Source organism: Domibacillus enclensis (genome assembly GCF_900156125.1).
Lineage (GTDB): Bacteria > Bacillota > Bacilli > Bacillales > Domibacillaceae > Domibacillus > Domibacillus enclensis.
Genome location: NZ_FTLX01000010.1, coordinates 1 through 106,617, shown reverse-complemented (window position 1 = coordinate 106,617; position 106,617 = coordinate 1). Strand labels below are relative to the sequence as shown.

105 protein-coding genes, 10 tRNA genes, 1 rRNA gene and 1 riboswitch are annotated in these 106,617 nt (G+C 46.4%); of the genes, 36 read left to right on the top strand and 80 right to left on the bottom strand.

Features of this window, described 5'->3' with window-relative positions:
* Window positions 1-175 precede the first annotated feature (175 nt).
* From BW952_RS17095 to BW952_RS16950, 30 genes are all read right to left on the bottom strand, one after another.
* Window positions 176-249: transfer RNA gene (locus tag BW952_RS17095), tRNA-Gly, on the bottom strand.
* A 33-nt stretch (window positions 250-282) separates the two neighbouring features.
* Window positions 283-359 (bottom strand) — tRNA-Pro (locus BW952_RS17090).
* A 20-nt stretch (window positions 360-379) separates the two neighbouring features.
* A tRNA-Arg gene (locus BW952_RS17085) sits at window positions 380-456 on the bottom strand.
* Window positions 457-464: 8 nt separating this feature from the next.
* Window positions 465-550, bottom strand: a tRNA-Leu gene (locus BW952_RS17080).
* A 102-nt stretch (window positions 551-652) separates the two neighbouring features.
* A tRNA-Lys gene (locus BW952_RS17075) sits at window positions 653-728 on the bottom strand.
* A gap of 6 nt (window positions 729-734) precedes the next feature.
* A tRNA-Gln gene (locus BW952_RS17070) sits at window positions 735-809 on the bottom strand.
* A 16-nt stretch (window positions 810-825) separates the two neighbouring features.
* Window positions 826-902 (bottom strand) — tRNA-Asp (locus tag BW952_RS17065).
* A gap of 54 nt (window positions 903-956) precedes the next feature.
* Window positions 957-1,028: transfer RNA gene (locus tag BW952_RS17060), tRNA-Glu, on the bottom strand.
* A gap of 18 nt (window positions 1,029-1,046) precedes the next feature.
* A tRNA-Ser gene (locus tag BW952_RS17055) sits at window positions 1,047-1,137 on the bottom strand.
* A gap of 8 nt (window positions 1,138-1,145) precedes the next feature.
* Window positions 1,146-1,220: transfer RNA gene (locus BW952_RS17050), tRNA-Asn, on the bottom strand.
* A gap of 150 nt (window positions 1,221-1,370) precedes the next feature.
* Window positions 1,371-1,832 (bottom strand): SprT family protein, encoded by a 462-nt coding sequence (locus BW952_RS17045; RefSeq protein WP_045852194.1) that lies wholly within the window; start codon window positions 1,830-1,832, stop codon window positions 1,371-1,373.
* Between the two features lie 2 nt (window positions 1,833-1,834).
* A complete protein-coding gene (locus BW952_RS17040) occupies window positions 1,835-3,985 on the bottom strand; it encodes a Tex family protein (protein WP_045852190.1) in 2,151 nt (716 codons plus the stop codon).
* A 65-nt stretch (window positions 3,986-4,050) separates the two neighbouring features.
* Window positions 4,051-4,647, bottom strand: a complete 597-nt coding sequence (locus tag BW952_RS17035; protein WP_045852189.1) for a PP2C family serine/threonine-protein phosphatase — start codon at window positions 4,645-4,647, stop codon at window positions 4,051-4,053.
* Window positions 4,647-5,441, bottom strand: coding sequence for an RNA polymerase sigma factor SigB (gene sigB, locus BW952_RS17030; RefSeq protein ID WP_045852188.1), 795 nt, complete (start codon window positions 5,439-5,441; stop codon window positions 4,647-4,649). Before sigB ends, BW952_RS17035 begins: the two co-directional genes overlap by 1 nt.
* Window positions 5,419-5,883: an anti-sigma B factor RsbW gene (gene rsbW, locus BW952_RS17025; protein WP_045852187.1), complete on the bottom strand. Its 465-nt coding sequence runs from the start codon at window positions 5,881-5,883 to the stop codon at window positions 5,419-5,421. The genes sigB and rsbW overlap by 23 nt, the downstream gene beginning before the upstream one ends.
* 2 nt (window positions 5,884-5,885) lie before the next feature.
* The gene (locus BW952_RS17020) at window positions 5,886-6,215 is read right to left on the bottom strand and encodes an anti-sigma factor antagonist (protein ID WP_045852186.1); all 330 of its coding nucleotides are present in this window, start codon (window positions 6,213-6,215) and stop codon (window positions 5,886-5,888) included.
* Between the two features lie 85 nt (window positions 6,216-6,300).
* A complete protein-coding gene (locus BW952_RS17015; protein WP_045852185.1) occupies window positions 6,301-7,311 on the bottom strand; it encodes a SpoIIE family protein phosphatase in 1,011 nt (336 codons plus the stop codon).
* Window positions 7,312-7,321: 10 nt separating this feature from the next.
* Window positions 7,322-7,717 carry an anti-sigma regulatory factor gene (locus BW952_RS17010; protein WP_045852184.1) on the bottom strand — a complete coding sequence of 132 codons (396 nt, stop codon included), beginning with the start codon at window positions 7,715-7,717 and terminating at the stop codon, window positions 7,322-7,324.
* 4 nt (window positions 7,718-7,721) lie between these two features.
* Entirely contained in the window at window positions 7,722-8,084 is a 363-nt protein-coding gene (locus BW952_RS17005) for an STAS domain-containing protein (protein ID WP_045852183.1), read from the bottom strand.
* A complete protein-coding gene (locus tag BW952_RS17000) occupies window positions 8,081-8,908 on the bottom strand; it encodes an STAS domain-containing protein (RefSeq protein ID WP_045852182.1) in 828 nt (275 codons plus the stop codon). The genes BW952_RS17005 and BW952_RS17000 overlap by 4 nt, the downstream gene beginning before the upstream one ends.
* 173 nt (window positions 8,909-9,081) lie before the next feature.
* Window positions 9,082-9,432 carry a type II toxin-antitoxin system PemK/MazF family toxin gene (locus BW952_RS16995; protein ID WP_045852181.1) on the bottom strand — a complete coding sequence of 117 codons (351 nt, stop codon included), beginning with the start codon at window positions 9,430-9,432 and terminating at the stop codon, window positions 9,082-9,084.
* Window positions 9,433-9,437: 5 nt separating this feature from the next.
* On the bottom strand, window positions 9,438-9,719 hold the full coding sequence (locus BW952_RS16990) for a CopG family ribbon-helix-helix protein (protein WP_045852180.1): 282 nt from the start codon (window positions 9,717-9,719) through the stop codon (window positions 9,438-9,440).
* Between the two features lie 136 nt (window positions 9,720-9,855).
* Window positions 9,856-10,995, bottom strand: a complete 1,140-nt coding sequence (gene alr, locus BW952_RS16985; RefSeq protein ID WP_045852179.1) for an alanine racemase — start codon at window positions 10,993-10,995, stop codon at window positions 9,856-9,858.
* A gap of 80 nt (window positions 10,996-11,075) precedes the next feature.
* A complete protein-coding gene (locus BW952_RS16980) occupies window positions 11,076-12,041 on the bottom strand; it encodes a LolA family protein (RefSeq protein ID WP_045852178.1) in 966 nt (321 codons plus the stop codon).
* A gap of 46 nt (window positions 12,042-12,087) precedes the next feature.
* The gene (gene acpS / locus BW952_RS16975) at window positions 12,088-12,438 is read right to left on the bottom strand and encodes a holo-ACP synthase (protein WP_045852177.1); all 351 of its coding nucleotides are present in this window, start codon (window positions 12,436-12,438) and stop codon (window positions 12,088-12,090) included.
* A gap of 57 nt (window positions 12,439-12,495) precedes the next feature.
* Complete coding sequence (gene cshA, locus BW952_RS16970; protein WP_045852176.1) at window positions 12,496-13,983, bottom strand: degradosome RNA helicase CshA; 1,488 nt, start codon at window positions 13,981-13,983, stop codon at window positions 12,496-12,498.
* A gap of 136 nt (window positions 13,984-14,119) precedes the next feature.
* The gene (locus tag BW952_RS16965) at window positions 14,120-14,809 is read right to left on the bottom strand and encodes an alpha/beta hydrolase (protein WP_331428873.1); all 690 of its coding nucleotides are present in this window, start codon (window positions 14,807-14,809) and stop codon (window positions 14,120-14,122) included.
* Between the two features lie 14 nt (window positions 14,810-14,823).
* A complete protein-coding gene (locus BW952_RS16960; RefSeq protein WP_045852175.1) occupies window positions 14,824-16,200 on the bottom strand; it encodes a UDP-N-acetylmuramoyl-tripeptide--D-alanyl-D-alanine ligase in 1,377 nt (458 codons plus the stop codon).
* A gap of 11 nt (window positions 16,201-16,211) precedes the next feature.
* On the bottom strand, window positions 16,212-17,267 hold the full coding sequence (locus BW952_RS16955; RefSeq protein WP_045852174.1) for a D-alanine--D-alanine ligase: 1,056 nt from the start codon (window positions 17,265-17,267) through the stop codon (window positions 16,212-16,214).
* A gap of 157 nt (window positions 17,268-17,424) precedes the next feature.
* On the bottom strand, window positions 17,425-18,195 hold the full coding sequence (locus BW952_RS16950; protein ID WP_052698532.1) for a hypothetical protein: 771 nt from the start codon (window positions 18,193-18,195) through the stop codon (window positions 17,425-17,427).
* 191 nt (window positions 18,196-18,386) lie between these two features.
* On the opposite strand from BW952_RS16950, the gene mgtE reads away from it, so the two are divergent.
* The 6 genes from mgtE (at window position 18,387) to BW952_RS16920 (ending at window position 24,130) form a co-directional block, all read left to right on the top strand.
* Window positions 18,387-19,745, top strand: a complete 1,359-nt coding sequence (gene mgtE / locus BW952_RS16945) for a magnesium transporter (RefSeq protein WP_094032001.1) — start codon at window positions 18,387-18,389, stop codon at window positions 19,743-19,745.
* A gap of 197 nt (window positions 19,746-19,942) precedes the next feature.
* Complete coding sequence (locus BW952_RS16940; RefSeq protein ID WP_052698531.1) at window positions 19,943-20,848, top strand: hemolysin family protein; 906 nt, start codon at window positions 19,943-19,945, stop codon at window positions 20,846-20,848.
* 114 nt (window positions 20,849-20,962) lie between these two features.
* Window positions 20,963-21,664, top strand: a complete 702-nt coding sequence (locus tag BW952_RS16935; protein WP_045852171.1) for a polysaccharide deacetylase family protein — start codon at window positions 20,963-20,965, stop codon at window positions 21,662-21,664.
* 38 nt (window positions 21,665-21,702) lie between these two features.
* Window positions 21,703-22,287: a DedA family protein gene (locus BW952_RS16930; RefSeq protein WP_052698530.1), complete on the top strand. Its 585-nt coding sequence runs from the start codon at window positions 21,703-21,705 to the stop codon at window positions 22,285-22,287.
* Window positions 22,288-22,302: 15 nt separating this feature from the next.
* Window positions 22,303-23,421: an MGDG synthase family glycosyltransferase gene (locus BW952_RS16925; protein ID WP_045852170.1), complete on the top strand. Its 1,119-nt coding sequence runs from the start codon at window positions 22,303-22,305 to the stop codon at window positions 23,419-23,421.
* Between the two features lie 94 nt (window positions 23,422-23,515).
* Window positions 23,516-24,130 carry a DedA family protein gene (locus BW952_RS16920; RefSeq protein WP_045852169.1) on the top strand — a complete coding sequence of 205 codons (615 nt, stop codon included), beginning with the start codon at window positions 23,516-23,518 and terminating at the stop codon, window positions 24,128-24,130.
* A 382-nt stretch (window positions 24,131-24,512) separates the two neighbouring features.
* Here the strand turns inward: BW952_RS16920 and BW952_RS16915 are convergent, their stop codons facing one another.
* The 3 genes from BW952_RS16915 to BW952_RS19540 form a co-directional block, all read right to left on the bottom strand.
* Window positions 24,513-25,994, bottom strand: a complete 1,482-nt coding sequence (locus BW952_RS16915; RefSeq protein WP_045852561.1) for an IS1182 family transposase — start codon at window positions 25,992-25,994, stop codon at window positions 24,513-24,515.
* A 556-nt stretch (window positions 25,995-26,550) separates the two neighbouring features.
* Window positions 26,551-27,435, bottom strand: coding sequence for a diacylglycerol/lipid kinase family protein (locus tag BW952_RS16910; RefSeq protein ID WP_045852380.1), 885 nt, complete (start codon window positions 27,433-27,435; stop codon window positions 26,551-26,553).
* Between the two features lie 16 nt (window positions 27,436-27,451).
* Window positions 27,452-27,613 (bottom strand): Lmo0850 family protein, encoded by a 162-nt coding sequence (locus BW952_RS19540; protein ID WP_156149435.1) that lies wholly within the window; start codon window positions 27,611-27,613, stop codon window positions 27,452-27,454.
* A gap of 182 nt (window positions 27,614-27,795) precedes the next feature.
* Between BW952_RS19540 and cls the strand changes: the two genes are divergently transcribed.
* Together cls and BW952_RS16900 are read left to right on the top strand one after the other, a co-directional pair.
* Window positions 27,796-29,256: a cardiolipin synthase gene (cls, locus tag BW952_RS16905; protein WP_045852379.1), complete on the top strand. Its 1,461-nt coding sequence runs from the start codon at window positions 27,796-27,798 to the stop codon at window positions 29,254-29,256.
* A gap of 299 nt (window positions 29,257-29,555) precedes the next feature.
* A complete protein-coding gene (locus BW952_RS16900; RefSeq protein WP_045852378.1) occupies window positions 29,556-29,738 on the top strand; it encodes an SE1832 family protein in 183 nt (60 codons plus the stop codon).
* A gap of 68 nt (window positions 29,739-29,806) precedes the next feature.
* Here the strand turns inward: BW952_RS16900 and BW952_RS16895 are convergent, their stop codons facing one another.
* The 6 genes from BW952_RS16895 to BW952_RS16870 all read right to left on the bottom strand — a co-directional run bounded on the left by BW952_RS16895 (window position 29,807) and on the right by BW952_RS16870 (window position 34,884).
* On the bottom strand, window positions 29,807-31,348 hold the full coding sequence (locus BW952_RS16895; protein WP_045852377.1) for a polyamine aminopropyltransferase: 1,542 nt from the start codon (window positions 31,346-31,348) through the stop codon (window positions 29,807-29,809).
* Window positions 31,349-31,360: 12 nt separating this feature from the next.
* The gene (locus tag BW952_RS16890; protein WP_045852376.1) at window positions 31,361-31,756 is read right to left on the bottom strand and encodes a DUF350 domain-containing protein; all 396 of its coding nucleotides are present in this window, start codon (window positions 31,754-31,756) and stop codon (window positions 31,361-31,363) included.
* 25 nt (window positions 31,757-31,781) lie between these two features.
* Window positions 31,782-32,345, bottom strand: a complete 564-nt coding sequence (locus BW952_RS16885; protein WP_052698551.1) for a DUF4247 domain-containing protein — start codon at window positions 32,343-32,345, stop codon at window positions 31,782-31,784.
* Between the two features lie 55 nt (window positions 32,346-32,400).
* Window positions 32,401-33,072 (bottom strand): PspA/IM30 family protein, encoded by a 672-nt coding sequence (locus BW952_RS16880; protein ID WP_045852375.1) that lies wholly within the window; start codon window positions 33,070-33,072, stop codon window positions 32,401-32,403.
* A 20-nt stretch (window positions 33,073-33,092) separates the two neighbouring features.
* A complete protein-coding gene (locus BW952_RS16875) occupies window positions 33,093-33,602 on the bottom strand; it encodes a DUF4178 domain-containing protein (protein WP_045852374.1) in 510 nt (169 codons plus the stop codon).
* A 154-nt stretch (window positions 33,603-33,756) separates the two neighbouring features.
* The gene (locus BW952_RS16870) at window positions 33,757-34,884 is read right to left on the bottom strand and encodes a YegS/Rv2252/BmrU family lipid kinase (protein ID WP_231581517.1); all 1,128 of its coding nucleotides are present in this window, start codon (window positions 34,882-34,884) and stop codon (window positions 33,757-33,759) included.
* Window positions 34,885-35,022: 138 nt separating this feature from the next.
* On the opposite strand from BW952_RS16870, the gene BW952_RS16865 reads away from it, so the two are divergent.
* From BW952_RS16865 to BW952_RS16845, 5 genes are all read left to right on the top strand, one after another.
* Window positions 35,023-35,436, top strand: coding sequence for a MerR family transcriptional regulator (locus BW952_RS16865; RefSeq protein WP_045852373.1), 414 nt, complete (start codon window positions 35,023-35,025; stop codon window positions 35,434-35,436).
* Window positions 35,437-35,465: 29 nt separating this feature from the next.
* A complete protein-coding gene (locus BW952_RS16860) occupies window positions 35,466-36,251 on the top strand; it encodes an HAD family hydrolase (RefSeq protein WP_045852372.1) in 786 nt (261 codons plus the stop codon).
* Window positions 36,252-36,331: 80 nt separating this feature from the next.
* The gene (locus BW952_RS16855) at window positions 36,332-36,757 is read left to right on the top strand and encodes a hypothetical protein (RefSeq protein ID WP_045852371.1); all 426 of its coding nucleotides are present in this window, start codon (window positions 36,332-36,334) and stop codon (window positions 36,755-36,757) included.
* A gap of 259 nt (window positions 36,758-37,016) precedes the next feature.
* Complete coding sequence (locus BW952_RS16850) at window positions 37,017-38,450, top strand: glycoside hydrolase family 1 protein (protein ID WP_045852370.1); 1,434 nt, start codon at window positions 37,017-37,019, stop codon at window positions 38,448-38,450.
* A 136-nt stretch (window positions 38,451-38,586) separates the two neighbouring features.
* On the top strand, window positions 38,587-40,494 hold the full coding sequence (locus BW952_RS16845; protein WP_045852369.1) for a beta-glucoside-specific PTS transporter subunit IIABC: 1,908 nt from the start codon (window positions 38,587-38,589) through the stop codon (window positions 40,492-40,494).
* Between the two features lie 416 nt (window positions 40,495-40,910).
* Here BW952_RS16845 and BW952_RS16835 read toward each other — a convergent pair whose 3' ends face one another.
* From BW952_RS16835 to BW952_RS16805, 7 genes are all read right to left on the bottom strand, one after another.
* Entirely contained in the window at window positions 40,911-41,198 is a 288-nt protein-coding gene (locus BW952_RS16835; RefSeq protein ID WP_045850400.1) for a rhodanese-like domain-containing protein, read from the bottom strand.
* A 206-nt stretch (window positions 41,199-41,404) separates the two neighbouring features.
* Window positions 41,405-42,019, bottom strand: a complete 615-nt coding sequence (locus BW952_RS16830) for a PH domain-containing protein (RefSeq protein WP_045850391.1) — start codon at window positions 42,017-42,019, stop codon at window positions 41,405-41,407.
* A 49-nt stretch (window positions 42,020-42,068) separates the two neighbouring features.
* Window positions 42,069-44,102, bottom strand: coding sequence for a sensor domain-containing protein (locus BW952_RS16825; protein WP_139325456.1), 2,034 nt, complete (start codon window positions 44,100-44,102; stop codon window positions 42,069-42,071).
* 106 nt (window positions 44,103-44,208) lie between these two features.
* Window positions 44,209-45,279: an ABC transporter substrate-binding protein gene (locus BW952_RS16820; RefSeq protein WP_045850393.1), complete on the bottom strand. Its 1,071-nt coding sequence runs from the start codon at window positions 45,277-45,279 to the stop codon at window positions 44,209-44,211.
* Window positions 45,276-46,070: an ABC transporter permease gene (locus BW952_RS16815; RefSeq protein ID WP_045850394.1), complete on the bottom strand. Its 795-nt coding sequence runs from the start codon at window positions 46,068-46,070 to the stop codon at window positions 45,276-45,278. The genes BW952_RS16820 and BW952_RS16815 overlap by 4 nt, the downstream gene beginning before the upstream one ends.
* A 1-nt stretch (window position 46,071) precedes the next feature.
* Entirely contained in the window at window positions 46,072-46,875 is an 804-nt protein-coding gene (locus BW952_RS16810; protein WP_045850395.1) for an ABC transporter permease, read from the bottom strand.
* On the bottom strand, window positions 46,862-47,971 hold the full coding sequence (locus tag BW952_RS16805; protein ID WP_045850401.1) for an ABC transporter ATP-binding protein: 1,110 nt from the start codon (window positions 47,969-47,971) through the stop codon (window positions 46,862-46,864). The genes BW952_RS16810 and BW952_RS16805 overlap by 14 nt, the downstream gene beginning before the upstream one ends.
* 190 nt (window positions 47,972-48,161) lie before the next feature.
* On the opposite strand from BW952_RS16805, the gene BW952_RS16800 reads away from it, so the two are divergent.
* On the top strand, window positions 48,162-49,904 hold the full coding sequence (locus BW952_RS16800) for a mechanosensitive ion channel (protein ID WP_076496352.1): 1,743 nt from the start codon (window positions 48,162-48,164) through the stop codon (window positions 49,902-49,904).
* 55 nt (window positions 49,905-49,959) lie between these two features.
* Here BW952_RS16800 and BW952_RS16795 read toward each other — a convergent pair whose 3' ends face one another.
* From BW952_RS16795 to BW952_RS16780, 4 genes are all read right to left on the bottom strand, one after another.
* The gene (locus BW952_RS16795; protein ID WP_045850396.1) at window positions 49,960-50,490 is read right to left on the bottom strand and encodes a YceI family protein; all 531 of its coding nucleotides are present in this window, start codon (window positions 50,488-50,490) and stop codon (window positions 49,960-49,962) included.
* A gap of 126 nt (window positions 50,491-50,616) precedes the next feature.
* A complete protein-coding gene (locus BW952_RS16790; protein WP_045850403.1) occupies window positions 50,617-51,456 on the bottom strand; it encodes a YitT family protein in 840 nt (279 codons plus the stop codon).
* 107 nt (window positions 51,457-51,563) lie between these two features.
* A complete protein-coding gene (locus BW952_RS16785; RefSeq protein WP_052698401.1) occupies window positions 51,564-52,322 on the bottom strand; it encodes a sensor histidine kinase in 759 nt (252 codons plus the stop codon).
* A gap of 15 nt (window positions 52,323-52,337) precedes the next feature.
* A complete protein-coding gene (locus BW952_RS16780; RefSeq protein WP_045850397.1) occupies window positions 52,338-53,036 on the bottom strand; it encodes a LytR/AlgR family response regulator transcription factor in 699 nt (232 codons plus the stop codon).
* Between the two features lie 163 nt (window positions 53,037-53,199).
* Here BW952_RS16780 and BW952_RS16775 point away from each other — a divergent pair, with 163 nt between their 5' ends.
* Window positions 53,200-53,952, top strand: a complete 753-nt coding sequence (locus BW952_RS16775; RefSeq protein ID WP_045850398.1) for an ATP-binding cassette domain-containing protein — start codon at window positions 53,200-53,202, stop codon at window positions 53,950-53,952.
* Complete coding sequence (locus BW952_RS16770) at window positions 53,942-55,099, top strand: ABC transporter permease (protein WP_045850399.1); 1,158 nt, start codon at window positions 53,942-53,944, stop codon at window positions 55,097-55,099. Before BW952_RS16775 ends, BW952_RS16770 begins: the two co-directional genes overlap by 11 nt.
* Before the next feature lie 643 nt (window positions 55,100-55,742).
* Here the strand turns inward: BW952_RS16770 and BW952_RS16765 are convergent.
* Complete coding sequence (locus BW952_RS16765) at window positions 55,743-56,675, bottom strand: manganese-dependent inorganic pyrophosphatase (protein WP_045852314.1); 933 nt, start codon at window positions 56,673-56,675, stop codon at window positions 55,743-55,745.
* A 196-nt stretch (window positions 56,676-56,871) separates the two neighbouring features.
* On the opposite strand from BW952_RS16765, the gene BW952_RS16760 reads away from it, so the two are divergent.
* Window positions 56,872-58,143, top strand: a complete 1,272-nt coding sequence (locus tag BW952_RS16760; protein WP_045852315.1) for an MFS transporter — start codon at window positions 56,872-56,874, stop codon at window positions 58,141-58,143.
* On the opposite strand, the gene BW952_RS16755 is transcribed toward BW952_RS16760, so the two are convergent.
* From BW952_RS16755 to BW952_RS16735, 5 genes are all read right to left on the bottom strand, one after another.
* A complete protein-coding gene (locus BW952_RS16755) occupies window positions 58,114-58,758 on the bottom strand; it encodes a uracil-DNA glycosylase (protein ID WP_045852316.1) in 645 nt (214 codons plus the stop codon). The two genes, BW952_RS16760 and BW952_RS16755, sit on opposite strands and share 30 nt — an antisense overlap.
* Window positions 58,759-58,843: 85 nt before the next feature.
* Window positions 58,844-59,713, bottom strand: a complete 870-nt coding sequence (locus BW952_RS16750; RefSeq protein WP_045852317.1) for a DUF6612 family protein — start codon at window positions 59,711-59,713, stop codon at window positions 58,844-58,846.
* A 174-nt stretch (window positions 59,714-59,887) separates the two neighbouring features.
* Window positions 59,888-60,667 carry an SDR family oxidoreductase gene (locus BW952_RS16745; RefSeq protein WP_045852318.1) on the bottom strand — a complete coding sequence of 260 codons (780 nt, stop codon included), beginning with the start codon at window positions 60,665-60,667 and terminating at the stop codon, window positions 59,888-59,890.
* On the bottom strand, window positions 60,668-61,675 hold the full coding sequence (locus BW952_RS16740) for a lactonase family protein (RefSeq protein ID WP_169714116.1): 1,008 nt from the start codon (window positions 61,673-61,675) through the stop codon (window positions 60,668-60,670).
* A gap of 58 nt (window positions 61,676-61,733) precedes the next feature.
* A complete protein-coding gene (locus BW952_RS16735; protein WP_045852320.1) occupies window positions 61,734-62,630 on the bottom strand; it encodes a LysR family transcriptional regulator in 897 nt (298 codons plus the stop codon).
* Between the two features lie 112 nt (window positions 62,631-62,742).
* On the opposite strand from BW952_RS16735, the gene BW952_RS16730 reads away from it, so the two are divergent.
* Window positions 62,743-63,966 carry an MFS transporter gene (locus BW952_RS16730; protein WP_045852321.1) on the top strand — a complete coding sequence of 408 codons (1,224 nt, stop codon included), beginning with the start codon at window positions 62,743-62,745 and terminating at the stop codon, window positions 63,964-63,966.
* Window positions 63,967-63,983: 17 nt separating this feature from the next.
* On the opposite strand, the gene BW952_RS19170 is transcribed toward BW952_RS16730, so the two are convergent.
* Both BW952_RS19170 and BW952_RS16720 read right to left on the bottom strand, forming a co-directional pair.
* The gene (locus BW952_RS19170; protein WP_082084680.1) at window positions 63,984-64,130 is read right to left on the bottom strand and encodes a Fur-regulated basic protein FbpA; all 147 of its coding nucleotides are present in this window, start codon (window positions 64,128-64,130) and stop codon (window positions 63,984-63,986) included.
* 122 nt (window positions 64,131-64,252) lie between these two features.
* A complete protein-coding gene (locus BW952_RS16720) occupies window positions 64,253-66,043 on the bottom strand; it encodes a sensor domain-containing phosphodiesterase (RefSeq protein WP_045852322.1) in 1,791 nt (596 codons plus the stop codon).
* Window positions 66,044-66,180: 137 nt separating this feature from the next.
* Window positions 66,181-66,291, top strand: a riboswitch (TPP riboswitch).
* Window positions 66,292-66,373: 82 nt separating this feature from the next.
* On the opposite strand from BW952_RS16720, the gene BW952_RS16715 reads away from it, so the two are divergent.
* From BW952_RS16715 to BW952_RS16695, 5 genes are read left to right on the top strand one after another with little or no spacing between them, the layout of a single operon-like run.
* Window positions 66,374-66,916, top strand: a complete 543-nt coding sequence (locus BW952_RS16715; RefSeq protein WP_052698549.1) for a thiamine phosphate synthase — start codon at window positions 66,374-66,376, stop codon at window positions 66,914-66,916.
* Window positions 66,917-66,929: 13 nt separating this feature from the next.
* Complete coding sequence (gene thiO, locus BW952_RS16710) at window positions 66,930-68,069, top strand: glycine oxidase ThiO (protein ID WP_045852323.1); 1,140 nt, start codon at window positions 66,930-66,932, stop codon at window positions 68,067-68,069.
* Window positions 68,066-68,269, top strand: coding sequence for a sulfur carrier protein ThiS (thiS, locus tag BW952_RS16705; protein ID WP_045852324.1), 204 nt, complete (start codon window positions 68,066-68,068; stop codon window positions 68,267-68,269). Before thiO ends, thiS begins: the two co-directional genes overlap by 4 nt.
* A gap of 1 nt (window position 68,270) precedes the next feature.
* Window positions 68,271-69,038: a thiazole synthase gene (locus tag BW952_RS16700; RefSeq protein WP_045852325.1), complete on the top strand. Its 768-nt coding sequence runs from the start codon at window positions 68,271-68,273 to the stop codon at window positions 69,036-69,038.
* Window positions 69,035-70,060, top strand: coding sequence for a ThiF family adenylyltransferase (locus tag BW952_RS16695; protein WP_045852326.1), 1,026 nt, complete (start codon window positions 69,035-69,037; stop codon window positions 70,058-70,060). Before BW952_RS16700 ends, BW952_RS16695 begins: the two co-directional genes overlap by 4 nt.
* Before the next feature lie 181 nt (window positions 70,061-70,241).
* Here the strand turns inward: BW952_RS16695 and BW952_RS16690 are convergent, their stop codons facing one another.
* The gene (locus BW952_RS16690; RefSeq protein WP_045852327.1) at window positions 70,242-70,607 is read right to left on the bottom strand and encodes an MFS transporter; all 366 of its coding nucleotides are present in this window, start codon (window positions 70,605-70,607) and stop codon (window positions 70,242-70,244) included.
* 122 nt (window positions 70,608-70,729) lie between these two features.
* Here BW952_RS16690 and BW952_RS16685 point away from each other — a divergent pair, with 122 nt between their 5' ends.
* Window positions 70,730-70,954, top strand: a complete 225-nt coding sequence (locus BW952_RS16685) for a hypothetical protein (RefSeq protein WP_045852328.1) — start codon at window positions 70,730-70,732, stop codon at window positions 70,952-70,954.
* Between the two features lie 645 nt (window positions 70,955-71,599).
* On the opposite strand, the gene BW952_RS16680 is transcribed toward BW952_RS16685, so the two are convergent.
* The 7 genes from BW952_RS16680 to BW952_RS16650 form a co-directional block, all read right to left on the bottom strand.
* Window positions 71,600-72,901, bottom strand: coding sequence for a 2-hydroxycarboxylate transporter family protein (locus tag BW952_RS16680; RefSeq protein ID WP_414735839.1), 1,302 nt, complete (start codon window positions 72,899-72,901; stop codon window positions 71,600-71,602).
* A 150-nt stretch (window positions 72,902-73,051) separates the two neighbouring features.
* On the bottom strand, window positions 73,052-73,756 hold the full coding sequence (locus BW952_RS16675) for a response regulator (protein WP_045852330.1): 705 nt from the start codon (window positions 73,754-73,756) through the stop codon (window positions 73,052-73,054).
* Entirely contained in the window at window positions 73,756-75,327 is a 1,572-nt protein-coding gene (dcuS, locus tag BW952_RS16670; RefSeq protein WP_045852331.1) for a DcuS/MalK family sensor histidine kinase, read from the bottom strand. Before dcuS ends, BW952_RS16675 begins: the two co-directional genes overlap by 1 nt.
* 145 nt (window positions 75,328-75,472) lie before the next feature.
* A complete protein-coding gene (locus BW952_RS16665) occupies window positions 75,473-76,198 on the bottom strand; it encodes a ThuA domain-containing protein (RefSeq protein ID WP_045852332.1) in 726 nt (241 codons plus the stop codon).
* A gap of 11 nt (window positions 76,199-76,209) precedes the next feature.
* Window positions 76,210-77,370: a Gfo/Idh/MocA family protein gene (locus BW952_RS16660; RefSeq protein ID WP_045852333.1), complete on the bottom strand. Its 1,161-nt coding sequence runs from the start codon at window positions 77,368-77,370 to the stop codon at window positions 76,210-76,212.
* Between the two features lie 15 nt (window positions 77,371-77,385).
* Window positions 77,386-78,504 carry a Gfo/Idh/MocA family protein gene (locus BW952_RS16655; protein ID WP_045852334.1) on the bottom strand — a complete coding sequence of 373 codons (1,119 nt, stop codon included), beginning with the start codon at window positions 78,502-78,504 and terminating at the stop codon, window positions 77,386-77,388.
* Window positions 78,505-79,329: 825 nt separating this feature from the next.
* Entirely contained in the window at window positions 79,330-80,280 is a 951-nt protein-coding gene (locus tag BW952_RS16650) for a bile acid:sodium symporter family protein (RefSeq protein ID WP_045849435.1), read from the bottom strand.
* Between the two features lie 143 nt (window positions 80,281-80,423).
* Between BW952_RS16650 and BW952_RS16645 the strand changes: the two genes are divergently transcribed.
* Entirely contained in the window at window positions 80,424-81,983 is a 1,560-nt protein-coding gene (locus BW952_RS16645; protein WP_045849410.1) for a BCCT family transporter, read from the top strand.
* Between the two features lie 37 nt (window positions 81,984-82,020).
* Here BW952_RS16645 and BW952_RS16640 read toward each other — a convergent pair whose 3' ends face one another.
* Window positions 82,021-82,554, bottom strand: a complete 534-nt coding sequence (locus tag BW952_RS16640; RefSeq protein WP_045849411.1) for a GNAT family N-acetyltransferase — start codon at window positions 82,552-82,554, stop codon at window positions 82,021-82,023.
* 151 nt (window positions 82,555-82,705) lie between these two features.
* Here BW952_RS16640 and BW952_RS16635 point away from each other — a divergent pair, with 151 nt between their 5' ends.
* Entirely contained in the window at window positions 82,706-84,439 is a 1,734-nt protein-coding gene (locus BW952_RS16635; RefSeq protein ID WP_045849412.1) for an ABC transporter ATP-binding protein, read from the top strand.
* Between the two features lie 51 nt (window positions 84,440-84,490).
* Window positions 84,491-85,507 carry a potassium channel family protein gene (locus tag BW952_RS16630; RefSeq protein WP_045849413.1) on the top strand — a complete coding sequence of 339 codons (1,017 nt, stop codon included), beginning with the start codon at window positions 84,491-84,493 and terminating at the stop codon, window positions 85,505-85,507.
* On the opposite strand, the gene BW952_RS16625 is transcribed toward BW952_RS16630, so the two are convergent.
* Window positions 85,504-86,301, bottom strand: a complete 798-nt coding sequence (locus tag BW952_RS16625; RefSeq protein WP_045849414.1) for an ABC transporter permease subunit — start codon at window positions 86,299-86,301, stop codon at window positions 85,504-85,506. The two genes, BW952_RS16630 and BW952_RS16625, sit on opposite strands and share 4 nt — an antisense overlap.
* Window positions 86,298-87,188, bottom strand: a complete 891-nt coding sequence (locus BW952_RS16620) for an ABC transporter ATP-binding protein (RefSeq protein WP_045849415.1) — start codon at window positions 87,186-87,188, stop codon at window positions 86,298-86,300. The genes BW952_RS16625 and BW952_RS16620 overlap by 4 nt, the downstream gene beginning before the upstream one ends.
* Before the next feature lie 126 nt (window positions 87,189-87,314).
* Between BW952_RS16620 and BW952_RS16615 the strand changes: the two genes are divergently transcribed.
* On the top strand, window positions 87,315-88,907 hold the full coding sequence (locus tag BW952_RS16615; protein WP_045849416.1) for an ATP-binding protein: 1,593 nt from the start codon (window positions 87,315-87,317) through the stop codon (window positions 88,905-88,907).
* 48 nt (window positions 88,908-88,955) lie between these two features.
* Here the strand turns inward: BW952_RS16615 and BW952_RS16610 are convergent, their stop codons facing one another.
* From BW952_RS16610 to BW952_RS16600, 3 genes are read right to left on the bottom strand one after another with little or no spacing between them, the layout of a single operon-like run.
* Window positions 88,956-90,404, bottom strand: coding sequence for a nicotinate phosphoribosyltransferase (locus BW952_RS16610; protein WP_045849417.1), 1,449 nt, complete (start codon window positions 90,402-90,404; stop codon window positions 88,956-88,958).
* Complete coding sequence (locus BW952_RS16605; protein WP_045849418.1) at window positions 90,401-90,958, bottom strand: cysteine hydrolase family protein; 558 nt, start codon at window positions 90,956-90,958, stop codon at window positions 90,401-90,403. Before BW952_RS16605 ends, BW952_RS16610 begins: the two co-directional genes overlap by 4 nt.
* A 16-nt stretch (window positions 90,959-90,974) precedes the next feature.
* Complete coding sequence (locus BW952_RS16600) at window positions 90,975-91,739, bottom strand: NUDIX domain-containing protein (RefSeq protein WP_045849419.1); 765 nt, start codon at window positions 91,737-91,739, stop codon at window positions 90,975-90,977.
* A 324-nt stretch (window positions 91,740-92,063) separates the two neighbouring features.
* Here BW952_RS16600 and BW952_RS16595 point away from each other — a divergent pair, with 324 nt between their 5' ends.
* Window positions 92,064-93,011: a LacI family DNA-binding transcriptional regulator gene (locus BW952_RS16595; RefSeq protein WP_045849420.1), complete on the top strand. Its 948-nt coding sequence runs from the start codon at window positions 92,064-92,066 to the stop codon at window positions 93,009-93,011.
* A gap of 133 nt (window positions 93,012-93,144) precedes the next feature.
* Here the strand turns inward: BW952_RS16595 and BW952_RS16590 are convergent, their stop codons facing one another.
* From BW952_RS16590 to crcB, 3 genes are all read right to left on the bottom strand, one after another.
* Window positions 93,145-93,969, bottom strand: coding sequence for an aldo/keto reductase (locus BW952_RS16590; RefSeq protein ID WP_045849421.1), 825 nt, complete (start codon window positions 93,967-93,969; stop codon window positions 93,145-93,147).
* A 71-nt stretch (window positions 93,970-94,040) separates the two neighbouring features.
* Window positions 94,041-94,361 carry a fluoride efflux transporter FluC gene (locus BW952_RS16585; RefSeq protein WP_045849422.1) on the bottom strand — a complete coding sequence of 107 codons (321 nt, stop codon included), beginning with the start codon at window positions 94,359-94,361 and terminating at the stop codon, window positions 94,041-94,043.
* Entirely contained in the window at window positions 94,358-94,750 is a 393-nt protein-coding gene (gene crcB, locus BW952_RS16580; protein ID WP_045849423.1) for a fluoride efflux transporter CrcB, read from the bottom strand. Before crcB ends, BW952_RS16585 begins: the two co-directional genes overlap by 4 nt.
* Before the next feature lie 73 nt (window positions 94,751-94,823).
* On the opposite strand from crcB, the gene BW952_RS16575 reads away from it, so the two are divergent.
* Window positions 94,824-95,207 (top strand): VOC family protein, encoded by a 384-nt coding sequence (locus tag BW952_RS16575; RefSeq protein WP_045849424.1) that lies wholly within the window; start codon window positions 94,824-94,826, stop codon window positions 95,205-95,207.
* The gene (locus tag BW952_RS16570; RefSeq protein WP_045849425.1) at window positions 95,207-96,082 is read left to right on the top strand and encodes a DMT family transporter; all 876 of its coding nucleotides are present in this window, start codon (window positions 95,207-95,209) and stop codon (window positions 96,080-96,082) included. The genes BW952_RS16575 and BW952_RS16570 overlap by 1 nt, the downstream gene beginning before the upstream one ends.
* 659 nt (window positions 96,083-96,741) lie before the next feature.
* Here BW952_RS16570 and BW952_RS16565 read toward each other — a convergent pair.
* Window positions 96,742-97,482: a YwaF family protein gene (locus BW952_RS16565; protein WP_045849426.1), complete on the bottom strand. Its 741-nt coding sequence runs from the start codon at window positions 97,480-97,482 to the stop codon at window positions 96,742-96,744.
* A 337-nt stretch (window positions 97,483-97,819) separates the two neighbouring features.
* Here BW952_RS16565 and BW952_RS16560 point away from each other — a divergent pair, with 337 nt between their 5' ends.
* The 4 genes from BW952_RS16560 to BW952_RS16545 all read left to right on the top strand — a co-directional run bounded on the left by BW952_RS16560 (window position 97,820) and on the right by BW952_RS16545 (window position 102,819).
* Window positions 97,820-99,091 (top strand): ammonium transporter, encoded by a 1,272-nt coding sequence (locus BW952_RS16560; protein WP_045849427.1) that lies wholly within the window; start codon window positions 97,820-97,822, stop codon window positions 99,089-99,091.
* Window positions 99,092-99,159: 68 nt separating this feature from the next.
* Entirely contained in the window at window positions 99,160-100,140 is a 981-nt protein-coding gene (locus BW952_RS16555) for a DUF294 nucleotidyltransferase-like domain-containing protein (RefSeq protein WP_045849428.1), read from the top strand.
* A gap of 6 nt (window positions 100,141-100,146) precedes the next feature.
* A complete protein-coding gene (locus tag BW952_RS16550) occupies window positions 100,147-100,848 on the top strand; it encodes an exonuclease domain-containing protein (RefSeq protein ID WP_045849429.1) in 702 nt (233 codons plus the stop codon).
* An 84-nt stretch (window positions 100,849-100,932) separates the two neighbouring features.
* Window positions 100,933-102,819: a DUF2207 domain-containing protein gene (locus BW952_RS16545; RefSeq protein ID WP_045849430.1), complete on the top strand. Its 1,887-nt coding sequence runs from the start codon at window positions 100,933-100,935 to the stop codon at window positions 102,817-102,819.
* Window positions 102,820-102,859: 40 nt separating this feature from the next.
* Here BW952_RS16545 and BW952_RS16540 read toward each other — a convergent pair whose 3' ends face one another.
* The 3 genes from BW952_RS16540 to BW952_RS16530 all read right to left on the bottom strand — a co-directional run bounded on the left by BW952_RS16540 (window position 102,860) and on the right by BW952_RS16530 (window position 105,269).
* Window positions 102,860-103,387 (bottom strand): isoprenylcysteine carboxyl methyltransferase family protein, encoded by a 528-nt coding sequence (locus BW952_RS16540; protein WP_045849431.1) that lies wholly within the window; start codon window positions 103,385-103,387, stop codon window positions 102,860-102,862.
* Entirely contained in the window at window positions 103,384-104,472 is a 1,089-nt protein-coding gene (locus BW952_RS16535) for a type III polyketide synthase (RefSeq protein WP_045849432.1), read from the bottom strand. The genes BW952_RS16540 and BW952_RS16535 overlap by 4 nt, the downstream gene beginning before the upstream one ends.
* An 80-nt stretch (window positions 104,473-104,552) precedes the next feature.
* Complete coding sequence (locus BW952_RS16530; protein WP_045849433.1) at window positions 104,553-105,269, bottom strand: hypothetical protein; 717 nt, start codon at window positions 105,267-105,269, stop codon at window positions 104,553-104,555.
* A 434-nt stretch (window positions 105,270-105,703) separates the two neighbouring features.
* Between BW952_RS16530 and BW952_RS16525 the strand changes: the two genes are divergently transcribed.
* Window positions 105,704-106,444: an alpha/beta hydrolase gene (locus BW952_RS16525; RefSeq protein WP_045849434.1), complete on the top strand. Its 741-nt coding sequence runs from the start codon at window positions 105,704-105,706 to the stop codon at window positions 106,442-106,444.
* A 78-nt stretch (window positions 106,445-106,522) separates the two neighbouring features.
* Here the strand turns inward: BW952_RS16525 and rrf are convergent.
* Window positions 106,523-106,617: ribosomal RNA gene (gene rrf / locus BW952_RS16520) — 5S ribosomal RNA — on the bottom strand; the annotation flags it as partial.

Here is a 106,617-nt window from a genome sequence, read left to right as displayed (position 1 = left end):
AGGCACGCCGCCAGCGTTCGTCCTGAGCCAGGATCAAACTCTCCAAAAAGAAAGCTGACTTGCTCATTTGTTTCTTATTGAAAATGCGGGGTGCACTTCAATAAGAAGATAAAACTTAAAACGTTGACGTTTTTATTGATTTTGTTCAGTTTTCAATGTTCAATCATTCAGTAAATGGAGCGGGTGATGGGAATCGAACCCACGACATCAGCTTGGAAGGCTGAGGTTTTACCATTAAACTACACCCGCATATAATGACTCGTTTTATCGATTAAGATAAAATGGTCGGGAAGACAGGATTCGAACCTGCGACCCCTTGGTCCCAAACCAAGTGCTCTACCAAGCTGAGCTACTTCCCGGATCGTTTAATATATTATAGTGGCGCGCCCGAGAGGACTCGAACCTCTAACCGCTTGATTCGTAGTCAAGTACTCTATCCAATTGAGCTACGGGCGCTTTATAATTGGTGCGGCCGAGAGGACTTGAACCTCCACGGGGTTGCCCCCACTAGGCCCTCAACCTAGCGCGTCTGCCATTCCGCCACGACCGCATGTAAGCGTTCCGTGCACCAATTTCATTTACCAACAAGATTAGATTATACATGATCCAATTTAGTTGGTCAACACTTTTTAGCGTTCTGTTTAAAATAAAATGGTGAGCCATGAAGGACTCGAACCTTCGACCCTCTGATTAAAAGTCAGATGCTCTACCAACTGAGCTAATGGCTCGAAAAATGGCTGGGCTAGAAGGATTCGAACCTTCGCGTGACGGAGTCAAAGTCCGTTGCCTTACCGCTTGGCTATAGCCCATTAACACATTAAAGAATGGCGGTCCGGACGGGACTCGAACCCGCGACCTCCTGCGTGACAGGCAGGCATTCTAACCAACTGAACTACCGGACCAAAAAGTGAGCATAAAGAAAGGAAACCGGTAAAGCCGGCTTCCCGACAATGCAATGACCCCTACGGGATTCGAACCCGTGTTACCGCCGTGAAAGGGCGGTGTCTTAACCGCTTGACCAAGGGGCCGACATAAAAATATAAATCTGGCGGAGAAGGAGGGATTTGAACCCTCGCGCCGGTTACCCGACCTACACCCTTAGCAGGGGCGCCTCTTCAGCCTCTTGAGTACTTCCCCAGATATTATGGCTCCGCAGGCAAGACTCGAACTTGCGACCGATCGGTTAACAGCCGATTGCTCTACCACTGAGCTACTGCGGAATAATGATTTTACCTGATCGACAATTAGTATTATAATCGATCTACTAAATTGAAGTCAACATTTTTTTGAAGTATTTTCTCTTAGACGATCCTTTTCAAAAAAAAGCTGCTCAATTAAAATATCAATTGAAGCAGCATCTGTCAATATTATTATTTCATCATTTCACTTATGGTTCCTCTGCAAATGCCGCAAGCATACTTTTTCACGTTCACGCGGCGCCGTCTTTCATACATTTTGCCGCATACGGTACAACGGTAAAGAAGAACACGGCGCTTCACTTGCCCGCCCGGTGCAGCAGGAAGCGGCCGGCAATATCGAGGTGAACCCGTTTGTTTTAAAAGCTTCTTGAAATCATCGTCTCCGTGCTTATAGCCCTTGCCCAGCAAATGCAGATGATAATGGCACAATTCGTGCTTCAAGATGCCAACAATCTCTTTTTCCCCGTACACTTCGAAGTATTTCCCGTTCACTTCTATATGATGTGAATGGAGCAGATAGCGGCCCCCTGTCGTGCGAAGCCGCTTGTTTATATATGTCCGGTGAAGAAATGGACGGTCAAAAAACTGAAGAGAGAGCTCTTCCGTCAGTTTTTGAAGCCTTTCATCGCTTATCATTATGTTAGCTCGTTTTTAACCATCGTTAATGAGATTCTTCCTTTAGCTGCCTCTACGCCGTCTACCCAGACTGTCACGATGTCGCCAACCGATACAACATCAAACGGATTTTTCACGAAGCCTTTTTTCAGCTTGGAAATGTGGACAAGCCCATCCTGCTTGACTCCTATGTCGACGAAAGCACCAAAATCGGTTACATTTCGAACCGTTCCTTCTAGCTCCATTCCCTTTTGAAGGTCTTCCATCTTTAAAATGTCTGTTTTCAAAAGCGGAGCGGCCATTTCATCCCGAGGATCACGGCCAGGCTTTTGAAGAGAATCCATTATGTCTTTTAATGTTACTTCACCAATATCAAGCGATTCCGACATTTGCTTTAAGTCGATCTTCTGCAGTGCTTCTGTTAAGGCAGGCGATCCAATATCCGCTGTTTTAAAGCCGATTGACGCCAGCAGGGCAGAGACTGCTTTATAATTTTCCGGGTGAATCGGTGTCCGGTCAAGCGGTTCGTCTCCGTCTGTGATGCGCAGGAATCCAATGCACTGCTCGAATGTTTTGCCGCCAAGACGCGGAACTTTTTTTATAACGGACCGTTTGGTGAATTTTCCATTCTCTTCGCGGAACTGCACGATGTTTTTAGCGACGGTTTTGTTTAACCCTGCCACGTGCTCCAGCAGAGATGGAGAAGCTGTATTAACATCTACACCGACTCTGTTTACTGCTGTTTCCACTACAAACGCAAGGGAACCGGACAATTTTTTTTGTGAAACATCATGCTGGTATTGTCCGACGCCAATCGATTGCGGGTCAATTTTCACGAGCTCAGCCAGCGGGTCCTGAATACGCCGTCCGATTGAAACCGCACTCCGCTCCTCTACTTGAAGATGAGGAAATTCCTCGCGAGCGATGTCCGATGCAGAATATACACTGGCACCCGCTTCATTTACAATAATATACGCCGCTTTTTTTGAAAGCTCCGGCAGCATTTCTACGACGAACTGTTCTGTTTCACGCGATGCTGTGCCATTTCCGATTGCGATAATATCCGCCGCGAATTCATCGGCCAGCTGCTTGAACAAGCCTTTTGCTTCCTTGCGCTTGCCTTCCCCTGTGTGCGGATAAATGACTTTAATCGCCAGCACCTTTCCGATTTCATCAATGACCGCTAATTTGCAGCCCGTGCGATAGGCCGGATCAACCGCAAGCACGACCTTGCCTTTTAGCGGCGGCTGGAGAAGAAGATTTTTTAAGTTCTCAGAAAAAATATGAATGGCCCGTTCTTCCGCTTTTTCCGTCAGCTCGTTCCGAACCTCACGCTCAACGGACGGCCGAATCAGCCGCTTAAACGCATCACGTGCGGCGTTTAAAATAATCGGCGCCGCATTACTTTGTTCATTTCGAATAAATTTGCCCGTTAAGTACCGAATCACGCGTTCTTCATCAAAGGCAACAGCCACCTTTAACACTCCTTCACTTTCGCCGCGGTTAATCGCCAGCGTGCGGTGAGGCGCTATTTTGTTTACAGGCTCTTCATAGTCATAATACATTTTAAACACTTCTTTTTCGTCTTCGCCTTTTACCTCTGTTTTTACTTTCCCGTATTTCGTCATATCAAGACGAATACGCTGGCGGACTGAGGCATCATCTGCGATTGTTTCGGCAATGATATCGGATGCGCCTGCAAGAGCCTCTTCCGCATTTGCTACTGTATCGCTTACATATTGTTTCGCTTCCTGATCAATCTCTGCCGGGACCTGACAAGAAAGAAGCCATTTCGCCAGCGGCTCAAGCCCTTTTTCTTTCGCTACTGACGCCTTTGTCCGTTTTTTTTGTTTAAATGGACGATATAAATCCTCGACTGCCTGCAATGTTTTCGCAGCTTGAATGGCTGCATTCAGCTCCGGTGTCATCTTTTCCTGCTCTGTAATGGAACGGCTCACTTCTTCTTTACGCTGCTCCACATTTTTCCGATATGTATGCCGCTCTAAAATCGACCGTATTTCAACTTCGTCTAGAGAGCCCGTCATTTCTTTTCGATAACGCGCGATAAACGGGATTGTGTTGCCTTCTTCCGTTAATTGAATAACAGCCTGTACTTGCTTTTCACTGCTCCCCGTGTCAGCTGCCGTTGCTTTGATCAATTGCTCATTCATCTTCGTGCCTCCGCTTCTTTCATTCGACTGCCTCTATTGTAGCAAAAAACAAAAAAACCCGCTGATTACAGCAGGTTTCCTACAAGAAAAGTCGCATCATCATTTGATTTTGCAGCGACTGTGTCCAGTTCTGCTGCGATTTGTTCTGTGCTTCGGTAGCGCATAAGCTCTTTTGTGTTCAACAGAACGACGCCATCCGAATGAACTAAAAACTTGCTGCCCGGCTGATACACGAAATGCTCCATTCTGTACCGCTGTGGCCGCCCGGAAAGATACCCTGTCACGGGCAACGGATATGTCAGCTTTCCATCTGGTCCATACAGATAAAACCGAATATTGCCTACGCACGTGTACTCAAAGGTCTTTGTTTCAAAATCAACCTTAAACAAAGCGACTGCCGCTCCCCGCTTTTGAAACATCGCTTTATTAATGAGGTCCATCATGCCTTCAATGGACTCTCTCTTCCATTCACGCTCCACAATTTCCAAAGCGGCATAAGACGATTCATAAGCGAATCGGCCGCTGCCAAGACCATCAGCAAGCAGGCAAACAAATGACGTATCATCCTGGACAAAGAAATACGTGTCTCCACAGTGAGAATTTCCGCCTTTTGAATGGGTGCCTGCGACCAATTCCAGCCATTTGCTTTTCTCTCTCTCCATCAAGAAAGGTGCTCCGTGGAATACGCCTCAGCATGAATCGCTTCTTTCAGCTTTTTAATCGCTCTCCGTTGCAGCCTTGACACGTGCATTTGAGAAATGCCCAGCTTGTCTCCCGCATCTTTTTGGCTTAAATTTTCCAAATACGTGAATTGGATAATCTGCTTTTCGCGGTCTGATAAAACGTGCAGTACTTTTTCAAGTACAAGGCGCTGGTCCACTCGTTCATATCCTTCTTCACGGTTGCCGACAATGTCAAGCAGTGTCACTGTGCTGCCGTCTGAATCCGCTTCGATCGAATGATCAACGGATAAAGCCTGGTAGCTTTTCCCCATTTCCATCGCTTCGAGCACTTCTTCTTCAGGAATATCCAGGTATTGGGCAATCTCGCTTACCTTTGGCGAACGCTGCAAGGAAGTCGTTAGTTCTTCGTTCGCGGACTTAATCTTTGGCCCGAGTTCCTTGATCCGGCGGGGTACATGGACACTCCAGGTTTTGTCGCGCAAGAAGCGCTTGATTTCTCCAACAATGGTTGGGATAGCGAACGCCTCAAAGCTTTTCCCGAACGAATCGTCATACCGCCGAATGGCTCCAAGCAGCCCCATCATGCCGACCTGTACGATATCCTCATGATGCGAACGTCCTTTTGAATACTTTCTGGCGATGGATTCGACAAGTCCCTGATAATGCTTGACGAGCTTATCCTGTGCCTCTCGATCTCCATTTTCCTGGAACGCTTTAATCCATTCAATGGCCTGAAGCTTTGCAGCTTGATTAGGTCGAGACGGTTTCTGCATCCCTCTCCACCTGCTCTCCTTCGAGATACTTTGTCATAAACAATGTAATCCCTTCATTCTGGTGTACTTTCACTTCATCCATTAATGTTTCGATTAAATAAAGCCCCAGCCCTCCTTCACGAAGAAATTCGATGGAATTTTCTTTGTATGGACCAAGCGCTTCTTTCGTTTCATGAAAATTAAAGCTGTTTCCATTATCTGATACAACGACCTCGAGATGGTCTTCATGAAGACTGAAGCCGATCAGCACTTCACCATCTTCTCCCTTATAAGCATGCTGAACCGCATTTGTAATCGCTTCGCTTGTGGCAATTTTCAAATCTTCAATCGTATCATAAGTGAAACCCATTCGGCTGGCAATGCCGGATAGCGTCAGTCTCGTGATTCCGACAAATTCTGGTCTGGCCGGGATTTTCATTTCGATGTAATCAGCATATTTCATTCTTACACGCCACCTTCTGATCCAGAGTTGATGTTCATGATGTCTGCAAGGCCTGTAATATCAAAAAGTCTCTTTAACCGATCAGATAATCCTGTTAATTTTAGTGTGCCATTGTTCGCATTTAAGCTTTTAAAAAGCCCGACGAATACGCCGAGACCTGTACTGTCCATATACGTAACACCAGACAGATCAATGACGATATCTGCTCCTTGTTTTTCAGTGTAAGGAAAAGCTGTTTCACGTAACTTCGGAGCTGTATATGCATCAATTTCACCAGCAAGGTTGATCGTTGTCTGCTGTGCTTGTTCTTGTACGTCAATCGTAATGTTCATTCAAGTAAACCACCTTTAGCATTAATTATCGCTTCGTTCTTTCCAATATCCTTCTACTACCCGACGCCTGGTGCTGTTAAACCAGCTATATGGTTCTTTTCAAAATAATAAGGGTAAAATCATCTCTCAGCTGAAAGTCCTGCAAGTACTCCAGTTCCTTGTAGACTTTATTGGCGATTTCCTGCGAGCCTAGATGGATATATTTCTCAATGTATCCAATCAGTGTATCCACTTCTAAAAAACCGTCCTCTGTCCGGCATTCTGTGACACCATCAGACATAAGCAAAATGACATCGCCTACTTCAACTTTCCGGTCATACTCATTGTATTTCGCTTTTTTATCGACACCCAGCAGTAAACCCTTCGCTTGAAGCTCTTCAAATTCCCCTGTTTCGGCATGATAAAAAAAGCCGGGCTCGTGTCCAGCTGACGAATAGGAAAACATATGAGTCTCCGGGTTATATAATCCGCTGAACATCGTAATGAACATGGTCGGATCGACATTTTGCTCCACTACCCGATTGAGCCGCTCCAATACATCTCCTGGCGCCTGGCTGTCTTCAGGCATACTGTCCATGGAGTATTTGATCATGGACATGCAAAGAGCAGCTGGTATCCCTTTGCCGATAATATCAGCAATCGCTACGCTGATTGCGCCATTTTCATGCGAGACAAAATGATAGTAATCCCCGCTCATCTGCTTGGCCGGCACACTGATTGCGCCAATATCCATTGAAGGAATATTGGGAATCTGCGTGCCAAGCAATGTCTGCTGCATGCTGGCAGCAACTTCAATTTCATTAATGAGCTCCCGCTGGATAGTGCGAAGACTTTGGTGCTCACGGTAAGCCAGCCCATAGCTCATCATCACTTCCAGCAAAATATCAAGAGAGAGCAGAAGAGATTCCGGAAGCTCCGGTTCAAGCTCCATAATAGACGTTTTATGAAGGCTGATCATCTCTTCCGGCGAGATTTTAAACTCGATCGACTTTCTGCTGAACTTTTGGCTCATGTACAGAGCCTGCTCAGTCTGGTCATTGATGTATGTTTTTAAGATTTCTTTATATTCATCGAGCATCGTATCTCTAAAATTCATTCTTGCCCTCCTAACGAAGCCACTTCACCGACTGAATAAGCGTTCCTTCCCCGGGCGTCGATTCGATAGAAAATTCATCCATAAGCCGTTTTACGCCAGGTAGTCCTGCTCCCAGTCCTCCAGAAGTTGAGAAGCCATCCTCCATGACTTTGCGAAGATCGGGGATGCCCGGTCCTTCGTCACGAGAAATGATGGTCATGCCTCTTTTCGCTCCATTCTCTACTTTCTCTATCGTAATTTCTCCCTGTCCCGCGTATAAATAAATATTACGGGCCAGTTCACTGATCGCAGTCGTGATTCGCGCCTGGTCCACAGTGCCAAACCCGAGCTCTTTAGCCACATTTCGGCCGAGCTGCCTCGCCGCTACGATATCCCATTCGTTTATAATTTTCACACTAGAGTCCATCGTTTCAGTCCCCCAGTTCCCGTTGAAGTTTCTCCAAACCTTTTTCGAGATCCAGTGCGGTCATCACTTCCTCCAAACGGATACCTAATTCGATTAATGTAATGGCAACAGCAGGCTGAATGCCGGTAATAACGACTTTAGCACCCATCAGCTTGGACATGCTGATGACGTCGCCAAGCACCTTGGCAATAAAGGAGTCAATAAAATCGATCGATGTAAAATCGATTACGACGCCTCTGGCACTCGTTTCGTGAATCTTGTGTAAGAGGTCTTCTTGAAATTGCAGCGCTGTTTGATCATCAAGTTCCCATTGAATTGATATAAGAAGCGTGTCATGCAGTTTTAAAATCGGAATTCGCATATTCATTCGTGTACCTCCACAATTTGTCTTGATGTCATCGCTAGCGCCTGTTCCACACCTTTTTTCAAGGTGCTTGTTGTTGTTACCTCCTCGAGGTTAATCCCCAGGTTCACAATCGTTTGGGCGATTTCCGGACGTATGCCGACGATTGTGCATTTTGCGCCCACAAGCCGGACCGCTTCTGCTGCTTGAATAATATGATGAGCCACCATCGTATCGACAACTGGAACACCTGTAATGTCGATCAACACAACTTCTGCCCGGTGACTGACCACACCCTCAAGCAAGTTCTCCATAATTTGCTTTGCACGTTCGGTATCGATCGTGCCGACAAGCGGCATAACGGAAATTTTATCAAACACAGGAATTAGTGGTGCTGAAAGTTCCTGAAGTGCAATTCTTTGAAGGGAAACGGTTCGCTCCCATGAGGTCGTATAAGCTTCCGTGATGGTTTTATACATCGGGAACATCCAGTTATTGATCTCTGCTGTAAAATCGATATAACTGACCTGATCGATGACGTTGGATTTTTGCATGCCCTGTTCGACAATTTGACTAAAAACCCGCAGTCCTTCTGTGATCATCGTTAACGGCCAGCCGAGACGCACGATATTCTCAGAAAAATCGACAGCACGCTCTTGGAATTTTTCTTCTGAATCAGAAAAATTGGATTTAACCAATTCAATAAAATCCGAGCTTGTTTTTGTAAACATATGGTCAGACATCGCCTGGAAAGCTCGTTCATCAGCTTCCGCGCGCATTAATTCAATCCATTCATTTAAAATCTCATCACTGTGAGATTGCACATATTGAAAAATCTTTTTCCGCATTCGGTTCTCTCCATTCCTATGTCCGCTTCACCATCCCGCGGTTTTCGTCAAAAACGTTCATTATTTTCATTATAAAGGTTCTGTCAACAATACAAAAGCAGTATCACCTGCCAGACAAGAAAAATTATGGTTCAAAAGAAAAAAGCACCTGCCGATTACACGGAGGTGCTTCGTTAAAATTGTATAAGGCCTAAACTGATTTGCAAAGCGTCGTCCACTTTCTCCATCATTCCTTCGTCGAGCTGCGTTATCTTGTCTGTCAGCCGCTGCTTGTCGATTGTCCGAATCTGTTCGAGCAAAATGACGGAGTCTCTTTCAAACCCGTACCGTTCCGCATTGATTTCCACATGCGTCGGCAGCTTGGCTTTTTGGATCTGAGCTGTAATGGCTGCGACGATAATAGTGGGACTGAACCGATTCCCGATGTCGTTTTGAACGACAAGAACAGGCCGGACGCCGCCTTGTTCGGAGCCGACAACAGGGGACAGGTCTGCAAAATATACGTCACCACGTTTTACGATCACACGGTTTATCCTCCACTTACTAAACGTTCGACTGTGTTTCCTGCCTCAAATTCCGCCTGCATCGCTTCGGAAGCAATTGCAAGGTTGATCTTGGCCATTTCCATATAGCCGCGACGCATTGATTCCTGGATATGGCGTTTTTTACGCTCACGCAAATACATTTTCGTTGCGCGGTAAATGAATTCACTGCGGCTGATTTCTTCCTGCTCCGCAAAACAGTCAAGTTCATTTACAAACTGTTTTGGCAAGTTTACTAACACATCTGTCGTCGTACTGGATTCAGACAAGAACTACACCTCCACCAATCACTGCACACATCTCTTTGTTTGTTACTGTCCTGTTTATCATACCATTCAGTCTATTGGTTTGGAAGGATATTTTTCAAAAATGTTGTATAACAGGCCGATTGGTACCCCCACCAGTTTATAACAGCGGATTTTGAACGGAAACGATTTCACCACGCCGCTTGTATACACGGGGAACACGTGACGTGATCACACACGGAATTTCATAGTTAATCGTTTCTCTTTTTGCTGCGACTTCTTCCATTGAAATGTTTTCCTGTCCCTGTACGCCAATCAGTGTTGCCATTGTGCCTGGTTTATATGCCTTCGGAAGCTTAATCATGCACTGGTCCATGCATATTCTGCCGATGATCGGCACACGCTTGCCGTCAACAAGCACCTCTTGTCCGGAAAGCTTCCGTATCCATCCGTCCGCATACCCAATCGGCAAGGTGCCGACCCATTCTGAATCCTCTGCTTCGTACGTTGCACCGTAGCTCACTTTCTCTCCGGGCTCCAGCTGCTTTACATGAACAAGCCTCGTATGCAGGGAAAAAGCCGGCTTCAGCTTAAACGGAAGCAAATGGGACATTTCCGTTGAAGGTGTGAGGCCGTACATGGAAATACCGAGCCGGACTGTGTTGCACCCTGCCCCTCGAAACCTCAGTGTGGCTGCACTGTTTGCGCAATGAATAAAAGGCGGCTTAACGGGGAGAGAATCGACGAGCTCACGGAATTTCTTTATTTGTTCTTCCAAATAACTTGTTTCCGTTTCATCCGCTGTCGCAAAATGAGTAAAGATTCCTTCAAAGAAAAAGGACTCCTTCTGTTGCATTTGATCCATTAGCTGCTGCAGTTCTTCTTTTGTTTTTAATCCGATCCGCCCCATGCCTGTATCGCACTTAATATGGATGGAAAGGCGCTGTCCTGCCGCAAGCTTTGCCCCGTTCAGCCACTCCACGTCGTACACCGTGACAGAAATATTCTCTGCCGCTGCCAGATGCGCATCCTCCGGGCGGCTTGCTCCCAGCACAAGCATGGGTGCATCAATGCCTGCTGCGCGGATCTTCAGTGCTTCATCTAAAAAGGCAACTGCAAGACCCTGTGCCCCTGCCTCCAGTGCCGCACGAGCCACCTGCACATCTCCATGCCCGTATGCGTTCGCTTTCACAACAGCATATAAAAAAGCCGGTGCATCCAGCTGCTTTATCGTATTTTCTACATTCCATTTAATTGCATCAAGATCGATTTCTGCCCATGTATCGCGGTAAAACTCCATCGATGTCACGTCTCCATTTCTTCATCTGCTTCTTCATCCATTGTAACGAAAAAAAAAGCAGCGGTAAATGCGCTGCTCCATCACTTTACGCTGTCCGGATTCATTGTCGCGGCAATTTGCTCCATTTCTGCTTCTGTTAATTGGTCTGAAGCCAGCATAAATTTCACTCCATCGTAAATCCACTCCAGAGAACCATCCGCGGACTCCCCTGCTGTAAAGCCCATATCCACCAGCGAGCCGGATGCTGCCACAATTCCTTCTTCACCCGCAGAAGAAACAGGCTGCTCAATTAATGTAAACGGCTTTTCTCCTTCGTACGTGAGCACAATCCGGCTGTCGATCTTCACTTCTTCTGATAACTCCGCTCCGTTTGTATGGGCCGGATAATGAACCATAAATTCAGACGGGGCTTCCCCAGCCGTTTCCTTGATCTCAGCTTTTTTCTCACTGAAGTCGTTTTTCGCAAACGACGGGTTTAAGTCCATTTTTTTAAATGTAACCGCAATGACTACCTTTTTGTTTTTGTCCATTACTTTTACAAAAGCTGGCGTCAAGTCTTTTTTATGAAAGGATATTTGCTGGCGGGGAAGCATCTGGCTGTTCGTATACCTTGTTTTCGTGTCAAAAACGTAATATTGATCCGTTTCTTTAAACACCGCTTCACCGTCTGCTTGTATGTCAGCAGCGAGCGATTCAAATAAATACGATTGGCTGCTGTTTTCCGGCCAGTTGTTTTCATATTTGAAGCTTTTTCCGAGTGACGGTGTCATAACATAAATGCCTGTTTTATTTTTCACGATGGTCTGGCTGTGCTTGTTTGTCACAGAGGCAAGGTGAACCCGGTAATTCGTATGGCGGTCATTCCAGATATCCACATTGTAGCTTTGCTTTTCCTTGCCTGCTTGAACTTCCAGAATCGCTTTCGCTTTATAGCCGGCAGCGCTTTTCGCTTTTTCAGAAATATCGCTGATTACCTCATCCTTTGACGGTGCCCCACACGCTGCAAGCAACAAGATCATCAGTAGTAATCCGAACCATTTTTTCATGCACGCACCCCTTCCTCATAAGCACTATATGAGGAGGCCTGTACGATTATGATTCGATCACAACAACCGCGGCCGCATACTCCCGGCTATGGGTAATGGTTACATGAACCCCATTTGAATAAGGACGGATTAATACCGGCTTGCCTCTTTCGTCCGAACCAACTTCAATATCCTGAAATGACAGCTCCGAACCGATTCCTGTACCGGCTGCCTTTGAAAAAGCTTCCTTCACCGCAAAGCGGCCGGCCGCATACTCCCATTTCCGGCTGCCTTTTTTTGCATGAAAGCAACCCTGTTCTTCAGGCGTTAAGATCCGCTCCAAAAACTTAGGCTGCCGCTCAATTACCGATTGAATTCGATTAATTTCTACAATATCCATGCCAATCCCTTTGATCATATTGGTCATCCCTTCAAAAAAAGCCGCTCCGGAGACCCGGAACGGCTTTTGCTTTTATTAGTTAGATGAATATTTACGACGTCCGCCGCCGCCAGAGCCACCTGATCCGCCTTTGCGGTCACGGTTTCCGTAAGAGCGTCCGCCGCCCTGACGTCCGCCGCCTCCGCTTGACTTGCGGTAGCCGCCTCCGCCTGAGTTTTTGCTACGGAATTTATCGCGTCTTTGTGGCAATGCTGCTTCGTTTGTAATGTGAACCGGCGTGCGGTCCGGCTCTTTTGTAATCAGCTTAAGAGCTGCTGCTACAACGTCTTCCGGGCTGTACTGGTCCAGGATGTCTTTTGCGAATACGCGGTACTCTGCCCATTCGTTTTTCGAAATAGCTTCTTCAAGCTCTGTAACAGCACCTTGCTGCAAGCCGACCAAAGCATCATCCCAAGATGGAGCTTCCATTGGTTCCATGCGTTTTTTCGTTGTGCGCTCTACTTCACGCAGATAGCTCATTTCGCGTGGATCAACGAGTGTAACCGCCATTCCTTCTTTACCCGCGCGTCCTGTACGGCCAATACGGTGTACATAGCTTTCCGGGTCTTGTGGAATGTCATAGTTGTATACATGTGTTACACCTGAAATATCAAGACCGCGAGCTGCGACGTCTGTTGCAACCAACACATCGATCTTGCCGGATTTAAAACGGTTCAGTACCGTTAAACGTTTGGCTTGCGTCAAGTCACCATGAATGCCTTCCGCTTGATATCCGCGCAGGCTTAAAGCGTTAGCCAGCTCATCTACACGGCGTTTTGTACGGCCGAAAATAATCGCAAGCTCCGGTGAATGTGAATCCATCAAGCGGGCAAGAACGTCAAACTTCTCACGCTGCGGCACTTTTACGAAGTACTGATCAATGTTTGAAACAGTCATTTCCTTCGCTTTTACCTTGATCATTTCCGGATCCTTCATGAAGCGTTCTGCAATCGCACGGATTGGACCCGGCATTGTTGCAGAGAACAAAAGCGTCTGGCGCTCTGCAGGAACGTTTGAAAGAATGGATTCAATGTCCTGGATAAAGCCCATGTTCAGCATTTCATCTGCTTCGTCAAGAACAAGCGTTTGAATGTTTTCAAGCTTTAATGTGCGGCGGTTGATATGGTCAAGAATACGTCCCGGTGTTCCAACGATGATATGCGGGCGTTGTTTTAACGCACGAATCTGGCGCTGAATGTCCTGTCCGCCATAAACAGCCAATACACGAGCACGTTTGCCGCCGCCAATGCGGTAAAGCTCTTCAGATACCTGAATCGCAAGCTCGCGTGTCGGAGCGATGATCAATCCTTGGATCGAATCATTTTTCGTGTCAATTTTTTCGACCATTGGAATACCAAATGCAGTCGTTTTACCTGTTCCCGTTTGTGCCTGGCCAATAATGTCTTTGCCTGATAAGCCTAACGGAATCGTTTCTGCTTGAATCGGCGTCGCCTCTTCAAACCCCATTTTGTCGATTGCCTTGAGTGTTTCTTCACTTAAATTTAAATCTTTAAATTTTGTCAATAGTTTCTTCTCCTTCTATGTTAAACTGCTATCCGCACAAAAAAATACCCTTCTACATTCATGCGAAGAGCAACATGTCTTTTCCATTTTATCATTTCACGTCCGAATTTTCAATGCGCATTTGTATAACTTTACGTTATCCGGACAGAAATGTAAAGACTTTCTTGAAAAGCTCTTCTGTGTTTCCCGTATGGCAAATCAAATGCTTGGCATCCTGAGAATAATACAAGTGGCGCTCTGCTGACGAAAGGCGGCGATAAATATAAGGTGCACTTTTAACTGGCACGATGCCATCTGCTGTTCCCTGTGCAATAAAAACCGGGATATTAATTTTCTTTAAAGAAGGCCGTGCCAGGCCAACCACTTTTTGAAATTGGCGCGCAGCACTGGGCGGCGTTACGAGCAGTTTCTCCCGGTAACGCAGGAATAATTCGTTCTCGTGCAATTTTTTCTCACGAAGGTCCTTCATCATGTCTTTTACGTCTTCTTTCACCTGAGCCGGGTTTAAATATTTCGCCGCAGCACTCAGCATAACAAGCTTTTTCACCGGATACCGGGCGGTTAAATAAGCAGCAATGAGCCCGCCCATGGAAAAGCCGACCACATATACATGGTCACATTCTTCCAAAAGCTCAATAAGCGCGGCTTCCGCACAGTCCAGCCATTCTGTACAAGCTATTTTTTTAAGCGAAAGCGTTTCGCCGTGCCCGGGCAAAACCGGAACGGCGATTTTCCAATCGGTCTGCTCCTGCAAATAATCCGCAAGCGGCTGCACTTCATACGGCGAGCCTGTGAATCCATGAATGAAAAGGCAACCGATCATCATTCGTCACCGCCCTTTTAAAGTATGAGGCTTTCGACTACTTCTTCCAGTTTCATTCCTCTTGATGCCTTGAACAGGATAAGCTCGTTGCCCTGCAGGATCTGATGCAGCGACTCGGTCAGCTCCTCTTTGTCCTGGAATGAAAAGACGCGGTCCGCGCCAAATGATCCTTTGGCACCAGAGGCGATAAATTGCCCGAGCGCTCCGTACGTAAAGACGTAGTCAATCTTGTCAGGGTTGATGGCTTGCCCTGTCTGATAATGAAAAAGCTCTTCATCCAGTCCAAGCTCAAGCATATCACCGAGCACAACAATTTTTTTCGCTTCCGACGGCAAGTCAGACACAAGTGCAATCGCCGCTTTAACAGACGTAGGGCTGGCATTATACGCGTCATTAATCATTTTCACGCCATTTTTCCCTTCTACCCATTCCATCCGCATTTTGGTCAGCTCGACTTTTCTCAAACCGGCTGCAGCCAGTTCAAGCGGAACGTGGAAAAGGTGGGCAGCCGCAATAGCCGCAAGTGCGTTGGTCACATTGTGCTGGCCAAGAACCGGCAGCTCAAATTGAACCCCTGGCGCCTGGTTCACCTTAAAGATGCTTCCGCTTTCCAGCTGCTGAACAGATATAGGGTACAAGTCATTCGTGCTTCCTACGCCGAATGTTTTCAATTGAAAAGTAGTTACTTCATTGATCTTTTCTGCAAGAAGCGGCTCATCCCCTAAATAAAACAGTGTTCCGTCTTCTTTTAACCCTGCGGTAATTTCCAGCTTGGCATCCGCAATCGCTTCACGCGATCCTAAATCCTGAAGATGGGATTCACCAATATTCGTAATGACCGCTGCATCCGGAGACGCAAGCTTTGACAGCAGTTCAATTTCACCACGGCTGCTCATGCCCATTTCTAAAATAGCGACTTCTGTCTCTTCAGTTAACGACAGCATCGTCAGCGGGAGTCCGATGTGATTGTTGTAATTGCCTTCCGTTTTCTGCACACGGTATTTTTGGGCAAAAACAGCGGCTGTCATATCCTTCACCGTTGTTTTCCCGTTGCTTCCCGTAATGCCGATCACCTTGATGTCAAGAGAATCCCGGTATGATTTCGCCAGCTGCTGCAAGGCAAGCAAGGTGTCTTCGACGACGAGTACCGGCAGATCGTCCGGTGCGCCCGGAACGTCCTTTTGCCAGAGTGCCGCCCCTGCTCCGCTTTCAATGGCCTGCCTGACGTATTTGTGGCCGTCTGTGTTTTCACCTGCAAATGGAACAAATAACCGGCCGCCTGCTGCCTGGCGTGAATCAATCGATACACCTGTAATCGATTGCTCGCCCCACTTTGCCACATCGTTTTCAATATTGATCATGTGAGCGATTTGCTCAATTGTTTTATGAATCATAGGGTCCACCTTTAAACCGTATATTTAATCGACTGCTTTTCTTGATGCCGTTCAATGCCAAGTTCAATCATTTTTTCAATTAACTGCGGGTAGTCAACGCCCGCTTCTTTCCATAAAAGCGGAAACATGCTGAAAGGTGTAAAGCCCGGCATCGTATTTACTTCGTTAATGAGAAACCGGCCGTCTTCCGTTAAGAAAAAGTCTGCCCGCACAAGACCTGAGCAGTCCAGTGACTGGTAGGCGCGAATAGCTAACTCCTTCATATTTACTTTCTGTTCTTCTGTCAGATCAGCCGGAATGATCAAAGCGGTGTCGCCATCCTCATATTTCGCCTTGTAATCGTAAAAATCCTTTTTCGGGACAATTTCACCGATGACGGAGCATTCAGGCAGATCGTTGCCGAGGATGCCTACTTCAATTTCACGTGCTGTCACGCCTTCTTCAATAATGACTTTCCGGTCAAATTGAAACGCCTCGTCCATCGCCGCCGCTAATTCTTCACGGTTCTGGCACTTGCTGATTCCAACACTTGATCCAAGGTTTGCCGGCTTCACGAAACACGGCCAGCCAATTTCTTCTTCAATCCGGCTGCACGCGCGCTCCTTATCCTGCTCCCATCGCGGCCGGATCAGATGAGTGTAGCCTACCTGCTCCAGTCCTGCCTGGGCAAAAACGTTTTTCATCATGATCTTATCCATTCCCGCAGAAGAAGCGAGCACGCCATTTCCTACGTATGGCACATTCAGCACTTCAAGAAGACCTTGCACCGTTCCATCTTCGCCGTTTGGCCCGTGCAAAAGCGGAAAAACAACATCGTATTTATTTTGCGCAAGCATAGACAATACATGCTCTGTGCCGCCATTTCCGCTCAGCTGTAATGCTTCAACAGATGCGGCCGGCGCTTCAAGCTTTGCGCCTTCTGTCCATGTGCCGTCAATTGAAATATAAATAGGATAAACATCAAATGTATTTAAATTAATGGCCGCTGTGACGGCTTTCGCTGTTTGCAATGATACGTTATGTTCTGCGGATTTTCCTCCGTAAAGCAATCCAAGTTTTGTTTTCATCATTCATCCTCCAAAAAAGTCGGTCGCTTTTTATTCTAACACGGTTTCATTCAAGAAACAGAATCTTTCCATCCGACTTCATACTCAATTTATGTATATGTTGGTTTCGTTCAAACATAACCGCACAGCGATTCCGAGTGCTTTTTGAGTCAGACAGTTACGAAAAAATGCTCCATTCGTGTGTTTTTTTGTCAAACACAAACCGGGCGTCCGGCGGTGTCCGGAAGCTTTCCATATAATCATCAAACACATCATCCATGCTAATGTGATCGCCCACAACCCACATGGGCACTTCGACCTTAAACCGGCTTTGCTCTGCCTTTGACAGAGAAATGACGATTCCTTCCTTCATGCTTCCGCTCAGCCTTGCTATCATTTCTTGCGGGATCGGCGGAAATGCAGAGCCTTTTTTCAAAGCAAAAAAGGAGCGCTCACTCCGAAACAGCCCGAGCTTAATGGCAACGAGCCGGCCCAGCACACTAAAAAAATCCGGGATATGGCGGTAATATGTTTTATTAAACCATTCATCATCATGGGATAAGTAGGCATATCGGTTGTTTAATTTACTATAAAAGGGACGGCGCAGATGCTCTTTGCTGTGCGCTAAATAAAGAAGCTCCGCCACTTCCCATCCTTCCATTTCGTTCAGTCCATCTGTATCCTCAAAATCCATCCAGCAGAAGTCGCCATACTCCCCGACATCCTCCTTCAGTAATTGAGGGAATTCTTCAGATTCAATGTAATCAAAACGGGTATGCATATTAAAGTCGCTGCCTTCAAACTTATGCTTAAGCAAAAGCAGATGGGGCGGCGTTTCCGGAAGAGACCTCATAAATTCCTGAAATTCGATTCCATACGAGATGACATATTGATTAATGGGGTGTAAATGTATATAAATGAGTTCTTTCATATTTCCGGGATTTTTCAATTGCATAACCTCCACATCCTGACAAAGTACATAGCTGAAACCTGCTTTTTTTGCTATACTTTTATCTTATCAAAATTCACTTCACTGCGTATGTAAAATTATGATGAATTTCACATAATCTGTGACACTTTTTACACGATTTCACTTTATACTGAACAAGACCGGAAATTAATTTGGAGGAGGGGATGCCCGTGATCTCGAACTTAACAGAGGATCAGCTGACCCTGCTTGTGATCAAGCATTTGAAAGAAGGAAAAAAAACCGATCTTCAGCAGCTGGTGGATGAGCTTCATCCTTACGATATGGCGGCCGTTTATCGAAACCTGCCGGAAAAACACCAGACACGTTTTCTGCTTCACTTGAACATACCGATTTTAACCGACATGATTCAGGAGCTTGAAAGCGATGAGCAAATGACGGTCCTCAAAAAACTGGGCCGTGAGCGATCGCGCAAAGTGCTCGATGACATGGATAATGATGACCTTGCTTCCCTGCTTGACGACATGTCGCCGGATAACATTAAGCAGTTTTTATCCGGAATGAAAAAAGAAGAATCGACCATTATTGAAAACATGATGAGCTACCCGCCGGAAACGGCCGGACGTCTCATGACGAACCGGTTTGTTTGGATCAAGCATTCTTATACGGTTCGTGAAGCCGTTGAAAAACTGAAAACATTTGCTGAATTTGCGGAAACCATCAATTACCTTTATGTCATCGATGACGCCAAAAAGCTCGTCGGCGTTGTGTCCTACCGCGACATGCTGCTGGCTGATACACACGAAAAAATAGCGGATATTATGTACGCGCGTGTGATTTCCGTTGATGTATACACGGATCAGGAAGAAATCGCCCGCTTGATTGAACGATATGACTTTTTAGCGATCCCTGTTGTCGATGAACTCGGTGTCCTCATCGGGATTGTCACGTTTGATGACATTTTGGATGTCGTCATTCAGGAAGCAAATGAAGACATTGAAAAGCTTTCCGCTTCCGGAAAATCGATTGATTTTGATACGAAAGCTGGCGTCGCCGCATTCCGCCGTCTGCCGTGGCTTGTCCTTCTTCTGTTTATCGGGCTTGTCTCAGGGAGCATTATTTCCGGCTTTGAAAGTACGCTGCAGCAGGTCGTAGCCCTGACCTATTTTATGCCGATGATTTCCGGCATGACCGGGAACACAGGCACACAATCACTGGCCGTCGTTGTCCGCGGACTCGCTTCACGTGACATCGATATGAAAACAGTGCTCGCGCTTGTGATGCGTGAATTCGGCGTTGGCCTCATTATCGGCGCTGTCTGCGGCATTCTGATTTTTTTCATTGCGTTTTTCTGGCAGGGCAATGCCATTCTCGGGTTTGTCGTCGGCGCCTCTCTTTTGCTGACACTCATTATCGGAACACTGGCTGGTACGGTGATTCCGCTTGTGCTGTATAAATTAAACATCGACCCAGCTGTAGCATCCGGTCCACTGATCACGACGATTAACGATATTTTTTCCTTAATCACGTATTTCACGATTGCGTCCTGGTTTTTAACGCAGCTTTTATGAAAAGTTCTTCGGTTTGACCGAATTATCTGCCTCTAATATAATAAAATAAAATAACAGAGAAACGATGGAGAAAGCGGGTGATCAAATGGGACATTGACGGTAAATCGTTTTGTGCACACTGCCGGTTTTTCATTTTTGATCATCATATTTAATAGGAGGTGACTTCTTCTTTCGCACGAGCGGAAGGAGAAATCTGATTGGACATATGGATTGGGCTTATTGCTGTTATCCTTTTGGCGTTGTCATTTACAGCCATTCGCTATGTAAAACGGAAAGAATCAACTGAACCAGGAGAACCCCCCTCGAGAGGGCGTTCATCAGCCCTGCTTGCTGAATTAAGCGGCGCGGAGCATGAGAATCATCTATCGCTTCTTGAAAACCGGACCGCCACCGAAGTGATGGTGCCCCGGACGGAGATGGTTTACTTTGAACAAGAAGATACCGTCCGTGACTGTATTTCTTTATTCCGCGAAACCAAGTTTACCCGGTACCCTGTGGCAGATGGAGACAAGGACCGGATTATTGGATTTGTCAATTTCAAGGAAGTCATCGCTGAGTACGTAACGGACCCTGTCGTCGGCTCAAAAAGCATCAAGCATTTTGTCCGGCCGATGACCCGCATGATCGACTCTACCCCTGTACATGAACTGCTGTCAAAAATGCAGGCAGACCGCACGCAGATGGTTATGCTCATTAATGAATACGGCGGTACAGCGGGCATTGTCACATCGGAGGATATTGTTGAAGTAATCGTAGGAGACTTGTATGACGAATTTGATGTCGCAGAACCGCCGCTTATCCAGCAGATCGGTGAAGTTCATTATATCGCCAGCAGTAAAATGCCGGTTGCTGAAACCGCTCAGCTTCTTCGGATCGAGATGAATGATGAGGACGTTGATACGCTTGGCGGATGGGTGTTAACGGAAAATTACGATATCCAGCCAGGTGAATCGATCGAACATAATGGATTCCTGTTTACCGTCTTGCAAATGGAGGACCACCAAATCCGGCACGTCGAGATTCAGCGCATACCGGAGCCAGAAGCCGATCACTCTTCAGAAAGCTCTGCCGCCATCGTGCTGGCAGAGCCCCATAACGCCTAAAGAAAACCCGCCGAGTGCGGGCTTTTTCTTTTGATGACACGCAATGTCCTTTTGTTTTTTCGTTCCGTCAGAATTATAATAGACGGACACACCTTCTGGAAATGGAGTTTCACTATGAAAAAGTTGATCACTGCCGGTGTTTTTCTTGCAGCCTCCTGGACGGTGCTGCCTACTGTTTATGCACGAACATTCGCTAAAGGGGTGAAAAAACGCGGACCCGGCCGCGAAGAAATCGCTTTAACGTTTGATGATGGCCCTCACCCGGCATACACACCTCTTCTATTAGACCTGTTAAAGCAATATAATGTTAAAGCCACCTTTTTTGTCCTTGGAGAAAAAGCGAAACTTTATCCTGACTTAATACGTAGAATGGAAGTTGAAGGGCACGAAATCGGCATTCACCACCATGAGCATCGGTCGAATTGGACGTTAACACCGGCTGCTCTTCAAAAGCAGCTTGAGCGTTCTGCTCAAAGCGTACAGTCCATTACAGGAAATTCAGTCGTTTACTACCGGCCGCCGTGGGGTCATTTTAATCCATTTACTCTCCGGGCTGCCCGCGGTTTCGACACCGTTATGTGGACCTCGATTCCAGGAGACTGGAAGGAAAAGATGACGGCGGAAAAGCTCGCATGCAAGCTGCGGCTGGCTCGATCCAACGGTGCGGTCATCACATTGCATGACAGCGGCGAAACAGCCGGTGCTTTTGAAGAAGCACCGCTCGTCATGATAGAGGCGCTTCGCCTGTTTTTATCAGATCAGGCCTCTTCCCATTTTTTATTTGTGACGGTGAGCACCTTGTTCAAAACGACCTAACCTGACCACAGCCGGTTTATTTTTGGAGTGAAACAATTATGGAATCATTAGTTATTGCTTATTTAGCTAAATATGGATATGCTATTTTGTTTGCGGCCGGCATTTTTGGCATTGTCGGCATTCCCGTTCCTGAAGAAAGCCTGTATGTATACGTAGGCATGCTCGCTAAAAACGGATCGATTTCTTTTTCCGGCGCTCTTTTGGCACTGATGGGCGGCACAGTAACAGGCATGGTCATCAGCTATACACTTGGCCGGATTATTGGCCAGCCGCTGCTTGATCGGTATGGAAAATATTTAGGCGTAACAAAAAAAAGGCTACGAAAGTCAATCATGCATTGGGACTTATCACGGTCGCTTCTAGCGGGGTTTTTTGTTCCCGGGGTGCGTCAGTTTAACCCTTATTTTGCTGGCATTGCCAAATTCTCCATCCCCGGTTTCCTTGCCCTCTCTGTTTTAGGGGCTTTTATATGGGTATTCATGTATATGTCTGCCGGTTTTTTAATTAGCTCTTATATTCGGATTGAACCAGAATATTTAGCCGCTGCCGGTGCACTGTTTTTTCTTTTATTCGTTGGCCATCTCTTATTCAAATGGAAAAAATCGTCACATTCCCGCCGTTAAAGGAGTCAAATTGATATGAAAATTATTGTGCTTCCTTTATTTCGTCTTTCGTCGGGTCATCATAAAGCAGCGGAAGCCGTTATTGAACACATAAGCTCGATCCGCCCTGATGCTCACATTCAAACTGTCGATATACTAAGCTACTGTCACGAGTCGCTGGAGTCCGTCGTATCAAAAATGTACATGCAATGGATCAGCAAAAAACCCGAATCCTACAGTAAATTCTATAAATCATTTATTTATACACCGGATGGACGCAGGAGCGAGCAAATGCCGCTTCATGTGTGGGACAAATATTTTGAGTTTCGGCTGGCTCGTTTTATTGAAAAAGAGCGTCCGGACTATATTATTTGTACACACAGCTACCCGTCCAAGCTCTTAAATCATTTAAAGCGCCAGAAAAAAGTGAACGTGCCGGTGATCAATGTGTATACGGACTTTTTCGTCAGCGATGTCTGGGGAAAGCGGCACATTGATTATCATTTCGTTCCGCATTTAGAAGCGAAAAAATGGCTCGTTCGTCTCGGCGTTCAAACAAACCGTGTGTATGTAACCGGCATTCCCGTCCACCCCTCCTTTGAAGTGGACCATACGCATAAAAAGCATCGCTCTATTTTAATTGCCGGTGGAAACAGCGGACTGGGCCAATTAGAAAAAGTGCTTCACCATTTAAATAATCATTCCCTCTCCTATACGTACAAAGTGCTGTGCGGTCATAATGAAAAGCTTCGCGCACAAATTGAGCAGCTTCATAACCCTCGCATTAAGGCGCTTCCTTATATGAGCAGCCGCGAAGAAATGAATCAGTTTTATGAAGAGGCCTCCGCTATCATCACAAAACCGGGCGGCATTACCGTCAGCGAAGTGTTGGAAAAGGAATTGCCGGTTTTTATTTCCGGTGCATTGCCGGGCCAGGAAGAATTTAATGCAGATTATTTAAAAAAGAGGGAATTGATTTACGAATTAACCGATCACGTTCCAATCGAGAAGCAGATTACCTCCATTATCGACAGTGACATCGAAAGAAACAAATGGAAAAAGCGGCTCGACCAGTACAGCCTCGAACGGGAACAAACACTTACGATGACACTGACCGCTATTTTTGGCAAGACCTCTTCTTCCGTCCCGCTTTAAAAGCGGGTCTTTTCTTTTCGTTAGTGAACCTGAAAGCATCCGTGCTATAATGTCAACCGAAGTGAAAAAATTTCTTCATGAGAAAGGAACGACTATGGAAAACTGGATTATCTCGATGATGGAGCAGTATGGGCTGTGGGGTGTGTTTTTCTTAATTGCACTTGAAAATTTATTCCCACCGATCCCGTCTGAAGTCATCCTCACATTTGGCGGCGTCATGACCGGACAAACCGACTTAACGGTGACCGGCGTCATATTGGCTTCCACAGCTGGCTCCGTTTTGGGCGCGGTTATTCTTTACGGAATCGGACTGTTAATGGATGTTGAAAATTTAGAAAAAATGATTGAGCGATACGGCAAATTTCTGCGGGTTAAAAAAGAGGATATTCACAGAGCGGATGCGTGGTTTGATAAGTACGGCGTGTGGACGGTATTTTTATGCCGGATGATTCCGCTTATTCGCAGCTTGATTTCCATCCCTGCCGGCATGTCCAACATGAACTTTGTGCTGTTCCTTCTGTTCACAACAGCCGGAACGCTGATCTGGAACACCATTCTTGTTAACTTAGGCGCTGCTTTTGCCGATTCATGGCATACAGTCGTTGAATACATGGACGTTTACTCGAATATCGTTTACGCGATACTGGCTGTTATATTTATCGCAGCCGTTATCTGGATCGTAAAAAAATTCCGCAGCCGCTCGGTTTAAAAACATGATCTATGGGTTTCATTGACAAACCCGCTCTTTAATAACACGAAGAGCTTGGTACAGAAGGTTTTGAATAGAAGAGAAAGCCGAATGAGGGTGCGAAAATATCGCATGTGTTCGGCTTTCTTTTTTGATTTTGAAGATGATGAGCCCTTTAGAAAAAGCGCTTGCGCGAACACAGTCCGGGCGGCTTCTGCAGGACTTCGCGTTCGGAGGGGCGGGCGGTGAGCTAACTTTTGTCGCGGGCGCTCCAAAAGTGGATCTCACCTAACCCGCTGATCGAAGTTGCTGAAAAAGTCAGGTTTTAAGGATTACATGACAAGGTGATAAAAGAAAAAAGGGCGTATACATCCATAAAATGGATGTATACGCCCTTTTTCTTCTATTTTTCTTTTCCTTTTTCATCGATAAGCTTGATAATTCGTTTTATATTGACCGTAAATAGCGTGGCACTCGCCTGTATTTGCATCCCAAATAAGCCCGTTGAATGGGCTTTTTTATGACCATGACGATTTTTTATTTCGCTGTTTTTCGCTTCAATTTTATAGCGCACTTTATAAAGCTCTTTGAACGCATCGCTTTCCTGAAAAGCCTCCTGCTTCGCATGTTCTTCTGACTTCAATGAAATGGCAAAGATTTTGGTTTTAGCACCTTCCTTATAGCAGCCCTCTTTTAAAGGACAGACCTTGCAGATTTCCACGTCAAAGAAATACTTCAATTGTGCGTTTTCGGAAGAACCCGCTTTTCGGGGCTTGATCTTTTTCTCTACAGCCAAATGATCAGCTGGGCACGCATACGTGTCCGCATCCTTATTAAAGACAAATCCCTGATTGATGGGGCGGTGGCCACCACGAGTAATGACGGGATGGAGCGGTGCTGCAAGATGAAATTCCTTTCCTTCTTCCTTGGCATAGAGCAAGTTTTCTTTCCCGGAATAAGCCGTATCCCCTACAACCGCTTCCACGTTCACGCCGGCACGCCGGCTTTTTTCCACCAGCTCTTTTAGATAGGGACCGTCACTCTTTTCACCGGATGTGACAGCCGCTGCCGTAATAATCCGCTCATCACTCATGATAAGATGTGTTTTATAGCCGAAGAAAGAATGGTCTTTTGATTTATAACCTGTCCTTGCATCCTTATCTGCGGAATAGTGAAGCTGTTCCTGGCAGTCATCAACGGCTTCTTTCAGCACATTCACCTTTTCGCGGACAGCCGGCATTTGAAGAAGACCAGGATGGTCTTCAATCGTCTCCACCAGACGCTCGCAATAACGGATTTCTTCCTGGATGTCCTGAGAGGACGCCTTCGCAGGAAAAGCTTCTTTCATTGACTCATTAAACTGATAAACCGTTTTGCGGACCAGCCGGGCTTTTTCCGCTAGATTTTCTTTCGGAGATTTTTTCTGGTAGCGTGAGGCCGTATGAGTGGCATCCACAATGAGTATTCCGCTTTTCAGAACACCTTGTTCAATGGCTATTTCAACCGTTTTTTGAAGAAGTATATCTAAAAGCAGCACATCCTGCAGGCGTAAGCGACGAAACGTGGTGAGAGAGGTGGAGTCAATGGCTTTTTCTTCTGGCGCCATGTCCAGAAAATACTTAAAGGCCATGTCAACTTGTACGCGTTCCACAAGATCGGCATCCGATAATTTAGAATGCGCTTTCAGGATTAGGTATTTGAACATGCGGATCGGACAGACAGCCGGGCGCCCCTGGTCATCGGAGTATTTTGATTTGAGTTCATCATAAATAAAAGAAAAATCGACAAGTTCTTTCATTCTGCGGAGTAAGTGGTCTTTTGGGACAACTAGGTCATAAAGAGCCATATAAGGGCTGTCAGCAGGCGTGCTCTGTTTTTGAAGCATGAAAACCACCTCGTTTCATGTCATTTCTTCAATTATAAAAGAAAAAAGCAAAGAAGAGTATAAAATCATTCTTCTTTGCCAAATAACACGAGACTTTTTCAGCAGCTTCCCCGCTGATCCCTCCCGAGTCTTCGTCCTGCGCCAGCCGCCCTTAGTGGGGAGGACAAGCAACTGGTAAAACCCAAACAAGAGCGTCATGAACGGGAAAAAACAAGCTATCCTGCCCTTCCACATCATGAGAAAAAGAGAAGCTTCTGCTCATAAAGCTGCTCGTTAACCGCTGAAAGCAAGCCGTTTTCAGCACCTGTGTTTTCCTTGTCTTATTAGAACCACCACGGGCGCAGGGAGGCCGGCGGAGACTTCCATGTGACGAGCGGACAGGCTGAAACAGCCACGCACTTTGGGCTGGTTCAGCGTTCGCCACATAGAAAAGCGGAGCCGGCAGCCCGGAGCCCCTGTTTGTGCTTTTTCAAGAAAAAAGAAGAAGCAAGGCTTTCAGCTACTAAATTGTTCGGATTCAATGGCTGCCCTGATTGTTATGTCTCGGTCTCTTTTATCATGCGGGACAAATAAACCGGATGTGCTTTTTCTTTATGCTGCATGCTGATGGTGTAACGGCATAAACTTCTCCGTCCATGTCGATGCGCATCGGGCTGTCTGTCTTGATCGTAAAGGACTTGACACGATGGTGCTCCAGGTTGGCTGCGTGCTCGCCGGTCGTTTTAATTTTCTCCGTCTGCATCACCTCTTTGATGAGTGGAAAACCAGCTTCTTTTACGATAATCAAATCCAGATATCCATCCTCATGATCCGCTTCAAAGGGCAAATCCACCGTTCCGATGTAATTCCCATTTAACGCTACCGCCATAACGGCTTCTCCTTCGAGTTTCATTCCATCCGCTTCAATCATATAATGAAAGAAAGAGGGGTTGCGAATCGTTTCCAATGCGCTTAAATAATAGCTCATCTTGCCAATCATGGTCTTTTTGTTTTCATCAATGTTCTCCGACGTATCCGTAATCATGCCAATCCCGAAAAAATTAACGAAAAACCGGTCGTTCATGGCACCCAGATCTGTCTCGCGCGCAACACCGGTTTTTAAAAGCCGGCACGCCGCATCCAAATCCTCAGGCACACCAAGAGCCCGGCTGAAGTCATTACACGTTCCGCCGGGCAGGATAGCGACTGAAGGCCGTTTTTCCAGCCTCGCAATGCCATTTACACATTCATGAACCGTTCCATCACCGCCATAAATGACAATGAGATCATACTGGTTGCCGCTTTCATAGCACATTTTCTCGCCTTCTCCCGGCGCCGAGATCACTTTTTCTTCTATATACTCCACGGCCTCTTTAAGGGCTGGCACAATTTGCTTGTGGATAGGCACCGAGCCTTTTCCAGCTTGTTCGTTGTATATAAGCAGCGCTTTCTCGTATATCATGATGATCTCTCCTTCCTTATCCAGGCTGGCAGGAAGTGATGACTTTCAGCTTGCCTTTCGCTTCTCCTCCGCCTTGCAGTGCGCTCCATAGCGCTTCTCTTGATTTCGTTACAGTGGCTTTGACTCCAAGCCGGGTAAGATTGTCGACGATCTTTCTTGTCCGATCCGTACTTTTCATCGCAACTCATCCTTTTTCATAGTTTTATTTGTTAGTTGTTTATACGTTTCTTATACAAAAGTGTTTCATTTTTTTATTATTCATTTCTATTTTCCCCATTTTGTCCTTTTCAATCCGGTTCTTTTAGACTTTTTCCTGTATAGTGAGGATATGCATTTAATTAGAACAGGTCGGTGACGAGTATGTTAATTGAATTAAGCCTATTTCCCTGGCTTGCCTATGTATTATTCGCTTTGAATATTATTCTGGCCACTGCGGTTATTTTTTTAGAGCGCCGAGACCCCAGTGCTACGTGGGCATGGCTCATGGTTCTGTTTTTCATTCCATTGCTCGGTTTTATTCTTTACTTGATTTTCGGTCAGAATTTAACGAAAAGCCGTCTTTTTGACTGGGAGGACAAAAAGAAAGTCGGGATTGAAGAACAGATTGATCATCAGAAGCTGGCTATCCGGAAAGGCATTTACCCCTTTGCCAATTCCCATACAAAAGAAAATGCCAAGCTCGTGTATATGCTTCTCAGCCACAATGACGCCGTTTTGTCCGAGGACAATACTGTTTATATTTATACAGACGGAAAAGAAAAATTCGATGCTCTAATAAACGACATCCGCAGTGCTAAAAACCACATTCATATCCAATATTATATCTTCCGCAATGACGAGCTTGGCAGACGGCTGATTCAGCTGTTGACTGAAAAAGCACTGTCTGGTGTGGAAGTATGCGTTTTATATGACGACATGGGCTCTAGAACCTTGCGGCGGAAGCATTTTAAAACATTAACAGATGCTGGAGGCGTCGTCGAGACCTTTTTCCCTTCACGCATTCCATTTATTAATTTGCGCTTAAACTACCGGAATCACCGGAAAATTGTCGTCATTGATGGTCAAATTGGCTATGTGGGCGGCTTTAATGTTGGAGATGAATATTTAGGAAAGGACCCTTCATTCGGCTATTGGCGTGACACACACTTGCGAGTGGAAGGCAGTGCGGTTCATGCGCTGCAAACCCGCTTTATTCTGGACTGGAATCAAGCGTCAAAACGGCATGATTTTATGTATGATGAACGACTGTTTCCCCCACCAGCCCAAACAGGGGAAACCGCCATGCAGGTTGTCACGAGCGGCCCGGATTCCGAATGGGAGCAAATTAAAAGCGGCTATTTTAAACTGATCACGACCGCGAAAAAATCAATTTATATTCAAACGCCTTATTTTATTCCGGATGCAAGTATTTTAGACGCTCTTCGAATTGCCGCTTTGTCCGGAATTGATGTAAAGATTATGATTCCGAACAAGCCGGATCATCCCTTTGTGTACTGGGCGACGTATTCATACGCCGGCGAATTATTAAAAGCCGGTGCCAAAATATATATATACGACGATGGCTTTATTCATGCCAAAACAATTGTCGTAGATGAAAAATTAAGTTCTGTCGGCACAGCAAACATTGACGTACGAAGCTTTCGTTTAAATTTCGAAGTAAATGCTTTTATGTATGACTATGAAACCGGCAGCCGTCTCGCCAAAATTTTCTGGCACGACATGACGGTTTCTTATGAACTGACGCCCGAATTGTATCAGCAGCGGTCCAATTGGATTAAATTTAAAGAGTCTATCTCAAGACTCCTGTCGCCGATCCTTTAACAGCAGTGAATCTGCATTTCACTCTCCGTCACAATTCAGACATAAATAATTGTATATTTTGTGAACGCATGATATAATGTATTTACAAAATAACATAAGAGGTGATTGATATGGATCAATTATTAATGCAGCGTTTAAACAAGCAAGGACTCATTTTTGCGGCGGTCCATACAGTGTTTTTCCTTAACCTCGCTATCGAGTTTCTTGTTTCCAAATAATCGCGCATATTAAAAAAGGCCGTCTGCTTCGTGCAGACGGCCTTTCCATTTGGTACTATTAAAGAAAAAAGGGGTTTCGATATGAACAAGTCACAGATTGAATACAAAATAAGAGAACTGAAAATGGATTACATACGGGTCCAGGGTGACATCGAAAAATTGGAATCCACAGGTCATGGAACGTCGAAAGCAGAAGAAATGCTCGTTTCAATGGAAGAAGAGCTGAAAGAGCTGAACAGCCAGCTGCTCGCCTTAGAAAACTGAATACCGCTTACCCACAATCATTAAAGGAAAGCCGAACGACTGCAGCTGCATCATCGTCCGGCTTTGCTTTAATAATAGCGCCATGATTTTTCATATACTTCAATTAAATTCGGCCGGATCAAGGTGTTCGGCTCTAGCTCTGTACCATCCTCCATCTGCTTGTCTTCATCTTTTCCAAACGCCGTCAAGGCTGTTAATACATTTTCCGTCAGGTACTCCGTATCGTCCAGGAGATCCAGCTCCGCTACATTGATTCCATTTCTTGAAGCCAGCACGTAGCCCCAGCCGCCGAAGCTTGGGATATCCGCATGAAGGTTTTGCGTTTTTAATCCTGCCGCCTGTATCGTTGTATCAATGGTCCAGTAGACCTTCGGCGCAAACACAGGGCTTGTCGCCTGGACGATCATGGACCCATCCGGCTGCAGGTGGTTTCGGGCAAGCGAATAAAACTCCTGTGTATACAGCTTATTCAAGGATTCGTTGTTCGGGTCCGGCAAATCAACGATGATGACATCATAAAAGCCCTCTGCTTTTTCCAAAAATTGAAAGGCATCTTCGTTAACGACATTCACTCGTGAGTCGTCGAGCGATCCCTTATTTAAATCCGTTAATAAGTGGTTTGTTCGTGCGGTTTCGGTCATCGCAGGATCAAGGTCCACAAGCGTGACTTCACGAAGATCTTCATATTTTAGCAATTCCCGTACAGCCAGCCCATCGCCGCCACCGAGCACAAGAACACGATCATGCCGTGCAGCAGCAGCCATCGCAGGGTGTACAAGGATTTCATGATACCGATGCTCATCCGATGAACTGAACTGCAGCTGTCCGTCTAAATAAAGACGTGTATCTCCCTGCTCTCTCGTCAAGATAATCTGCTGATAAGCCGTTTGTTCTGAAAAAACAACCGGGTCCTTGTACAGCTTTTGTTCAAAATGAAAGGCCGCTTCTTCTCCAAACAACGCTCCAGCAACGAGAATACATAAAAACAGGCCCCCCGCTGCCGCATGAAGCCGAAAACGCTTCAGCTCATGCCGAAAGCGAAACACAATCCAAAGCGCAACCCCCACATTGATCAAGGCAACGAGAAAAGAGGTTTTCACTAGCCCAAAATACGGGCGCAGTAAAAATAAAAACAAAAGCCCCCCGACCAGTCCACCCGCATAATCCGAAAAAAGAACCTTTGCGGCACTTTTTTCAAGTGTGACACCGATTTCGTTCGCTTTTCGAATTAAGATGGGCAGCTCCACGCCTGTTAATGTGCCAACCAGCAGAGTGACGCTGTACAAAAACAGTGCATCCGTCCCATCCGGCAAATAAGCGGTTACGCCAAACAAAAGCATCGCCGAAAATCCGCCGATCAGCCCAATCCCGTATTCAATCCAAATAAAAGAAGCAATTAAATGCTTCGTCATTTTTTCACTTATGTAAGCGCCGATGCCCATTCCGGTTAAAAAAAGGGAGATGGTCAGCGTATACTGCTTGACTCCATCTCCTAAAATATATGAACCGAGTGCACCGAACAGCACTTCAAAAATAATCCCGCAAATCGAGACGATGCCCGATGCGTAATAAATCGACCGGCTTTGCCGGAGAGATTCCTGTTCAGTCATGAAAACACCGCCTTACGAAATGGACGCGCCAATTACAAATGCCAGTCCAACAGAAACAGAAAACGAGACAATGCCAACAGCCAGATTTCCCTGCTTCAGCTGCTCTTCCACTGAAAAGCCTCTGGTCAGTACTTCAAATAATAGATAAGCTACCAGTTGAAGGACCATCCCGAACAATCCCCAGATGGCTGTTTCGGCAATCGTATCATTGTGGAAAATAGAAAACGTAATAATAATGCAAATACCAATGATTTTCCCGCCGATTGACAGTGCAACAGCTGCATTATTGCCTTTGATTTCATCCCAATCTTTATACTTTCTTGTCATTAGTTCAAAAATAACCAGCCCAACGATTACGACCGCAATAGCGACGGCGTAATATAAAAATGTTAATAAAAATGGATTCACCGCTTCATTCCCTCATTTCGTTTCATTATTTTCCTTCTCCCGGGCCGCCGCCACGGAAAGTCGAACCCCGCCCGTAAGAACCGGATGAAAAGGTTCCTCCTCCATAATAGCCGCCGCCGGAATAACAGTCCCCTTTCGTATTTCGGCATTTGTTTGACTGAGTGCGTTCCCAGTTCGATCCAAAGCGTCCATTCAGCATGGAACCTAGGAGCATGCCTGTGAAAAAGCCCGGGTTATAGTGGGTGCGGACAAATTCATCTTCTGCTACTTCTACGAGCGTACTGCTCGAATCATCCGGATCTTCCGTTAAAATGATAAATTCATCATCGTAAACAAGTACCTGGCGTCCATCCACTTCTTCGCCAACCTGTTCAGGCTCCTGTACGTCGATCAGCTCTGACGCTGTATCGGCTACACTTTTATTTGTGCGATAGACCATCGCCCGGTCTCTCGTATTGCTGCTGTTTTGAACGGCATCGATAAACGTATAGTTTTCATCGACATAGTCATCCGCTTCCTGCATGCCGCATGCTGCCAGAAACACAACCGCCGCTATCATCATGGTCAGCCATTTCTTTGTTTTCGTCATAAAAACACTCCAAATGAACAGAAACGGCCCGCCGCACCGGGCGGACCGCGGTTCCTTATTCTTTTCCGAGCTTTTGCTTCAATGCTGCCAGTTCGTCATCCACTGCACTGTTTTTCTTTAACGCAGCCAGTTCATCATCGAGGCTTCTGGACCCTGCCCGTAAATCCTCCGACGTTTCTGCTTCGGCTTCGTGCTGCATCACTTTTTCTTCCATCCGTTCAAAACCCCGTCTCGACTCATCACCGCCGACAGACGACATCGCCCGGTTCATTTTCGTACGGGTTTTAGCTGATTCTGCACGCGCCTTTAATGAATCCTTTTTCAGCTGCATTTCTTCGTATTCCCGTTTCATCTCTGACAGCTTATCCCGAAGAACCGCTACGTCCGCTGCAGCCTGCTCGTGTGCTTCCTTCATAGATTCTGCTTGCTTGGCATGATTGTTTTTATCTTCAAGCGCACGGCGCGCCAGCTCTTCATTCCCTGCTTCAATCGCATCAACAGCCTGCTGCTGGCGTTTGTCCACCATGCTGCTGGCGTCATCATACTTCTTTTTTAGCATTTTTTCGTTTGCCAGCTGCTTTGCCACTGCGGTCTCTGCATCGCGGATGTCAGCTGACATTTCACGCATAAACTGATCCAGCATTTTCACCGGATCTTCCGCTTTATCAAGAGCTGAATTCAGTTCTGACCCTACATACGTCTGTACTCGCTTAAAAAATTGAAACATATTCTCTCCTCCAATGTTGGTTAGCTTCCCGCTAAAATAGTGATTTCATATTCTTCAATTTCGTATCCATAGCTGACTTCCACGTCGCCGCCCCACACTTCAACCGATAAAAAATGCTCTTCTGAATCATCTGTGTAGTCATAGTAATCGACATTTTTGCCGTGAACATTCTCGCTGCGTCCTTCTGCCTTTACATAAGCGCGGCCCTGCTCTTCCAAATAATACGTTCGTCCATCGTGAGTGACTTTTTTCGTTCCCGGCTCAAGACCCGGTACACGAATCGTTTCATACATCCCGACTTCCAGTTCATCATCAAGCTCCACGCTAAGCCAGAGTGTTTTCCCGTCTGCTGCCAGCTGATACGCATCCCACGTGTACCCGTCGTCATTGTACTGAATCTTACCGGTTACTTCATAATCAGCCAGATCATACGTAACAAAGTCACCGACACGCAGCGTACGCAATGTCCGTTCCTTTGCTTCTGCTACGGGTTCGTCTGATCCGCCAAAAAGCCGCTTCCAAAAACTCATGAATGTCTCACCTCACTTTACATACGGACAGCATATGGAAGAGTTTCATTTTTTTGAGTATATCATTCCTTTTCGGGTAAAAGACGGCATTTATCATGAAACAGGAAAAAAAGACCGTCGGTGCATTCACATTCCGGCGGTCCTTCTTTTAATGTCAGGCAAATACTTGAATATGCGCTTTAAGTACCTCCAGATCAAATGGAACCGGGTCGTCCAGATCGCCATCCACATTAGCGGTCAGCTCAATGGAGGAGCGGACTTTGGCTTTTTTCGTCCGGAAATAAAGGACATCCGGGTCTTCCTGGAAATCGCCTTTTAATAAATTGGTGCCGATCCGCAGAAGCTTCGGCAATGCAACGTCTTTTACGATAAAGCAGTGGAAGAAACCGTCTGCCGCTTCTGCATCCGGTGCCAGCTTTTCAAAGCCGCCTACTGAGTTCGTGAGTGCGGCAAGAAAAATAAGCGCTTCTTCTTCATATACCTGGTCGTCTGCCTCAATCGTTATCGGGAACGGTGTTTTTTCCTTTAGCGTTTTCAGCCCCTCTACCAGGTAGGCGAGCGGTCCAAGCGTTGTTTTTTGTGCGGAGGTCACTTCTCCTGTTGCCTCGGCAATCCCTCCAATCGCCAGTATATTTAAAAAGTAATGATCATTAATTTTAGCAACATCGGCAGGCTTTGTGCTTCCGCCGAGGACCGTAATCGCTTCTTCAGGCTCAAGCGGTATGTTCAAGGCACGCGCGAAGTCATTGACAGTACCCAGCGGAACAACACCCATCGCCGGACGGTGCGGCTGTTCAGCAAGGCCGTTTACCGTTTCATTCATTGTCCCGTCCCCACCCATTGCAATAACGGCGTCAAGCTTTTGATCACATGCTTCCTTCGCAAATCTGGTTGCATCACCCGGCCCCTCTGTCAGCCTCGTTTCCACTTTAAATCCTTTTTGCTGCAGCTGCTCTTTGATCTGGTCAATGTGTGTTTCGGCTTCTTCTTTTCCAGAAGAAGGATTGGCAATAATCATCGCTTGTTTCATTCGTTTCGTTCCTCCCTGGCTTCTTGATCGTCTGTTCCGATAAAAACGGCCGGTTCCAAGTTCATCATTTAACAGGAGCTCCATTTGTTCTAAATCCACTTTTTCAACCGGAGGGTCCCGGTCTGACCAATTTACGATGTAAATAAAGTAATACGTGTGAATGAAACGAAAAATGACGTTGGAGTTGGGAAACCGGTCGAAAACAGCTTTAATATTGTAGCGTTTTGTATACGTCCAGCTGACTAAATTCATAAATTTTTCACCTAAACGGTCTATACCCGAAAATTGGCGAAAAGAACCTCTGGATACGTGCTTTTTCGCTAAAACTAGTGAAAGGAAAAACGGCGAAAATGGGGAATTCCTTTAAGTAAAGAAAAGGAGGGATCGTTTATGCATACAACAAAAGAGGCAGCAGCTGCACTGAATATCAGCCCATCGACTCTTGGAAAATATGTGATGGCCCTTGAAGGAGCCGGCTTCCGGTTTGAATCCGGCAAACGCAATGCACGACTTTTTGACGATAAAGAGCTGGCAACCTTGCGTCAGCTGATTGACACAGCCGCCAGCCAGGAGCTTCCTCCCGGCCAGGCTGCAAATGCCATCGGCCAGCAGGCATACATTTCACTCATCGAAGACCGCCTTGCATCGATTGAGCAGCGCCAGGACCAGTTAATGGCCTTGTATGATGAGCTGACCGTCCGGATTTCCAGACTTCCTGCTCATCACATTCCAGATTACACGCCTCCCTCTTTTTTATTTTTTTCCCGCCCTAAAGCAGGATTTTTGCGATTTTTGTCGAAATAATGCTTTACTATGCATAAAAGGAGACCTGTATGTTGAAAAAAGCCATCTTTTTTGACCTTGACGATACATTGCTGGACGATAAAAGGAGTATCCAAACCGCATTCGATGTGACATGCGGTGAATTAGCTGACAAGTTTCAGAAAAACGCCCAGGAAATCGAGGAACACGTCCGTACTGCGGCAAGGGCGCAATACGAAACGTATGATTTTTATCCGGTCACAGTGTCCATCGGCATTAACCCCTTCGAAGGGCTCTGGGGGGATTTTGGAGACGTTCACCATAACGGCTTCCGGTCCATGGGTGATCAAATTGCCGATTATCAGCTGAAAGCGTGGGAAAACGGCTTAAAGGCAGCCGGCATTCCTGAATCCGAGGGGACGTGGGCACGCGCGCGGTTCCGTGAAGTCCGCCGCCAGTCCCCTTTTGTTTACGAGGAAACGTATGATGTGCTAAACACGCTGCGGGACAAAGGAATCCGCCTGCTTCTTCTCACAAATGGAGCGCCCTCCTTGCAGCTTGAAAAACTGACGATGACACCAGAGCTTGTTCCTTACTTCGAGCATGTCCTGATCTCGGGCCATTTTGGTTTTGGCAAGCCGGAAAAAGCCATTTTTGAGCATGCGCTCCGGTTAATGGATCTTAAGCCAGAGGATGTTTTAATGGTTGGCGATAATCAGGGCACGGATATTTTAGGCGCAACCCGCACAGGCATCGAGTCTGCCTGGATTGATCACGGTGAAGGCAAGGTGATTGAAGGCGCCAATCCGGTTCATCAGCTGAGCCGCCTAAAAGATATTCTTTCCTTGATCGAGTAGGTTTATTATTCTGACAGACGGGTAAATGATCAGGAAAAAGATCATTTGCCTGTTTTGGGGTAAGAGGAGAGAACATATATATGGAAAAGCAGTTTGAACCGTCTAAATTAGATATTAAAATTTTCGATGAAAAAAATAGCCGTCCCTTTGCGGACACATCCTTAGCTGAAAAAGAAATTTATGAGCTTCGTGACGACACGATGCGCACACCGCTAGAAAAAGCAGATGTATTTGAGCAGCTGCTTCAAACGGAAAATGCGTGTGAGCTCTGGATTGTGCCTGTGACGGAATCCACCTCTTCCTTCACACAATCACTGTCAGAAGAAAAAACCTCTGCCCTTTTCGGCATGCTTTCGTCATTTCGTGACAAAGTGCAGCGGGACCGGACGTTTCTCGTGCTTGGACCTGACTGCTCCGGCAGCATGAAAGGAAAAGTAGAAGAACTTGGCTATACCATTTTGCCGTGTGAACCGGACGAGCTAAAATCGGTCACAGTGGATTATTGATAAATAACCTTTCTTGACAGCTTTGTTTTCACATGTTATAAAATTAAACAACGCTTACAATTTCATTTTCAGTTGGATTGTTACTGCTCGGCAGGCAAAACCTAAATTGACCATTTTGCAAACACCGTTTAAAGAGTGCACTCTTTAAACCAGTTGTTTCGCCCGGTCGGTTTAGGTTTTTTTTATTGCCTGCCGGTCGATTTTGCAAGCTATTTTCACGTTATCCGTACATACATTCACATTACATAAGGAGCTGAGCATGATGAATCAATTTCCAAAAGGATTTTTATGGGGCGGCGCAACAGCAGCTAACCAATTAGAAGGCGGATATGACCAGGGCGGCAAGGGCTTGAACCTTGCTGACGTGCTTCCAGGAGGCAAAGTTCGCTACAGCATCATTTCCAATCCGGGCTTTGATTTTAAAATGGACAAGGAACAGTTCCATTATCCGAATCACGAAGCCATTGATTTTTACAACCGTTACAAAGAGGACATTGCGCTTTTTGCTGAGATGGGCTTTAAGGCGTACCGGATGTCGATCGCCTGGTCGCGCATTTTCCCAAAAGGAGACGAGGAAGCACCAAACGAAGAAGGGCTGGCTTTTTACGACCGCGTATTCGATGAGCTTCACAAGCACGGCATTGAGCCAGTTGTGACGATCTCTCATTACGAAATTCCGCTTCACTTGATTACAGAATACGGCGGCTGGCGAAACCGGAAAGTGGTCGGCTTCTTCGACCGCTGCGCCCGGACCTTATTTAACCGCTATAAAAACAAAGTGAAATACTGGATGACCTTTAATGAAATCAACGGCGCCATCCTTCATCCAATTTTAGGGCTCGGCTTTTCTCCTGACAGCGAGGAAACACGGCTGCAGGAAAGCTTGCAGGGGCTTCACCACCAATTTGTTGCCAGCAGCATGGCTGTTAAAGCAGGACATGACATCATTCCGGGCTCTCAAATCGGCTGTATGCTCGTGTATGCACCTGTGTATTCGATTGACTGCCAGCCGGCGAACGTCATGCATGCGCTGCAGGAAGAGCAAATGTTTAATTATCTTTGCGGCGATGTTCAAGTGCGCGGCGAGTATCCTGCTTTTACAAAACGTTTCTTTAAAGAAAACGGCATTGAGCTCGACATTCAAGATGGTGACCTGGAGCTGTTGAAACAGCATACGGTTGATTATATTGGATTCAGCTATTATATGTCCCGTACTGAAAAAAAGGTTAAAACAGACGAAGAAAAAGCGTCCGGCAATATTTTCTCAGGCGTTAAAAACCCGTTTCTTCAAGCAAGCGAATGGGGCTGGGAAATTGATCCAGAGGGATTAAGAATTTCTCTTAATCAATTGTATGACCGCTACAGAGTGCCGCTTTTTATCGTTGAAAACGGACTTGGGGCTGTTGATAAGGTCGAGGAAGACGGCTCCATTAAGGATCATTACCGCATTGACTATTTGCGTGAGCACATTCAAGCAATGGGTGAAGCGATTGAAGATGGTGTTGACTTGATCGGCTACACGAGCTGGGGCTGTATTGACCTGGTCAGCGCATCAACAGGCGAGCTCTCAAAGCGCTACGGTTTTATTTATGTGGATAAGCACGACGACGGAAGCGGTACGTTGGAACGCAAGAAAAAGGAATCGTTCTACTGGTATCAAAATGTCATCGCAACGAACGGCAGCGAATTATAATTGACTCAATCACTTCTTTAGGATTGTGACTGGTAAAGCAGGCAAAACCTAAATGGCAGCTCGTCACAAAATCCATTTTTGTGTACGCTGCGATTTAGGTTTTTTTATGGAAAAATGGATACAGGAGGCAAGCTGGATGAACCATACGGACTTAGCAAAGGATATTTTACAGCTGGTTGGAGGAGAACAAAATGTGCAAAGCGTCGTGCACTGCATGACGCGCCTGCGCTTTACTTTATCTGATAACAGCCGGGCTGACCGGGCTGGCATTGAAAAGCTGGATGGTGTGATGGGCACCAATATTAGCGGCGGCCAGTTTCAAATTATTATTGGCAACAACGTGCCGAAAGTACACCAGGCACTCCTTCAAAACAGCTCACTTGGCACAGATAAAAATATAGCTGTTGAATCAAAGGAAAAGAAAAATCCGGTCTCCGCTATATTTGAAGTGATCGCCGGCATCTTCACGCCAATTATCCCGGCCATTGCCGGAGCCGGGATGATCAAAGGGTTTCTTGCCCTTTTTGTCACACTTGGGTGGTTAACCGCCGAAAGCCAGACGTACGCCATTTTAACGATCGTTGGCGACGGGGCCTTTTACTTCCTTCCTATTTTATTGGCATTTAGTGCAGCGAGAAAGTTTAACGCCAACCCGTTTATCGCAGCGTCCATTGGGGCCGCTATTCTTCATCCGAACCTGGCGGCGCTTTTCGCTACGGGTGAAAGTGTGTCGTTTATCGGGATTCCCGTAACAGTCGTGGCCACTTATGCGTCAACCGTTATTCCGATTATTCTCGCCATCTGGGCAGCTTCCTATGTTGAAAAGTGGATTGACCGTATCACACACCAGTCGTTAAAGTTAATCGTCGTGCCAACATTGACTTTGTTAATCATTGTGCCGTTTACGTTAATTGCCGTCGGTCCGCTCGGCACGATCATCGGAGACTACTTATCCACTGGCGTTAATTTCTTATTCAGCAACGCAGCCATCGTGTCATCGATTTTACTCGGAGCTACCTTCTCCTTGATTATCATGACCGGCATGCATTACGCTCTTTCCCCTATTATTATTAATGGGCTTGCGCAAAACGGCTTTGATTATATGATTCCAGCCATGTTTGTCGCCAATATGGGCCAGGCAGGTGCCGCTTTAGCTGTTTCTCTTCGAACGAAAAACAAAAAGTTCAAATCACTTTCTTTCACGACTGGCATCACGGCCTTGATGGGTATTACAGAGCCGGCGATGTACGGGGTGAATATGAAGCTGAAGAGACCATTCGTCGCAGCCATGATCGGCGGCGCAGCAGGCGGTTTTTACAATGGGCTAACCGGTGCTAAAGCATTTGTAATCACAGGCAATGCCGGTTTGCCAGGCATTCCGGTTTTGATTGGCCCTACATTTGTTCATTCGCTAATCGGGCTTGTGATTGCTTTTGCGGCGGCGATGATCGCAGGCTACTTCCTCGGCTTTCAGGATGTAGAAGCTGACGATACAGCAGCCCCTTCTCCAGAAAATCCGCCTGAACTGAATAAAGCAACTGTTCAAACAGAACATGTTCTCAGTCCGATTCAAGGAGAGGTGCGGAGCCTTGATACGGTTAGTGATGCGACGTTTTCACAGGGGATCATGGGCAATGGCATTGCCATTTTCCCGACAAAGGGTGAAGTTGTTTCTCCTGTACACGGCCGAATCACGACGATTTTTAAAACAAAGCATGCAATCGGCCTTACGAGTGACCAGGGGGCTGAAGTGCTTATTCACATCGGTCTTGATACCGTTCGACTGGACGGCCAGCACTTTACAGCTCATATGAATGAAGGCGACGCTGTAAAGCCAGGCGATAAAATTGTTTCGTTTGATATGGAAGCGATTCAAGCAGCCGGTTATGACTTGATTACACCGATCATCATTACCAATACAGACCAGTACAACAAAATTGAACCTGTTCCTCAAGGGAACATGCACACCGGAGAACCATTACTGGCTTTGTCCACAAAGGCATCCGAAGACGTTTTATCTCCTCCGTCTCCCTTATTAAGCTAAACAAAGAGCCCCTGCTTTTGCAGGAGCTCTTTCTTAGTGTTGAATAACAAACGTGTCAAGGGAATACAGGTCTTTTTTATGGCATTTCCTTTTTATAGGCAAAATAAAGACTATTATCTTTCTAGAAAAGAACATTCAGGGGCTCCGGGCTGCCGGCTCCGCTTTTCTGTGGGGCGCAGGACGAAGACTCGGGTGGGATCAGCGGGTCAGGTGAGATCCACTTTTGGAGCGTAGCGACAAAAGTTAGCTCACCGCCCGCCCCTCCGAACGCGAAGTCCTGCAGAAGCCGCCCAAACCATGTTCGTGCAAGCACATTAGCTTTTAAAAAGAGAAATTGCCATCTGGTTTTCATTGACAATTTTTTTCAATAGCAAGAAAGAGCCCCTGCTTTTGCAGGAGCTCTTTCTTTGCTCTCTTTATACGGTTTCGCCCGTCCACGCCATCATGCCGCCATTCATATTCGTTACTTTAAAGCCCTTTGAATTGAGCCACTCGCAGGCAAGACTGCTTCTGTTGCCGCTTCGGCAAACGACCGTGTACTCTTTATTTTGATCAAGCTTGTCCAGGCTCGTCAAAATTTGGCCGAGTGGAATGTTTAATGCTCCCGGGATCATGCCTGCCGCTGTTTCCGATTCTTCCCGTACATCTAGAATCGTCAGTTCGTTTACTTTCTGTTCTACCTCTTGTGCTGTTGTTTCTTTTATCATTTTCTTTTCCTCCTCTTTATACCTTTATGGGTATATTATAAAATACTACAAGGGGTATGTAAAGAAAAAGATTTAAAGCCATTATCGAATATGATCTTCACCTTCTGCTCTTTCAAAAATAAAAAAAGATCCAGCTGATTTTTTTCAAAATCGCTGGATCATTTCGTAACAGGTTCTCGTCTTTCATACATGAAAGACCGCTTTTAATTATTAATGTATTTTTCATACACCGCGCCAAAATCTTTTACCCGGTACTCTTCGCTCGTTTTTTTCAGCCAGTCAAATGCATAGGCATTGACTTTTTCGAACTCTGCTGACAAATCGATTTGTGCTTTTGTGATGTTTTTAATCGAGCTCGCTGACATGTCCAGGCTTTGCTGGGCATAGCCGAGGTACATTTCATTTTCGCGCTGCATTTCCGCGATTTTCTGAAGGGCCTTGTACAAGTCCTTTAATTCTTCTAAATGCTTTTTATGCACGTCAATCGAGTACGTTTCATTCCCGAGGGTGAATTTAATTTCCACGTCCAAATCCACGGTTCCAGCTGTTTCGAGATAGACATTTGAAACGCGGTTTGTGACGTAATTGAAACGGCGAAGCATTCGTTTTTTGCTGACTGCATTGGCCCCGTCTACATGAACCAGTCCTAGATTCGTAAAGCAGTATTCATCCGCTTTTGATTTAATGAGAAAGTAAATTTTCTCATTGTCCTCGTGCATAATGTAATCATCTGCATCCACCTTATCATAGTCCGCCGGTTTAATGACGGCTCCTACATCACTCAACCCCAGTACATCCGCTGCCACTTTTCCAAACATAATCGACCATCTCCTTTTTTGGTATCTTGTACCCAATACGTGATTTCGATTAAAAAGTTTCAGTTTTTTCAAAAAGGGCCGTTACTTCCTTCTCTCCAAGCGGACGATAATAGTAGTAGCCCTGAATCCGAAAGCAGTCTCTCGATACGAGCCAGTCCAGCTGCCGTTTCGTTTCGACTCCTTCCGCAATCACTAGCAAGTCGAGACTGTTCGCCAGGTGCAGAATCGAAGAAAGAAGCGCTTCTCCCCGGCTGCTTTTATCAATCTGATCAACAAATTGCTTGTCGACCTTTATTTTATCAAGGGGAAAGTCGTGCAAATAAGAAAGGGCGGAATACCCCGTTCCGAAATCATCAACTGCCACACATATACCCTGCTTTCGAAAATCCTCCAAATTATCAAACACGTGCTCAGAGGAAAACAACGGCACGCTTTCGGTAATTTCAATTTCCAGCGTTTCCTTCGGCCAGTTCATTTGCTCATATAACGTCCTTACTTCCTCGGCAAATCCAGGATCTGTTAGCAGTTTGGAAGAAAGATTAATGGATAAAAAGCCGCTGAAGCCGCAATCTGTCCGCAACTTTTGAAAAAAAGCGAAAGATTCCTTCATCATTTTTCTCGTTAAATCCGCGATATGACCGCTTTCTTCTGCAATATGAATAAATTCCACAGGTGAAATCCAGCCGAACTTCGCGCTTTTCCACCGGGACAATACCTCGAAGCCAATGATCTTCCCGGTTCGGGCATTTACCTGCGGCTGGTACATAAAGAAGATTTCATCATTTTCTGCCGCATTTTTTAAATTCTCTTCTATATATAGGCGCCTTTCCAGGTGCTGATGGAGCTCATCATGAAAAAGAACCGCTTGATTCCCTTTTAGCTTTTTCGACTGGTACATCGCCATATCTGCTTTTCTCATCAGCTCATCGGGTGTATCGCCATCCACCGGATATAAGCTGATGCCGACACTTGCTGTTATATATAACGGGGCATTTTGGTCAATAAGGATGGGCTCCTTCACAATCGACAGCAGGAGGTCTGTAAAAGCCAGCACCTCTTCGTCATTGGAGGCCCCACTGAAAATAATTAAAAATTCATCACCGCCAAGCCTGCTGACAAAATGATCAGGACCCGCTTTATCACGGAGACGCACCGCAATTTCCTGCAGCAGCACATCACCCGTATCATGACCGAGCGTATCGTTTATGTTTTTAAACCCGTCCAGGTCCATGAAAAGAACGGCGCAGCCTTCTCCCTTTTGCTGCTTCGCTTCAATCATGTGGTGCAAATGCTTGATGAAAAAACGCCGGTTCGGCAAATTGGTCAATTCGTCAAAATAAGCAGCCCGCCGCAGCTGGCTTTCTGCTTTTTTCCGGTCACGAATGTCTTTGAAATAAACCGTCAAGCCGCCATTTTTCTGCGGGTATACACTTGATTCAAACCAGGTCGACAAAGCCGGGTAGTACGCTTCAAACCGTGCGGCTTTCTTTGTCTTAAACACATTCTCATAATGAGAAAAAAATTCGGTCTCCACTGCTTCCGGAAACACGTCCAGCACATGGCGGCCAATCACATTTTCTTTTTTTCTTTGAATGAGCTGTGCTGCTCCACTGTTTATATAAGTAATGAACAGTTGTTCATTGATGGATAAAAACGCATCTGTCATGCTCTCCAGCACTTCAGTTGTTTCCTGTTTATATAATTCCGTCTCCGTTATGTTTTCATGAATGATAAGGGCTCCGTATAAAACGTCATCCTTTTTTACCGGCACGGCTTTCATGCAAAACCAGCGCTCTTCTTCTGGGGAATGACAGGGATAGGAATACGCCGATTGACTGGCCTTCCCTTGCAGAATGTCTCTTATCTGCCGGCTCACAAGATCCTCACCAGCCTCCTCAAGCACAGTAAGATAATTCACACCTAGCCCCGATGTGACCATATCTCCATCATTTGAGGCCGTAAACGATGTCCACGCCCGGTTTACAGCCACAATAACTCCGTCCTGATCAATGACGGCGATCTGGCTTTCCAGCAGATCCATGCTTTCTACTATCGTGAATTTCGATAGCCAGTCCGTCCTCACGAAGCCCACGTCCTTTCTACTCTCTCTTTATTATACATATAATTTTTGTTAAAAAAACAAATCGCCCTTCTTTTTTGACAATAAAAAACAACCCCAAAAAATGGGGTTATTTCCGGTGCATTTTAAATTTCAAAAAGAGTTCATTGTAATGAGACAGCATCTCAGGCCCTAAATTTTCATAAACCTCTAAACGCTCGGTTAAATCAGCCGGTGGATAAAACCGCTCGTCCTCGACCATCTCTTTCGGCATGTACGTTAATGCTTCTTTATTCGGAGTGGAATAGCCGACATATTCCGCGTTTTGCGCAGCCGTTTCCGGATCGAGCATAAAGTTAATGAAGGCATGCGCCGCATCGATATTCTTCGCTGTTTTCGGTATGACCATATTGTCGAACCACAGATTGGAGCCTTCTTCCGGAACTACGTATTCCAGATTGTCCTTTTTCCACATTAATTCTGAAGCTGTACCGGACCAGACAAGACCAATGGATGCCTCATCGTTTTCCATCAGCATCCGGATTTCATCTCCAACGATGGCTTTAATGTTCGGTGTCAGACCGTCCAGCTTCGCCTTCGCTTCCTGCAAATGTGCTTCGTTCGTATCATTGAGTGAATACCCCAGACTGTTCAGCCCCATTCCAATGACTTCCCGGGCGCCATCAATCATGAGAATTTCATTGCGGAACTCCGGCTTCCACAAGTCGTTCCAGGCGGTAATCTCACTTTGGACCTTGTCGGTATTGTACAAAATCCCGACCGTCCCCCAAAAGTATGGAATAGAATACTCGTTGCCAGGATCAAATGGAAGATCCATAAACCGTTCATCAATATAGCGAAGGTTTGGCACCTTGGCATGATCAATTGGATAAAGCAGCTCCTGCTCTCTCATTTTCTCAATCGTATATTCGGACGGCACCGCTACATCATACGTCGTGCCGCCCTGTTCAATTTTGGTCAGCATCGCTTCATTGGAATCGAAGGTCTCATAAATGACCTGCACGCCGGTTTCCTTCTCGAATTGATCAATCAGCTCGGCGTCAATATAATCTCCCCAGTTAAAAACGGTAAGCGTATTGCCCGCCGTCTGCCCTGTCGATGCGTTTAAGCGGTGAACCGCATAAAATAAAACCGCTGCGATGATAACGACAGCAATGAGTGCCTGCATCAGTTTTTTCATTTCCGCACCCCCACCGCTGTTTTTTCATTTCGCTTTTGAATGAAATAATACCCGATAACGAGTACGATGGTGAATAAAAACAGCAGCGTGGACAGTGCATTGATTTGAAGAGAAATACCTCGCCGCGCCAGTGAATAAATCTCCACAGAAAGCGTCGTAAAGCCGTTCCCCGTCACAAAAAAGGTTACGGCAAAATCGTCGAGTGAATACGTAAGTGCCATGAAAAAGCCAGCGAAAATACCCGGCGTAATGTAAGGCAGAATCACCTTCGTTAAAATGTCGAACCGCGAAGCACCCAAGTCGCGTGCTGCATCAATCAGCGAGCTGCTCATTTCCTCAAGCTTCGGCAGCACCATGATCACCACAATCGGTACGGAAAAAGCAATGTGAGCGAGCAAAACCGATGTAAAGCCCAGGTTTATGCCAATAATCGTAAATAAAATCAAAAAGGACGCACCAATAATGACATCCGGACTGACAATAAGCACATTGTTTAAAGAAAGCAGGATATGTTGATACAGCCGTTTACGTGCATACACAATGGCCAGCGCCCCGAGAACGCCGATAATGGTCGAAATCGCAGCGGACAGAAGCGCAATAATCAAGGTATTCAGCACAATAACGAGCAGCCTGGAATCACTAAACAGCTCCTTGTACCAGTCAAGCGTAAATCCATCAAAGCTGCTCATTGTGCCGCCGCTGTTGAAGGAATAAAAGCTCAAGTAAAAAATGGGCGCATATAAAACGATAAACACAAACGCTAAATAAGCGCGCGGCCAAAACAGTGCCATGTTACATCACTCCTTTCTTCCGTGTACCGGTTGCGATCATAATGACAACCATAATCAAAATTAAAAAAACCGCAATGGTCGCACCCATTCCCCAGTCCTGCGTCACCAGGAAGTGCTGCTCAATTGCTGTCCCAAGCGTAATAACCCGGTTTCCTGCAATCAGGCGCGTAATCATGAATAAGGAAAGCGCCGGAATAAAAACGGCTTGTATGCCCGCTTTGACACCTGAAGAAGTGAGCGGCATCACCACCTTGCGGAATGTCGTCCATGAGGAAGCGCCGAGATCCCGGGATGCGTAAACAAGCGCCGGATTCAGCTTATCCAATGCATTGAAGATCGGTAAAATCATAAAAGGAATAAATAAATACACAGACACAAAAACAAAGCTGAAATCAGTAAACAATAGCTGCTTTGCGCCAATGCCCACTACTTCTAAAAAGCTGTTAGCCGCCCCGTATGTGCTGAAGATGCCTAAAAACGCATAGGCTTTCAGCAGCAGGTTCACCCACGACGGCAATATAATGAGCAGGAGCAGCAATTGCTTATACTTCGAACGTGTAATAAAGTAAGCCGCCGGGTACGCAATAAGCAGGCAAAACAGTGTAATGAGAAACGCATACCAGAACGAGCTGAGGGTCATCGTTAAATAAACCGGTGTAAAGAAATTTCGGTAGTTGGCGAGCGTAAATTCCCCGTCCAGTCCTTGAAAGGAATAATACACAATAAGCAGAATCGGTGCGACGACAAACAATGCGATCCAGAGAACGTAAGGAACCCAGTAAATGGCCCGGTTATTCGACTCCATGCACACTGCCCCCAGCTCCGTAGCTTTCAAGCCGTTTGTCGAATTCTTCTTCTGTTTCATTCAAGCGCATCACATGAATCGCTTCCGGCTCAAAATCCAATCCAACCTTTTCGCCAACGACTGCTTTTTTCGTGGAATGAACAAGCCATTCGCTTCCGTTCACATCGTAGCAGCAAATCTCATAATGAACCCCACGGAAAAGCTGGGAATCAACATCGGCTTGAATTTTGCCCTCGTCCGCTCCTGTTAAGCTGACATCTTCCGGGCGAATGACAATCTCGACCGGTTCATTCGGACGAAGCCCCTGATCGACGCATTGAAAGCGGCGTCCGGTAAATTCCACTTCGTAATCCTTGATCATCGTTCCCTTCAGAATATTGGACTCTCCAATAAAGTCAGCCACAAACCGATTGACCGGCTCGTCGTAAATATCAATTGGCGTACCGCTTTGCTGAATTTCTCCTTCGTTCAGAACAATAATTTCGTCGCTCATCGCGAGCGCTTCTTCCTGATCATGTGTAACGAAAATAAAGGTAATGCCGAGCCGCTGCTGAAGCTCACGCAGCTCATACTGCATTTCCGTCCGCAGCTTTAAGTCCAGCGCGGATAGCGGCTCGTCAAGGAGAATCACTTCCGGTTCATTGACGATCGCGCGTGCAATCGCTACGCGCTGCTTTTGACCGCCCGACATCTCGGACAATTCACGGTTCTCATATCCGGACAGATTCACAAACTTCAGCGCTTCTTTCACCTTTTCATCTATTGCCGCTTTTTTCATTTTTTTAATCCGCAGGCCAAAGGCTATGTTTTCATACACGTTTAAATGCGGAAACAGGGCGTAATCCTGGAAAACGGTATTTACCTGCCGCTTGTTTGCCGGCACTTTGTTCATACGCTTTCCGTTTATAAACACACTGCCTTCCGTCGGTTCTGTAAACCCTGCGATCAGCCTCAAAATCGTTGTTTTCCCACAGCCGGATGGACCGAGCAGCGTATAAAACTTTCCTCGCTCTAATTCAAAACTGACATTATTTAAAACAGGTTCACTTCGATGGTACGACTTGGATACCCCATCAAACCGGATAATGCTTTCCATTTTCGGATCAATCCCTTCATGAAGCGAGCTGAAACACGCTTTTTTACTTCCTGTCAAATTATAACGGATTTCCTCCAAACACACTATTTTTCGATTATTTCAAACATTTTTTAAAAAATAAGGTTATTCATTCCTTCACAATGGGAAGCAGTATGGGGAACAACCATTTTAAAAAGGGGGGATTTTATCAATGAACAATAATATGTTCTGGAACGGCTGGTATGGCTACATGAATGAATTGCCTAACCTGCTCATGGCGCTTCTCATCCTGTTGATCGGCTGGATTGTCGCAAAATTAATCGGCAGCGGAGTGGAAAAAGCGTTAAAAAAGACCAACGCAGACAACCGTTTTTTCTCAAAAGCGGGAATTGGAAACGAAAAATATCCACCTGAGAAAATTGTCGGGAAAGTAATTTACTACATCCTGCTTATTTTCGTCTTTATTTTATTCTTTAACGTATTGAACTTGACGATCATTGCTTCACCGCTTGTTTCCATGTTTACAACGATGACGTCATTTATCCCGAATGTACTGAAAGCCGCTTTAATTCTTTTAATTGGCTGGATCGCTGCTTCCATTTTAAAAGCGATTATCACAAAAGGAGGCGCCAAGCTCAAAGTCTCCAAATGGATGAAAAAAGGAAACCTGGCCGATACGGATGCCCAGGCTGGACGGCTTGTAGAATCAGCAGGAAAGGTCGTTTTCTATCTCGTTCTTCTCATGTTTATTCCGGGCGTTCTCGATGCGCTGAATATTGATGGAATTGCCGGACCATTTGAAAATATGCTGGACAGCTTCCTTGCCTTTATTCCGAAGCTTTTCTCAGCTGTCATTGTGCTTGCGATCGGCTGGCTTGTGGCTAAAATTGTCCGTGATCTCGTAACGAACCTTTTAAGCGCAGCCGGTATTGACCGCTACGCACAAAAAGCGGGCATCGGCAAATCAGGTGACAGCATGAGCCTGGCGTCGATTGTCGGAACCGTCGTCTACGTTCTGATCCTTATTCCTGTGGTCATCACAGCACTTGAGCGACTTGAACTGCGCGGTGTGTCTGAGCCTGCGATCAATATGCTCAATCGTGTCCTTGAGATGATTCCGAACATTATTGTCGCCGTTGTTCTCATTATGGTCGGCATTTGGGTCGCCAAATGGGCGGCGAAATTTACTGAAGAACTTCTTCAAAAGGCCGGCGTGAATTCATTAACGAAAAACCTTCACCTCGGCAGCTGGACGGCTGACGAAAGCAGCATGACACCAGCAAAGCTTCTGTCATGGATCGTGCAAATCTTTATCATTTTCTTGTTTACAGTAGAAGCACTGCAGATCATTAACCTTGAATTCCTTGTCACGCTGGCGCTAGGAATCGTTTCGTATTTGCCAAGTGTCATTGCAGCAGTACTGATTCTTGCAGTTGGGATCATTCTCGGCAATATTGTGCAGCGTGTTCTGCGCAACGTATTGTCTGGCTCCGATTTCCGTCTGCTCGGCTCTATTGCTAAATATGCCGTGATCATCTTCGCTCTCTTTATGGCGCTGGATCAGCTCGGCGTAGCCGATTCAATCGTGAACACCGCGTTTATGCTCATCCTCGGTGGACTTGCTCTAGCCTTTGGCCTTGCCTTTGGACTCGGGGGCAAAGAAACAGCGGCCAAGTACTTGCGTCAACTAGATTCAAAAATTGACGACACCGATTTTTCAGAAGTAAAAGAAAAAGCCAAGCAGGAAAAAGAACAAATGAAGCAAGAAGCGAAAACAAAAGCAAATGAAATGAAGCAGCAGTCCGATCGTTCATCGACAGCCCCAAAACCGGCAGAGGAAATCAAGCCGGACACAGAAACGCAGCTGTTCGATCATCCAGATTCAGACAACTTCTCGAATCCAAGCCGCACGGATTTAAGAAATGAAGACTGGGAAGACGACGACCGCTATTAATAAGCGGCTTTCTCCATAAAAAAAACGTTCCTGCAATGCGCAGGAACGCTTTTTTTTATTCACCTACAACAAATTCAAAGTTCACGCTGAATTTCACGTCTTTGCCTACAAGCACGCCGCCTGTTTCAAGTGGTGCGTTCCATGTTAAGCCGTACGCTTCACGGTTTACTTTTCCTTCTCCGTCAAATCCGGCAATTGTGCTGCCGTCCATCGGGCTTTTGGATGTACCGTTGAATTCGACTTTAAATGTTTCAGTATTTGTTACACCTTTAATGGTTAACTGGCCTGTTACTTCGTATTCATCATCCGATGCTTTTTTAATGGAGTCGCTGACGAATGTAATGTGAGGGTGGTTTTCCACATCGAAGAAATCGCCTGAACGAAGATGGTTGTCACGGTCTTCATTGTTCGTGTCGATTGATGCTGCATCAATTGTAACCGTCCATTTTGCAGCTTCCAGATTGCTTACGTCGCCGTCGATTTGCACATCGAAGCTTGTGAACTCCCCTTTTGTTTTCGATACCATCATATGCTTTACTTGAAACGCGATCCCGCTGTGTACTTTATCCAATGTAAATGTTGCCATTTTCCATTCCTCCTTGATTCATAAAAGTAACTTACTTACCTTACTATACACAATTATTATTTTGAATTCAAGATAAATATCATAAAAGTTTTGTAAAAATAAAAAAGCACCCGTATGAAAGGGTACTTAATGGATATCTCTTTTTTTGAAACGCCCGCCGCGCACTTCCGCGATGTCGGCTACAGCAAGAAACGCACCTTCATCGATGTCTTCTACAATTGATTTTAATTTCGCTTCTTCCAAACGGTTGATCACACAAAAGATGACTTTCTTTTCATCCCCTGTGTACGCACCTTCACCCGTTAAATAGGTGACGCCGCGTCCAAGCCGAGCAATAATGGCTTCGCCGATTTCCTGATACTGATCGCTGATGATCCAGGCTGATTTCGATTCATCCAGCCCTTGAATGACGACATCAATCGTTTTAAAGGCAACGAAATAAGCGAGCACCGAATACATTGCCCGGTCCCAGCCGAATACAAATCCACCCCATGCAAAAATAAAGATATTAAAAAACATAACGATCTCCCCGACAGAAAACGGAAACCTTTTATTAAGAAGAATCGCTAAGATCTCCGTTCCGTCAAGTGATCCCCCATAGCGAATGACGATGCCGACACCGGCTCCAAGCGCGATGCCGCCAAAGACCGCGGCGAGGATAATGTCACTGGTAAAGGCCGCAACCGGATGCAGAAACGTCGCTGCAACCGACAAAATGGTAATGCCGAATACAGTAGAAAGGGCAAATGTTTTTCCGATTTGCTTGTAGCCGAGGAAAAAGAATGGAATGTTTAATAAGAATAAGAAGAGTCCAAGCTTGATGCCCGTTAAACTGGATAAAATGATCGAGATTCCAACGATCCCCCCGTCCATGATCAAGTTCGGAACAAGAAAAATTTCAATGCCAATTGCCATCAGGATGGCACCGATAAAAATAAAAAGACCCCGCTTCAGCAGCCGCTTCATGCTCAGTTTCTGGTGTTGCCGCCGAATGACGCTTTGCTGTACTGCCAGCTGTTCTTCGTTCAAACACTCACGCCCTTGCCTTCTGTTTTTTTGATTATATCAATTTTTTATTTTTTTACCACATCGTCTGTCACGATATCTGGCACTTTAATTTTCAGAGAAAACAATTCATCTTTATGAACAAAATCAAGAAAGCCATCGTACTTTTTCACACACCGCATAATAATGAATGTGCCTGTCCCTTTATACTTCCTTCCTTTCGTCGTAACCCCTTCTTTTTTAAACAACCGGTCCGTTATACGCCGAGGAAGGGCAGGTGAACTGTTAGTACATGTCAGCAAATAAAGGCCGCTTCTTTTTGAAAGCTGCAATGTAATCAATGGCTGCTTTTGAGTTTGCTTTTCCTCCTTCCATGCTTCACAGGCTTCTATGCTGTTTTCCAATATATTGCCGATCAGCACAACGAGATGCGTTTCCGGAATCGGAAGAGAAGAAAGCGGGATAGCAAGATCATATGTGATGTCGATATGGCTGTTTTTCGCCCGGCAAAACATATGGTGCAGAATACCCGCAACTGCTCCCTTCTCCCCTTGAATCGACACGTTCGTTTCCTTATATCCATCAATCAGCGTATCCGTGTACGCTGCGGCTTCCGCTGACTTTTGTGTTTCAAGCATAAATTGAATGGCCGCAATGTGCTTTAAAAAATCGTGCCGTTCGCTCCGCACCTGCAAAAAAGCTTCATTCATCTGGATGCGCTCTTTTCGAAGCTGACTCAGCTCCTTTTCACACCGGGCGGCTTTTCGATAAATGAAAAACGCAAAAGCCATTGTCGCTGCCAGGAACAGCAATAGCAAACCAATCATCCTATACCTCCACGATTAAAAATAATTTTTCTGCAAGAAATCGACCTTCTCTTTCGTAATCATTGCTTTTTCGACCAGGCCTTCAAATGTCACCACGTATGAATTTTTTGCATATAGCGAAAAGTTCTTCACAAAATGAATATTAATAATAAAGGATCGGTGAGAACGAAGAAAATCCCGTTCTCTCAACTCTCCTTCGAGTTCATTTAATGTCAGGTAGGTTTTAATAGGACCTGATTTTGTGTAAATCGTCGTCGAACGTCCGGACCGTTCAATCAGCACGATTTCTTTTTTTTGAATAATATGAATATCATTTTTCTGTTTAATATAAAGGCGCCCTGTCATCTCGGAGGATCTTGATTTTTCAATAAGCCGCTCGATTGATTGCGACAGTCTTTCCTTCGTATACGGCTTCATAATGTAATCGTGTACATTCAGTTCAAAAGCGTGCACGGCATAACCGCTTGTGCCGGTTACGAAAATAACCGCTATGTTAAGCGCATGCGAGTGAATAATGTCCGCCAGCTCATAGCCCGACAAATTAGGCATTTCAATATCAGCAATAAGCAAGTCAATCGTTTCATTTTTTATTTGCGCATACGCTTCTTCCGCATGCAGTGTCGAGAAAACAATTTCCACATCCGGAAGTGACGAAACGATTGCTTCAAGCTTATCCAGGTCAATGATTCGATCATCCACTAGTCCAATTCTCATGTCGTTCCTCTCCATCCTACTCATCTTTATTTTACCATTTTCACACAGATTATGGTTGTTTTCACGACAGGAAACGGACGGTTCACGACATAACGGCTGATTCCGCTTTTCTTTTTTTGTATGATTTATATAAGAAAACCAAAATGATCGGGAGGGTTTGACTATGATTCGTATTCAGGACGTGTCAAAAAAATTTCAAGACAAGAAAAAGTCCGTCACAGCACTTAAACACATTTCTTTTGACGTACAGGAAGGACAGGTCGTCGGGCTTCTCGGTGAAAACGGCGCGGGTAAAACCACCCTGCTCCGTTCTATTGCCACATTGCTTACTCCAACAGATGGACACATTGAGGTAGCCGGATTTGATACCGTCAAAGACCCGGCGGAAATAAAAAAGCGGATCGGTGTTTTATTCGGTGGTGAAACCGGACTGTATGAACGGCTGACCGCCCGAGAAAATTTAACGTATTTCGCTTCCTTGTATGGCTTAAGCAAGCATGAAACGAAAGTGCGGATCGACGACCTTGCCTTGAAGTTCGGTATGCGCGATTATTTGGACCGGAAAGTGGGCGGGTTTTCTAAAGGAATGCGTCAAAAAGTGGCAATTGCCCGGACACTTATTCATAACCCGGATATTATTTTATTCGATGAACCGACCACAGGGCTTGATATTACTTCATCAAATGTGTTTAGGCAGCTTGTCCACCAGCTGAAGCGGGAAGGCAAAACCATCGTGTTTTCCAGCCATATTATGGAGGAGGTATCGATGCTTTGTGATTCGGTTGCGATGATTCATAAAGGGGAGCTTATTTGTCACGAGGCGTTAGACACACTTTACACGTTAGAAAACAGCGACGACTTAAACTATATCTTTATGTCCAAGCTTGTCAGGGGAGGAACACATTATGCTTCTTAATATTTATTTGAAAGAATTAAAGGATTGCTTCCGCGACCGGCGCACGCTCCTGTTAACTGTTTTTTTGCCGATCGTTATGATGACGGGGCTGACGCTGTTTTACGACAGCATGCTTTCGACCGATGGCGACGACACGTACAAGGTCGCGGTGCAGGAATCGTTCCGCTCTGAAGCAGAACAATTATTTGCGGTTTCTCCAAATATCGTCATTGAAACGGCTGAGAACCCTGAACAAGCGGTGATCGACGGAGATGTCCAAACAGCCATCGTAACCGCGCCTTCTTTTTCAGAAGATATTCAGAATGGAGTCCCTGCGGCCATTTCCATTATCGGAAACTCCTTCAGTGAAAATTCATCTTTTGCAATGAATGCGGTCAGCACAGCCCTAACCGCGTTTGAAAGCGAAATTATCAGCGAACGGCTGCAATCAGCGGGAATAGATGGCTCAACCGTTCAGCCTTTCTCCATTGAACAAAAGGAAATTTCAAGTGATGGCGGTGCTACGATGATGCTGTCTCTTTTGATCCCGCTTATTTTATCGTTAGCGATTGGCATTGGTGCCGGACCGGCTGCCTCTGACTTATTTGCTGGAGAAAAAGAGCGCAAAACGATGGAGGCACTTTTGATGACTCCCGTCAGCCGAACAACACTCCTGCTGGCAAAATGGCTGGTCATTTCAACCATTGGCGTCATCACTGGCCTGGTGACTCTTTTAGTGGTGTCGCTTGAAATTGCATTTTTAACGGAAAACCTGCAAAAAGCCGTCAACTTCGGAGACCAGCTTCCACTCATTATCGGCCTGGCGCTGCTCGTTGCGACCATTTATTCGTTGTTCAACGCAGGCATTCTCATGCTGACAAGTATTCTCGGCAAAACGATCAAAGAATCGCAAAGCTACAGTACACCGATTATGATGCTGTCCGTTTTCCCTGTGATGATCATTTCCGGCATCGGAGTCAACGAACTTTCTTTTCAGCACTTTGCTATCCCGATCTTAAATTTGTTCAGCATCTTAAAAGAACTAACCGCTGGTGTCATTGACTATGAGCATTTAGCTTTAATGCTCGGAACCAACCTGCTGCTAATGGTCGTTTTCATCGTGATCGGGCGAGTATTATTTTTAAAAGACAAGTGGGTCATGAATTAACCAAAGAGGCTGTGACGTAACAATGAGATGGGCCATTGAACTCGAATGATCTAGTAGCTGATCCCCTTTTTCTTGGAAAAGCACACACAGGGGCTCCGGACTTCCGGCTCCGCTTTTCTATGTGGCGAACGCTGAACCAGCCCAAAGTGCGTGGCTGTTTCAGCCTGTCCGCTCGTCACATGGAAGTCTCCGCCGGCCTCCCTGCGCCCGTAGTGATTCTAATGAAACAGGGAGGATAACAAGCTTGAAAACGGATTTTATTCAACGACTAACGAATGGCTATATGAGAAGAGTCTTTTCTTTTTTCACACGAATAATAGAGTGAGGTTTGTTGTGACGCATTCAGAACGCTTCTTTTTAGTTTTTACCAGCTGCTTGTCCTCCCCACGAAGGGCGGCTGGCGCAGGACGGAGACTCGGGAGGGAGCAGCGGGTCAGGTGAGATCCACTTTTGGAGCGTAGCGACAAAAGTTAGCTCACCGCCCGCCCCTCCGAACGCGAAGTCCTGCAGAAGCCGCCCGGACCATGTTCGTGCAAGCACAGTGGCTTTGAAAAAGAGAAATGGTCACTTGCTTTTCATTGATATAATCATTTTTCAACAGCATCAAAAGAGCTGTCTCCTCAAAAGAAGACAGCTCTTTTTTTTAACGCTCCTGCAGGATTTCTGTTAAAACCGGAACGATTTGTTTTTTACGTGAGACCACGCCTTTTAAAAGAGCCTGGTTGTTTTCAAGCTTCACTTGAAAGGCTTCTTCAACAGCGGATGTTTCGGCGCCAATGGCGATGGCCACTGAATCGCTGTTTAAAATGTCTGTGATGACGACAAGGAACAAGTCCAGTGTTTTTTCAACAATCGCTTCTGTTACCGCTTCTTCCAGCCCCGCTTTAAGTGCAAGCACATCGGCCGGATCAATTGCGTTGATTTGCGCGATTTCGACTTTTTTGCTGCCCATCGGGAATACTTTCGCATCGATGCCGATCAGCTCAGCTGCTGTTTTGCCGCTCAAGTCTGCGCCTGCCTTCAGCATATCAAGTCCATATTGATCAACGTCCACATCCGCAATTTCAGCTAATTCCTTCGCCGCTTTCCGATCTTCTTCTGTGCATGTTGGCGATTTAAACAACAGTGAATCAGAAATAATCGCGGACAGCATCAAGCCTGCAATGTTTTTTTCGATCGCTACGCCATGCTCTTTGTAAAGCTTGTTTAAAATCGTTGTTGTACAGCCAACTGGCTCTGCACGATAGTAAAGCGGATCTGTTGTTTCAAAATTGGCGATCCGGTGGTGGTCAATAACTTCTAATACACGGACGTCATCAATGTCATCCACACTTTGCTGACGTTCATTGTGATCAACGAGAATAACGGTCTCCACCTCAGGCGCTGCTTTTTCAATCAAGCGCGGTGCTTCAGCCTGGAATGTTTTTAGTGCAAATTCTGTTTCGCCGTTTACATCGCCAAGACGCACAGCTTCTACGTCAAAACCAAGCTTTGTTTTCAAGTCTGCGTAAACGATTGCCGAACAGATCGTGTCTGTATCCGGGTTTTTGTGGCCAAAGATAAATGTTTTTCCCAATTGTTTTCCCTCACTTTATGTAGAGTATTCCGTTTCATTTTAACGCAAAACGCAAAAAGTTTCCTTACTTAATTTACAGTATAACGAAAACGCTAGTAAATTCCTATAAGATTAATAGGTTTAAACGTTAAATTATTGTAAATGGCAGGAACGAACGCAGCCGAATCCGAATTACTTATTAAATGGAGGTGTTTTTATGCAGAAAAAGCACGGATGGAGCGTGTTTTTTACACTGCCTGTTTTATCATGGGCCTTATACGATTTTGCGAATACTATTTTTTCATCTAACATGACGACGATTTTCTTTCCTTTTTATGTACAGGAGATCGCTGGAGGAGATGAGCGGCTGGATCAGATCGCCAGCACCTTCCTGTCTTATGCCAATGCGGTTTCAAGCTTTTTCCTCGTTCTTTTTTCTCCGCTCTTCGGAGTGTGGATTGATCAGAGCGGCCGGAAAAAGCGGTTTGTGATGGCGTTTGCGTTTGCAGCGATTGTGCTGACGGCGCTGATGGGTCTGATTGCGCCGCGAAATTTCGGTGATTTTGGCGGATTGCCGGCATCTTTTACGTTTGTTGTCATTTTGTTCGTGGCCGCCAAGTTTTTTTACCAGTCGAGCTTGATCTTTTACGATGCCATGCTGCCGGATATTAGTACGAAAGACACAATGTCGGTTTTATCAGGCTTCGGTGTCGCTGTCGGGTATATGGGGACGCTGGTCGGATTGACGGTTTATCCGCTTGTCAGTGACGGCGAGTATGCAGATGCCTTTTTGCCAACTGCCCTCCTGTTTTTCATCTTCACCATGCCGATGCTGTTCTTTTACAAAGAAACGCCGGGACCCGTGCTTGAGAAACGCCCGTTTTTTTCCGGCTACCGCGATGTATGGGCCACCTTTAAAGACATGAAGCAATACCGTCCGATTTTCTTATTCATGATTGTTTATTTTTTCATCAACGATGCGATTGCCACCGCGATTGCGATGATGGCCGTTTATGCCAAAGCAATCGTTGGTTTTACGTCAGGTGAATTTATCCTGCTTTATCTTGTTTCCACTGTCTCCAGTATTATTGGGTCGTTTATTTTTGGCTATGTGACGCGTGCGTTTGGTGCAAAAAGAGCGGTCTTTCACGTCGGCATTATTTTGTTTGTGGCACTTTTGCTCGGCACGCTTGCTGTGAATCAGCCCATGTTCTGGGTCACCGGCAGCTTGTTCGGCATTGCGCTCGGAGCGGTCTGGGTGACATCCCGTGTGTTTATTATTGAGCTGTCTCCTGAAGACAAGCGGGGCCAGTTTTTTGGATTATTTGCTTTTTCCGGCAAGCTTTCAGCGATTGTTGGTCCGCTTATGTACGGGACCATTACACTTGTGCTTGCTGATTATGGAGATATCGCCAGCCGGACGGCACTCGCTTCCTTAATGCTTTTTGTGCTTATTGGCTTATTGGTTCACCGGAAAATTCCCGCGTAGCTCGCGCAGCTTTTCCATGTCATCGTGAATCAGCTGCAGCAAACGTCGGTTATAAAAGATGGAGGCCGGGTGAAAGGTCGGGAAAATCCGGTACTCCTGCTCCGTCCATTCGAATTGGTCCTCTTTTATCCGCAGCACTGGCTGCACAAGAAGCTCACCGTGAAGAGCTGATACTTTTTTGTCCTTGCCCACAAGCCGCTTTAACCCGATGTTGCCGAGCGTGACAATAATGGGTGCATGAACATGCTCGATTTCATAATCCAGCAGCGGTGCGTGAGCGATAATTTCGCGGCTTGTTGGGGCACGGTTGTATTTCCGCTTGATCGTGGTGCCGCCCGGTCCCTTTTTTTCACCCCATTTGTAGGGTCGGCTCCGGACGGCACTTGTGATATACACCTCTTCCCTTGTCACACCGGCCATCTCCAAAAATTTCATCAGCTCGTTTCCTGCCCGTCCGCTGAACGGAATGCCATTGCCGATTTCTGTTTCACCAGGTGCTTCTCCTACAAGCATCAGCTTCGGATATGCAGGTCCGCTTCCGTAGACGAACCCTTCGACCGGATACGGCTCAATTTGCTTTTTGCCAAGCTCCGCCAGCTCTTCTGGAATTCTCATTCGATCGCCTCCTTCTTTTTAGTGAATCCTTTCCCTTTTTCACCATACAAAAACCCCTGCATAATCGCAGGGGTGCTGTTCTTCATTACATTTGCATTTCCTGAGCGCCGTTTACGACATCCTCAGGTACGGTGATCGTTTCAACACCATTGTAGTTGCTGTAGTCCGCGTTCATTACTTGATTCATGTCCATCTTTTCGCCTTCCATTTCCATCGTCATGTCCATGATCATGTCGACAGCGGTTGTTTCAAACGTTTCTTTATCAATATTAATCGTGTAGTCTACTTTTTCGATATTCATCGCTTCCATCATTTCATCCATCGCCGCCTGGTTTTCTTCGCCTTCAAGCTCCGGCATAAACTGGCTCATCTGCTCTTCAATAAGCGCATTGAACTCGTCACCTGCTGCTGACAGCTTTAACACGTATTCTGAGTCGGTTTGTTCAAACGTGAAATCATCCTTGAATGTTTCCAGCTGCTTCAATTGCTGAGACGGATCTGATTGCTGCTCGGTCATTTGAGCAATTTGATCGTACATTTCAGACGGAAGCTTCATCCACTGTCCGGTTGTGCTGTCATTCATGAAAAAGCCCTGCTCCGTCATGTACATCTCCATGTCCATTGTTTGTTCTTCTTCAGAACCATCCATTTTCATTGTTGTTGTTCCTTTTTGATAAATGGCCAGCGGGTCCATCGTAATGTCCATGTCCATCACTGAAGAAGTTTCCATCTCCAGGTCCTGAGACGGCTGCTTCATGTTTTGTGTCATGTCGATCTTTGCACTCAAGCTTTCTGTCGCATTTGACACTTCCATCGACTTATCAAACACTTCTTCAAGCGTCATGTCACTCGTCTGTTCTTCTGTCGTTTCCGTTGTCGGTTCCGCTGTTTGTCCACACGCGGCCAGCCCCATCGTTAAAACACCAGCTGCTGTAAATGTCGCCCATTTTTTCATGTTTGCCTCTCCCCTTTTTATAGATTCTCTTCCTTTATACGTACGCAGACAGAAAAAGTTTCGACAAATTCCCTTATTAGGAAATAAGAACCATGAAATGATGCTAAAAAGCCGAACGTCCGCGTTATTTCGCTGATTGTTCGGCTTCCTCATAAAAAAATATTCAGTCGTGCATTAAAGCAATGATTCAATGCCATCTACGTAAACGACGGAGCCGGTCACGTGGCTGGCCGCATCGCTGGCAAGGTAATGAACGAGATCCGCGACTTGCTCCGGCTTACCGGAACCGCCGGCAAGCGGCTGGTTGCCGTTCGGATATTCAATCGGAATGCGAATTTCCTTCAGCAATTCGTCTTCCATATTTGTGCTGTCATCGATATTCGTTTCAATGGCACCCGGGCAAACGATGTTAACCCTGATTTTAAATTGCGCAAGCTCCACAGCCGCCATTTTCCCGAGGCCTACCTGTCCGGCTTTTGTTGTCGCATAAGCAGAAAAGCCAAAGTTTTTAAAGGTGCGCGTGCCGTTGATTGAGGATGTAATAATAATGCTGCCGCCCTGCTTTTTCAAGTAGGGAATCGTGTATTTCAGCGTCAGAAACGTGCCGGTTAAATTAGTAGTCATGACTGCATTCCAGTCTTCCGGCTCCAGGTGCTCAAGCGGGGTGAAAGTACCGTTTTGCCCGGCATTAGCAAAGACGATGTCAATGCCGCCAAACTTCTCCGCCCCTTCTTGAATGGCTTTTTCCATCTGCCCGGCATCCGATACGTCGGCTGTGACATGCAGCGCCCGGTCTACGCCTATTTGTTGAACGAGTTCATCAGAATCCTCGGGGCTTCGGTCCAGTAAAATGACGTTTGCGCCGGCTTCGGCCATTTTGATGACAGCGGCTCTGCCAATACCTGAGCCCGCTCCTGTAACGAGTGCTGTTTTTCCTGACAATGACGTATTCATTTATTTTTCCCCTTTCTTAATCACGCAAACGGGCGCAGTGACCGCTAACCGTTTGCCTGTAAAAGTCGGCAAGCCATTCGGCTCAATTTTATATAAACAAAGTTCATTGGAATCCTGAAAAGCGACCACAAGAAACGGCTCTGTTTTTAACGCATAAAAACTGCGCGGCGTTTTTCCGTCCAATTTCACATGACGCGGCTTTGACAAACTGCCGTCCGCTTCAAGATCAAACACAGCCACACCGTCCCAGCCGCGTATCGTTGCCCATAAAAACCGCTGATCCGGACTAAGCTGCAAATCCGCTCCTGTATGCTCACCGTTGTAGCCGTCAGGAAGTCCTGCCAGTGTGTCCAGATGCGTAATCATTCCCCCATCGCCTACCTTATATACGGACACGGTGGAATCCAGTTCATTCATCACATAAACGACCGACTTTTCCGGGTGAAAAAGCGACATGCGCGGACCGGCGCCGGGCGCTGCCTGTACTTCTTTGACAACCGCTAATGTCTCCTTGTCGTACACGACCAGTGTGTCGGTGCCAAGATCACAGACGAGCAGGTGCTTCCCATCTGGAAAAGGCACAACCGAGTGTACATGAGGGCCGTCCTGCCGCTCTTCATTCGGTCCCGTTGCTCCTTCATGTTTGGAAAAAGCCGTTCTGGCCAGCGTTTCGCCGCTTCGTTCATACTTGGTCACAGAGCCCCCGTAATTGGCTGTCCACACGTATGTATCCTCCGCGTAAATGTGACACGGCCCCATTTCTCCGGAATCAGCCGTTCCTTTCAACTCAAGGCTGTCCGATTGGACCTGGAAAAAGGCTGCCTTTCCATCCATCGATTCCGATGCCGCGTATAAAAACCCGCCTGCTTCTGCTAAAAAAGAAGGATTTTCCACACCGCTGTAACGGTTTTTTAATGCGATGGCTTCCGCGTCGGTATCGACCATAACCTTGTAAATACCAGGCTCTTCCTTTTTCGCATAACTGCCAATCCAGAGTAAATGATTCACCAATAAATCCCTCCATCACTTTTCATTCTTCTTTCTTCATACCCCTTCTTTTTCATATTTATACACGGCTGCCATCATTTTGTATAAGAACCTTCTCTGCGAACGCTTTAAACTGACGGGCAGCGGGCGAAAGCGTTCCTTGTTTTTTCACACCAATGGCCACCTGACGAATAAGCGGGTAGTCATTTATCGGAAGAAACACGAGCGGATCGTGAGCAATTTCCGGTTTTTTCGGTAAGACAGAAAGACCCAGCCCGGCAGCGACAAACCCTGCGATTGTTGACACTTCTTCCCCTTCAAACGTAATGGCAGGCTCAACGCCCGTTTTTTCACATAAGCCATCGAACATAAAACGGAGACCAAAGCCTTTTTTAAACGTAACAAACGGTTCTTCTGCGGCTTCTTCAAAAAAAAGGCCCTGCCGTTTTGCAAACAGGTGTCCGGCCGGAACAGCAATATACAATTCTTCCTCGCGAACGATTGTCCACTCAATATCCGGCCGCTTATACGGAGGCGCGGTTATGCACAAATCCGCCTGTCCCTCCTGCACTTTTTTCATATTCACTTCGCCCGCCCCCTGGTAAAGCTGAAATGTCACATTCGGATGAAGCTTCTTGTACTCAGCGATCAAATTCGGCAGGACGTGCGGTCCGAATGTTGGCAAAAAAGCAATTGAGACATTTCCTTTATCAGGTGATGCAATGTCTTCAATCTCTTCCTTGGCTTCCTTCATGAGCTGCAGCACTAACTCAGCCTTTTCAATAAAAACGTGCCCTGCCTGTGTCAGCTGAATATCCTTTTTCCCGCGCACAAAAAGCTGTGCCCCCAGTTCTTCCTCCAGCTTGATAATTGAACGGCTCAGTGCCGGCTGGGAAACGGCCTGCTTCCTGGATGCTTTTGTGAAATTCCGTGCCCGTGCGACCGCTGCGGCATTTTCAATTTGGTGCCATTCCATCGAATCCCTCCATAACCATTATGCATGATGATGATGTTAATTATAAATTGGAACTATCATTTCTGGAAGCGTATAGTAAGAAACAGGATGAAAGAAGAAAGAAGGCCGGACGATGTCATTTATTGAAAAAGGAACAAACGAACAAAAAAAAGCCAGCTTTGCCTTGTTTTTAGGCGGCTTTGTGACATTTGCGACGCTGTACACAACCCAGCCGCTTATGCCGCTTTTCTCAGATCAATTCGGGGTGTCTGCAGGAACAGCCAGTCTTGCTCTTTCACTGTCCACCGGCTTGCTTGCGATCGCAATGATTTTTGCCGGTGCTCTGTCGGATGCATTTGGCAAAAAAAAGCTGATGGCCATTTCGATGTTTGCCGCTTCCATCATTGGCATTTTGACGGCACTCAGCCCGAACTTTTGGACATTGCTTGCTTTTCGGGCACTGCTCGGTATTTTTCTGGCCGGCGTACCGGCGATTGCGATGGCCTATGTATCTGAAGAATTCAACCCAAAAGCGATTGGATCGGCGATGGGGTTGTACATTGGCGGTACGACCATTGGCGGAATGTCCGGACGTGTGCTTACAGGCTTTCTCACCGACGTATTAAACTGGCGGGCAGCCCTTCTGATCATTGGAGTAACGGCACTGTCAGCCAGCGTTCTTTTTTTATTTTCGTTGCCCGAGCCGCGCCACTCCGTGAAAAAGCCGCCTTCTGTTCACGAGATGCTGAAAACATACAGCATTCATTTCTATAACCGGCCGCTGCTTGCGGTTGTTTCACTCGGCTTTTTATTAATGGGGAGTTTTGTGACGCTGTACAATTACATTGGCTTTCTGCTGAGCGCTCCTCCTTATTCACTCAGCCAGACTGTGATCGGCTTTATTTTCCTTGTTTTTTTAACCGGAACCTTCAGTGCCGTTTACATGGGCAAAAAAGCCGATGTGTATGGAAATCCACTCATGATCAAATGGTCCGTCGCCATTATGGCGGCTGGCGCTATCCTGACACTGCTGCCTCCTCTGTGGATCAAAATTGTCGGTATTGCTGTTTTCACGTTCGGCTTTTTCGCCGCTCACTCGATTGCCAGCACATGGGTGGGAGAATATGCCGGCTTTAATAAAACGCAGGCTTCTTCTATGTATTTACTGCTCTATTATCTCGGGTCCAGTGTGGTGGGCTCCTTTGGGGGATGGTTTTGGTCTCATTTCCAATGGACCGGTGTGATCGGCTTAATTCTCGTTCTTCTCGCCGCCACAATGCCGCTCACATTGTACGCTGAAAGACACCGGCCCGGTATTTACTCCACTCTTAAACACAAAACCGCTCAAGCGCATTGAAAAACGCTTGAGCGGTTTTAATTATTTATCGATTGGCTTTGATCATTTAAATGCACCAGTTCCTCTAGTGACAATTCATAAAGCTGGCGGTCTCCATACTTAAATATCCCCTGCGCCATAAGCTTCTCTATCCATACCATTTGTTCGGTTTCTGTCGTGTGCATGATGTTCTTCCCCTTTTTTTCTTGTTGCCTTTATTCTATTCCCCGCATGCAGCTATTATGAAACATACTTTGCGACAAATATTGACAAGAAAAAAAGACGATTTTTTTCCACTCTGTTCAGCTTACTTTTCACAAAAAGCAATCGCTTCCTTTGGTGGAAGAGGCTTACTGTAATAAAACCCCTGCATTTCCCTGCAGCCATGCCTGATCAAATACTCTGCTTGCTCCTTTGTTTCAACCCCTTCTGCCACAACGTTTAATTGAAGAGAAGACACGATGCTGAGCAGTGCATTTACAATAGACGTATCTCGTTTGTCGACGCCAATGTTTTGAACAAAGGATCGGTCGATTTTTATCGCATCTACCGGGAATCGGCTTAAATAATTGAGCGACGAAAATCCGGTCCCGAAATCATCCAGGTGAACACGGATGCCTCTTTTTTGAAGCGCATTGATCATGCTGACGGTCCAATCCGGATTTTGCATAGCCATTCCTTCTGTAATTTCAATGATCAAAGAAGAATATAGAATATGGTGTTCTTCGACAGCTGCACAAATGTCAGTCAGGATGGTTTCTTTCGCGAACTGAACAGCCGACATGTTCACGGCCACCGTCACATCACGTATGCCGGCTATATTCCATTCTCTTATTTGACGGCATGCTTCCTTCAGCACCCAGTCTCCCAGCAGATTAATCAGTCCGGTTTCCTCTGCCAGCGGGATAAATTCGTCCGGCGGAACCATCCCCCGAGTCGGATGCTGCCAGCGGATCAGTGCTTCAAAGCCAGTAACCACTCCTTCCCACGACCATTTTGGCTGGTAAACCAAATAAAACTGCCGCTTTGTAATGGCTTCATACAGCTCATTTTTCAATGAAAACCGCTGACGGTCATCCACAATATCCTCTGTAAAAAACACAAGATTGTTTTTTCCGCGTTCTTTTGCTTTTTTCATAGCCATTTCCGCCCTGTGTACAAGCAATGTGCCGCCTGATGCATCTTGCGGATAACAGGAAATGCCGATGCTTGCTGTTATGTAGCTGATTTGATCCTGAATGAGCATCGGCATTTTAATTTGACTGCTGAGCTGGTCGACAAGCTGTCCGACAGCTGGTGTTTTCTCCGTTACCTTTAAAAAAACGGCAAACTCATCTCCGCTATACCGGCAAAGGATCACGTTTTCCTTTTGAAAAACAGTTCGGAGACGGCTGGAAAACTGGCGGAGAACTTGATCACCAAGCAGGTGGCCTACCGCTTCATTGATCAGACGGAAGTTATCGATATTAATGAAAAACAAGACGTAATCGTTTGGATTATGCAGGTCCAGCTCTTCCTCCAGTAAATCATAAAAGTGATGCCGCTCCATCCAGCCCGTCAGTGAATCATTTTGTGCGAGGTGCGTTAACTTCTGCTCCATTCTTATGCGGATCAGCTCATTCGCTGTTTGGTTAGCAAAAAGCTTGAAGATTGCGCCAATCACTTGATCCGTTTCCATCGGCTTAGAATCCAATACCGCAATCAAGCCGATGATTTGACCGTCTCTGTCGAAAAGCGGCCGGCCAAGGTAGCTTTCGGCTCGAATGTCTGACAGCATCCGGTCTTCCGGAAACAGCGACTGAATCTTCTGCGGAAAAAAGCATGCCTGTCGCGATAGCACATTTTCACAAGGAGTCGCCTGCAGCTTATATGTCACACCTTTTATCACTTCGTTGTTGTGGCACATTGACGCAACGTGCACCTCTTTATGGTCAGGCGTGATCTCGCCGACTAGAACCGTCGCTACTTGAAGAATGTCGGCAATTTCTGCAACGAGAATATCTAAAAACGCCTCATTCCCCTGCTGTTCGGCAACATTTGCAAGCCTGATTAAAAGCGCTGCCGCTTTTGATTCAACTGATAATTGATGTTCTGACAAAAGTCGTGCACCTCCATTCAGGAAAAAATGACTAGTTCCTTTAATAATAAGATAATTCTGTCTTTTTGTCTTCTTCTACTTGCTGAAATAACCGTGACAGAACTGTTTTTTTATGGTAGGGTTAAAAAAACTGAATATTCATCCACTGGAGGTGCCCTTTAAAAGGGCTGAGATCAAAGTGACTGACTTTGGGATTCCTGGAACCTGATCCAGTTTATACTGGCGTAGGAAAGTGGCGAAGACCTTTACTTTAATGGATCTGTTTATACACAGCGCTGCTTTCCCTACCCGGAAAGCAGCGCTTTTTAGTTTGTTTGGAGGTGAAACCACTTGATTCATGCAGTGACGGACGGCACAGGTCTGCCCCGATCTGTGCAGCAAAAAATCATCCATTCTTTTTCTGATGTAGACTTCATTTGTATTCGGGAAAAGCAGCTGTCCCTGCACCAATTATCACAGAAAATAAACGAACTTCTTCAAAGCGGGCTGCCAGCAGAAAAAGTCATTGTTCATTCTGTACCGGAGCTCGCAGACCGCTTTCCAGTTCAAGGAGTTCATTTTACAGAGCATGACGAACGGCTGGCTCATTTTAAAAGGGAACATCCTTCTAAGCTTGCCGGACGGTCTGTTCACTCGGTGGAAGCAGCGGAACGAGCGGAAGCGGACGGCGCGGATTATCTTTATTTCGGCCATGTTTTTAATACAAATTCCAAAAAGGGGCTGCCGGGGCGAGGGCTTCACTCCCTATCCCATGTTACTGAAGCCGTCACGATTCCCGTGATTGCCATCGGCGGCATCCATCCTGGAAATATAGAAGCGGTCCGTCAGGCTGGCGCTTCAGGCGCAGCGATGATTTCAGCTTTTTTCAAATGAAAGGAGTGGATTTATGATGAACACGTATGATTACGCAGTCATTGGCGGTGGCGTGATCGGCTGCTCGATTGCGTACCGGCTGGCCCAAAAAGGCTATCTCGTTGCCCTGTTTGATTCCGACAGTGCAGGAAAAGCATCCATGGCGGCCGGCGGCATGCTTGGTGCTCAAAATGAATTTGAGCGTGACAATCCGCTTATGGACATGGCGCTCAAGAGCCGTAGTTTGTTTCCTGATTTGCGCGATGAGCTGATGGAGGAAACCGGGATTGATATTGAGCTTCGGAGGGCAGGCTTGCTGAAGGTTGCAGCTTCTGCTGAAGACTTGCCAGCCCTGCTTAATCAGTACCATTTTTTATCTGAAAAGGATGCGACTGTTCAATGGCTTGAGGCGCATGAAGTACCTCTGGCCGAGCCCGAGGTCACCCGTGATACGGCCGGTGCTCTTTATCTCGAGAAAGATCATCAAGTAAAAGCACCCCTGCTCGCGCTTGCTTTTTTGCGGGCTGCGGTCAATGCCGGCGTGCACGTGTATGAGCAAACAAAGGTCCACCGTCTGCTGATTCAAAATGAACAGGCGGTCGGTGTGGAAACGGCGCTTGGCTCTTTTTATGCCGGCCGGCTCATCAGCGCAGCCGGTGCCTGGAGCACGTCCATGCTAACTGAAACAGGCTTTGTTCCTCCAGTCGTCCCGGTAAAAGGGGAATGTGTGTCGGTGAAGCTGACAGCTGCCGCCCCGGTCAAAACGGTTTTTGCGGTAGACGGCTGCTACATCGTTCCAAAACGAAACAAGGAAATGCTGATTGGCGCCACCTCGTTGCCAGACTCGTTTGATCCCGCTGTGACAGCCGGCGGTATCCGTTCTCTGCTAAATCGGGCGGCGCGGCTCCTGCCTGTTTTGGACACTGGAACGATTGAACGGACGTGGTCTGGTGTACGTCCGCAGGCAGTCGATCATCTTCCCGTGATCGGCGCTCACCCGCTTATTGATCAGCTTTACATGTGTACGGGGCATTACCGAAACGGCATTTTGCTGAGCCCTGCTACCGGTGTTTTGATGGAACATTATTTAAGCGGGTGTCCAGAAGCAGCGGAGCGCCTTGCTCCCTTTTCACCTGCCCGATTTTTAACGAAAAAGGAGGAATCATTCGTATGAAAATGACCGTCAATGGACGTGACGTCGATTTGCCGGAAAACGTCACGACAGTACAGGACCTGCTGGATCACTTTCAGTTAAACAAAGAACTCGCGATCGTTGAATTAAACCAGTCGATTTTAGATAAATCCACAAGAGACGGAGCCAAATTAACGAATGGCGACCGTGTGGAAATTGTACAATTTGTAGGAGGCGGATAACATGTTGAAGATTGGCCCTTATTCATTTCACTCCCGTTTATTGCTCGGGACAGGCAAATTTCCCGACTTTGATACACAAAAAAAAGCTGTAGAAGCATCGGAAACGGACATTTTAACGTTTGCTGTTCGCCGGATGAATATATTTGAGCCGGATCAGCCGAATTTCCTTGAGAAAATCGATGTGAAAAAGTATACGCTGCTGCCAAATACAGCCGGAGCCAAAACAGCAGAAGAAGCAGTCCGCATTGCCAAACTTGCCAAAGCATCGGGCTTATGTGACATGATTAAGGTGGAAGTGATCGGCTGCGATAAAACGCTTCTTCCCGATCCGGTTGAAACGCTTCGAGCTTCGGAAATGCTGTTGGCGGAAGGCTTTATTGTTCTTCCGTATACGTCAGACGATGTGCTGCTGGCGAAGCGGCTTGAAGAGCTCGGCTGTCATGCGATTATGCCGGGCGCGTCCCCGATCGGAACGGGTCTTGGCATTGTGAATCCGTTAAACATTCACTATATTATCGAACAAGCCAAAGTACCGGTCATCGTGGATGCCGGAATCGGTGTCCCGTCAGATGCAGCCAAAGCAATGGAGCTTGGTGCAGATGGCGTTTTGTTAAATACAGCCGTTTCAGGTGCACAGGATGCGGTTAAAATGGCTCAAGCAATGAAGCACGCTGTTTGGGCAGGGCGCGGTGGATTTGAAGCAGGACGAATCCCGAAGAAGCTGCATGCAAATGCTTCAAGCCCTCTTGAAGGAATGAGCGTGCTGTGACAGAACGGTATTCACGGCAGGTGCTGTTCCCCGGCATTGGCAGGGATGGACAACACCTGCTTCAGACTAAGCATGTGCTCATGATCGGAGCCGGTGCGCTCGGAGCAGCAAACGCAGAAATGATCGTCCGAGCCGGCGTCGGCCGTGTCACGATTGTGGACCGGGACTATGTGGACCTCTCCAACCTGCAGCGGCAAAATTTATACACTGAGCAGGATGCGATGGAGCGGCTGCCAAAAGCGGAAGCCGCAACAAGAAGGCTGTCGGCCATTAATTCTGACGTGCAGTTGTCGGCCTATGTGCAGGATGTTGACGCGGCTTTTCTCGAGCACCTGCTGCATAAAGAAAGTATTGATTTGATCATCGATGGCACGGATAATTTTGACGTCCGCTTTATCGTCAATGATGCCGCGCAGAAGCAGAAAATCCCGTGGGTGTACGGAGCATGCGTCGCTTCCGGAGGCTTGTCTATGCTCGTTGTGCCGGGTGAAACTCCCTGCCTGCACTGCTTGATGGACACGCTGCCCGGTGCAGGCGCTACCTGTGACACAGCAGGAATTATTTCGCCGGCTGTGCAAATGACCGCTTCCCTGCAAACGGCTGAAGCGTTTAAATGGCTGACCGGCCGCCTGGATGCCCTGCGCGGGACTATTTTTTCATTTGATTTATGGCAAAATCAATTTTCCTCCGTAGACGTACAGCGGCTGAAAAAAACAGACTGTCCTTCCTGCGGACCTAACCCGGTTTATCCTTTTTTGTCGTATGAACGGACGACCAAGTTTGCCGTTTTATGCGGCCGGGATACCGTCCAGATTCGACCGGCAGATGTGAACCATCGCGACTTGCTTCTATTAGCAGATCAAGTAAAAAAAAGAGCCGACATCACGCATCAAAACGGATTTTTGCTTTCCTTCCGCCACGAGCCGCATGCGATCACTGCGTTTCGTGACGGGCGTGTCTTAATTCAAGGAACGTCCTCTATTCAAGAAAGCAAAAGCATTTATTACCAGTATTTCCAATAAAGAAAAGCCTGTTTTTTTCTTTTTTCACACACGACGGCGCAATTGTGCTGATTAGCGCGCAATAACTCCAACGGTTCGGCGCAATTCCCGAAAACAAGGCGCAATTCCGAATGAATTGCGCCGTAAACAGTGGTAACATCTGTTTCCAGCAATCAGTCTATCCTTCTTTTTTTCTGTATGGTTAACGGTTCACCCGTTTCTCTTTTCGCAGCAGCAGCACAAGTGGCAATGCGACGATAAGCGGCAGCATCGAGTATAGAAACACGTCGCCTGCGGCTGTCGCTTCAGACGCTTGTATGCTCGCTCCTCCACTCATGTATTTTGCGGAGCGGTAGGCTAGCAATGCGGAGAACAGCGCAATCGATAAGGAGGCAATCGACTGTCTTGCCCAGTTGTTTAACGCGGAGGCATAGCCTGCAATTTCTACAGGAATAGCGGACATGCCCGCATTTGTAATGGGCATGTTGCAAAGGGCAATGCCCAGATAACGGACAGACGTCCAAATCACAACATACAGCATCGCCGTTTCAATGCTTAAGTTCCCCATAAACTTCGTAACACGAAATATACTGCCGCCTTTTTCATTCACAAAGCTGAAATAATGACTTGGCTTGCAAAAGAAAGATTTATGCTACACTAAAGCAAACAAAGGATGAAAGGACTTATGCGATGCTAAAACGATTTGTTTTTGTCATTCCGGTGATGGTGATCGTGTTTTCTGTCGCCACGTGGATGCTGAATAAAGATTATGCGATGATTGAACGCGATATCCGCTTGCTTATTTCCGGCGGAGCTGCCGTCTTTTCCGGCGTGATCACCTTTTTCCTGATGAAGGGTGACGCTGAACATTTAGTAGACGCTCACCGTGAAAGGAAAGAAAACAAGAAAAAGTAGAAAGAAGCTGGCACATAACAATGAGATTGGCTCTTGAATCCGAACAATCTAGCAACTGAAAGCCTTGTTTCTTGGAAAAGCACACACAGGGGCTCCGGGCTGCCGGCTCCGCTTTTCTATGTGGCGAACGCTGAACCAGCCCAAAGTGCGCGGCTGTTTCAGCCTGTCCGCTCGTCACATGGAAGTCTCCGCCGGCCTCCCTGCGCCCGTTGTGGTTCTAATGAAGCAGTGAGGATAAAATTGCTTAAAAGGGCTTGATCTCAATAACTAACGAATGGATGTAGGAGAAGCGCCTTTCTTTTTTCACACGAATAATAGATTGAGGTTTGTTGTTACACATTCAGAACGCTTCTTTTTAAGTTTTATCTGTCGCTTGTCCTCCCAACTAAGGGCGGCTGGCGCAGGACGGAGACTCGGGTGGGATAAGCGGGTTAGGTGAGATCCACTTTTGGAGCGAAGCGACAAAAGTTAGCTCACCGCCCGCCCCTCCGAACGCGAAGTCCTGCAGAAGCCGCCCTTTCTATGTTAGCGCAAGCGCAGTCACTAAACGATTTACCATCATGAAGAGCTCAAAAAAATCCGAACGATCGTTCGTTCGGCTTTTTCTTCTATCCAGAACCTTTTGTACCCAGCTCTTTTCTTCTATTAACTGAAAATCTTCATTAATATTGTAGCCAGTATGACGGTTGAGGCACCGCCGAGACGAGTCGCAACCTGCGCAAACGGCATAAGGGACATTCGGTTTGAAGCAGATAAAATCGCTACATCTCCTGTACCACCCAGCCCGCTATGGCAGCCGGTAACAATAGCGGCGTCTACCGGATGCATTTTCATGAATTTTCCGACAAAGTAGCCGGTCGCGACCATCGCGATGACAACAGACATACATACAATGACATACGCCGGTGTCACAATTTTCACTACATCTTCAAGGGGAATATACAGCATGCCAAGCCCGACCATAAGCGGCCAAGTCAGGCTCGTTGAAACGAATTTGTACAAATGATACGCACCCTGTTCCATCTTCGCCGGCATCATCTGGAACACTTTAACGAGCGTGGCTCCAACGATCATCAGCACCGGACCCGGAATGCCAAGGAACAAGTGCGCGAAGCTTCCGAATATAAAGAAGCTGCAGGCAATTAACAGGCCTGCGCCCATTAACGAAAAGTCGACTGGCTTGTTAATCGAGGTATCCTGCGAAATTTGATCGCCTTCTGCCGATTTCACCAGTACACCATTCCCGGTCAATTCCGGCTTTTTCTCGCCCAGACGCATCATTAAGCCTGCGCAAACAACGGCGACAATATTTCCAATAACGGCAGCCGGGATCATCTGGGAAACAAACGACTCCGCCGCGCCTCCAGAAATTTGTGCATACGCAAGGGATAGTGGCAAAATACCTTCTCCAATGCCGCCGCCAATAATCGGCACAATAATATAAAAGAATGTATGCTTGATTTCATAGCCGAACAGCAATCCGACACCGATCCCTGCGGCAACAGCGGCCAGCGTACCGAGCACAAGCGGGATAAACATGCGGGTAAAGCCTTGAATTAACACCTTCCGGTTCATTCCTAAAATACTGCCGGCGACAAGCACCGAAATATACAAATACAAAAAGTTCGAGGTCTTCATCAGCGTGGTCACTGCTTCTGTTGCACTCGGATTAATTAAATCAAAAAACACAAGCGTCGACGGGACAAGAAGCGCTAAAATAGCCGGTCCGCCGATGTCCTTTAAAATCGGAATCTTCATGCCGAGATCCCCCAGCAGCATCCCGATGATCATAATGACCGCAAACCCGCCAATCATATCCGGCGGCAGCTGGTTGTAAACGGACGCAGCGTAAATAATTGCAGCTAGTACAACATAAAGCGGCAACGGCAGAGGCCCCACCGTGATTTCATTTAATCTAGCAAAAAATGATGGCTTTTTTTCATCCATAGGAAACGTTTCCAATTTTCTTTCTGCTCCCATTTTGACAACCTCCTGTTCATTTCTTGCTTCATCTTATCCGGAATTAAAGCGTTCTCATAGATTATTAACCTTTTTAAATTCTTTTTTAATTAAAAAAAGCAAGCAGCTTTTCACTGCTTACAAAAAATGCTTCATGCGGTATTCTTTTGATAAGCTGCGGGTATGCTGATACACCGGGCGTCCAACCGTTCCATACACGACCTTCACATCCAGCACTTCAATATCCGCTAAAAATTTTAAATATTTGCGGGCCGATACACCGGAAATCCCGACCGTCTTTACGATGTCCTCCGTTGAAAAAGAGCTGTCCCATTTTTGAATCTCTTCCCATACTTGGCGCAGCGTCGCTTTAGTAAGCCCCTTCGGAATTTCTTTCGGAACTGGCTGCTCTCCTTTTCCAAGCAGCTGCCTGTCGAGCTCCTTTTGGCTGATTTGCCGCGGCTCCCTCATAAACGCTTTCCTGTCACGGTATTCCTTGAGCGCTTCTTCAAACCGGTCGAATTCAAATGGTTTAATTAAATAATCAACAGCGCCGTAACGAATGGCTTTTTGCACTCTGTCCATGTCAGATGCTGCTGAAATGATCATCACATCAACTTCTTTTTCCGCTTCCCGCAAAAATGTCAGCAGCGAGAGACCATGAGCACCCGGCATAAAAATATCAAGCAGAACGAGGTCGATTTGTTTTTGTTCTATTATGGCTTTTGCTTCTTCGACCGTTCCTGCAGCACCTGCCAGCGAAAAGCCGTTAATTTTTTCGACATATTTCGCATGAAGTGCGGCTACGTCCCGTTCATCTTCTACAATTAACACGTGAATCATTATGTTTCTTCTCCTTTCTCCTCGTATGGCATGTAAACGGTAAAAATCGTGCCGTATCCCGGCGTTGAGGACAGGTCAAAATCGCCTTCCCGCTCCTCTAAAATATCGTGTATGAGCGTAAGCCCGATGCCCCGGCCTGTTCCTTTAGTGGAAAACCCTTTTTCAAACAAAAGCTCCTGTGTCCTGGTCTCCATGCCCGGACCTGAATCCGATACTTCAATCGTTAAAATATCCTCGCCGTAGCTAAATGAAATATGAACATCTTTCACAGGCTGGTCTTGAACCGCATCAACGGCATTGTCGACCAGGTTGCCAATGACCGTAATCAAGTCGTGTGTAAGGGCCGGATTTTTCGGCTGTGGTATTGGATATTCGCAGGAAACGTGCAGAACGGCTCCGGATTCACGAGCATAACTCAGCTTGCCAGAAAGAAAGCCCGCCAGCACCGGATCGTTTATTTTTTCTGTCATTAATTGAATTTCATTGCTTTTAAAATCAACGGATTGTCTGATAAACAGCTCAAGCTCTTCGTAAGACTTCATCTGTACCATGCCGAGAATAACGTGAAGCTTATTCATAAATTCATGTGTCTGTGCCCGAAGCGCATCCGCATACATTCGGACACCCGTTAACTGCTCCGCCAGCTGCTTCACCTCGGTTTTGTCGCGATAGGTGGCAATCGCTCCGGCGACCGTTTCTCCCACTCGAATAGGGACGCTGTTTACGAGCAGCTCCACATCATTTATTCGCTGCTGCTGATCGATTTCCTCACGCTCTGTTTCCATGACCCGCTGCAAAGAACGGATCGGAACAGGCTCTTTTTCTCCTTTTTGAAAAAGAGACTCGGCCGCTTTGTTCATTAACGTCACCCTGGAATCCCGATCTACGGCAATGATCCCTTCATGCACAGAATGAAGCATCGCATTTCGCTCCTCAAGCAGCCGCGCAATCGCAAACGGCTCAAGTCCGAGCAGCACTTTTTTAATGTATCTTGATAAGAGAACCGCTCCGATCACTCCCGCCAGCAAACCAGCAAGCGTGCCAATGTAAATATCATACCGGCTTTCCTTCACTGCCTTTTGAACACTTGCCGTTGAGAGGCCTACTGCTACCGCCCCAACCTGCGTGCCATCCTCTGCAAGAACGGGTGTAAACGAACGCAGTGAAGGGCCAAGAGTACCCTTGGCAGTTGAAATATGTTCTTCTCCGGCTAATACGTACTGCTCATCTCCGCCGGCAAAAGGCTTTCCTACTTCAGCCGGGTCAGGATGTGACTGGCGGATGCCGTTCATGTCCATCACGACGACGAATTCTACACCTGTCACCCGCTGTATCTGGTTCGCAAATGATTGAATGTCCCCCGGGTCCCGCTGCCCTGCAAGCGCTTCGGCAACAAGAGGTGTATGAGCGACAATGCGAGAGGCATTTTGCGCTTTGTCAATTTGTCCTGCCTCAACGGAATCGGTCACGGTTTCGGTAATTAACAGATCCGTTACAAGCAACGAGAACATGACGACTGCGCAAACGAAAAAAAGAATCACCGTCCGCAATTTCCACCTGCCCTGTTTCATTGGTCAGCCATCCATTTAATTGCATGCATAAAAAAGCTCCATTCGTTTTCTTTCCATTGTACCATTTCAACTGGATTCTCTTCACTCCACACGAAAAAGCCGTTTTCCACTCGAATAAAGAGTGAAAAACGGCTCATATCTTGGATTACTGGCTGTCGCCCATTCCTGTATAGACTTTCCCGCTTGACGCAAAAGTGCTATCCGCACTTTCTTTGCCTGCCGCCGCCCATAAAAATCCTTTTCTCATCATGGCGGTGACTTCTGGCATTGCGACAATATTGGCTTTATGTCCAAGTGCATTGTAAAACACACGGCCGGCGCCCCAGCGCTTTGTCCAGACAACTGGCATATCAACTGCTTTGTTTACAGCATGTGGCCCGTCGACAATAGGAAATCTTGTCGTTGCCAGCACTTCTACAGCCGGGTCGACATGAAGGTAATATTGTTCTGACACGACCTTGAAGTCATCAAAGCCTTCTAGAATCGGGCTGGTGGACTGCTTGATGTTCACCATATACTCGACGCCGTCATTGCCTGGATGGGCAACCCAGTTGCCGCCTGTCATAAACTGCCAGTCAACATTATTCCGGAATGAATCACACATGCCGCCGTGGCAGCCTGCCAGACCAACGCCGCTTGCGACGGCTTCCGATATATTCAGCACGGATTGCTTTTCAATTTCGCCCATTGTCCAGTGAGGGATGATTAAATCCAATGCTTTCAGCTTTTCGACGTCCGCATACGAGTCCAGTGTATCCGACACTTCCACTTCAAACTGCTCTTCTTCTAAAATACCTTTAAACAAACCTGCCACCTGCTCGGGTTCATGGCCATCCCAGCCCCCCCACACGATTAACGCTTTTTTCTTCATTTTCTCTCCTCCTAAAGGTCCTCCGGCTTTATCCAGCGGCGTTCTTCTATAGATAAGTCGACTGCTTCTAACACCTGCTGGCATTTCACTCCATCGTGAAAATTCGGTACGGGCTGCCGGTCTTCCTGAAATGCAGTCATCAGTTCCACCACTTCATGAATAAACGTATGCTCATACCCAATCGTATGCCCCGGCGGCCACCATGCTTCTGCATACGCATGGTCCGGGTCGGTTGCGAGCACTCGGCGGAACCCTTGCACATCTCCTGCATCATCCGTAAAATACACCTGAAGCTCGTTCATCCGTTCAAAGTCGAACTTCACGCTTCCTTTGCTGCCGTTAATCTCAAATGAATTCGTGCACCGGTGGCCTGCTGCGTATCGAGTGGCTTCAAAGCTTCCCAATGCCCCGTTTTTAAAGCGTGCCATAAATAGCGTGGCATCATCGACTGTTACTTTTTCTTTCGGAGAATCCGCGCTTGCCTGCGCACTTAATCCCGTCATTTCTTTTGGAACCGGCCGCTCTTTTACGAATGTTTCACTCATCCCAATCACCTCGTCAAGATCGCCTACGAGAAAATGAGCCAGATCAATTAAATGAGCACCTAAATCACCATGAGAGCCTGATCCCGCTACTTCTTTTTGCAGACGCCACGTCAGCGGAAAATCCGGGTCCACAAGCCAGTCCTGCAAAAACCATGCCCGGAAATGATGAATATCACCGAGCCTGCCTTCTTCCACTAATTTTTTCGCTAATTGAACAGCAGGAGCAAAACGGTAGTTGAAGCCAATCATATGCTTTACACCTGCTTGCTCTACCGCCTGCAAAATTTCACGGGAATCGTCTAAAGTCAGAGCAAGCGGTTTTTCGCAAAAAACGTGCTTGCCGGCTCTCGCCGCCGCAAGGGCAATCTCCTTGTGTGCGTCACTCGGCGCGTTAATATCAACGAGATCAATCTCGGGGCTGTTCACTAAATCGCGCCAGTCTGTACAGCTTGCTTCCCATCCGAATTGATGGGCTGCCTTTTGAACATTCTTTTCATTTCTTCCACAGATCATTTTCATGATCGGTCTTGGCTGCTCCGGAAAAAACATCGGTACGTCCCGATATGCGTGGCTGTGTGCTTTCCCCATGAATTTGTAACCGACCATTCCCACACGAACGTCTGTCATTTTGTGATATCCCCCTTATCTTTTCGAAATGAGCTCAGTAAAGTTCTCTTCATTTATTCCGGTTGGGAACGGAGCTGGCTGGCTGCACGTACTGTTTACCATGTAGTGTTTTCCCTGATCAGATGAATCGTGGAAGCCATGCATAATATCCAGCACGTGATAGGCAAGATCGCCGCCTGCCCTAGGTGTTTGTCCATTAAAAATGGCGTGTGCCATATCTGACAGCCCAATGCCCCGGCTGTTCTCAGCAAAACCGTGCGTCAGCGGAATCTCGGACCAGTTGTCCTGGCCTTTCCGGCGGACAAGCACCGGTCCGCCAAATGTATTCGGGTCCGGCACGACCAGGCTGCCTTCTGTCCCATACACTTCAATGCACGGAAGACGGTGGTACCATGTATCAAAGCTGGTAATGATTGATGCCGTTGCCCCATTATGGAAGTCCATGACACCATTGATTTGAGTCGGTGTATCCACCTGAATTTTTTCGCCGAATTTCGGCTCACTTAAAACCGTTCTTTCATCAAATGTGATGCTTGCCGAGCCAGTCACTCTTTTGACAGGACCCATCAGTGAAATAAGTGCTGTTATATAGTAAGGACCCATATCAAACATCGGTCCGCCGCCTTTTTGATAATAAAAGCCCGGATCAGGATGCCAGTGCTCATGACCGTGATTCATCATAAACGCAGCCGCTGAAACAGGCCGCCCGATCCATCCGTCATCAATCAGCTTGCGGCTCGTCTGAAGTCCTCCTCCTAAAAACGTATCCGGCGCATTTCCAACAAGAAGACCTGTTTCCGCAGCCGCCGCCATGATCGACTCGGCTTCTTTTCTCGTCACAGCCAGCGGCTTTTCACTGTACACATGCTTGCCCGCTTTTAACGCCTGCACGGCAATATCTGCGTGAGCAGCGGGAATGGTCAGGTTTAACACAAGATCAATGTCCGGGTCCTGAATCAGCTCTTCCGGAGAGTATGCCTTTGAAATCCCATGCTTCTCAGCTGTTTCTTTTGCACGCTGAATATTCAAATCAGCACAAGCGGTAATCTCATAAAAATCGAATTTCTTTGCATTTTCCAAATAAATACCGCTGATCACGCCACACCCAATGAGCCCTACTTTAACTTGTTTCATCCTTTCCCCTCTTCCTGGCACTTCTCCCACTGAAAGCGAATACATTTTATCATTAAAAAAACGATCCAGCGGGAAAGTGGAACTTGAAAAAAGTATAACAACCTGATCATAGTTTGTCCAGTAGACCAACTATTAAAAAAATAAAAAGCGACCTCTTTATTTTCAAGAGGTCGCTTTCATGTTGTTAAAAAAAGAATGTGTCAATGAAAAGCAAGTGACAATTTTTCTTTTTCGAAGCCACTGTGCTTGCGCGAACACTGTTCGGGCGGCTTCTGCAGGACTGCGCGTTCCTGGGGGCGGGCGGTGAGCTAACTTTTGCCGCTGCCGCGTCAAAAGTGGATCTCACCTGACCCGCTCAATCCCCAAGGAGTCTTCGTCCTGCGCCAGCCGCCCTGGTGGGGAGGAAAAGCAGAGTGTAAAACCAAAAATGGACATCGTTCTGATTGGAAAGAAAGAGATGAGAACCCTCTGATTTTCACCATGCAGGAAAAGAGGGATTCCTCATTGACGTCAAATGTTTTCAAGAATAGCTGTCAGTCATTCACTACGTTCCTCTAGAACCACTACGGGCGGAGGGAAGCCGGCGCAGACTTCCATGTGACGAGCGGACAGGCTGAAACAGCCGCGCACTTTGGGCTGATTCAGCGTTCGCCACATAGAAAAGCGGAGCCGGCAGCCCGGAGCCCTGCATGTTCTTTTTAGAAAAACAGCCTATTTTTTGCTAAGAAAAAAGGAAACAACTTAGAAAAAACATCGGGTTTCTCTTGACCAGTTTGTTTTTCAACACTTTGAGAGCGACCTCTTTATTTTCAAGAAGTCGCTTTTTTACGCTCTTAATTCCTCCCGGTACACTTTGCCAAGGAAATATCCATACAGCGCTGCGAGCATTTGCTGGAACAGCATGCAAACGACGACGGGAACAGCCACCTGAGGCGGGAAAAAATTAACCGCAATAACGGCACCGGCACTGATGTTTCGCATGCCGCCTGTATAGATCAAGGCCACAATATTTTCCCTCGGCTGCTTGAAAACGACCGCCAGTCCCCAGGAAATCAAATAGCCGCAAAATACAACGAATAAAATCGTCAGCAGAATTTGAATAAATTTCGCGTCGATGTCTCTTAGATAAGGCGCAACCACCGCACTGTTAATAGCGATTACGATGGGCAGCGACAGCTTTGAAAATGGAGACATCGCCTGGCTCACTCTGCTTGCTTTTTCCGCTTTCAGCCACTCATTTGCTATCATGCCGAGTAATGATGGCAGCACAATCATCCAAAACAAGCCGCTTACCATTGCCGTCACGTCCATTTCAACCTTGCTCCCCGCCAGAACCGACATGCTGAAGGGAACCAAAATGGGAGAAAGCATCGTATCAACTAAAATGATGACCAGAGCAAGCGGTACACTGCCTTTATACATTGTCACCCAAATCACACTCGTAATACCGGTTGGAATCACCAGGGCGAGCGTAAATCCTGTCACAGTCAGCGGATCATGAGGAAACATAATATGCCCGACAGTCCAGGAAAACACAGGTACAATGACATGCAGAATCGCCAAGGCCAAAAGGACAGGAAAAGGGTGTGTCATCGTATGATGCAGCATGCGGAAATTTGAATTTAAGCTGCCGACAAATGTCATAAAAGCAAACAGCCAGGGGACGATAAACACCCAGACATTTAAATAATCTCCTAATAAAACACCGATAAAAACACTGATCGGTGTTAAAAGCGGCATCCATTTAGTTAAAAAAAGGTTTATTGCTCCAATCATGCCAAAAGACTCCATTCTTCCTTTATTCTCTTTATTGTACCATTAAGCCGGAATGATTTTATTTTTCTGCTTTCTTTGTTTTAAACTAGGTCTTATTGGGTAAAATGTATTGCCTGAAAATTTTGTACAACAAGGAGGAATGTATGGGAAATTCAACAATGAAAAACCCTGTTTTTATCATTTCGGCTGCCGTGATCCTGCTGCTGGTCGTCATTGGCGCAATCATGCCGGGAAGGTTCGGTGATGCAGCCGGTACCCTGTTTTTATTTACCACAACAAACTTTGGCTGGTTTTATTTGCTTGCTGTTTTTGTTATCATTGTTTTTTTGATCGCACTCGCCATCAGCAAATATGGAAAAATCCGTCTTGGTACGGATGATTCAACGCCAGATTATCCATTCTTCACATGGATTGGCATGCTGTTCTCGGCTGGATTTGGCGCCGGGCTTGTCTTCTGGGGAGTTGCAGAACCAATGAGCCACTTTTTCACTACCCCTTTTTCAGCGGTGGAAGGCCAGACAGAACAGGCCGCCCGTGTTGCAATGGGCTACTCATTTTTCCACTGGGGCATCAGCCAATGGTCGGTCTTCGCCATCGTTGGGCTTGCGATTGCCTTTCTTCAGTTTAAAAAAGGAAGAGACGGGCTTGTTTCTACTTCACTTGAACCGATTTTAGGAAAAAAACGAGCGGTGAAAACGACGATCGATTCCTTCGCTGTGATTGCAACAGTTATGGGAATTGCAACGTCCCTTGGTCTTGGAGTTCTTCAGATGAACGGCGGCTTAAAATCAGTATTTGACCTGCCCAATTCCTTTGGTGTGCAGCTTGTCATTATTCTCGTTATGTTCGCAGCTTATATGCTTTCATCCACCACTGGTCTTGACAAAGGCATCCGCTGGCTGAGCAATATTAACCTCGGACTTTGCCTGCTGCTTCTCATCGTTGTGATGATCGCAGGTCCTACCGTTTTTATCTTTAATACCTTTACACTGGCAATTGGTGACTATATCACAAACTTTGTCGAATACAGCCTGCGACTGACGCCTTATCAAGGTGGAACGTGGGTGCGTGACTGGACCATCTTTTACTGGGCATGGGCGATTGCCTGGTCACCGTTCGTCGGCGCCTTCGTTGCTCGTGTTTCACGCGGCCGCACGATCCGCGAATTTATTTTTGCTGTGCTGGTTGTTCCTCCATTTATCGCCTGTGTATGGATCGCAGCGTTTGGCGGTACAGCATTGTATGAAGATTTAAACAATAATGCCGGGATTGCCGAAGCAGTCAATGCCGACTTGACAGTTGCCCTATTCGAGCTGTATCAGTTCCTGCCGATGACCGGCATCCTGTCCATTCTGTCGATTTTGCTGATTTTCACATTTCTGGTTACATCAGCGGACTCTGCCACGTATATTCTGGCCAGCATGACGACGCACGGAAGCTTGACGCCTCCGCTTGCGGCAAAGATGGTCTGGGGCTTCCTAATGTCCGCCATTGCCGCCGTTCTTCTAGCGGCGGGCGGTTTGGAGGCACTCCAAACGGCCTCGCTCGTCTCAGCTCTTCCGTTCACCGTTTTAATGCTGCTCATGATGGTGGCGCTTGTGAAAATGCTCCGAAAAGAGCCCATTCCCTTGCGGCCAGCTGATGTCCGCCGTTTTAAACGGCTCCAAAAAGAAGTGCGTGAGGATCAGAAAACACCGAAATAATAAAAGGGGCTGCTGGGAAAAGCAGCCCCTTTTATGTTTACGGCTTATATTCTACCAGCCAGCAGTTGTGGTACTTTCCTTCGTGCCATTCGTGCTCCGGCAGCAGCTTGACCTTTTCGAAGCCGCATTTTTCGTAGCAGCGGATCGCCCGTACGTTCCATTCCTGCGGGTCCATGACGACCTTCTGCGCTTGTTTTGTTTTCACCAGGTGTTCAACCACCGCTTTTACAAGCACTTTGCCGATGCCTTTATTCCAGTAGTCCACTTCGCCGATTAGCTGGTCGGTTCCATAAATGACATCATCCGCTCCGTAGCCATATGTGTCCCGCTCTTTTTCGCCGAGCAGGTAATACTGGATGTAACCGATCTCATTTCCTTCAAATTCAATAATGCCTCTTTCGACATCTGAACCATCCTCGTAAAACTCTTTTTTCACTTTATCGAGATCAAACGCATTGTCCCGTCCTTCATAAAATTCCAATACGACAGGATCTGACAGCCATTTGACGAGCAGTGCCTGATCTTTTTCCTCAAGCGGCCGCACCTTTAGCTTTCCTTTTTGAAACAGCATACCCATCGCCCTCCTGTTCCGGTTCTCTTATGTTAAAAATACCTAATATTCAGACAAAAGTAAACCGGCGTCTCCTCTGAATTTAAAGGAAATTAGAAGAATTATAGCGAAATAAGTCTAGGAGGATCTATTTTACTGGAGGCTGCTGCACATGGAATCAACTATTAAACCATCGCACTTGCTGCGTTTATTAAAAGAGCTTCACCCGCCAAAAAAGTGGCTGGCTGTGGCACTGACACTTAGTTTATTCGAAACAGCCGCCAGCCTTTTTGTTCCGCTTTTCACCGGCAATCTTGTGGATCAGCTTGCTGCAGACGCAATCAGCCGGCCGCTGATTATGCTACTCGCTGTTGTATTCATCATTCAAGTTGTCGCTGGCGGTTTTTCCTTTTATTTTATGAGAGCGGCCGGTGAGCAAATGACCGCTTCCTTAAGAGAAAAGCTGTGGGCGCATGTATTGAAGCTGCCGGTTTCTTATTATGATCAAACGGAATCCGGTGACACGATGAGCCGGGTCACCCAGGATACAAACACGGTAAAAATGCTCATTACCGACCATCTCATTACCTTTGTGACGGGCATTATCTCTATTACCGGCTCTGTTATCATTCTGCTGTACATTGACTGGCGGATGACCGTTGTCATGCTTTTGTCTGTTCCGACCGCGATGCTCATTTTAATTCCGCTTGGACGCAAAATGTACGGCATTTCGAAGGATACACAAAATGAAATGGCCGCCTTTACCGGCACCCTGACCCGTGTCCTGACTGATATACGGCTCGTTAAATCGTACACAGCAGGTGAAGCAGAGTATGAAAATGGACGCACCGGCATCCGCCGATTGTTTTCATTCGGGTTAAAAGAAGCCCGTGTTCAAGCGGTTATTTCTCCTTTTATGTCCCTGATTATGATGAGCGTGCTCGTCGTTCTGATCGGCTACGGCGGTGTTCGGGTCGCATCGGGCGATTTATCAGCAGGGTCTCTTACCTCTATCATTATTTACATGTTTCAAATTGTGATCCCATTCAGCCAAATGGCGTCTTTTTTCACGGCCTTTCAAAAAGCGGCCGGCGCAACGGAACGAATTCAAGGAATTTTACAAACAGGCACCGAGCAATCGGATGGATCATCTCTTTCAACGGCCAGACGTTCACTTCATTTTGACGATGTTTCCTTTCAATATGAAGCCAACAAGCCGGTATTGAAAAATATCTCGTTTCTCGTTCCTGAAGGCACAACAACAGCGATTGTCGGACCGAGCGGCAGCGGCAAAACAACTATTTTCTCGCTGCTAGAACGTTTTTATCCGGTCACAGACGGGACAATCCGGATCGGACATGACTCCATTTCATCGTTTCATTTGCACGAATGGCGGCAGCGTCTCGGCTATGTGGCGCAGGAAAGCCCGATTATGTCTGGCTCGATTCGTGATAACCTCGCCTACGGAGCAAACCGGGAAATAAGTGACGATGAATTAATTCAGGCGGCTATCCAGGCGCATGCCTTTTCTTTCATTGAAAAGCTGCCGGATCAGTTTGAGACGAAGGTCGGCGAACGGGGAATGAAGCTTTCCGGTGGTCAGCGGCAGCGTCTCGCCATTGCCCGGGCCATTTTGCGCGATCCCGATATTTTGCTGCTGGACGAAGCAACATCGAGCCTGGACAGCACGTCTGAAACACTTGTTCAGGAAGCGTTAAATGGGCTGATGGAGGACCGGACCACGCTTGTGATCGCCCATCGACTGTCAACGGTTGTCCACGCTGATCAAATCGTTGTACTTGAACAAGGTGAAATCACTGGAATCGGAACACATACTGAGTTGTTTCAATCGCATGCTGTTTACCGGGAACTCGCCCAAAAGCAGGATTTACAAGGGTCTTTTTAACATACTTTCTGTATAATAGCAGGATAGGTTTTCCAACGGAGGTGCCTGACGATGATTTTTTTTCGAAAGCTTTTTTTTAAAGCAGTACACATGAGCAACTGGACGCTTTTTTTCACTACGTTTTCATTGATCCTGTTCAGCAGCTTTTTCGTTTATTACCTCGAGCCTCAAACGTTTGTGACACCGTTCGAAGGGTTATGGTGGACAATGACTACGGTTGTCACCGTCGGTTACGGAGATGTGTCTCCTGCGACCGTCGGAGGAAAAGTGTTTGCGATGCTTCTGTACATTTTCGGCATCGGCTTGATGACCGTTTTAATAGGAAAAATCATTGATACGCTCAGTGTGCGAAAACGAATGAAGGAGGAAGGCAGATTGACGATTACCCGCGAGCAGCACATTCTCTTAATTAATTGGACAAACCGCGCGCGTATTGCCCTGACAGAACTGCTGGACACATTTCCGGACGTCCATGCGGTGATTATCGACGAGACAGCAGATAAGATTCCCTTCCTGCATGAACGAGTCGATTTCGTGAAAGGAGCGCCCGCTTCTGAACAAACACTCAAGCAGGCGAATTTCCTGCAAGCAAAATCGATCATGATTTTCTCGCCGGATCACACCATTAGTGCATCTACAGCTGATGGCTTGACGCTGTTAATCGCTTCCGGTATTGAAGCTGCCGCCAAAAAATACGGCGTGAACGTATACACGATTTGTGAAGTAGCGGATTCCCATCATTTAAGCGCTTTTTCGCATGCGAATGTAGAAGAATTCATTACACCGAATGATACCGCCGCTCACCTGGCTGCCCGCTCCATCCTGTTTAACGGATCAAGCGAAATTATTCGGCAGCTTACATGCCATGAAGGGTTTGACCTTTATCATATCGAAAACAAATCGGGCTGGCAGACATACCGGGACGCCAAGCGGATGCTCGATGAAAAAGGCATTCTTCTCGTCGCCAATCATCACGATTTTTCGATTATCCAAAATCTTGATGAGCCGATTCCAAAAAATGCCCGGCTGTTCATTATTTGCGATGAGGAAGCTTACAGCAAGCTTTAAGCCGCCAAATCCTTGCGCTTATAGACGATATACGCGATCAGCGTACAACTGATGATAAGAGCCGCCATCAAGCTTCCGTATAACGGACGGATGGCGGCATGTTCAATGATATAAGCAGAATCAACGTAATGAAAGGGTGTCGCGTATTTCAGCCCGCTAAACCTCTCAGCAATGCTCTGGACAATATTCAAAAAATAAGCAAGCAGCACGACAGCGAGCGACAAAGACGTTGCTGTCCGGCTTTTTCGCACGACCGATGATATCATAAAGGCGATGGCGCCAAAGGTGAGATGAAGCAAAAAAGGAGCCAGGGAAATCATCGCAAACACACTCATATCAAGACTGTCTTCACCTGCATAACGGAATGCCGCATAGTTTACAGCCGTTAATACGCCATTAAAAAGGAGCAGATTTAATAAAACGGCCCCTGCTTTTTCCGCGATCACACGTCCTCTTGAAACAGGCTTTGCCAGCAGAAACTCGACGGTTTTTTCACTTTCTTCTTTTACGATGATGCCGCCTGCCATCATCGCCGCATAAATGCTCCCGAACAGTGTCACAAACAAATAGCCTTCAATCGCGTAAAAGCCAAGCGGTGTATCAAAACCGAGCGCGTCAATATTAAACGCCTTCAGCATCGCTTCCGGATACAATGCCATTAAATCTTTTAGCTGTTCCTGGTTTTCGGCAAACTGCGGATAAACACTCATGATCAAAAACGACATGCCACCAAGAGTGATGACCCAGATCCACAAGGCTTTTTGCGCTCTTCTCACTTCTCTTTTTAATATCACGCTTCGTCGCCGCCTTTCTCATAATAATGAATAAACACTTCCTCAAGTGTCGGCTCCTCAATTAATACATCATCAAACGGGACATTTTTCAGCTGTTCAAGCAGCTGCTTGCTTGAGCCATTATAAAGAAACCGGACACCGTGCGGAATCTTTTCGTCCTGGAGCATACCTTCAATGTGAATCGCGTTTGGCTGCGTTTCGTGAAAAAAGAGCGACACATTTTTAAATTGGTTTCGACGGACCTCTTCCATATTTTCGACCTTGATCAGCTTTCCTTCTTTAATAATGGCCACCCGGTCGCAAAGCTTTTGCACTTCACTTAAATAATGGGACGAGAAAAAAATCGTCGCTCCTTTTTCGCGCGCTTCACGGAGAAGCTCAAAAAACACATGTTGCATCAGCGGGTCTAGCCCCGATGTCGGTTCATCTAAAATTAATATACGAGGATCATGAAGCAGCGCCTGCACAATCCCCACCTTTTTCCGGTTTCCAAACGACAAATCCTCAATTTTGCGGGTGATATCCAGCTCCAGCCGCTCCGCTAAATACGAGGCACGCCGCTTGCAGTCTTTTCGGTAAAAGCCCGCAGAATAGCTGAGCAGGTCCTTCACCTTCATTTCATCATAATAATGAACTTCAGATGGAAGATAGCCGGTCATTTTGCGGATTCGAGTCGATTCTTTAACGGCATCCATCCCCATGATTCTGGCCGTGCCAGAGGTTGGATAAATAAAGTTCAGCAGTGTGCGGATAGCGGTGCTTTTTCCTGCTCCATTCGGCCCGATAAAGCCGAAGATTTCTCCCTCTTCCACTGAAAATGAAATATTTTCGATGCCGCGGTTTTTCCCATAAAACTTCGTCAGCCGATCCAGCTCAATCATCGCCATGCAAGTCCCCCCGTTCTTTTCTCCTATTACTATCATTCGACAAAATCAATCGAAACCCTTGTTCATTCATTTCAGTTATAATGGAAGTCGAGATGGATGGACTATCAAACAGGAGCGAGGGCATCAATGAACAAACAAAACATATGCTTTACAACATTAAAAAAAGAATGCGCGGAAAGAGGCCTTGATCCCGCAAGCATCCCTGCCTTCAAGCATACGTTAACGGACAAAGCACTCGCACATAAACAAGCGCAGCACGTATCGTTTATTCAAGCGATTACACACTTTTTCAATAAATTCATTTCCTCCCTTTCCGGAATTCCTATTCTGGCCGCTGCAAATGACAGGGATGGCTACGTACTTCATATGATTGGGGACAGCGCCATTAAGGAAACGATTACGAAAATGGGCATTCGAAATGGTGTACAAATGACGGCAGAATACAACGGTATCAATTCTGCCTGCCTAGCCCTGGAATACGGCGAACCGGTAAGTGTGATTGGATCGCAGCATTTCCATGAATATCTGCACGATGCTGCCTGCTACAGCATCCCGATTTCCGATCCGCATGAGAGCGAGGTCCTCGGCACTCTTTCTTTTATGACCGCTGCTGACTTTGCCCATCCGCTGCTTGAGACACTGCTCATGACAATGAAGGAATCCATTGAGCGAGAGCTGAAGCTGCTCAAGCAAAACGAACGGCTGCGACTGCTGAATGAGCTGATTATGGATACGACCACAAGCGGGATGATGATTTCAGATAAAGACGGCAATATTCTGAATGCAAACAAAGCACTGGAGCAACTATTTAATAAAAGCAAGCCGGAGCTGCTCGGAAAAAACATCAGAGACTTTGCATGCGTCGGTCCATATATGGATCATGCGCTTAAAAGTGGTGTGCCCCATTTAGACATTGAAGCTGCTTTTACAAATGAAAAAGGCCAGCAATCGTTTTATTTACTTGATGCGCTGCCCATTTTTGATGATACTCATACACTGGTCGGCTCGTTTGCTCAGCTCCGGAACATTACGAGCCGTAAGCAAACCGAGCAGATGCTGTTAAATACGGAAAAATTAGCAGCTGTCGGCCAGATGGCGGCAAGTGCCGCACATGAAATCCGAAACCCGCTCACTACCATTCGCGGTTTTATTCAGCTGCTTGAGCCGTCCTTTCACCAGCAGGAGCATTATGACCTTGTACTGGAAGAAATTGACCGGATTAATTTAATTATTAGCGAATTCTTGATCTTATCCAAGCCACAGGCCACTTGTTTTGAGCAGCAGAATCTCGTCCAAATTTTAAAAGATACGGTCGCTCTTTCACAGCCGCAGGCAAGCATGCACAATGTTCAAATTCAGGTTCATTTCTTTGCTGACCCTATTTTTATTCGCGGCGATGGAAACCAATTAAAGCAAGTATTCATCAACTTGATTAAAAATGGAATGGATGCAATAGAAAGCCACGGCGTCCTTTCGATTCATTTAAAAGCGAATGAGCAGGGAGAAGCTGCGGTTAAAATAACAGATACGGGAATCGGCATGACCGAAACACAAATTCAAAAGCTCGGTACACCTTTTTTCACGACGAAAAAAGAGGGCACTGGACTTGGCTTTATGATTATTAAACGAATTGTTAATCAGCACAACGGCAAGATTGAGGTGAAAAGCAAAAAAGGAGAAGGCTCAACCATCACCGTCCTCCTTCCTTTATCTGAATAAAAAGGGCCGGGCGCAAAAGCGGTCTTCCGCTTTTGCGCCCGGCTTTGTTTAACGCTCCGCTGGCGGCTTCATTTCTTCGATTTTCTTCATTTTATGGTCCCAGCAGGCCGGGCTTAAATCAACCGGATATTGCTCCGGATTAATCGGTCGCTTGTATTCATCCCACAACACGGTCAGGCCCGCTTCCACGCGCTTTCGAATATCCGCAAGAGATGGCTTGCTGTACACCATTTTTCCCTTTACATAAATATCCTCGTGCAAGTCAACTGCGGTAAAATCAGTGACAAACTTGCTGATATACGTATGAACCGGATGGAACATTTTCAGCTTTTCCTCGGCTTGCGGATTTTCTTCCTCAAGCGCAATATAGTCGCCCTCCGCTTTTCCGTTTGCATTGTTGATGATGCGGTATACTTTCTTTTTCCCAGGTGTCGTTACCTTTTCCGGATTGCCGGAAATTTTGATCGTATCGACCATTTCCCCCTGTTCATTTTCAATCGCAACAAGCTTAAACACAGCGCCAAGGGCCGGCTGGTCAAAAGCAGTAATCAGCTTTGTTCCAATTCCCCACACGGTAATTTTGGCTCCCTGCGCATTTAAGCTCATAATTGTTTCTTCATCAAGATCATTGGATGCAATGATCTGCGCATCAGGAAATCCAGCTTCATCCAGCATCACGCGTGCTTTTTTCGATAAATACGCCAAATCGCCGCTGTCAAGACGGATGCCGATAAAATTGATTTTATCCCCAAACTCCTTTGCTACACGAATGGCGTTTGGTACACCGGAGCGAAGGGTATCGTATGTATCCACAAGAAATACACAATCCTTGTGCGTCTCGGCATATTTTTTAAACGCTACATATTCATCCTGATAGGCCTGCACCATCGCATGAGCATGCGTGCCGGATACCGGGATGCCAAACAGTTTACCCGCGCGTACGTTGCTTGTGCCGGCGAACCCTGTTAAGTAAGCGGCACGCGCTCCCCAAATAGCGGCTTCCGTTTCATGTGCGCGTCTTGTACCGAATTCCAGCGCCGTCCCGCTGCCAACGACCTGCATCATACGTGAAGCCTTCGTGGCGATCAGCGTCTGGTAGTTGATCACATTTAACAGAAGCGTTTCCAGCAGCTGTGCCTGGGCAAGAGGCGCTTCGATACGCATAATCGGCTCATTGCCGAAAACCGTCTCCCCCTCCTGCATCGAGCGAATCGTGCCGGTAAAGGTCATTTCCTTTAGAAACGCTAAATAATCTTCCTCATAGCCAAGCTCGCGCAAATAATCAATGTCGCTGTCTGTAAAGCCAAATTGGTTTACGAGCGAAATGACCCGCTCAAGTCCCGCAAAAACACCATAACCATTCCCGAACGGCAGGCGTCTGAAGTAAAGATCAAACACAGCATTTCGATTGTGAATTCCGTCTCTCCAGTATGTTTCTGCCATATTAATTTGGTACAGGTCTGTGTGCAGCATAAAGCCGTCGTCTTGATACGTCATTCCTGATCCTCTCCTTTTCTAGCACCGAGTGTGCCTGTGAAGTGTGCGAGTGCCCATTCATGTCCCGCCTGGTTAAAGGAAGCAACGGCTTTTTCATGCACAACGATCTTGTAGCCTTTATTGTACGCATCTACTGCGGTGTGCAAAATGCAAATATCCGTGCACACGCCCACTAAATGAACGTCCGTAATTCCCCTTGCTCTCAGCCTCATGTCTAGGTCCGTCCCAGCAAAAGCTGAATACCGCGTTTTGTCCATATAATACACATTGTCCCGGCTTTGGCTGCTTTCATACACGTTCTGAAGACTGCCGTACAATGCCCGTCCGCTGGTGCCGCGAATATTGTGCGGCGGAAACAGCTCTGTCTCAGGATGGTACGGATCATTTTCATCGTGCACATCAATCGCAAACACAACATAGTCTCCGTTTTGAATAAACGCTTCTGTCAGCCGGACAATTTCACCCTCAAGCGCCTGTCCTGGCTTGCCGCAAGTCAGCTTTCCATCATCTGCAACAAAATCATACGTATAATCAATATTCAGCAATGCTTTCATCGAACATCCGCCTTTCTTATCCGTAAATAGATTCAATTACTTCGATCTCATTAAATCGGTACAGCCGGGAAGGACGATACGAATGCCGTGTTGTTTTTTTCGGCACTCCGGCTTCATCCACTGCCAGTTCAATAAAAGGAAGCTTCGGCGCTCTGGCAAAAAAAACAGGGTCCGATGCAATTTTCGCATCATCTGTCACCGTGAGCAGCACCCGTTGAAGCTCAGACAGCGTAAACTCGTCCGGCAAAAAGTTTTGGGCCATTTTGGTCGTCAGCATTTCCGATTGAATCACGTTCAGCGCATCTCTAATGATTTGTCGGTGATCAAAAGCGAGATCGAGATTCAGTACATCTGCAACGGTAAACAGCTGAACGTCGGCCGCATCATCCGAAGCCATTCTTTTTTCAAGAGCAGATTCCGGCACGATGGCGTAAAACGCGTTGGAAATAATCCACCCGCGGGGGTCGCGCCCCGGTGTATCGTATGTGCCAAAATGGCGAATGTGCAGGCCGCTTACACCCGTTTCTTCCGCCAGCTCCCGGGCAGCCGCTTCAATTCCTGTTTCATCCGGCTGAATAAAGCCACCCGGAATCGCCCATTTCTCTGCTTCAATATTCTGATTCCCCTCGCTGTCCTTGGCCGCCCTCTCAATCAGCATCATACACAGCTTCATGTCCGGCGGTGCCTTCTCTTCCTTTTTCTCGGACAAAATCGTGAAAACAGCTATATCGGCTGTGTAACCGTCAGGAGTCCGGTATTTAGATGAATCGTACTTTTTCATATGATCACTTCAATCTAATTATTAATTTTATAATTACTAATTATATAGCAGGTTTATTTTTTTAGCAACAAAAAACCGGCTTTTTTTCAGCCGGTATTGGATTTTCCTTCTTATTCCCTATCTAAGAACGCACAAAACGGATTATGGCCTTCCATCTCTTTTGTCCAGCTCCTTTAATGCCATGCTTGCTACAGTGAGTTCCATGAAGCATAAAAAAAGAATCGATAAAATCCCTTCCATCGTTGCCACCCCTCCCATCATTTTTTACAATGTAAAGTATGAAACGCGTTTCAGAGCAAGCATTATTGTGAGAGAGGGATAGCCATGGGAAATATTCACGATATCGCACGGATCGCTGGTGTATCTGCCGCAACCGTATCGCGTGCATTGAACGGTCACCCGTATGTCAGCGACGATAAACGAGCTGCTGTTTTAAAGGCCGCCGAACAGCTTCATTATGAAAAAAATATTAATGCTGTTCATCTCGCTAAAGGCAAAACGGATACAATCGGTGTCATTCTTCCTTTCGTCAGCCACCCATATTTCGGTTTCATTTTAGGCGGCATTGCAGCGGAAGCGGAGCGCCAGGGCTATAAGTTGTTAATTGTTCAAACAAACTACGATATTCTTCAGGAAATTGACGCACTCAATATGCTAAAGCTGAAGCAGGTAGACGGCTTAATTATTACATCACGTGAATGTCCGATTGAACTGATTGAAGACTATAGTGAGTATGGGCGGATCGTCTTGTGTGAAGCACTCGCGCATTCTCGCCTGTCGTCTGTTTTTGTCGATCAATTTAAAGCCTTTCAAACTGCCCTGTCGTTTTTTACACAGCGGGGAATATCGCGTATTGGATATACTGTTTTACGAGCAGAAGGAAAAAGCAGCCTTGCCCGAAAGAAGGCATACGAGGAACAGCTCAGTCGTTTTCATCCTGAGTGGGTGTTTGATCGAGCTCTTACCATTGAGGACGGAACAAGGATTGCAGGAGAATGGGCAGCGATGACGGACCGGCCAAATGCCATGGTGATCACGAACGACTTTGTGGCAGCAGGATTTCTTCTGGAATGCCGCCGGCTCTGCTTTGCTATTCCAGAAGATGTCGCCATTATTGGATTCGACAATCACCCCCTCTCCGGTGCACTCGACATCACGACAGTCGAGCTTCCTTTGCATGAGCTCGGCACAATCGCTTTCCAGCAGGTTTTATTAAAAGATGTTACCCATCATGAATTGCCTTTTCGGCTTATTCACCGAAACAGCGTGTAATCATCGTCTCACGGATTAAGGCGCAATTATGTCTTTTATGGCGCAATTCAGGTCGAATTACGCCGTATTTGTGATGATTGCGCCATAAAATCAAAAAAGCCGAACGACTGGGAATCGTTCGGCCTGTTCTTGTTTATTTACGGTTAAATTCAGCTGGAACCGGGCCTGTACGCTCACCTTTATCAAGTGATGTAATCTGCTCCATGTCCTCTGCTGTTAATTCAAAATCAAACACGTTGAAGTTTTCTTCAATGCGTGACGGTGTAACGGACTTCGGAATGACAATGGAGCCGTTTTGCAGATGCCAGCGCAAAATCACCTGTGCCGATGTTTTGCCGTGCTTTTGTGCAATGGCTTTAACGATGTCATTCTCAAGCACAATACCCCCCTGCATAAGCGGGCTCCATGCTTCTACATAAATATCGTTTTCCTGGCAGAATGCTTTTAATTCCTTTTGTAAGAGATGAGGATGGCATTCCACCTGGTTCAGTACCGGCTTCACGTCACATTCATCCAACAAGCGCTGCAGGTGGTCGATATCAAAGTTGCACACGCCGATCGCTTTTACACGGCCGTCTGCATACAGCTTTTCAAGCGCTTTGTATGTGTCCACATATGTGTCTTCTGACGGCATTGGCCAGTGAATTAAATATAAATCCAAATAATCAAGGCCAAGGCGCTCCATGCTGTCATCAAATGCTTTCAGCGTCTGCTCATAGCCCTGGTCAGAATTCCATACCTTTGTTGTAATGAAAAGCTCTTCACGCGGAACGCCGCTTTCTTTAATGGCGTCTCCCACTCCTTTTTCGTTGCCATAAATCATTGCTGTATCGATCGAGCGGTAGCCTGTTTCAATCGCCTTTAACACAGCTGGCTTCGCTTCTTCATCCTCGACCTGCCATACACCGTAGCCAAGCTGAGGCATTTTTAATCCGTTGTTTAATGTAACAAACTGCATTCTCCCGCTTCCCTTCGTGTTCCGTCTATTTTACGTTGAAAGTATAGCACAGCTCTTTTCCTTTTTTCTTCTTAAACGACTTGCAGCGCCATCCATGCACCGAAAAAGCCGAATAAGCACGTCACAAAAAGATAAGCTGCCGCTTTTTTCACGTCCATGTTCTTTACCTCAAACATCCACGTCGAAAACGTCGTAAAGGCGCCGAGGAATCCAGTTCCGAATAATAACTGTTCACTTTCCCCAGGATCACTGCCAACGAGCAGCCCGAGAAAAAAGGCACCGAGTATGTTCACTAGCAGCGTCCCGAATGGAAAGGACTGTTTATTCAGCTGATTGCTGACCCAAAAGCGGGAAACGGCCCCGAAAAAACCACCGATCGCGACCATCGTCATGACACCATCCCCTTCCTGGCACCGAGCTGAATAAAAAGCAGGCCCCCTGCGAGACTAAGAAACACGTAAAAAAAAGCAGCGCCTATCTGACCCGTCTCCCACAAAGCAACTGTTTCCACGCTAAAAGTAGAAAACGTCGTAAACGAGCCGATCACGCCTGTCGTTATTCCTTTCTGAGCAGCTGCAGAAAAACGATTTGCCAATCGGAAGGTCAAAAAAGGAAGCAAAAAGCAGCCTGCCCAGTTCGCAATCAATGTCGCCAGAGGAAATGAGCCCGGCCATCCGCAGGCCGTTGCCAGTGAAAGGCTGTACCGGAGTCCTGCTCCAATCATTCCGCCCAGCCCGACCAATAAATAGATCAATAAAAATCCTTCTTTCGATTCTGACATTTTCTTTTATCATTATTTTTACTGGCGAATTTGTCAAGAGAGCGAGATAATGGGGGTAAAAGGAGGAGTACATATGGCGATTTCAAAGCTTGAGCACGTCGGCATTCAAGTGAAAAATTTGGATACGACGATTGATTTTTACACGAAGGTTCTTGGACTGGAGCTGCTAGAGAAACAGGGACATCCTGATCCCAATTTGCGCATTGCTTTTCTCGGCTTCAAAAAGACGAACGAAACGTTGATCGAATTAATTGAAGGATACAACCCCGATCTCCCTGCTGAAGGCAAAGTGCACCATATCGCTTTTACAGTCGATCATATTGAAGAAGAAATAAAGCGTGTTAAGGAGCATCATGTCACGTTTGTAGACGAAGCAGTCACGACACTCCCAAATGGAGCAAAATATGTTTTTTTCTACGGTCCGGATGGCGAATGGATCGAGCTGTTTGAACAGTAATGGAAAAACGTTCGATCGGGCTTCCGCTTTTCATCGCCATTGTGGCGATTTCATTTTCAGCTATTTTCGTTAAATGGTCGGACGCACCGGCTTCTATCTTAAGCATGTACCGCCTGATGCTTGCCAGCTTGTTGTTGCTGCCTGCCGTTTGGCTGAAGCGGTCAGAGTTTAACAATATAACAAAAAGAGACTGGTTTTTCCTGCTTTTCTCTGGCTTGTTTCTAGCCCTTCATTTCATTCTTTGGTTCGGCTCTTTGAAGCTGACAACGGTCGCCAGTTCTACTATTATTCTTGCGCTGCAGCCGCTCGTGTCACTTGCCGGCGGTTTCATTCTTTACAAGGAGCGGACGACGCCGTCTGCTCTCCTCACAATGGGAATTGCGATTATCGGTGCTGTCATGATTGGCTGGGGTGACTTTGCCTTGAGCGACCAGGCCATTTTAGGAGACTTGCTTTCTTTTCTAAGCGTGATTGCGGTGGTCGGCTATTTGCTTATCGGCCAGCAGGCGGTCCGAAAAGTTTCTCACTGGCTGTACAGCTTTTGTGTTTTTTTCTTTGCTGCCCTTTTTTTGTTTGTTTACAATGTCGTGACGAATACGGTCATGACCGGCTATAGCAGCCGTGAATGGGGCATCTTTCTGCTGCTTGCCATCGTTCCGACGATTGCCCATTTAATCAATAACTGGCTAATGAATTACGTAAACGCGACTACCATCTCCATGAGTATCTTGGGTGAGCCTGTCGGAGCCACCCTTCTTGCCGTATGGCTTCTTGGCGAACAGCTGTCCGGCTGGCAGATCGTCGGCGACCTCCTCATCTTATTCGGCGTTTTTTTATTCTTAATGAAGCAAAGACCCCAAAGGAGCGAATTCTAAAGAATCCGCTTCCTTCACAGTGTTGAAAAACAAACATGTTAATAGAATTCAGATGTTTTCTGGCGATGATTCATATTTTTAAAGAAAAAATCAGTCTAACTTTCTAAAAAAGCATATTCAGGGGCTCCGGTCTGCCGGTTCCGCTTTCCTGTTGGGCGAACGCTGAACCAGCCCAAAAAGCGCGGCTGTTTCAGCCTGTCCGCTCGTCCAACGGGAGTCTTCACCGGCAGCCCTCCGCCCGTAGTGGTTCTAAAGAAACAGCGAGGATAATAGAAAGCTGTACTTGAAAAGCGTGTGACATCAAGAAGGAAGCCCGCTTTTCCTACATGGTGAAAAGCAGAGGATCCTCATCTCTTTTTTTCAATCAGAACGATTTCCATTTTTGGTTTTACAATCTGCTTTTCCTCCCCACCAGGGCGGATGGCGCAGGACGAAGACTCGGGAGGGATCAAGCGGGGAAGGTGAGATCCACTTTTGGAGCGTAGCGACAAAAGTTAGCTCACCGCCCGCCCCTCCGAACGCGAAGTCCTGCAGAAGCCGCCCCGACCGTGTTGGCGCAAGCACAGCGGCGTTGAAAAAGAGAAGGTGTCACCTGCTTTTCATTGACACATCCTTTTTTCAACAGCATGAAAGGAGCGAATTCTAAAGAATCCGCTCCCTTATGCTCGCCGCCGAAATGGCTTTTCTAACAGCTGCTCCGTTTCTTTTTCCTTGAAAACCCACCAGATACCCAGACTGAGTAAAAGCGCGAGCCCCTCCAGCGAAACAATGTACCACGGGTACGGACCAAGCAAATCAAGCAAGCTTGCACTGCTTGGCTTATGGCTTAAATACAAATAATTTCCGCCTGTCCATCTGTTCACGCTGATCACGATTGGAATCAATACATTCAAAAAAACCATAGATTTTAAAACAGAATAAATGGTCGGCCGGTACCCCTTTATCCAGGTGAAGTAAAGTGGCACCAGTATAAGAAATGCGTGAACAATAAAGAAATGAAAAAAGCGAAAGTGCGGAAAATCATAATTCAAATACGGCGTCAATAATGCCTGGGATGCCCCAAGCAGACCTGTGAACAATAAAATCTCATAGATCACTTTCTTTTGTGTGAGCAGCAGTGACACAGCAAGCAGCAGGCTGATGCTGCAAAGCTCGAGCGGCAGCGCATGATGAAGCTTCCAGCTGTCTGTTGTCATCATCCAAATATGATAAAGCCCCTCAATTGATAATAAGAAAAAAGCAGCTGCCACTTCTGTTTTCCGGTTGAATGAAGCAACGATTCGGCGCCGATTGGTGTACAAACCGGCAATGGCAGCAGAAAGAACGAGCAGCACACTTATATGACTGGCAGAAAACATACTGAAATCATAATTCTGATAACTCCCGCCGAACCAGCTCATCTTCATTCCCCCTCTTTTTTCCAGTGTACCATATTCTAGTCATTTAATCGTTTCGCCCTCATAGAGTGAAAAGACTTCCTTTTAAATTATTCATTTTTTTCAAAAGAAAGAACAAGCTAAAGTCGCAGGTCAAAATCCCCTCAAACCTTTATAAGACGTACATCCATAAATCAATAACATTCAAATGTTCGGATTTAAATATGTCACTTTTCTTAACATGTATGAAAAATATCAGTAAAAACCTATTGACGAATTTCTTATTTCCGCATAAGATAAGTACATGTTATAAAATATAACATTAAAAGTTATCAAAAATAACGTTCGGGAGGGTTTTAACATGGAAGATATGTTGTATTTGATGAACAGCCTCTGGGTCATGGTTTCTGCTATTTTAGTTATTTTCATGATTGCCGGATTCATTATGCTTGAGGCTGGGTCAACACGCATGAAAAACGCCGGTCACATTGCCGGAAAAACTGCTTTCACATTCGGACTTGCTTCCCTCGTTTTCTGGGCTGTCGGATTCGCCTTTATTTTCGGCGGCAACGCAAACTTTTTCGTCGGAATGACAGACTTCTTCTACTCTGGTGCTGATTTAGAATTAGGTCTTTCATCCACTGTTTTCTTCGTATTCCAGCTGGCATTCGCAGGGATCGCGATCACCATTGCTCTTGGCGGCTTCGCGGAACGTGCAAAGTTATCTGTTTACGTTTTATTCACTATTCTTTTCTCAGCGCTTGTGTACCCGGTCGTTGCTCACTGGATCTGGGGCGGCGGCTGGCTTGCAGAGCATGGCAAGCAGGATTTCGCCGGCTCAACAGTTGTTCACTTAACAGGTGCAATGGCTGCTCTTGCTGCAACTATTTTATTGAAGCCGCGTATCGGCCGCTTTAACAAAGACGGCTCTGCTAACGCAATTCACGGTCATAACCAGGTGTTCACATCACTCGGCGTCCTCATTCTATGGGTAGGCTGGTTCGGCTTCAATGCCGGCAGTACAGTATCTGTCGACGCTGGATTCTTCGGATTTGTGGCATTGAATACACAGCTTGCGGCTGGTGCTGGCGCTGTTGCAGCCTTGATCATCTCATGGGTTGTTCTCGGTAAATCAGATATTCCAACGATTTTAAATGGAGCACTTGCAGGGCTTGTTGCCATCACTGCTTCTTGTGCATTCGTTGACACATGGGCAGCTGTTGTCATCGGCTTAGTAGCCGGCGTCCTTGTATTCTACGGCGCAAAACTTATGGAAAAGCTTGGCATCGACGATCCGATCTTCGCTCTTTCCGTTCACGGTATTCCGGGAATCTGGGGTACATTGTCAACTGGCTTCTTCGCAACACCGGAACTGGCGACGGTTGGACAGCCTGGTTTATTCTACGGCGGCGGTTTTGCACAGCTTGGTGTACAGGCAATGGGCGTTTTCGTTTCAGGTGCATTCGCTTTCGTTGCATCATTCGCTATCCTGTTCATCATTAAAAAGCTTCTTGGCGGACTTCGTGTCTCTGAAGAAGAAGAAATTATGGGTCTTGATATTAGCGAGCACGGCACTTACGGGTACCCTGAAGTTTTCGCTGATACAAAATCAAAAGCAGCAGCAGAAAAATAAAATGAACATAAATAATACGCAAAGCGCACCCGCTTTGCGTATTATTAGTTTAAAAAGGATGTGAAACCATGACGACGCGTGAGCAGACTTACGCTGGCATCCGCCAGGAAAAAGACGACATGATGGATCAGCATCTCCATTCTACACAGCGCCTGAACGCCTTTCATGACGATATTATGAAGCAGGTATTCGATGCAGCATTCAAACAGCATGAAGCCGAATTCGGTCCTCCCCCCTGCCCGTTTACTTTATTTTTGCTCGGCAGTGCAGGGCGTTTTGAACAGGGAACAATCAGTGATCAGGATCATGGAATGGTTTTTGAGGAAGATACAGAGGAAGCCGCTGACTATTTTCTCAATCTTGGAAAAACGTTCTCTGATGGGTTAAACGAAGCCGGCTATCCGTATTGTGAAGGAAAGGTGATGAGCTCGAATCCCGTCTGGTGCCGCTCGGCCTCTGCCTGGAAGGAACAGATAGCGTCCTGGATGGAAGCCGAGACGTTAGACACCATTCGTTCCCTTCATATGATTTGCGACGCGCGAGTCATTCACGGCGAAAAATTACCCGTTACCGCTTTGAAGAAACAAATAAGCAGCGTTTTGAAACAAGATCCGCACAAACTCAAGCGTTTTTTTGAAAACATTCAATTTATGAAGAAATCAGTTGGCTTGTTTGGCCAGATCTTCACTGAACAAAACGGACCTCACTCCGGATCGTTAAATTTAAAACAATCTGCTTTCCTCCCTTACGTCAATGCGATAAGGGTATTGGCGATCAAAGAAGGCATTGAGCCCTCCTCTACGCTAATGCGGATGAAGGCACTAAAGCATACAGCGGCACATAGCGGCCGAATTGATGAATATGAAGAAGCTTTTCGAACGCTGCTGGACTTTCGGCTCCGCGCCTTGAAAAACGCACCGGATTATGACAGTTCCCATTATGTCAACATCGACTCGCTCGGACCGGTGCGAAAAAAGGAATTGCGTCATATTTTAAAAACAGCCGAGTCTCTTCATCATTACGTGCAGCGATTTACAGCAAAGGGTTGATGCACAATGGGCTTTAACGATTTTATGAAAAACTTAAGCGGCAACCGGTTTACAGGTCTTCAAGGCGGTCGTCATGATATGGCCTTTATGCGCAGCCTTCAGCGGGATTTAAAAACAAAGCAGACCACCTCTATCCCGCTTAACGAATTACAGGTGATTGTATTCGACTTGGAAACAACAGGCTTCCATCCGGATAAAGGCGATCAAATTTTATCCATCGGCGCTGTCAAAGTAACCGGCCGACACGTAGAGGATGAATACTATTCCCCCGTTCGCTTTACCGATGAAATTCCGCCTCTGGTTAAAGACTTGACCGGGCTGGATGAGTCAGAATTAATGAGTGCACCTGAGCCCGCTGACGTACTGGAGCAGTTTTTTAAATTCAGCGGAGCCTCTCCGCTTGTTGCACACCATGCCAGCCATGAAAAAGCGTTTATGACACACGCAAGCCGTAAATACTTCCGAACGCCCTTTTCACACCGGCTGATTGACACATCATTTATGTACAGAATTGCCGAGCCGGACAACCCTCACGTACGTCTTGAGGATTGCTGCGAGCATAACCAGATTGCCGTTACAGGCCGGCATCATGCACTGGGCGATGCCCGCTTAACCGCCGCTCTCTGGGCAGTGTATGTAGAAAAATTGCAGAAAATGGGGATCACGACCCTGTCTCAAGTATACGAAAGACTCGCCACGATTCGTTAAGTGGCGGGTCTTTTGCATTATTTTTCTTCCTGTTGAATCTTTTCTTTTTTATCAATCGTATGGATAAAAAAGGAGGTGCCCGCTTTGAAAAAATCACTGCTTTTATTCACTCTTTTTTTGTTTTCATTTGCGACACCCAGCTATGCCCGTTCTTATTCGATTGATGAGGTTCATATTCGTGCCTGGGTTCAAACGAACGGAAACGTACTCGTCAATGAAGTTTTTCATTATACTTTCAGCGGAACGTATGATCATGTTTTTCGCTCTGTTCATACTGAAGGACACGACGGAGTACAAAAGTTTGAAGCTTACGAACTACTCGATTCTTCAGCAGAGCCTGGCTTCATAACAGAGCGTGAGTTACAGCCACTGCCCGTCACTCAAAAAGAAAACCGTTACAGTGCCGAACTCGCTTCAAAAGATGAACGAAAGGCTATTTTTTTTACATACGAGCTTTTAAATAGCGTTCAAACTTACGATACATATAGCGATGTAGCGATCCCTTTTTTTGGTACAGATGAAAACCATGATAAGACGCTTGAAAACGTGACAATCGATGTCGTATTCCCGGAGGCTATAAAACCATCCCAATATTATGCCTTTATGCATGACCGTCTTGGCAGCGTATCAGAAAAAGGTGCTGAAGTAGTCCGCTTTACGACGCCAAAATCACCTCTGTATTCATTAACTGAAGTACGCGTGCTTTTCCCCTCCTCCGTTATGGCGTCATCACAACCAACAACCAAAGCGCCTGTTACAATGATGGAAGCAGTGGAACAAGAGAATCAGCTCGCTCAATCTTTTTACCAAAAAGAAGAACAAAAACAAAAGCTCGAAACCATTTTAAAGGTTCTGTCAGGTGCTTTATCACTGGGCATTCTTGTCGTCTTCTTGCTTCGTTTCCGTGGCGGCTCAGGCGATTCCAATTCCGTGCTGCATCAGAATCCGCTCACGTTGTATATGATCGACCGTAACGGAAGCCCCGATGAATATGCACTTTTAGCAGGTCTGTACTCACTGGTGGAGAAGGGAATGGCCGATGCACAGGTCGTACCATCCAAAGGACGATTCCAGAAGGACCCTGATGCACCGAATCAAACACTCCGCTTCACATTGAAAGGAAACCATAAACACGCTGTGACTTGTGATCAACAACTGATAAAGATGCTTTTTAAAAATAGAAACACCTTCACCCTTCATGACATTGCAGGCTTAACAAAACTTGAAAAAAAAGAAAAAAAAGGAGTGAACTTGTCCAGCAAAGTGCGTCATTACCAGGACCAGCAGAATGAATGGACAGACTGCGTGGTGAAGGAAATGAAAAAGGAAGGCTTTTTCAGCAACAGCATTCCATCTTGCTTGAAAATTTCCATGCTGCTTTCGGTGTATTCATTTATTTTATATGCGTATACGATCGATTCTTTGGGCGCTTCGGCGAGCATGCTGTACGGCGTAATTGGCTTTTTGCTGCTGCTTCTTATTTGGCGTAAACCGAAAAAACGCTGGCCAGCTATTCTTTTCTACACGACTTCACTAACGGCTGTAGCCATGCTGTATGATACTGATTCTGCTATTTGGCTTCTTTCATTTATTTTGACCAGTGCCTTGCTTTACACTTTGACGCCTCGCTTTTTGCTCTCGAATGAAGCAGCTGTGACCAAAGCAGACATATACGCGTTCAAAAAGGTGGCAAAAAGAACAGACAACCTTTCAGATAAATGGACGGTCCGCTCTATTTTGCTGCGTACTAAACGTGCAGATGCGAAAGGAACGGTTGATTCATCGCTAGCCGCGGCAGCACCATTCACCTATTTATTGCTGACAGAACAGGAACCCATTCAATATATGACCCAAACATGGAAATGGAGCACTCCGCCCGGAAGCTCTTCTTCTGACGGAGGCGGGGGCTACTTCGGTGACAGTGGTGGAGGAGATAGTGGTGGCGACGGTGGTGGCGGAGGCGCTGATTAACGATCTGTTTTGTCGTTCAGCGCCTTCTATCAATACAACCTTAATTTCCCTTCTTGAAATCTGTTACCTCCATTAATGCCTGCTCTTCTGCGGCAATTCGGACGGAGAGCATGACAGCATTTAGCATAGAGAACAGAGCCGCTGTGTAATATGCTTGAAAAAGAAAGGGAATAACGACAAACTCCAGTGTGACGATGATGTAATTCGGATGGCGGAACCAGCGGTAAGGACCCTTCCTCACGACATTCGCACCGGGCAGGACGATAATTTTCGTATTCCAAAACGAACCAAGCGAATAAAGAGTCCACACTCTCCCCAGTTGGGTCAGCAAGAACAATCCCAGCCATAACGGCCAGTCTACACTTAATGTTTTATCCAAAAATTCAACTTCAATGATGCAGCTGATGAAAAAACTGGTGTGAAGGGCAATCATGAACGGGTAATGGCGCATACCCGCTTCATAGCCGCCTCGTTCAATCATCCGCTTTTCATTCCGCTTTGCGATTCCCAGTTCCAGCATACGCTGCGCAACGACGAATAAGATAAATACCCAAAATAAATAATTCATACAGTGTCCCCCCACTGAAGCAGCAGTAATTCACCAGAAAACCCCGGACCCAGGGCAGCCATTAAGCCGTAGTCCCCGCTTTTTACGTCCCCCTTCATAAAACGATCAAGGACATACAGAACTGTCGGCGAAGACATGTTGCCAAATTGCGAAAGAACGTCTCGGGAGTGAGCTGTTTTCTTCTCCGAAAGATGCAGTGTATCCTCGTACGCATCAAGCACCTTTTTCCCTCCAGGGTGCGCCACAAAATGAGCGATGTGTTCAATGGACAGCCCTTGTTCCAGCAAAAAGGCACTCACAAACGGCCCGAGCCAGCTGCGAATGATACTCGGGATGTCGCGAGAGAAGACAACATGAAGCCCCTCATCTTTTATTTCCCACCCCGTCACATCCTCAGAGTCCGGAAGCAGCTTTGATTCTGTTTTTACTACAGAAGGAACAGGTCTGTTGGTTTTAACGGATGCTTTGTCGCCAGCCATTAATACACAAGCAGCCCCATCCGCAAAAAGCGATGTACCAATTAAATTACTCTTTGAATGGTCCTTTCGCTGAAACGTTAAGCTGCATAACTCAACGGATAAAACGAGAACCCTGGCCTCAGGAAAAGCCAAACAATATTCATAAGCACGGCTAACACCAGCTGCCCCGCCCGCACAGCCCAATCCCCAAATCGGTATTCGCTTCGTCCGGTCCGAAAACGGCAGACGATTCATGATTCTGGCTTCAATACTTGGTGTCGCCATCCCAGAGCTTGAAATAAAAAAAATCGCTTCGATGTCTTCAGCTCGCTGCGGCTCTATTAAATACGTTTCGTCTTTCAAACACCTCGAAATCACTTCTGCTCCGTAATCAACCGCTTTTTCAATATATAGATCATTTCGCTCCTGCAGGCCGTGATCTTTTTCAAACCAATCCAGCGGCATGGTAAAATGACGCTTTTCAATCTGCCCATTTTGAAAAACCGTTATTAGCCTTTCAATATCTTGAAAATGACCTTTAAATACATTTCGCGCAAAGTCCGCTGTCTGCTCCTGCTCAATAACATTTGGAGGGTGAAACGTACTTACAGAAACAACCCTTGGCATGTACCTCATCCCACTTTTCTTTTTCTTTATCATGCCCCTGGCGTTCTCTTTTTATTCTCACGGAATCTCAAACGCATGGTTCATGCAACTAAAAGCAAGATAGAATAAACCGTTAATCCCGTTGCAAAAGCTGTGAAACTGCTGTCACTTTCTTCCGGCAACTCCTCTTTTAAAACGTTCAATATAAGAGCGCCTGATAAAAAAGCGAACATCGTAGAAATAACCGCTTCTTCTAGCTGTGAAAAAGCACCAATTAACCAGCCTAACAGTACGGCAAAAGTCAGCAGCCACCGCCCGTACTGATCATACACGCGCTGGTGTGTTTCTCTCATGCTTTGGTCCACTGTGATGAAATGCACAGATAACGCCAAAAAATAAAAAACCATTTCCTTCACGTGTTCAAACTCTTCCTGAATAAGCAGATAGCCAATGAGCATGTTGTAGAAAAAGAATGTACCAATATGAATCCAAAAGATACCTGAGCCCGCATGCGACTGTACTTTCTTCGTCCTATTCGTCACTCTGCTTTCAAGCCCATAAAAAAAAGCCAGCCCAAACAGCGCCATCAAGTACGCATGATTTTCCACAAAGCGGAGGACACCATTTTCTGCTTTTTCTAATACGTCCTGATGCGCGTTCAAGTCTGGCAGTAGATGAACAAATACGTAAGAAACAGCAATGCCTCCTGCAAAGGATAAAAACCGGCTCCTCGGTCCCCGACTTAAAAAGGACATATACTTTGCCGAATAATGAATGACCGCAAAACCAATTGCAAACACTAAACTTAACCCAACCATACTGTCTCTCCTCTCTTAAAGAGTTTTCCACTACACCCAGCCTTTAAACGCAGCAAAGCATGGGACAGAAGGAAAAGCAGCACCGCTTTGTCCTAAACTGTTTATTGTTGCTTTATTAACCTTTTATATGGCCTAGTGCATTAATGGTCTGAACTCTCTTGCCTTGACCAATTTCCCCTCAATGATTATTGATAACGCTTTCAATAAGTGGTATATTTAGAATTAAGTTCATATACGAGGCAGAGAACCGAGCTCACTTTATTAAGATCACAGCGATCTTATTAGGTGGGCTCTTTTTTCATAAGAAGGCTTTGATAATAAATAGCTAAGCTATGCGACATAAAAACAAAACAGCTCATTTATTTTCAAGGCAAAAGGTTCCGAAAAAACGAATGAAAACGGAGGAATGTAAACATGTCTAATCATACCCGGTTATGGAAGGTGCTGCTCCTTTTTACGTGGAGGGCAATTCAGTTGGACTATTAGTATCTCACGGCTTTACAGGGACCACACAAAGCATGCGTCCATTGTGCGAAGCCTATGCATCTGAAGGGTACACCGTTTGTGGACCTCGCCTTAAAGGCCACGGCACTCATTACGAGGACTTGGAGCAGACAAACTATCAGGATTGGATTTCCTCGATTGAAGAAGGCTATGAATGGCTGAAACAAAGATGTGATACAATTTTTGTAATCGGCTTGTCAATGGGCGGTTCCCTTGCACTGTATATGGCTGAACACCACCCGGAAATCCGCGGCATTTCTGTTATTAACCCTGGTATTAACATCCCCGCAATGGAACACGTACGCGAAATAGATGGACAAAATGAAGCTCGATTTTCAGATGCTATTGGCTCCGATATTAAAAAGCCCGGGGTAACAGAACTGGCTTATGAAAAGACGCCTGTTCGATCTGTAAAAGAAGCATTGACTCTTATGGACAAGGTAAGAGCAAACTTACCCAAAGTCACTTGCCCGGCACTCATTTTCGTTTCTCCTGAGGATCACGTCGTTCCAGCAGATAATGCTCAAATCGTTTTTAATGAAATTAGTTCACAATCAAAGGAAGTACGCCAGTTGAAGGATAGTTACCACGTGGCAACTCTTGATAATGACCAGCAGCTGATCATTGACGACACATTAGATTTTATTATGAGGCATCTTCCCTCACATTAACGCACCGGAAACTTGTTAAAGATACGTTTTTTAATACAACAAAAAAGACAACTTGATTTCTCAAGTTGTCTTGTCATTGCCAGGCGGCGTCCTGCTCTCACAGGGGGAGACCCCCAACTACCATCGGCGCTGAAGAGCTTAACTGCCGTGTTCGGGATGGGAACGGGTGTGAC

Excerpts from the sequence above, each read along its gene's own strand:
- BW952_RS16800 (WP_076496352.1), top strand. The coding sequence starts at position 48,162 with ATGAACAATAATATGTTCTGGAACGGCTGGTATGGCTACATGAATGAA.
- BW952_RS16600 (WP_045849419.1), bottom strand. The coding sequence starts at position 91,739 with ATGAAAAAGTACGATTCATCTAAATACCGGACTCCTGACGGTTACACA.
- BW952_RS17020 (WP_045852186.1), bottom strand. The coding sequence starts at position 6,215 with ATGAACATTACGATTGACGTACAAGAACAAGCACAGCAGACAACGATC.
- BW952_RS16920 (WP_045852169.1), top strand. The coding sequence starts at position 23,516 with ATGGAAAACTGGATTATCTCGATGATGGAGCAGTATGGGCTGTGGGGT.
- dcuS (WP_045852331.1), bottom strand. The coding sequence starts at position 75,327 with ATGAAACAGGGCAGGTGGAAATTGCGGACGGTGATTCTTTTTTTCGTT.
- BW952_RS16855 (WP_045852371.1), top strand. The coding sequence starts at position 36,332 with ATGGAAAAGCAGTTTGAACCGTCTAAATTAGATATTAAAATTTTCGAT.
- BW952_RS16680 (WP_414735839.1), bottom strand. The coding sequence starts at position 72,901 with ATGGATGAAAAAAAGCCATCATTTTTTGCTAGATTAAATGAAATCACG.
- BW952_RS16665 (WP_045852332.1), bottom strand. The coding sequence starts at position 76,198 with ATGAAGAAAAAAGCGTTAATCGTGTGGGGGGGCTGGGATGGCCATGAA.
- BW952_RS16895 (WP_045852377.1), bottom strand. The coding sequence starts at position 31,348 with ATGACTGAACAGGAATCTCTCCGGCAAAGCCGGTCGATTTATTACGCA.
- BW952_RS16570 (WP_045849425.1), top strand. The coding sequence starts at position 95,207 with ATGGAAAAACGTTCGATCGGGCTTCCGCTTTTCATCGCCATTGTGGCG.
- crcB (WP_045849423.1), bottom strand. The coding sequence starts at position 94,750 with ATGTCAGAATCGAAAGAAGGATTTTTATTGATCTATTTATTGGTCGGG.
- BW952_RS17040 (WP_045852190.1), bottom strand. The coding sequence starts at position 3,985 with ATGAATGAGCAATTGATCAAAGCAACGGCAGCTGACACGGGGAGCAGT.
- BW952_RS16820 (WP_045850393.1), bottom strand. The coding sequence starts at position 45,279 with ATGAAAAAACTGATGCAGGCACTCATTGCTGTCGTTATCATCGCAGCG.
- BW952_RS16865 (WP_045852373.1), top strand. The coding sequence starts at position 35,023 with ATGCATACAACAAAAGAGGCAGCAGCTGCACTGAATATCAGCCCATCG.
- BW952_RS16565 (WP_045849426.1), bottom strand. The coding sequence starts at position 97,482 with ATGAGCTGGTTCGGCGGGAGTTATCAGAATTATGATTTCAGTATGTTT.
- BW952_RS16870 (WP_231581517.1), bottom strand. The coding sequence starts at position 34,884 with ATGAATTTAGTCAGCTGGACGTATACAAAACGCTACAATATTAAAGCT.
- BW952_RS16735 (WP_045852320.1), bottom strand. The coding sequence starts at position 62,630 with ATGGAATGGCACCAAATTGAAAATGCCGCAGCGGTCGCACGGGCACGG.
- BW952_RS16675 (WP_045852330.1), bottom strand. The coding sequence starts at position 73,756 with ATGATTCACGTGTTAATTGTAGAAGATGAACGGGACGTAGCCGCACTT.
- BW952_RS16615 (WP_045849416.1), top strand. The coding sequence starts at position 87,315 with ATGAACAAACAAAACATATGCTTTACAACATTAAAAAAAGAATGCGCG.
- BW952_RS16610 (WP_045849417.1), bottom strand. The coding sequence starts at position 90,404 with ATGACGTATCAAGACGACGGCTTTATGCTGCACACAGACCTGTACCAA.
- BW952_RS16750 (WP_045852317.1), bottom strand. The coding sequence starts at position 59,713 with ATGAAAAAATGGGCGACATTTACAGCAGCTGGTGTTTTAACGATGGGG.
- BW952_RS16845 (WP_045852369.1), top strand. The coding sequence starts at position 38,587 with ATGAACCATACGGACTTAGCAAAGGATATTTTACAGCTGGTTGGAGGA.
- BW952_RS16775 (WP_045850398.1), top strand. The coding sequence starts at position 53,200 with ATGATTCGTATTCAGGACGTGTCAAAAAAATTTCAAGACAAGAAAAAG.
- BW952_RS16685 (WP_045852328.1), top strand. The coding sequence starts at position 70,730 with ATGCTAAAACGATTTGTTTTTGTCATTCCGGTGATGGTGATCGTGTTT.
- BW952_RS16900 (WP_045852378.1), top strand. The coding sequence starts at position 29,556 with ATGAACAAGTCACAGATTGAATACAAAATAAGAGAACTGAAAATGGAT.
- thiO (WP_045852323.1), top strand. The coding sequence starts at position 66,930 with ATGATGAACACGTATGATTACGCAGTCATTGGCGGTGGCGTGATCGGC.
- BW952_RS16550 (WP_045849429.1), top strand. The coding sequence starts at position 100,147 with ATGGGCTTTAACGATTTTATGAAAAACTTAAGCGGCAACCGGTTTACA.
- BW952_RS16525 (WP_045849434.1), top strand. The coding sequence starts at position 105,704 with ATGGAAGGTGCTGCTCCTTTTTACGTGGAGGGCAATTCAGTTGGACTA.
- BW952_RS16790 (WP_045850403.1), bottom strand. The coding sequence starts at position 51,456 with ATGAAGCGGCTGCTGAAGCGGGGTCTTTTTATTTTTATCGGTGCCATC.
- BW952_RS16530 (WP_045849433.1), bottom strand. The coding sequence starts at position 105,269 with ATGGTTGGGTTAAGTTTAGTGTTTGCAATTGGTTTTGCGGTCATTCAT.
- BW952_RS16630 (WP_045849413.1), top strand. The coding sequence starts at position 84,491 with ATGATTTTTTTTCGAAAGCTTTTTTTTAAAGCAGTACACATGAGCAAC.
- BW952_RS16930 (WP_052698530.1), top strand. The coding sequence starts at position 21,703 with ATGGAATCATTAGTTATTGCTTATTTAGCTAAATATGGATATGCTATT.
- BW952_RS16590 (WP_045849421.1), bottom strand. The coding sequence starts at position 93,969 with ATGCAGTTTGTTACATTAAACAACGGATTAAAAATGCCTCAGCTTGGC.
- BW952_RS16760 (WP_045852315.1), top strand. The coding sequence starts at position 56,872 with ATGCAGAAAAAGCACGGATGGAGCGTGTTTTTTACACTGCCTGTTTTA.
- BW952_RS16620 (WP_045849415.1), bottom strand. The coding sequence starts at position 87,188 with ATGGCGATGATTGAGCTGGATCGGCTGACGAAGTTTTATGGGAAAAAC.
- BW952_RS16540 (WP_045849431.1), bottom strand. The coding sequence starts at position 103,387 with ATGAATTATTTATTTTGGGTATTTATCTTATTCGTCGTTGCGCAGCGT.
- BW952_RS16815 (WP_045850394.1), bottom strand. The coding sequence starts at position 46,070 with ATGGCACTGTTTTGGCCGCGCGCTTATTTAGCGTTTGTGTTTATCGTT.
- BW952_RS16650 (WP_045849435.1), bottom strand. The coding sequence starts at position 80,280 with ATGATTGGAGCAATAAACCTTTTTTTAACTAAATGGATGCCGCTTTTA.
- BW952_RS16575 (WP_045849424.1), top strand. The coding sequence starts at position 94,824 with ATGGCGATTTCAAAGCTTGAGCACGTCGGCATTCAAGTGAAAAATTTG.
- BW952_RS16640 (WP_045849411.1), bottom strand. The coding sequence starts at position 82,554 with ATGCTGTTTCAAAAAGGAAAGCTAAAGGTGCGGCCGCTTGAGGAAAAA.
- acpS (WP_045852177.1), bottom strand. The coding sequence starts at position 12,438 with ATGATCAAAGGGATTGGCATGGATATTGTAGAAATTAATCGAATTCAA.
- BW952_RS17000 (WP_045852182.1), bottom strand. The coding sequence starts at position 8,908 with ATGCGGAAAAAGATTTTTCAATATGTGCAATCTCACAGTGATGAGATT.
- BW952_RS16850 (WP_045852370.1), top strand. The coding sequence starts at position 37,017 with ATGATGAATCAATTTCCAAAAGGATTTTTATGGGGCGGCGCAACAGCA.
- BW952_RS16555 (WP_045849428.1), top strand. The coding sequence starts at position 99,160 with ATGACGACGCGTGAGCAGACTTACGCTGGCATCCGCCAGGAAAAAGAC.
- BW952_RS17005 (WP_045852183.1), bottom strand. The coding sequence starts at position 8,084 with ATGAATATGCGAATTCCGATTTTAAAACTGCATGACACGCTTCTTATA.
- BW952_RS16910 (WP_045852380.1), bottom strand. The coding sequence starts at position 27,435 with ATGATATACGAGAAAGCGCTGCTTATATACAACGAACAAGCTGGAAAA.
- BW952_RS16755 (WP_045852316.1), bottom strand. The coding sequence starts at position 58,758 with ATGAGAATTCCAGAAGAGCTGGCGGAGCTTGGCAAAAAGCAAATTGAG.
- BW952_RS16745 (WP_045852318.1), bottom strand. The coding sequence starts at position 60,667 with ATGAATACGTCATTGTCAGGAAAAACAGCACTCGTTACAGGAGCGGGC.
- BW952_RS16785 (WP_052698401.1), bottom strand. The coding sequence starts at position 52,322 with ATGATTGGTTTGCTATTGCTGTTCCTGGCAGCGACAATGGCTTTTGCG.
- BW952_RS17015 (WP_045852185.1), bottom strand. The coding sequence starts at position 7,311 with ATGAATTTTAGAGATACGATGCTCGATGAATATAAAGAAATCTTAAAA.
- rsbW (WP_045852187.1), bottom strand. The coding sequence starts at position 5,883 with ATGAAATATGCTGATTACATCGAAATGAAAATCCCGGCCAGACCAGAA.
- BW952_RS16560 (WP_045849427.1), top strand. The coding sequence starts at position 97,820 with ATGGAAGATATGTTGTATTTGATGAACAGCCTCTGGGTCATGGTTTCT.
- BW952_RS19540 (WP_156149435.1), bottom strand. The coding sequence starts at position 27,613 with ATGAAAAGTACGGATCGGACAAGAAAGATCGTCGACAATCTTACCCGG.
- BW952_RS16925 (WP_045852170.1), top strand. The coding sequence starts at position 22,303 with ATGAAAATTATTGTGCTTCCTTTATTTCGTCTTTCGTCGGGTCATCAT.
- alr (WP_045852179.1), bottom strand. The coding sequence starts at position 10,995 with ATGGAGTTTTACCGCGATACATGGGCAGAAATCGATCTTGATGCAATT.
- BW952_RS16935 (WP_045852171.1), top strand. The coding sequence starts at position 20,963 with ATGAAAAAGTTGATCACTGCCGGTGTTTTTCTTGCAGCCTCCTGGACG.
- BW952_RS16660 (WP_045852333.1), bottom strand. The coding sequence starts at position 77,370 with ATGACAGACGTTCGTGTGGGAATGGTCGGTTACAAATTCATGGGGAAA.
- BW952_RS16805 (WP_045850401.1), bottom strand. The coding sequence starts at position 47,971 with ATGGAAAGCATTATCCGGTTTGATGGGGTATCCAAGTCGTACCATCGA.
- cls (WP_045852379.1), top strand. The coding sequence starts at position 27,796 with ATGTTAATTGAATTAAGCCTATTTCCCTGGCTTGCCTATGTATTATTC.
- BW952_RS16980 (WP_045852178.1), bottom strand. The coding sequence starts at position 12,041 with ATGAAAAAATGGTTCGGATTACTACTGATGATCTTGTTGCTTGCAGCG.
- BW952_RS16885 (WP_052698551.1), bottom strand. The coding sequence starts at position 32,345 with ATGACGAAAACAAAGAAATGGCTGACCATGATGATAGCGGCGGTTGTG.
- BW952_RS16655 (WP_045852334.1), bottom strand. The coding sequence starts at position 78,504 with ATGAAACAAGTTAAAGTAGGGCTCATTGGGTGTGGCGTGATCAGCGGT.
- BW952_RS16830 (WP_045850391.1), bottom strand. The coding sequence starts at position 42,019 with ATGTTTGGAAAAGTGGCAGCGGATGTACTGGGGTTGAGTGATGTAGGA.
- BW952_RS16810 (WP_045850395.1), bottom strand. The coding sequence starts at position 46,875 with ATGGAGTCGAATAACCGGGCCATTTACTGGGTTCCTTACGTTCTCTGG.
- BW952_RS16535 (WP_045849432.1), bottom strand. The coding sequence starts at position 104,472 with ATGCCAAGGGTTGTTTCTGTAAGTACGTTTCACCCTCCAAATGTTATT.
- BW952_RS16635 (WP_045849412.1), top strand. The coding sequence starts at position 82,706 with ATGGAATCAACTATTAAACCATCGCACTTGCTGCGTTTATTAAAAGAG.
- BW952_RS16700 (WP_045852325.1), top strand. The coding sequence starts at position 68,271 with ATGTTGAAGATTGGCCCTTATTCATTTCACTCCCGTTTATTGCTCGGG.
- BW952_RS16730 (WP_045852321.1), top strand. The coding sequence starts at position 62,743 with ATGTCATTTATTGAAAAAGGAACAAACGAACAAAAAAAAGCCAGCTTT.
- BW952_RS16690 (WP_045852327.1), bottom strand. The coding sequence starts at position 70,607 with ATGGGGAACTTAAGCATTGAAACGGCGATGCTGTATGTTGTGATTTGG.
- BW952_RS16955 (WP_045852174.1), bottom strand. The coding sequence starts at position 17,267 with ATGAAAACAAAACTTGGATTGCTTTACGGAGGAAAATCCGCAGAACAT.
- BW952_RS19170 (WP_082084680.1), bottom strand. The coding sequence starts at position 64,130 with ATGCACACGACAGAAACCGAACAAATGGTATGGATAGAGAAGCTTATG.
- BW952_RS16965 (WP_331428873.1), bottom strand. The coding sequence starts at position 14,809 with ATGATGATCGGTTGCCTTTTCATTCATGGATTCACAGGCTCGCCGTAT.
- BW952_RS16605 (WP_045849418.1), bottom strand. The coding sequence starts at position 90,958 with ATGAAAGCATTGCTGAATATTGATTATACGTATGATTTTGTTGCAGAT.
- BW952_RS16960 (WP_045852175.1), bottom strand. The coding sequence starts at position 16,200 with ATGATTCATAAAACAATTGAGCAAATCGCTCACATGATCAATATTGAA.
- BW952_RS17010 (WP_045852184.1), bottom strand. The coding sequence starts at position 7,717 with ATGGACTCTAGTGTGAAAATTATAAACGAATGGGATATCGTAGCGGCG.
- BW952_RS16780 (WP_045850397.1), bottom strand. The coding sequence starts at position 53,036 with ATGAGAATTGGACTAGTGGATGATCGAATCATTGACCTGGATAAGCTT.
- BW952_RS16595 (WP_045849420.1), top strand. The coding sequence starts at position 92,064 with ATGGGAAATATTCACGATATCGCACGGATCGCTGGTGTATCTGCCGCA.
- BW952_RS16915 (WP_045852561.1), bottom strand. The coding sequence starts at position 25,994 with ATGCTTCAAAAACAGAGCACGCCTGCTGACAGCCCTTATATGGCTCTT.
- BW952_RS16875 (WP_045852374.1), bottom strand. The coding sequence starts at position 33,602 with ATGAGTTTTTGGAAGCGGCTTTTTGGCGGATCAGACGAACCCGTAGCA.
- thiS (WP_045852324.1), top strand. The coding sequence starts at position 68,066 with ATGAAAATGACCGTCAATGGACGTGACGTCGATTTGCCGGAAAACGTC.
- BW952_RS16770 (WP_045850399.1), top strand. The coding sequence starts at position 53,942 with ATGCTTCTTAATATTTATTTGAAAGAATTAAAGGATTGCTTCCGCGAC.
- BW952_RS17035 (WP_045852189.1), bottom strand. The coding sequence starts at position 4,647 with ATGGAGAGAGAGAAAAGCAAATGGCTGGAATTGGTCGCAGGCACCCAT.
- BW952_RS16860 (WP_045852372.1), top strand. The coding sequence starts at position 35,466 with ATGTTGAAAAAAGCCATCTTTTTTGACCTTGACGATACATTGCTGGAC.
- BW952_RS16795 (WP_045850396.1), bottom strand. The coding sequence starts at position 50,490 with ATGGCAACATTTACATTGGATAAAGTACACAGCGGGATCGCGTTTCAA.
- sigB (WP_045852188.1), bottom strand. The coding sequence starts at position 5,441 with ATGCAGAAACCGTCTCGACCTAATCAAGCTGCAAAGCTTCAGGCCATT.
- BW952_RS16585 (WP_045849422.1), bottom strand. The coding sequence starts at position 94,361 with ATGACGATGGTCGCGATCGGTGGTTTTTTCGGGGCCGTTTCCCGCTTT.
- BW952_RS16645 (WP_045849410.1), top strand. The coding sequence starts at position 80,424 with ATGGGAAATTCAACAATGAAAAACCCTGTTTTTATCATTTCGGCTGCC.
- BW952_RS16880 (WP_045852375.1), bottom strand. The coding sequence starts at position 33,072 with ATGTTTCAATTTTTTAAGCGAGTACAGACGTATGTAGGGTCAGAACTG.